Genomic DNA, 114,341 nt, shown 5'->3' with positions numbered 1-114,341 from the left:
ACACAGAGCTGGATGTGGAGCTGCGTGCCCTTCGGGATCTGATGAGTGAAGATGTCACCAGCGTGTGGGTGGATGATGTCGAGATTCACAAAAAAGTTGTGAAGTTCGTGTCCCAATTCATGCCAAAATACAAACAAAACATCGTCCTTTATGAAGAGAAAAAGCCGCTGTTTGATTTGTACGACATTGATATCGAGATTTCCCGTTCGATGGAAAGAAAGATCTGGCTGAAGTCCGGCGGTTATATCGTCATAGATGAGGCCGAAGCTTTGGTTGTGATTGATGTGAACACCGGAAAATTCGTCGGCAAAAAAGACCTGGAAGACACGATCTTAAAAACCAATCTGGAAGCGGTTCGCGAGACCGCACACCAGTTGCGCATCCGCAACTGCGGCGGGATCATCATCATCGACTTCATCGATATGGAAAAAGAATCCCATCGCGAAAAGGTTCTGGAGGCCCTGGCTGAAGAACTGCAAAAAGACCGCGCTCGCACAAATATCGTTTCCATGTCCCAGTTGGGACTGGTGGAGATGACCCGCAAGCGCATTCGCCCAAGTCTGATCAAAACCTTGTGTGAACCGTGCTCTTACTGTGATGGAAAAGGCTATATCAAACGCAAGTCCACGGTGGCCAACGAGATCTTCCGCGAGCTGGAGCGTGACGCTGACATGCTGATCAATAAAAAGACCAACGTGGTGATTCACTGCCATAGCGAAGTCGTGGATTGGATCTATGAAGTTGAAGGCGAAACACTGGAAGGTATTGAGAAGAAGCTCGGCCGCTCCGTTGCTTTCAAGATCGAACCGAATTATCACCTAGAACAATACGAAATCTTCTTCGTCTAAACGGCGGGTGAAAAGGGCCCCATCGACTGCGTTGTGCTGCGGGCTCCTGCCCTTGCCCTTCGGGCTGACGCCCAAGAATAGCTTCCTGCTATTCTTGTCGGGCCCCTTTTGACCCGCCTTTAACTTTGCTTCTTTCTTGGTGCTTTGTTGGATCGCTTGGATGACGGCTGAATTTTTGGAAGAAAATGGGACTGCTGGACTTTGGGTGGTTTAGTCGGGTCCTGGGTGTTCCGATAGATGCTTTATGAAACATCTGTTGGGTTTTCTATTTGGCATTCTATTTTCGTTGGTTGTGCAGGCAGAACCGCTTTTCTGCGGTGGGAATCCTTATCAGGTGAAAGCTTTGGCGGATGTTTCCCGCAACACTTGTATGCAGACGCTGCAGTCGAAGGAGTGTCAGGCTTTGTTTGCCAAGATGCGCGCCAATGGGGAAAAGCCTGAGGAAAAAGCTCTGAAGTGCGCCAAGCAAAGTTCCTTGTCGCGCGCCTTTGAGGCGTCCTGGGATTACACCTCGGGATGCGCAACGGGGGGATGGTCCTTTGTTAAAGACAGCTTTGTTGCGGTTGGCACAGCCATCGGCGAAGGTGCTGCGAAGATCGTCATGGATATGGAAGCGGAAAAGGCGGCTAATGCCGCTTGTGAGGCCGACCCTCAGGGGAAGGTGAATCTCTTTAAGCAATATAACGGCTCAGTCCCCAAGATCCTTCAGGTTCCCATGCCCAAAGCAGATGTTCTTCAGAAGGCCAATTGCGCGACCGTGAAGGGGATCTTGCATCTGCAGTCTGTGAGTAAGAAGAACGAGGCTCTGACAGCGATTACCCGCAAACGATCCTTGAAAGCCCCCAACTTCACTGCGGAAGAAAAAGAATACATGGACTGGGTTCAGGGAAATGCGCCGAAGTCACAAAAGATGGATCTGGTGGGCATGGCCAAGGCTCGCTTGAAAGAAATGGGCATTCAGCTTGATTGTTATAACTCTAAAGAAGCTGCTGCCATGGTTTGTGAAGCCATCGCAGAGGTCGCGTCCTTCGCCGGGGGGCCCGCGGGGGCTGCGCTGAAAGCTGCGAAGGCTCGGAACATTATGAAAATTGCCGGAGTCAGTGCCGATGCAGAAAAGGCCGCCGTGGCAACACGAACTGTGGCGTCGGCGGCGGATCTGGCAAAAGCCGCGAAGCTTTCTAATAGTGAGCGTGTGCTGGCGGCTGAAAAGTCACTAGGCCGAAAGCTCACGGAGCAGCAGGAAAAGGCCCTGATCAAGGCCCATGAGGTGGCGGCCGGGACCGGGCGCGGGTATGGAACCTATTCAAAGGCCGACATTGCGGAAAAGACCCGGATCCTGCAACAAGCTGGATTTAACGCCACCGAACGCGAGGCCCTGCTTCGCCAGGGATTGGCCGGAAGCCTGTCAGATACCAAAGCCGCCAGAGACTTTGCCAATAAAGCCCGCCTGGAGGCCGATAAGCTCCGCGTGTCTGGAAATATCTCAGAATCTACAGCAAGTTACCGCAAAGCGTCTGACTCTTATGAGGTGTTTATTGCAGACCCCAAGGCGGCCAAGTCTTCCCGGGATTATTGGGTGGGAGCCAAGCTTAATGCCGCGGCGGAGAGATATGATAAGGCAGCGGAATACTTCATTAAAACGGAACAGGCGACAGCTCGCAGTGACGTGAGGGCGCAGAACATCTTTGAGGCCCTCAACCGGGAAAAGAACGAGCTGCGGGTGATCGCTTCCAAGAATCCGGGCAGTAAATCAGCTCAAAAGAACTATCAGGACCATCGAAAGTTGATCGAAGCCGTCACTAATAATAAGAGTTTTCAACTGGGCGATGCCTGGAAGCGGGAACTTTTAAAGCCGTGATTTCGGCTAACCTGCTGAAAATATGGGCTTTTATCTGCCGACTAGACCTTGCCAACTTTTTCCAAAAATATTTGCTTTTGAGGGGGGTTAAAGCTAACCTCTCTTTCTCTCGTAAAAAGCTGAAAAAAATAGCATGTATTAGGTTGACAAAGCCTAGTGCGAAGTGGCATTTACCATTGGCTTAATTCGGGTAGCTGGAGGTTTACATGTACGCGATTATTCGTACTGGCGGGAAACAATATAAAGTTCAAGCTGGTGACGTAGTTCAGGTTGATAAACTTGAACAAGCACTTGGTGCAGAGTTTGAAATCAACGAAGTTTTGATGGTTGGTGGTGAGTCCACTGCTGTTGGTCAACCTCTTGTTAAAGGTGCGAAAGTAACTGTTGTTGTTACTAAACAAGCTAAGACAAGAAAAGAGATCGTCTTCAAAAAGAAGCGTCGTCAAGGTTACAGAAAGTTCGCAACTCACAAACAAGAGTTCACTGAACTATTTGTTAAGGCTATTTCCTTCGATGGAAAAACAGCTAAAACTGACGAAGCAGCTAAAGTAGTAGACGTGAAAGCAGTTCGTGCAGAAAAAGCACAAGCTCGCGTAGCAGCTCGTAAAGAGCGCGCAGCGAACAAAGGGACTGCAGAAGTTGTTAAAAAAGCGGCTAAAAAAGTAGCGAAGAAGAAAGTTGCTAAGAAAGCAGTTAAAAAGACTGTTAAAAAAGCGACTAAAGCTGGCGCGAAGAAAAAAGTCGCCAAAAAAACTTCTAAGAAAGCATAATTAATTTTATTTCGTAAGAGAGGTTCGTCATGGCAAGTAAGAAGGCCGGTGGTAGTACAAAGAACGGTCGTGATTCACAGAGTAAACGACTGGGCGTAAAAAGATTCGGTGGCGAGAAAGTTCTTCCAGGGACTATCATCGTTCGTCAGCGTGGAACTAAATTCCATCTTGGTAACAACGTAAAAATGGGTCGCGACTACACGATTTATTCTGTAATCGAAGGTCTTGTTAAGTTTGAGCGTTTCTCTAAAGAGCGTTTCAAAATTAGCGTATATCCTAAAGCTGTTTAATCAGTAGTAAGATAGTACCGATACATTTTTTCAAAATGCGAAGAGGAGCCATTCCATGGCTCCTTTTTTGTTGTATAAACGGTCACTTATGAAATTCATCGATGAAGTTAGAATTACCTTAGCTTCGGGCCGTGGCGGTCCGGGGTGTGTCAGTTTTCGCCGTGAATCCGGTTTGCCTCGTGGCGGTCCGGATGGTGGTGATGGTGGCAAAGGCGGCGATGTTATTATTCGCACATCTCGCCACATCAACTCTTTGGTCGATATTCGTTCCAACAAAAGATACGCAGCTCAAAACGGTCACATGGGAATGGGCCGTCAAAAAGCGGGTCACGACGGAGAAGATCTGGTTATGATTGTTCCCAAGGGGACGATCTTCCGCAATATGGACGGTGAAATCATCGTCGATATGACCGACATCGATGAGCATGTTCTGCTTAAAGGTGGTCGCGGTGGAAAAGGAAATGAGTTCTTCAAAACCAGCGTCAATCAGGCACCTGATTATGCACAGCCAGGCGAAGACGGCGAAGAGGTTGAGGTTAAACTTGAACTGAAGCTGATTGCTGACGTTGGAATTGTGGGCTTCCCGAATGCGGGTAAATCCACCTTGATCTCTCGCATCTCGGCGGCGAAACCAAAGATCGCAGACTATCCGTTTACAACACTGACGCCCAACTTGGGTGTGGTTAAAGCGGGGGATTATTCCACGTTTGTGGTTGCGGACATCCCGGGTCTGGTGAAGGGCGCTCACGCCGGCGTGGGTCTTGGCATTCAGTTTTTGAAACACATTGAACGCACGCGTTTGTTCATCCACCTGATTGATGCTTCAGGGATGTCGGGACGTGATCCTCTTGAGGATTATGCGGATATTAACAATGAACTTAAGATGTATGATGAAAACAACAAGGACAAAGAGGGTTTCTTCCCTCTTTCCACGCGTCCACAGTTTGTTGTTCTGAACAAAATCGACACCTTGAGTGAAAATGAACTGGCGAAGTTGAAGAAGAAGTTCAAAGAGGCCTCAGGTTCTGAGCCTTATGCGATTTCGGCTGTGACTGGAAAAAATATTAAAGAGTTCGTACAGGAACTGGCTCGTCAGATTTTGGAAGATAATAAAGAGGAACAGTAATGAAAATAGGTATTTTCGGGGGCAGTTTCAATCCTCCACACATGGGTCATATCAACGCCATTCAAACAGTGGCTAAAAAAGCGGGCTTGGGTAAAGTTCACATTGTTCCCGCCGCTCAGAATCCTCTGAAAACTCCGGTGGAAGGACCTACTCCAGAACAACGTGTGGAGCTGACGCGTCTGGCGTTCTCTCAATACGGTGACACTTATTTTGTAGACGATCAGGAAATCACTCGTGGTGGCATGAGCTACACGATCGACACAGTCTTGAATCTGCGCAAACAGTACGATGCCAATGATCTTTATTTGGTGGTGGGTGCGGATAAGTTCGAAGAGCTGGCGCAGTGGAAAGACTATCAAAAGATACTGACCGAAGCGAATCTGATTGTCACAACCCGTCCGGGTTACGACATTCCAGAATCTCTGGAAGAAATGCCAGGCTTCCTGAAACCTTTGGTGGCGGAATTTGATTTCAACTTTATCGAGTTGAACACAGGCAGGAACATCCAGTTCATCACCCTGCGTGATGTGGAAGTTTCCTCCAGCGAAGTTCGCAAATGGCTTCGTTCCGGAAAACCTGTGGAAAAGTATCTGCCATTGGCGGTTGAATCCTACATCAAGGAACACAAGCTATACAGAAACCTGGGCGACCGTATTGGTGACTACCAGAAGTTCACTGCGTTCTGCGCTGATGTTCTGTTTGCCAAAAAAGGTATCAACGTCCGTGGCTTTGATCTGACTCAGATGTCAGCTCCGAGTGAATACACGCTGATTGCTTCCGGTACCTCCACTCGTCACGCGGCTGCGATGGCAGAAAACATCGTGACAGCGGTGAAAGAGGAATACAACATTCATCCACAAAGCATCGAAGGTGTGGATGAAGGTCGTTGGGTGTTGGTGGACTACGGTTCATTGATCATTCACGTGTTCTATGATTTCGTTCGCCAGGAATACAATCTGGAAAACCTTTGGAGAGAAGGCAAAGACATGGGTCTGAAGGATCCATATGTCGGCAAGGGTGTGCAATAGATGAAGTTCATTCTGTACAATCTCGCCACGGCCAAGGAAGCCTGGGCGGACGAGGTCAGCGAGTTGTACAAGAAGAAGATTTCCTTCTTTGTTCCCTTTGATATTCAGTCCTTAAAAGCCAAGAAGTCCGCACGCGAAGATGCGGACTTCAAGCGCAACGAAGAATCCGATTTAATTCTTAAGAATATCAACAGCGATGACTATGTCGTGCTCTTTGACGAGCGCGGCTCGGTCCTTGATTCGATTCAATTTTCAAAAAAAGTGGAAAACATTCTGGGAAGCTCGAAGAAGCGCGCTATATTTATTATTGGCGGAGCTTTCGGGGTGAATGAAGAAGTTCGCAGAAGAGCGGACCTGAAGGTGGCGTTGTCGCCCATGGTGATGAATCACCTGATGGCCCAGGCAATGAGCTTAGAGCAAATCTACCGGGCCTTTACGATCATCAAAAAAATTCCGTATCACAATATTTAAGAGCTAGTTCTGCCAAGGTGGCTCGTTGCCAAGTTCCTTTTCAGGATTTCTATGCAGCTCCAGCAGGCGAGACCATTCCGGACTTAAGAAGCCCTTCTGTTCGCTGATAGCTTCCTCCACCGGCAAACCGCGAGAAGCCATGCAGTCCGAGCCCGGGTCATAAGCTTTATTCGAGCAGATCGCGTACTTCACGTAAGCGCTCTCGCCACCAACGGCTTTGTTCCATTCTTTCAGAGTCAAAGGTCTTGCCGGTTCAATGGATGGATCAAACACATACGCCTCGGCACCCACACGATAGGTCACAGCCACGTGGTACCACCACTGAACGGATCCATACGGGGAATTTTTCGTCAGTGCTTTCAGACTGCCAAACACGAAAATCTTCTTCGGAGCGGGGAAGTTGTGATCCACCAAAGCAATGGAGGCCATCTCCGCACGGGCGTAACAGCCATCATCCGGATACAGCCAGGTCAGTCGACGTGCAAAGGGAGTGACGTCGGTGATAAAGCGTGTGTCACGAACATACTTGAACTCGCGCTCCAAATCCGCGTAAGAGCCGACATCCGGAATGTCCTGAAGATTCAGTTCAGCCAATGGTTTTTTGGCTTTTTCGGGAGTCGTACGCCCCAGGAAGTCCTGAGAAGCGTCGTAAGCGTGATTCCGGCGACTGCGTTTACTGGCCGCCTCATAGGTTTCATCGGAATGCCGAACAGGTGAAAGACCTGCCAGAGATGTTGCGGACGCTGTCAGAGCCACCAACAAAATGAAAAGCGATTTCATATTCCCCTCACTTGCTATGTTTCTAGGCTTGAGGAAATGGGCTGTCAAAGAATTTGCAGTGACGCATAAGCATGAGAAATCTGATGGAATTAATGAGATCCCGGGTTGCTGTCTGTCTGCATTGCGGATCATTACAGGCACTGCCGGGGCTGCTTTGTGATCCTTGCCAACAAACTCTGCTGACCTATAGGGTTCTGGAGGGAATTCAGACCACCAGGCGTTGGAAATCTCTGTTTCGCTGGACGCCGGGAGAAAGTGATCTGTTGTCCGGCTTGATCTTAAGTCTGAAAGGGGCGGGATCTCAGCGGGCGTGGAACTTCTATGCTGCCGCCTTCGCGCAGAAATACATCCCAACACTTCCGACGGGCCGGCGTTTGCGTCTGGTACCCGCGCCGTCCAAGACGGGTGGGCGCGACCATGCCTTTCTCTTTGCCCAGGCTCTGGCTGAACAGTGCGGGGCGGATTTCTGCCCTTGTCTGAGAAAGGTTTCACAGAAGTCTCAAAGGGGAGGCACCCGGGGTGACCGGGCCTTGATTGAGATGGAGCTGATTGAAAAAAATACAGTCATGCCTGAGGACTGGTCAGAGGTCCTTTGGATTTTCGTCGATGATATCGTCACAACAGGCGCTACAGCGCGTGCGGCGGAGCTGGCGCTTGGAAGGCCTCCTCACTTTGAGGTTTGGGTCTTGGCAGAGAGGAGCCTCTCTTGCGGAGCGTCCACGGATCTGCTATAAAACCCGGATGCTTAGAAACTCTTTAGCTCTGCTATTCACTGTCCTTTTCTCTTGGGTGTCGATTGCCGCGACTGCAAGTAATGGAACCCTTCAAAAAGTCGGTAAAAAATATCGCGCCTCCAAACTTGTGGAAATGAGTGTGGAAAAGGTTGTGACGTCCGAACTGCTTGGCAAAGAAACCAAGTACGAAGGCAAAATCTATCTGGCTAGCGGCAAGTTCCGCTGGGAAAACACAACACCAGAACAGACACTGTTGGTGTTTGATGGCTCTACGATCTGGAGCGTGCAGACACCGCCGAAAGAATTCGGTGGCCCGGTTCAGGTGGCCAAGGGCAAGGTGGATAAGAAGACCCGCTCACATATCCTGATCTCTTCGCTGTTGGGGCAGGATCTGGCCAAAACCTTCAAGGTTGTCAGCGAGAAGAAAGACGGAAGTCAGATTCACCTTGATGTCGAACCCGTGCGGGGCGAGGACCTGACGGTGAAGTCGATGAAGCTGGTGGTAAACGCCAAAGACAACACACTGAAGTCGGTTTCTTATCTGGATGACATCGGCAACAAGACAACGATGAACTTCAGCAAAATCGAATTTCTAAAAAAAGAAAATAAAAAACTGTTCAAATATCAACCGCCAAAAGACGCACAGGTAACGGACCTATGAAACAAGAGACCACTCAAAACAAAAAAGTTCACTTCATCTCTCTGGGGTGCCCGAAAAATCTTGTGGACAGCGAAATCATGGCCGGCACTTTGATGAAAGATGGCTATGAGGTCGTGGGCGAGGCGGAAAGCGCCGACACCGTGATCGTAAACACCTGTGGTTTCATCGAGGATTCGAAAAAAGAATCCATCCAGCGCATTCTGGACATGAGCGACCTGAAGCAAGAAGGAAAGATCAAGAAAGTCGTTGTCGCGGGTTGCTTAACCCAGCGCTATAAAGACGAACTGGTGGAAGGTTTGCCAGAGGCCGATCTATTTGTCGGATCCGGTGAATTCCAGAACATCGCCAAGATTCTGAAAAACTCTGATGGCGGCGACAAACAAAAGACTTTCTTCAATCTGCCGACTTATCTGCAGCAGGAAGAAACTCCGCGCGTGAACTCTCAGCCGGGGCATCGTGCTTATTTGAAGATTTCTGAAGGTTGCATGAAGCGTTGTGCTTTCTGCGCGATCCCGTTGATTCGTGGAAACCTTCAATCCCGTTCTATCGATGCCATCGTTGCAGAAGCAAGACTGCTGGTTGCTGGTGGCGTGAAAGAACTGATCATCATCAGTCACGACTTCACTGATTATGGTTTTGATATCCGCCGCAAGGATCCAACTCGCAAAGAAAGTCCTGTGGAGCTTTTGAAGGCTCTGGATCAGGTTGAAGGTTTGCAGTGGATTCGTTTGATGTACCTGTATCCAGATGGAATCACTCAAGAGATGGTTCAGGTTATCAAAAACAGCAAAAAAATTGTTAAGTACTTTGATATGCCACTTCAGCACGTCAATGATGCCGTTCTAAAAAGCATGAACCGCAAAATGACCCGTGATGAAATCGAAACGGCCTTGATGAACATCCGCGAACACATTCCTGAGGCGGTGATCCGCACGCAATTCATCGTGGGCTTCCCGGGTGAAACTCAAGAGCAGTTCGAAGAGCTTTTGAGCTTTGTGGCTGAACAGCAGTTCGACCGTGTGGGTTGTTTCAAGTACTCGCCTGAAGAAAACACTCCGGGCGGTCGTATGGAAAACCAGATCGACGAAGAAACAAAACAATATCGTCACGATGCTTTGATGGAAGTTCAGCAGAACATTTCCCGCGAAAAGCACAGTGACTTTGTGGGTAAAACTTTGGATGTGATCGTGGAAGGTTTCTCTGAAGAAACAGACCTGCTGTTGCAGGGCCGTTTCTGGGGTCAAGCACCGGACATCGACGGTGTGGTTTTGATCAATGATGGGCAGGCTCAGGTGGGTGATATGGTGAAAGTGCATATCACCGACAACATGGAATACGACCTCATCGGTGAAATCGTCACTGAAAACTAGAAAGTACAGTTGTCAGAGGCGACCTCAAACTGGTCCGTCCATTTACTATTCTTGGCATTTCTTAAAACTGTCGTGGCTCTTCTAAAGGCCACGGCATTTTTTTTGTCATACTTGCAGGCGTTCTTATAAGCCAAAAGTGAAATGTCATATTTGCGAAGCTCGAAGGACGTGGTGGCCAGTCCCAGCCACGAGCGGGCCGCCTTGGCGTTGGCTTCGGTCCCGGCTTTATAGACCTTCATGGCTTCGATATAGTTCTTCTGATCCTCCAGCAGACGTCCATAGTTGAACTGTGCCAGCTCAGAGCGGGGGAAGTCGGCAGAGGCCTTCTTCAGCGTTTTTGCAGCGGTGTCGTCTTGTCCCAGCTCTTTATAGGCGATGCCCAGGTAGACATAGGCATCAGCGGTTTTAGGGTCCTTCTGGATGGCTTCTTTGCATGACTGAACGGCGGGTTCATAGGTGCCGTCCATGGTGTTGATCTCGCACAGTTTGCGCAGGTACTGGGGACGTGGCCCGATGCTTTGAACCATGTCCTGGAAAAGAATACGCAGCTCATACAGATTTGGCACATCACGATTTTCATACAAACCGACCAGTCCATCATAGGCGGGTTCGTACTTGGGGTTGAGCTCGATGGCGCGCTTGTAGCTTTCCATCGCGTCGCGGGTCTTTTTTTGCAGGACGTAGGCATTGCCCATCAGACTGTGCGCTTCGTAGTCCTTGTCGTCTTTTCCGATCAACACATTCAGGGCCCGGATCATTTCGCTGGGTTCTTTGCGCTTTTCATGTGCTTTGGCCAGCAGTAAAAGACCACGGCGATCCAGTTTATCAATATGTTTCCAGAGCAGCAGAGTGACTTTTTCGTACTCCTCTTTTTTGTAAAGCTCATCAGATAGATCCACAATCAGGCCGGCATTTTTGGGGCTTTTGCGGATCTCGGCTTTCAGTCTTTCAATTTTCTGATCCGCAGTTTCTCCTGTCGGTGCTGATGTTGCGGTGGTGGTTGGAACCGGCTCCGTTGGTTTTGTCGGGGTTGCCACCTTGGGGGATTCCATCGTGGATTTTTCAGGAGCGGCGGGGGCGGCTACTTGTGGTTTATCGACTTTCGGGGAGTTTACCGTCGGAGCCGTGGGTCTGGTCGGAGGTGACGCGGATTTTTCTTTTAGCTCTTCTTCAAAAAGAGAGAACTCGTCCTTGGTCGGTTCGGCTGCAAAACTCCGAGAGGGCGTGGTGACCCACAATGAGACAAAAGCCAAGAACACGGTAAATGTAAGTCGATTGAAATTCAGTCCATTGGGCATATGTTGTATTATGACCTAAATGCTCTTGCGAGTGAAGAAATCTCAATTTACATCTGGACTACCCAATAATCGGGGTCAGGCCGTGATCGAGTACACTCTGATACTCGTGATCACTGTGGCTATTGTTATTGGTCTTACATCTCAGATTCTTAAACCCATGCAGGCTTTTTTGGACAACTACATGGGAAAATACGTTCAATGTTTGTTGGAAATGGGAGAGCTTCCTGCGATCGGCAGCGAGGACACCACCGTTGCTGATGAAGGATGTAATGCCCGTTTTCAGCCGGGAACCTTGGCGGCAGGGCGGCCTCCGCGCGATGGGGCGGGAAGTGGCAGTTCCTCTGGCAAAGGCGACGGAAACTCCAAGAATTCCAGTGGCGGTGACAGCAGCTCGGGCAGTGGGGGAGGATCGTCTTCGGGGTCCACCTATGCCGGGTCGGCCTCCCGCGGTGGCAGTCGTTTCATGAACCGCAATCGACGCCCGTCCAGCGGTGTGGAAGCAGGCGGAGCGGCCCAGGGCCGGGTGGTCGAGATTGCGTTGGATGGCGGAGGCAGTGGCAGCTTCTTCCGAGGCAGCAATGGAGGTACTTATAGTGGTTCCGGAGTGAAAAAGCGTTCGGTGGCTATTTCCGGAATGACCGAAATGGAGCGCAAGCGGCTTGAAAAAGCGGCCAACGGCGAGGGCCGTGCGACGATAGTCACGGGTGAAAGCATCAAACCTCCGGTTAAAAAGCTGGCTGTGAAGCCACCGGTGGTTCAGACCTTCGAGAAAGAGGAAGAGCCCTTCACCATTGGAAATTTTATAAGGATCCTCTTCATCACGGCCATTATCATTGCTCTGGTTCTGCTCATTGGTGGTCAGGCACTTCAGATGTCGAAGAGCTTTGAAAAATAGTCTGCGTTGCGTTTAGAAATTCTTCATAGAAATTCTTAAGTTATCTGTCATGGCGTTAATTTCTTGAAACCCTCCAGTGTTTAAAGGATACACCGTTCATCAGTTCATTGATGGGGGATTCATTGGAAAATGTGATTGAGATCAATCGCAGTAAAACGTTCAGCTTGGAAGAGGCGCGCCGACTGCTCCCTATCATCTATCGTATGACGGAAGAATCCGCACGTGAGGTGAAACTTCACCTGAACCGTATTGAAGCTTTTTCTGACAAATCCCACCCTTCCGTGGCCGTTATTGAAAGCGATATCAACGCCATTATTGACCGCTGGCAGATCAAGATCGAAAAACTGGGAGCTGAGCCCAAGGGTCTTTGGATGGCTGATTTTGACAATGGGGAAGGCTACTATTGTTGGAAGTATCCAGAAGTTGAAATTAATCACTGGCATGGCTACCAAGATGGCTTTTCTGGGCGTATAACGATTGAATGAGAATCGCAGTCGCCCAAATCAATCCGGTCCTAGCTGACTTTCAGCTCAACAAAGTAAAAATCCTCGATTTCGTCAACCAGGCTGTTCAACGCAAGTGTGATCTTGTGGTGTTCCCTGAGTGCACCCTGTTTGGTTATCACCCGTTTGACCTTTTGGAGCGTTCGCAACTGGTGGCTAAGCAGGAGGCGGAATTCAAAGACCTTATCAAGAAACTGCCTAAGGATATTGGCGTGATCATGGGTTTGATCACCAAGAACCCGCAGAAAAAAGGCCGTCCCTATTTCAACAGTGCCGCTTTGATTGCCAAGGGTAAAAAGCCGCAGTTCTTTCATAAGCAGCTTTTGCCAACGGGCGATGTTTTTGATGAAGCGCGCTTTATCGAGCCCGGTGACTTTTCGAAAAATTATTTCAAATGGAAAGGGAAGAAGTTCTTCCTGACCATCTGTGAAGACATCTGGGCTTGGCCGGATGCCAAGGGCCATTCGCCTTACAGAGAAAATCCTCTGGCGAAGGTAAAGAAGCAGAAAATTGATATGGTGATCAATCTGAGTGCCTCGCCTTACTTCGTGGGCAAAATGAAGCAGCGGGAATACGTCACCCAGAAGACGGCGGCGTATTTCAATGCGCCGATCATGTATGTGAATCTGGTGGGGGCTCAGGATGAAATCATCTTTGATGGCGCAAGCTTTGTGCTGGATAAGAAAGGCAAAAAGCTACTGACCTGTCAGCAGTTCACAGAAGATATTAACGTGATTGATATCAACACGATGGAAGTGTGGCATAAAACCGCCAAGCTTCAGCCGGTGGAGGAACTTCGCCAGGCTCTGGTGTTGGGTATCCGTGATTTCTGCGAAAAGACGGGTCTGAAGAAAGTGCATTTGGGTCTTAGTGGCGGGATTGATTCGGCGGTTGTGGCGGCCTTGGCCGTGGATGCCCTGGGGCCGGCTCAGGTGACGGGCATGGGACTGCCGGGACCGTTCAATGCGCCGGAAAGCCTGACTTTGGCAAAAGATCTGGCCAAGAATCTGGGCATAGATTTTAGAACAGTTGATATCACGGCGATGTATGATTCGGCTGTGAAAGGATTGACTGAAGGTTTGAATCTTCAAGGGTTCAGCGTGGTGAATGAAAACTTGCAGGCACGTCTGCGTGGAATGACGTTGATGGCTTGGGCCAACAAAGAAAACAGCATGTTGCTGACGACCAGTAACAAAAGTGAATATGCCTCTGGCTATTCCACTTTGTACGGGGATATGTGCGGTGGGTTGGCGCCGATTGGGGATTTGACGAAGGCGCAGGTGTACCAACTGGCAAGATACTACAACCAACAGGGTGAGGTGATTCCGCAGGAAATTATCGATCGCGCGCCGTCGGCGGAGCTTCGTCCAAATCAAAAAGATCAGGATTCTTTGCCTGAGTACGACGAGCTGGATAAGTCTGTTGTCTATCTGGTGGAAAAATCAGGGGTGGCGAAATCAGCCACTGACAAGTGGCTTCTGCCGATCTTGATGCGAACGGAATTCAAGCGCTGGCAGGCGCCTCCGGTGTTGAAGGTGTCAGGACATTCCTTCGGCCGTGGTCGCCGTTATCCACTGGCACACAGAGCGCGTGAGATATAAAAAAAAGCCAAAGCCCCTTTGCAGGGGCTTTTTTCTTTTTACAGACCTCCGAAGAAGTCCATTTGTTTTGGTTGGCGTACGATCTGCGGGAAGCGCAGTTCGGGTTTTCCCGTTAGCGCAATCAGGTTTGCAATCTGCGGAGCCTGACCACCGATAGAAATTCTTTTCATCATCTGAGAGAACATGTGACCCAGATAAGTCGCATCCTCTTCCGCTCTGTGGAAGTTGGAGGTTGGGATCTTTAAGTGTTGAACCAAGGTACCCAGTTTGTAGTTGGGAAGACCTGGGAAGACTTTTCTTGCGATTGGCAAGCTGTCCAGGATGACCCCTTTGGGAGCTGCAGTTTCGTGCTTTTTGATGTCCGCAATCAGGAATTGAGAGTCAAACGGCGCATTGTGAGCCACCAAGATATCGTCGCCGCAGAATTCTGCGAAAGATGGCAAAATGGTGTCGATCAGTGGTTTGCCTTTAACCATGTCATCAGAAATACCGTTCACTGCAGAGGCGCCCGGCGGGATCGGGCGAAGAGGATCGATAAGTGTGGCGAAGATCGCTTCAGGCTGACCGTCGATAAAGCGAACGGCACCAATTTCTACGATTTGATCTACACCGGGAACGGTTCCTGTGGTCTCTAAGTCAAAAGCTATGAATCTCATGAAAACATTGATACAAAATGGGGAGGGGTGTTTCAACTAAAGAGTGGCCCGATGAAGGAGTTCCTACCTGTGTCATCTAAGTCTGGAAAATTTATAAGCTTTTTGCCCGGACACAGGGATGTCCCAGTGAGTCAAAAAGATCATTCTGTCTTGGACGTGGCCCTGCGTGCGAAGGTTGCCTTAAATCACACCTGTGGCGGCTATGGAACCTGCGGAACCTGTCGTGTTTTTGTCACTCAAGGTCTGGAAAAATTAGGCCCCAGAAACGATATCGAGGCGGAGATGGCCCAGGACAGGGCCTTTCAGGCATCAGAGCGGCTGGCTTGTCAGATCGAACCTGTCGACGGTCTGGTGATGGAAGTTCCTCTGGCAGACGATTAAGGCCTTACAAAAAACGGATTAGTGTAAATCCAAGTGATCCATTTTTTAGCATCCGGGATAGGCAACATCGGGCTGACACGAACTTGAACCCGATAAGTACCCGGGGATTTGATCTCGTAAACGGTTTCAGGCTCATTCACTCGCGCCTGAACCTCGCCATCTTTGATAATCATGATCTCAAAAAATTCCTGGGGTTTGGACGGCAGGGACACCTTCAAAGTCATGTTTTTGGAAAGGGTCACTTCAGAACCCATCATGTGGGACTTGTTTTCTTCCTCGATGGTGGCAGAAAACCCCTTTGGATCCCCCAGCGTGTCCAGTGCAATATAGAAGTTTCCATTTTTTAAAGCGTTGAAGATTTTCAAGCGGTCACTATTGAAGCTGCCCGTCAGCTCTGACTTCAGAACCACGTGGTTGCTCATAAATTCAAAAGATCTTTTGTAGCTTGGGAAGCGAATGAAGTAGTTCGCCAAAGGAATCACGCGTGCCGAGGCTTCTGTTCCGCCATATACGACAATCTTGCGCTGCTGACTGAGCTTATCCAGCAAGGCAATTTCATCCGTGGGCTCGGTGTAAAGGCGCACAAAGGCCAGGCGAGGGTTGAAGGGATAAATCATCAAACTCCAGATCGTGGAAATTTTGGATTCTTCCCAGGCACGATTGATCAAACTTTTCAGATTCACCAGCTCGAATCCATCCAGGCCCGAGGGAATTTCACCGGACCAGGAAAAACCGGCTTTGTAAGGATGGGCAAGGATAGTCAGGGTGTCTTTGCTGGCCCCTGTCTTTTGTGACAGCAGATCCGACAATTTGACCTGTGCATCGCCAAGATTGGTTCCGATGCTTTCCTGATTCAAAGAATAGTAAATCAACCGTGAATCCAGATAGCTGTACTTCCCGGCATTAAACACCAGCAGATTCCCGTGATAGGATTCGAATGTCGTGGGCACATTAAAAATGTTGTAGTCAGTGAAGAAAAGAAAATCCAGATTTGCCAGCTTGGCCGAAGTGATCACGAAACTGGCCGGAGCGGAACCACTGGACAAATCGGTGTGAGCATTCATCACACCCTTATAATCGTACAGGTTGCGGGAATGCTCGGAGCTGATTTGTTGAGGGACAACGGCAAACTCGTACTGATTCAAATAAAATCCGTACAGGCAAAAGGTCACTAGCAGAAAAGAGAGGGTCGCAATTACTTTCATGGCCTTGTGAATTCCAACACGACAAAGTCAGGAGAGATCGTTTTGATCTCTTTCATCTGCCATTGTTGTTCGGAAATCCACGCAGGTAAACCATTTGTCTTGCGCTTCACCAAATAAAAGACCTTTCCTTGTGGCTGTGCTTCCGGAAGTGTGTCAAAGAAGTCAAAACGGCTGATGTCTTTGAGCTTGAACACAGGAATCTTGCTGAAGTACCACAAAGAGGACGCCATCTGATAACTGCTGGCATAAAGGGGGCTGTAATCCCGGGCCAGAGAGCTGAGCTCTTGAAAGACGTAAGGTTCTTCAACTTTGTCACTTAACTTTCTTAAAGAGGGTGTGAACAGCGTTGAGACCACCAGGACGACAATAAGTCCCCAGAAGACCATATAGGCGCGAGTCCATTTTTGAATTTTTGGATGAAACAGGGCTGCCGCCAAAACCGCAGGATAGGCGATGATCGGCCAGTTGGCCTCAACCAGCGCGCGGAAGGAGGTCAGGAAAAAGAAGATCAAGGGCCCCCATCCGAAGTAATGAAGCCAGCGCAAGTCTTTGGGAACTTTGGCACGCAGAGCAGCCCAGAACACCAATGGGAACAAGATTAAGATCTGCCCCAGAATATAAGAAAGTGTCCACTCCGGGTTGTAAGAGGTTTTCTCCAGACCGTGTTTGATTTGAAATTCAAACGAAGCAAAACCGTTGAGCGCATTCCAAACAATGACGGGTGACGAGAACAGCAAGCCCGTCACAATGGTCAGAAGGACACCGGACGGGCGGACCTCTTTCCAGCGTTTTTCAAAGGTCAGATAAGCAAGCAGGCAGGGAACGAAAAGGACAATATGGTATTTCGCGCAAAAGCCCAGTCCCAGCGCAATCCCCAGTCCCAAATAACTGCCCAGGTTTTTCTTTTCAAGAGCGTGAACTGTCAAAAGCAAAGCCAGTGACCAGAAGGTCATCACCGGCAGATCCGGAGTCACAATCAAAGAACCGAATCCCAACAAAGGAGAGAATAAAACCAGGTAGACCCAGATTTTGATCTTATCCCAAGGCAGCTTGTCCTTTAAGAGCACAATCCAAATGCCAATCAGGAGATGACCAAAAAGGACCGCCGGCCAGCGCACAGCGTGCAGGAAGGGCTCTAGAAAGTGCCCCAAGTAGAACAGCCATGAGACCAGAGGCGGGTGATCGAAATAGCTGAGTTGTGGCCTTTGAGACCATACCCAGTAATAAGCTTCGTCAGCACTGAGTGGAATCAATGCTGACAAAACAAGTTTCACGGCAAGACTGATCCACCAGATGCGCAGAAGTTCTTTCAAGGCTTAGTAACTCAACTTAATGGGTTTACCCAGGTCTCCGGGGATGCCGATTTCTTTTCCATTCAGGATCAGATTCACGGCGCCACCGTTGGAGAAATTGATCTTCAGGCCGCTTTTGCTTTTGAACGTGTGAACCTGTTCAGCGGATAGGCGGATCTTCTGAGGTTTGCCGTTGGGTGCGGAGTATTCAATTTCAACTGAATCCAAAGCTTCCACAATCAACTCCACAGGTTTGCCAGCTTCCGGTTTCGGAGTCGGAGTTGGTGTCGGTGTGGGCGTGGGTGACGCTACCGGAGTTGGAGACGGTGTTACCGTCGGGGTCGGTGTTGGAGTGGGACTTGGTTTCGCTGGGGTCGTCACAGCCGGTGTCGCCGACGGTGTTGGGGTTGGTACGGACGCCGGAATAGTCGCCTGCGGTGCTGCCGTCAGATTGGACAGCGGACTTGGTGCGGCAGTCGGTTCGACCTGAGTCAAAGTGCCTTCAACGGGATTTTCGACCACCACGGGAGTGGCACCTTCCATTGTTTGTGCAACTTCAGAGCTTGGAACTTCAGCTTCTTTGGAATACTTGTCGATCATCTTTTTGGTAAAGATGATCAGACCCACCAGGACAATGCCCAGACCGATAATGATGTAGGTCTTGGTGTTTTTGTTTTCACGCAAAGACTGCATGCCGTGAGAAGAGCTGGTTTCCGGGGGAGGTGTCGCTCTGCGAATAGGAGTGACCGTGGCTTCGACAGCAGGGGCGGATTCTCGCGTTTCAGATTCAGCCGTGGCAGTTTCGGAAACAGCTGTTGGGGCTCCTTTGGCGTCTTCAGTCGGTCGGATGTAAGGTTTCGGCTTGGTGGAACCCATTTCCTCGTAGAAAACCTCCAGCACTTTATCAGTATCCAGGTGCAGGAAGTTTGCATAACTCTGAACAAAGCCGCGCAGGAAGGTCTTGGCTGGAAGTTGGCGGTCGTCACCCTCTTCGATGGCCTTTAAAACTTTACTGCTGATTTTCAAAGAAAGACCGATTTCGTGAAGAGAGAGGCCTTTTTCCTCGCGGGCTTTCTTTAGAAGTTCGCCGGTTTTTTTCATTAGTGTCCCTTTCGAATCAAGCTGAGCATTCCCTTGGCCTTATCGCGATATGTACCGGTGGGATAATATTTTATCAATTCCTCAAAGCGCGCGATGGACTTGGATTTGTCCCCCAGGCGATAGTACGCCAGAGCGCTGTAGTAATGAGGTTCGTCATACAAACTTTTCTGACAGAAGCCGATCGCGCGATCCAGCGCCTCAGCAGCACGACCATAGTCCTTTTCTTCAAACAAAGTGCGCCCGTAGTAAGTATTGGCAACACAATCATCGGTCTGTGTTTGCAGGACCTTGGAGAACGCATCGCGGGAGGCTTTGAACTCTTTTTGATTGAACTTCAACAACCCCAGATTGATGTACGCCTTCTCAGGGCTTCCATAGGTCAGATCGTTGATAACCGCACGAATCTCTTTTTCCGCGTCCGCATATTTTCCGGCTTCGATCAGAACGCGCCCCAGATTGTTTCGCGCATCGGAATAGCGCGGCTCCATTTTCAGGGCTTCGCGCAGATGCTTTTCTGCCAGATCATAGCGTTCGCGATAGAAGTAGACCTGTCCCAGGTTGTTCTGAATGGCCGGATTTTGGGGATCAAGTTCTTCGGCCTTCAGAAGCTCCTGCAGGGCGAAAGGATAGTTGCCACTTTCGATGTGGGCAGCCCCTAAACGGAGATGAAGTTCAGCCTTTTGTTTATCCTGTGATCTGCTGCTGGCGCAACCGAGCAGTGAAAGAGCACATAGAGCGAGAATCCATTTACGCATGTTAAAAAGGTATCACTCAAGGCTTAAGAGTCAACCCTGAGTTCCGCAATAGTTTCGACGTGATCCGTCTGCGGGAACATCTCAAAGGCCTGCACTCGGTCAAGCTTATAGAAAAGCCCCAGCTTCTGCGCATGCGCAAAGAACCAGTTAAGATCACGCGCCAGGGACACCGGATGACAACTGATGTAGATAATTTTTCGGGGCTGTGCTGCCGCCAGAGTCTGCATCGTATATTCACTGGCTCCGGCCCGGGGAGGATCGAGCAGGACCAGGTCCTCTTTGTCGATGGCAGCCCGGCGCATGTAGGTTTCCACGTCGGACATGAAATAGGTCATGCGCTTGTCTTGAATTCTGGAGCGGGCTCTTTCCACCAGCTTGGGATTAAGCTCCACACCGATAATCTCGGCGTCAGCGTATTTTTGTGCCAATGGGAAGGTGAAGTTCCCGGCACCCGCATAGAGGTCGAACACTTTTTTATAGGCATGATCCCCAGCCCAGTCCAAAGCCGTGCGTAGCAGATCCTCGTTCTGAAAACGATTCACCTGAGAAAAACCAATGCCGTCGTCCTCGTCCGTGATCAGGCCATAGCGAACCTCGCCATCTTCGGCAATGTACATCTCCAGACGCAGAAGATCCTTCGCGTTTTTGGCGGCGGCCCAGTTCTTGACCTCGGCAAAGCGACTGGTCAAGGTCTCTTCGGTGATCAGGCAATCCATGGTTTCCACGATCTGGTGCGAGTTGCGCGCAAAAAAGCCAAAGCGGTTATTTTTGAATTTTGGCTGAATGCGATTGCGATAGCGCAAAACACGCGGACTTGGCTGAAGGGGCAGATAATTGAATTCCAGATCGCGGTTGAACTTCTTCAAAGTCTCAAAAACGATGGCTTCCTTCTGCCGGCGCTGTTCATCCTCGTGGATGTGCTGCCAGTTGCAACCACCGCAGGTGTGTGCCACGGGACAAGGTGGTTCGCGACGAGAAGGACCCGGGGTCAGGACTTCCACAATACGGGCTTCCATAAAGTTCTTTTTGGCCAAAGTGATTTCAGCCAGAACCTCTTCATTGGGCGCTGCTTGAGGAACGAAGACGACCATGCCCTCGTGTCGAGCGACTCCAGCACCACCCATGGCAAGCTTTTCAATTTTCAATTTGATCTTGGAACCGAGAAGGGGAGCATTCGCTCCCCTTTGGTTTGATTTTGCAGACATTAGATAAACCGCAATTTCAAATATGGAATCTGTGAACGATTAAACGTTGCAGATTTCGTGTTTTTCGAAGAACAAAGCCAATTCGCGAGCCGCGGACTCAACAGAGTCAGAACCGTGAACTGCGTTTTCACCAACGTTGTCACCGAACTTAGCGCGAACTGTGCCTGGGTTGGCTTTCTTAGGATCAGTTGCACCCATGATTTCGCGGTTTTTCAAAACTGCGTTTTCACCTTGAAGGCACATCAACATAACCGGACCGGAAGTCATGAAAGAAACAAGCTCGCCGAAGAAAGGACGTGCGCTGTGTTCAGCGTAGAACTCTTCTGCTTTAGCTTTAGAAAGAACAGTGATTTTCGCAGCAGCGATTTTCAAACCGTTCGCTTCAAACATGCTCACGATATCGCCGATAGCGTTTTTCTTCATGGCATTTGGTTTAATGATAGAGAATGTTTGTTCGATAGACATGGTGTCTCCTTGTTTTAATGACAAACTGTTTTAGTAATTTCGAAGAACTTAGGAGTTTTAGCGAATTGAGTGACACATGTCCACTCTTGGTTTCCTTGATCGGCATCACTGACAATCAATTTTGTTTCCACGGCCAGATCGTGACCTTCGCTGGGCTTTGTGAAGTTTTGATAGGTGATCTCGTAAGTGCGGCCCGGTGTATTCCAAAGACTCAAAGTGAACTCGACATCTTCAGTAGTCATGATCTGGATCTCATCGACCCTTCCGGCAAAAGCCGTGCTGCTGGCCAGTAAGGCAAAGACCAATAATTTCTTCATGTTAGCACTCCTGGGAGGCCCTTAAATACGGCCCCGGATCGGCCACTGTCAATGGGAAATTGCCGCCAGGGGTCACATTCTACTCTATATTCGATCTGAGATATTCGATGGCCTGAAAATTACGCTCTTTAGAAGATAATTTTAAAACTAAAACCGATTCCGGAAGGCAACCACCAGACGCTGTCTCTTTCACAGCGCCCTGTGGACTTGCCGGCGGTGCATTCATCCTTTGGAATGAAAAGGTCCATTTCGAAGCGGTTCTGACTATCCGAAGAAGGCACCATGTTCAGGTTATCCAGAATATTCAGGGACGACAAAGCATCGGACTCGTCCTTTTGAGCGGAAGCCGAATGGGCTCGCGAGATCCGAACACGGCGAACCATACGTTCGGTCGCTTCACGGTCATTTTCATCAATGCTGGCATCTCTGCGCATCAGCAGGAAGGGAACAGACATGTTTGAAAAGCCCATATCTCTGAGCATGGACAAATCGGCCAAACGAACATGCGCAACACTCAATTGCCCGCGCTTCAGAGCCACACGAGTGTAATGATCACTTTCCCTTGCTGCCGGAAGAAGGAACAAAAGACCGGCCCGTCCACCGCGGACGAAGCCGACATTGGTGTCACGGACGGAGCGGGGTGCTTTGCGGGAAAGGTCAACCTCGGCCTGGAAGTCCCACTCCGTCGTGTCGAAAGTCATGACGACAACGCTGAGGTGATTCTCACCATCGGGCGCGCAAATATCTTCTTTTAGAAACGGCACCAGCAGACTGACGTATTCTTTGGTGGTTTGGCAGGCTTTGTGGTCACGGGTGTCCACCGCCACCATTACACCGCGGGCATAACCTTCTGAAGGGTTGCTGAACGAGTGTGTCTCGGCTCTTGCAGTCAGGGCCGAGAAGAGAACACATAATTTCAGAAGCGTTTTGGCGTATTCCATTTGGAGGTTTTATCACATCTCGTTGGCTAAATGGGTTCTCATTGAATTCAAAATAAAATTTTCCAGGGTGTTCAATCCGTGAACATCTTAAAGAGAGCGCATGAACTTCAGTGCAAACTGCACGTTGGCATTGATGGCTTCGATCTCTTTCATTTGAACCGAGTTGATCAGGCTTTCCACATTCTTTTCCACTTCACTGTAGATATCTGAACCCTGAGACTGCTTGCTGGAGGAAACGCTCTGGATCTGCTCCCAGTCCTGCTCGGTGGGAAGTCCATATCCAGAGGCCCCTTTCAGAAAGGCCGCTGGTTGCGAGAACATGTCACTGATTTCAGTCAGCGCGGTCACGATTTCTTTCTGTCTTGTGGTAATCCCTTTTTTGGCGGCCTTCTTTTCTTCCGCCATCACCTGTGCAGTCAGTTGCGCCTTGATATCCGCCTTTAAGAAGCGATGAGCACCGTTTTCAAGCAGAACGATCGCGGCAGCGGATTTTGTGCGGGTCTTGCCTTCCAATGAACTGATGCGAGCATAAATCTGCGCGCGCTGAGCCGCAGGTAGCTTCAGGAACTCCTGGAAGTCCTTGTGCCCCAGCCTCAAAGACTGACGTAGAACATTAAAGCTCATTTCATAGCGATCCTTGTAGGAATCAAACAGATAGCCATTGTTGATGGCCTGAACGCGGTTGGAGAGCATGCGGTTGTCGGCGATTTTCAGTCTCAGCAATTCTTTTTGCAGACCCATCGGGGTCTTGATGCTGACCTCCATCAGACCAGGACGGAAGATGGAACCTTTCATCAGGTTCAAGGATTCCACAGCGCAGTTATTCGACGTGAAGTAGTACTTTCCGTCATACGACCAGTGGGTTTCAATCGTGCGAATAATAAACTGACGAATTTCATCACGAGTCAGATTGAGCGGAACGCTGTTAAGATCCCGCAACTCTGTTTTTGTGTATTCCTCGATCACCTGATTCATGGGCACCAGGAATAACCGGGATGGATAGTCGCCCGTCAGTCCTTTGAGCGTGTTAATCTGGATGCTGTTTACGAACGCGCGATAAGAAAGAACGATATGATCGTTGAGATCTTTCAGGCACTCCGGGCCCACGACTTTTCTTTCCGGGGCACACATCACGATGCGGAACATGGAGTGACCCCAACCACTCATCATGGCTTCGCCCTCTCCGGCCAGCAGATAGTGAATTTGATAAATGCGGCTGGGATCAATGGTGCGCAGTGGACTGTTTTTCCCTTTGAAATCCGGGATGACGTAGTTCAAGGGCACCTGGCATCGGCTGTTCGGGAAAGGTGTGTGATTGAACTTTGTGCGGAACAGATGATACAGGGATGGGCGACGACAGGCATAGTCGGGGTCCATCAGGAAGTATTCCATATTCACGGGAAAAGATTCATAGGCACTGGTCAGCTCATAGATATCCGGACTGCGATGTTTCATCCAGGACTCATCGCTGTCGACGAATCCTGCGATCATGGTGAAGTAGGGGTTTTGCGAATAGCTGCGGTACATGTTTTCGTAAGCACGACATTCCGGACTGGTGCGCTGAGCGTGATCACGCTCCTTTTCCTCTTTGCACTGCTCGATCATGCGGGCTTCTTGGGTGTCGTGGACATTCAGGCGGTCATAGGCGTGAATGGTTTCGTGAATAACGGTGGCAAGAATCTCTCGATAGAAAGTCTGGTGGGTGCGATTCGTCGGGGTGGCGTTCTTTTCCCCGCGCAGGATTTCGGGCACGGCCTTCAGATCAATCCGGATCGATCCCCAGGCTAATTTACCCAAGGCATGATCGCCGTGTTCCTTAAGACTCTCAAAGCGGACTTCGACGGGCTTTTTGAAGGCTTGCTTGATTGAAGCAGGCAGCAGGGCTTCTGCCTGTTGCAGAAGAATCTGGGCGTTCTTGCGGAACGCTTTGTCCGAGGGACCTTTGCTCAGCACGTACTGAAATGCTTGAGCGTGACAAGACATGGTCAGTAAGGCGGCGATTATAAAACCTGTTTTCTTCATAAGCCTCTCGTTGGCAAAATGACTCTGGTTTTTCTAAAGATTCAACAGAGCTTTTCATTGCGACAATCAGACCAGGTTCTAGGCCCCCTAATTTCGTGTTGATGGCATAAAAGTGTCTAAATCTCGTAACATATGGCCTTGGTTGTCATCAGCAAAACTGGCTCATTCTGAGACACTGCAAAGTGAAAAAAAGGGCCACCCCAGACGGGCAGCCCTTTCTTGAGAAGAGAGGAGGTAACAAATCAAAATTAGAAATTACATTTTCAAGATGCCTTCAGCGATCTCAAGATCAGAAGCCTGTAGCTTTGGATTTTCAGCGCGAATGGCTTCAAGAGCTTTTTGCAAAGACACACCGCGGATAGCACCGTCAGAGGCGATCATTGTTGCTGCATCTTCTTTTGCTTCCAGGACAAGCTTCAAGGTCTCACCAGAGATCGAAGCGGACGTCGCCACCACACCACCTGTTGTCATCAACGGGATTGCAAGGATGGAGTCGACAGTGGAAGTGACTGAAGCAGAATAAACTTGAGAGATCTCTGTGGCCTGAGCAACTGTGGCAGACAACAACAACGCGATAATCAGGGACTTTTTCATGGAAACTCCTTTTAGGTTTTAGGCTTTATTTGCTGAGGACCCCTAATGCAGCAAAGGTGCCAAGGTGTTTCGACATGAGATTTCAGGGGGTTAAGTCAGAGAGGACCAAGAAAGCAAAGAAAAAGGTGTTAAGACAGTATTCAGGGACCGCCCAGAAGCGGCCCCGGATCGAAAATTACAGAGTCTGCAGGAACTGGATTAAATTGCGTTTATCCTCGGCCGTCAGGATTTCTTTTCCGTCTTTGATAAAGATATTGATGTCGTGACCGGCGTTGCTCATGCCGACACGGCGGGTGTCATAGAGATGCTCGCGGGTCTTCCAGGACTTCGGAGTTTTTGCTCCGACCGGATAACCTGCGCAGTCAAAGTCATAATCTGTTTCTGTGTTCAGTGCTTCACCGGAATAGTAAGTCACCGGTCTTTGCGTGGCCGGTGTTAAGAGGACACAAAGATTCGGGATCGAGTTGTTGTGCATATAAGGCCAACGGGCCCAGATACCCACAAGAGGAGGAGGCACATAACCGTCTTGCGCCTTGATCACGATGCCGTTCTTTTTGGATATTGCCAGATCGTTGAGCTGCTCCAGCGATTTCATGCCCAGGCGACGATGTGGATCGGTCCCGACATTCACCACAGGTGTTTTTTCCTTGTAGTGAACAGCCACTGTTTTCAGACGTTCTGCCGAGGAAAGGACCAGAGCATAAGGAAGGTTCCAGGCTTTTTCGTAACGGCCGTGGCACTTGGCGCAGTTGTTATTGAAGATCTGCTCGCCGGCTTTGGCGCGGCCCAGATCAATTTTCTCTGCCGGGTAGAAATCTGTGATATGCGGGGCTTCCGAGGAAAACACGGCGGTCGTCAGCTCTTTGATGACTTCTTCGTTTTCAGTCAGCCACTGCTCAAACTCGTGCAAGTCCGCACCACGTCCGATCTCGTTCCAGATCAAATTCGTAAAAATGGGATTTCCACTCAGGACACTTCCGTCTGACAGCCAGCGGTTTTTATATTTCAGATTCCACCATACAGCGGGCTTGGAGTCCGCTGGTTTATCGTCAAGAAAAGCGTCTTCGCGTGGGAAGCGTTCATGCCATCCGCTAAAGCTGGCATAGGGGTCTTTAGCGCGACGGTTCAGGGACAGGCTGACTTGAGCCAATGATGTGTCCAGACCCAGGGCAATAGGTTGCTTCAGGGCCACGGCTTTGAGGCGGTCTTTTGCTTGCTCTAAAAGCTGTCGTTCCGCGGTGGTGGCCCCAGAGTAGGCCTGGAATAGATGCGGGTCCATCAAGGGCACGACTTTCTTGGCTTTGATGAAGAACTCATTGGCCTTCGGGAATCGGTTTGTCATTCCCAGGACGGTTTTGCCGAATAGATTGGATGAATGGCAGGCAGCGCAGCTGAAGGTGAATCCCCGGGCTCCGTTTCTTTCAATCAACCCAAAACCCATTAACTCTTGGGGACGAACGCCGTTGGGATAAGGTACGGCGTAAACGCCACGCTCGGATTCTTTTGGGTATTCATGCAGGCCCAGATCTTTCAATACATCGTTGAAAGTTCTAAAGCCGCTGAGACCTTTCATCAGACTCTGAATCCAATTTCTGAACGGGTTGCGAGAGTCTTCTTCAAGCAATCGGCGGACCGGTGCGTAGGGTGGCAGCAGACCGGTCACTGTGACAGGATACACTTGTGCGTGAATCTTTCCTTGTGTTTGATAGTGGGCAAATTCTTCGGCTGACCAAGCATAAATATTTGCGCGTCCGGTGGAGGGAACGGGAGCTCCCGCGGACCAGTCCGGTTCCAGAGCCAGTGCAGAAAAGCCAAATACAACGGATGTGATAAAGAGGAAGAATTTAAGCATGCAAAGGACTTATCGTGCCGGGCAGGTCACTGACAATAATTATCTCTGCAATGAACGGTCAGCGCGCATAGGTCCCGACCCCAATCGTGGGTCTGAAAATATTTCCCGTGTCAGCCGCCGGAGCGAAGAATCAGGACCGGGATAGGGGAAAGCAAGCAGGCCTTTCTTGCCGTGCTTCCCAGAAAAGTGGCGAGCAAACGGTTGCGACTGTGTGTGCCCATCAGCAGAAGATCATAGCCGTAGCTGATTTCCTCCAGCATGTCTTTTTCGATTTCCACCTCGCGGGTTCTAAGCTTGGTCTTTACTGGAATTCCCTGTTTGAAGAAGGCATTGGCTCGCTTTTGCATCGAAAGCTGGGCAAACTTCTTAATTTCCCGAATCTGTGAATTCATCGAGCGCGGGGGAATTCGGCTTTGGTAATAGACACGTTTTAGGTGCAAGATGGTGTCCCCCACCGAGCTCATGAGGGTCACCTGGCCACCAGTTTTTTTAGCAAGGGTGATTGCAAAGTTTTCCGCTCGGGCACTGGCCTGAGTCAGATCTGAAAGCACCAGAATTTTTAAGCCCTTTTTGGGGTCCGCGGGGATGGGAGCCCTTTTGAATTTGGGTCCCAAAACCAGGACTGGTGAAGGGGAGTTTCGGACAACTTCTTCAGTCACGCTGCCCAGGAAGAATTTGGCGATACCTGTTTTTCCACGGGTGGCAATGACGGTGAACAGAGGATCAAGTTCCTTGATTCCCTTGAGAATTTGTCCAATGGAATCACCGGATTCCAAATGCAGCTGCCACGAAGGATGAAGCGCCTTGAGTGAGTTCTTAAGATCTTCGATCAGGGCGGGATTGCGAAGATCAAGGCGAAGCAGCGAACTTCTTTTCCGCAGATTTGCCGGCAGGTCCTCCACGAATAACAACTGAGGTGTCATTTTAAAAACCTTGGCAAGCTGAGAAGTGAGCAGCCGGATCTCCTGAGAGCGCTGTTGTCCCGCTTTGGTTTGGGCTAGGATGTTATCGGTGGCCAGAATGGAAGAGGGCATGGGAGCTCCTTATTTAAATTCTCCAGAGCGTCCTGGACATTCTCAACGACTCGTGACAGAAGTTGCGCAAAATCAGCCCTGTCAGGGCGCAGTCCCTTTGCGCGTTCGAACTTTGACTCCGTCGGCAACTTTGTCGCTGGGAAAGAGCACAACCTGTTCGCCGGGCTCAAGGCCTGAAGAAAGCAAGGCAGAAGTGGCACTTCGTTTCAAAACCGTCACGTGACGAAGTCTTGCTCGGCCGTCTTGGACTAGATAGACAGCCCAGCGCTGGCCGTCCTTGAACAGAGCTCCCAGCGGGATCTGCAGGGCCTCTTCGTTATTTGAAATCTCAATCTCAAGTTCGACGTGAAAGTTGTTGCCGATTTTGGGGGGAGGATTTTTTTGAAAAGCCATGACAATTTCAGTGCGCTCTTCCTCGATGCCTAAAGCGGACATTTTCACAAAACCGGCCTGACTGATGCGCACGACAGTGGCCTGAAGTGTTTCGCCGGTGCCCAGTCCTGACACTTGCACTTTTGCCCCCAGAGGAACTTTGGTGGCATCGGTCGTTAAAGCTTCGGCAAAGATTTCAAGATTTTGAGGATCTATGACGTCCAGAATCGGCTCACCACGTGCTATGGGACCAGCGGATTCGCGATAGATTTTGCTGATAACCCCTGTCAGTGGTGATGTTACGGGCTTGCGATAGTCCCAATTCAGGTGGGTGATGATTTGACCCTTCTTAAGAGCTTCACCGACCTTCCAGGGGACTTGCTCTAGATCTCCGGTCGCAAAGGCAGACACGGTCATGTTCGTTTTGGACCGGACGGTGCCGTCAATGCGTAGGCTTTCGATAAAGGGCCCTTTGGTAACGGTGATTATATCCACCTCGGCCCGTGGAGTTCTGACCAGCAGCCATACTGCAATCAGCGCCACCAATGCGATGATGGAGTAAACGACCTTCGACAAGGAAACTTTCGGCGACGTCATGGATTACTCCCTGGCCTTTAGCGCCGCTGTAAGATTCAACGCTCGAATCTTGGTGTATAAAAAGATACCTGCAACAATATAACACGAAATGATGACCACCGTAGCCAGAGCATATGTCTTATTGTTAACTACCAGTGGAAAAACAAAGGCATCAGTATGAATCCATTTTGTGCTGAGATACGACAGGCCATAGCCAAACACCAATCCTGGGGCCAAGGCCGTGATGACCTGCAGCCCGATCTCCAGAAAAAGGATCTGGAAAACCGGCGACACCGAAAAGCCGATGATTCGCAGACTGGCAAGTTCCCACGATCTTTCCGACAGATTGATGCGCATCATATTGAACAGGACCGATGCGGAAATCAAAGTGGCAAAAGCGATCAGAATTAATGTGAAGGTAAAGATCATGCCAGAAAGGGTGGCCGAAAAACTTTTTAGTACGCTGTCTTTGATCCCGACCGAAAGCACTTCGGGAAACTGCTTGAGACGGATGTAAATTCGGCTGTTTTGACTGGGGTCTGTTTTTAGATAGACCGTATTGATGCTGGGCACTTCCTGAAGCCAGCGAGTCAGATCCTCTTTTGTGGCATAGATGCCAGAGCCGACCACGTCTTCGACGAAGCCGCCGATCGGCGCGGTAAAGGGCGGCCTGGTTTTGTCCGAAACTTCAAAGATCAGCTCGTCCCCCACCTTGAGATCGTATTTTTTGCTATAGTACTGACTTAGCAGCACTTGGCCTTCTCTGGGTATAAGGGTTCTGCCATTCTTATCCAGAACTCTTCGCAGTGTCGAAATACTTTCCGAAGCTGTGATAGCGGTATTTCTTTCTATCTGACGAAAGCGCAAGCGAACCGGAACCGTACGGGCCCCCTCGATCAGATACACCCCCTCGATGCGTGATATTTCCGAAAGAACGTCGATGCGCCGTGGATGTACAAAGCGAACCTCAAGATCTTCGCGGCTGCTTTCAAAAAACTGTCGCTGGATAATGAAATCTATGATGTCAGTCCAGAATCCACCATTGACGACGATCGAAGTCGCAGCCGCCAATCCCAGAACCGACAAGACGGATCGCCAGGGGCGGGAGACAATGTTGCGGATGATGATCTTGGCGATAAAGCCTGATTGTCTGAAGAAGCCCCAGCTTTCAAAGGCTTTCTTTTTGTAGTTTGCGGGTGCCGGAGGACGCATGGCCTCTGCTGGTTGAAGATGAAAAATGCGATAGAGCACTTGCAGGGTGGCCAGCCACCCTGGCAAAAATATAGCGACCACCCCGATACCGAAAGCCTGAGCAGAAATAGCAAAACTGATCTGAGGAAAGCGGAAGTACTGTTCATAAAGAACGGCATACCAGCGGCCGATCCCGATGGCGAAGATCACGCCCGGTCCAAGACCAAAGAGCAGAATAAGCGAAATCAGCTTCCAGTAATAGAAGGCCAGCTCTTTTGATGAATATCCCAAAGACTTCAGTGCGGCAATCTGACTTCGTTGCAGATCAATCAGTCTGTTTATGACGGTGTGAAGAATAAAGATGGCCACCGCGATGAAAATTGTGGGTATTGTAAAGGACATGGAGCGTTGCTGTCGTATTTCGTCCTCCACGAAAAGATGACTGATCTGCTGACTGCGATCATAGGCTCCCAGACTGCCAAACTGCTCCAGCAGCGTATCCAGCTGTGACTTGACGCTTTGATCAGAGTGGGAATTGGTCAGTTGCAGGGTCAGGCTGTTAAAAGAACCCTGCATGTTACTGATTTGGGCCAGGTCTTCTTCTGCCATCCAAAATATTCCGTAGTGCTGATCATCAGGAAACATGGCAATGGGACTCAAAGCATAAACATAGTCCGGAGAAATTCCTATACCTGACACGTGGACCTTTCTTTTCTGTCCTTTTACGACGATGTCAAAGGAGTCTCCAGGAAGAAGATCATGTGCTTTGGCGAAGCTTTCATGCACCAGCACTTCCAGCGTGGCTGCTTTTTCAGGGAAGCGGCCCTGGCGCAGATAAATCTTATTCAGTCGCGAAGTGCCTAAGTACGACAGAACCCGTCCCAAAGCGGGTTCATCCTGATTGGGAAGGTCGATCAGTGCATCTTCAGCGATACGCCCTTCGGCGATGCGTACGCCGGGTATTTGCTGAGCCCGTACCACAAGGTGCTGTGGCGCACGGGAAAGATCCACGAAGATATCTGCAAAATTGTATTTCTGATAGTAGCTTTGCTGGGCTTTTCGTAAAGAATCATAAGAACTCCACGAAGCCAGAAGAACACCGACTCCGCAAGAGATCAGAAGAGACATAGCGATAATTTGCAATCGCAGGGTCTGAATATCCCGTAAAAGTTTTTTGCTCAAGGCCTTCACCAGCTCACCTCGTCGATGGAGATCTTTTGCGAATTCCAGTCTTCCTTGGAGATTCTTCCATCTGAGAAGTGCAGGACTCTGTCGGCAATTCCGGCAATCGAGGAGTTGTGGGTGATAATGACAATCAGGGTATTCAGTTCTTTGTGAACCTGATCGATCGCTTTTAACACGAGTTTTCCTGTTTGCAGATCCAAAGCCCCGGTGGGCTCATCACAAAAAAGTATGGAAGGACGTTTGGCAATAGCCCGGGCGATGGCGACACGCTGTTGTTCGCCGCCTGACATCTGCGAGGGGAAAAAGTCTTTGCGTTCGCTGAGACCCACCAGCCCTAAAGCCTCCGCAGCGGGCATCGGATCTTCCGAGATGTCAGTGACGAGATCGACATTTTCTATTGCGGATAGATTGGGAATCAGATTGTAAAACTGGAAAACAAAACCGACATGATTTCTGCGATAGAGTGTCAGTTGCTCCGGGCTCAGTCCCCTGAAGGATGTGTCCTGGTAATAGATGTCCCCGGAGGAGGCCGTGTCCAGGCCTCCCAGGATGTTGAGCAGAGTGGACTTGCCGCTGCCTGAAGGACCCAAAAGAACAACAAACTGCCCTGCGGAGAGTTCAAGGTTGACCCCGCGCAAGGCTTGAATGGTGACTTCACCCATTTGATATTCTTTTTTGAGATCTGTGCAGCGAAGTAAAGCTTGCGCAGAACTCATACACCTCCCGGCCAAGTCTCAGGAAGGTCCAGCTTGCTTTTGGTTGTGGGAATAGGCTGAAGCGCCGTGGTTTGATCTACAAAATAGAAACCGTCATATCTTTGTGCCGGAATTGTTTTTACATAGTTGGTGCCCCTTTTTTCGAACTGGGCTTGATAAACAACTCCCACCGCCCTGTGGCCGTAAGACCGGGTTCCCAGTGTTCCCTTGCGGGCCTCATCATCAAAAACAACATAGAAACGCCCGGCGTGAATCTCTTTGGCTGCCTTATGGCAGAAGTCTTCAAAGGAGGCCTCTTGAGCTGCAGGGAGAGCGATGGACGATTCGGGTCCTTCCCAAGCGGGGCTTGCCAGAACTTTTCCTTCGTAGGTGCCAAACCCCAGAAGGAATACTTGGTCCATGCCGTATTTTTCACGAGCCAGGCCTCCCAGATTGACATATCCCTCATGCAGCATATCGGTGGCGTGATAGTCCCCAATATGGCTGTTGTGGGCCCAGACAATGCACTTGCTGTCAGGCCCTTCACGCTGAAGCAGAAGATCCAGGGTGTCCATCATATGGTGATCCCGGACATTCCAGGATTGCGGTCCCCCGAATAACATCGAACGATAATAGTTTTCCGCGTGAGCGACAATGCGGGCATTTTGTTGGGCATTGAACAGGGATTTCCCATTCGCCGGCAGATCGCTTAAATGGATTCGCAGAAGATTGCGTAATCCGGCCAGGACCTCATGACGACAGCCCTCGGGAAATTTGACCAGAAAGCTTGCATAGGATTTTTCGTTTCTTTCGAAGGGCTCAAAGCAGGAATACTGCTTGCGGATTTCTTGCGCAAGTTTGGGATCCTGCTCGGAGGCAAATTTAATAACATGTTCGATGGATTCAAACAGGGAATAGACATCCAGGCCATAGAAGCCGGCTTTATAGTTTCTCATCCATTCGATCAATGAGGCCGTTTCGTCATTGGCCCAAAGCCAGGTAGGCCAGCGATGGAACTGCTTCATGACTTCACGAGCAGAGCCTCCGGCACCGGTTTGGATATAATCGTTGAGCTTTTGGCAATCCGGCCAATCGCCTTCAACAGCGATAAACTTGAAGCCGTGATTTTGAATCAAACGCTCTGAAATCTGCCGTCGAATATTGTAAAATTCATGCGTGCCGTGAGTGGCTTCTCCCAGCATCACCACCCGTCGTGTGGACATGATTTTAATAAGGTCATCCAGGCTTTCATAGGTTGTGATAGCATGTCCTTTGTCTTTAAGGTCATGTACAATCTGCTCCATCGGGTGTTCTTCCATGGGACTGGAGAGATGTTTGCTAAACCAGTTTGCAGCCAGTTCCACAACTTCTTCCATGGCACCGGGCTCTTCAAACAGGTGGGTTGCGCGGGGGATGATGGCCATTCGGGCATTTTTAATCTTTCTTTCCGCCAGCCCGTTGTATTCGAGCACCTTGGTGTCTTTTCCACCGACGATCAGAAGGGTGGGGCAAGGCACACGTGAAAGATATTCGTCGGCCAGATCAGGGCGTCCACCTCTGCTGACAACGGCAGTGATAGAATGTGCTGACTGAGCTGCGGCTGCCAAAGCGGCGGCAGCGCCGGTGCTGGCGCCAAAGTATCCAATAGGCATCATTTCTCCTGCGAAGGCCTGAACTGCGGCCTCTGTGGCGCGAAGCAAACGCCGGGACAGCAAGGGAATGTTAAATACATTGCTGCGATCTTCGGCTTCTTCAGGGGTTAAGAGGTCAAAAAGAAGAGTGCTGAACCCGAGCTTGTTCAGTTCTGCAGCCACTTTGCGGTTACGTGGGCTTTTGCGACTGCTTCCACTTCCATGGGCGAATATGATTAGACCTTGGCCATGCGCAATTCTTTGCAAGTCCCCTTGAAGTTCGACAGGGCCATCGGTGATGGTCAGGGCTTCTTCATAGTTTTTGCTTTCCAGGCGGGCCTCTCCGAGCAGTCGGACGACCTCTTCGTCGGGAACCTGATCGAATCTGTCGTACCAAAGGCCCACTGCTCTGAAGTCATCCGGCACAAGAGGGCAAACGACAACATCCGTCACACGACGAAGTTTCTCAATGGAATCGGCAGCCCCCACAGGAGCCGCGACGATCAGTTTTCGCGGCCTTCTTCCTTTGAGAAATTCAATAGCCGCAAACAGAGTGGATCCCGTGGCTATGCCATCATCAACCAGAATGACGGTGCGATCTTTGACATCCAGTGTGCGACGATGGACTTTGAACTTTTGCAGCTGTTCTTGAATTTCTTTGGTCTTCTGCTGGGCCGTCTGGCGCAGATAGGTGGAGCTAAGACCCAGTGTCTTCACCAGTCCATCGTTATAGATGGGTTTTCCATCTTCGCTAACAGCCCCGACCGCCAGTTCAGGTTGTCGGGGAGCACCGATCTTTTTAACCATCAGAAGATCAAACGGGCAGTGTAGAATTTTTGAAATTCCCGCCGCAATCGGAACGCCTCCGCGGGGAATGGCCAGAATCAGGGGGTCTTCATCCTGATAAGGCAATAACAGTCTGCCAAGTACCTGGGCTGCGTTCTCTCGGTCCTTAAATCTTTCCATCGCACCCTCCGAATCATTTGGGCGTAAAAAGTATCGGTTATTGAATAGTCCAACCGCCGTCAGCAACCATGGCGTGGCCTGTGACGAAAGACGCTTTTTCTGAACTCAACCACAATACGGCCTGTGCGATTTCCTCGGGTCGTCCAATGCGACCCAGCGGAGTAGATGAGGTAAGTTGTTCGGCCTGTTCAGGGTTGTGTTTAAAGACCCGATCCAACATCGGTGTTGCGATGGCACCAGGGCAGATCGCATTGACCCGAATATTCTTTTTCGCATATTCAAGAGCTGCCACTTTGGTAAGACCCAGAACGGCATGTTTGCTGGCAACATAAGGGGCCATCTTTTCAAATCCGACCAGACCGGCAATAGAGGCACAGTTCACGATGCTGCCACCTCCGGCCTTGGCCATATGAAAAAGCTGATACTTCATACATAGCCATACTCCACGCAAGTTGGTGTTTAAAACGCCTTCCCAGTTTTCGTCGGTGATGTCTTCAAAGGCGCTTTCTTCGCCTTCGACTCCGGCGTTATTAAAGGCGTACTGAATTGATCCAAATCTTTCTACGGCCGCGAAGAAGGCGGTATTCACTTCCAAATCAATACTGACGTCACAGGTGAAGTGAGCCGCAGGGACATCCAGCGTTCGTTTGATAATGTCCACGGTTTCAGCGGCGTGCTCTTCATTGTAGTCCACGACTGCCACCGGAATGCCGGCTTGAGCATAGGCGATAGCTGTGGCGCGACCGATTCCAGACCCAGCACCGGTGATAAAGGCGGCTCCGTTTTTCATTTTTTTGCTCCTGATCGAGGGGTGGTGTTGTTGGCCCTGATGACAATCACGGGGGCCGGAGACTTTAGGATGATTCTGCGAGCGATGCTCCCTAAAAAAGCCCTAAGCACCATGTTGCGGCCGTGAGTTCCCATGACGACCAGATCGGCCTCATCCAGCAGACCCCGCAAGGAGTCCTCCAGATGCGCTTCACGAGTCAGTAGTTTGAAGTTGATCTTCAGTCCGTTCTTTTCCCAGCGCTGCACTGTTCGTTGGAGATCACGATAGGCATCATCACTCATCTGGCTGAACATCTTTTCCAGATCAAAGGGGATGGCGCCGGTTTGGTAGAAACTTTCTTTTATCTTCAGGACCTGTTCGCCAATACTGTGCACCATTTGCACCGAGGTCGGAACTTCCTTGGAAAAATTCATCAGAAATTTTTCAGCGCTAATGCTAGAAGAGCTGAAATCTGTCAGAAACAGGACATTCAGTTCCTTCCTAAAGTTGATGATACGATTTTTTTCCTGGGCCACAGGACCCAGGACGAAAACCGGCAGCGAGGCGTTGCGAATCACCTCTTCGGCAACACTGCCCAGTAGAAGCTTTTTAAGGCCCTTTTTCCCCTGTGTCCCCATAATCAGCATTCGACAGTCGGCCGCACTCTTGGTGGCGGCCAGAATTTCCTCAGCGGGAATGCCATACTTTAGATCGAGCTTGGCAGTGACCTGGCTCTTTTTCATTCGCTTCAGGACTTGAGAGCGAATGCCGTCAAACTCGCTCATGATGAAATTTAGATTCTCATTTTTGAACCAGGAAGGTTTCAGATCGGCGACAAAGACGATCTCTAGGTTGAGCTTAAGTTTTTGCGCAAGTTGGATGGCATTATCCTGAAGAAGACGGGAGCGTTTTCTTCCAGTGGAGGTCTGTGCGGCAAGATCGTCAGCTAATATAAGATTGGGACCAGCCACAAGCTCCTCCTGAGCAGGGTGAATAACTGTTATCGTCCTCAGGTATTCTGGCCCTGGAGAAAGACTGCGGCAAAATGAATCAGGTAAGTTTGTAGTCTTTCAAATAGGGAACTGTTGCCAGGCACGGTTGATGGCTGGCACAGGTCCTAGGCTTGGGATCTTCAAGTGGAATGACAATAAAAAAACCCACGACATTTCTGCCGTGGGTTTGGAAGTAAGATCTATTGAATTTAGAACTACTTTTTCAGCATGGAAGCCATTGTGGTTCCCATGTCTGCCGGAGAGCGGGAGATTTTGCAGCCAGCCGCCTCAAGAGCCTTGAACTTCGCTTCAGCTGTACCTTTACCACCGCTGATGATCGCGCCGGCGTGACCCATACGCTTACCCGCTGGAGCCGCAGCACCCGCGATGAACGCCGTGACAGGCTTTTTGAAGTGAGCTTTGATGTATTCAGCAGCTTCTTCTTCAGCCGTACCACCGATTTCGCCGATCATGATAACGCCGTCAGTGTCTGGATCTTCATTGAACATTTTTAGAACGTCGATGAAGTTTGTGCCGTTTACTGGGTCACCACCGATGCCCACGCAAGTGGACTGGCCGATACCAAGTGCGGTCAACTGACCAACAGCTTCGTAAGTCAAAGTTCCAGAGCGGGAAAGAACGCCGATGCGACCTGGTTTGTGGATGTGACCAGGCATGATACCGATCTTGCACTCGCCCGGAGTGATAACGCCAGGGCAGTTTGGACCGATCAAGCGTGTGCGCTTGCCTTTCATGTATTCTTTTACCTTCACCATATCCAAAACAGGGATGCCTTCAGTGATACAGATTACAAGATCCAAATCAGCATCAACGGCTTCCATAATGGAATCAGCTGCAAATGGAGGTGGAACGAAAACCACAGAAGCGTTGCAACCCGTGGCTGCTTTGGCTTCTTTCACAGTGTTGAACACTGGAAGCCCGATGTGAGTTGTGCCACCTTTACCTGGAGTCACGCCGCCCACCATTTTAGTTCCGTAAGCCAATGCCTGCTCAGAGTGGAAAGTCCCTTGAGCACCAGTGAAACCCTGGCAGATTACTTTCGTGTTTTTATTAATAAGAATTGCCATGTTTGCTTATCCTTTAATCGCAGCAACGATCTTTTGAGCTGCATCAGTCAAGTTGTCGGCTGGAGTGATGTTCAAGCCAGACTCTTTCAACATTTTCTTACCAAGTTCAACGTTTGTACCTTCAAGACGTACAACCAATGGAACTTTCAGGCCCAACTCTTTGGAAGCTGCGATCACACCTTCAGCGATGATGTCACATTTCATGATACCACCGAAGATGTTCACCAGGATTCCTTTTACGTTTGGATCTTTCAGGATGATTTTGAACGCCTCAGTCACTTTCTCTTTGTTAGCGCCACCGCCAACATCCAGGAAGTTTGCTGGTTCCGCACCGTGCAATTTGATGATGTCCAAAGTCGCCATCGCAAGACCTGCACCGTTCACAAGGCAGCCGATGTTACCATCAAGCTTGATGAACGCCAGATCGAACTTGGAAGCTTCGATTTCAGAAGGCTCTTCTTCGTTCAGGTCACGCATTTCAACGATATCTGGATGACGGAACAAAGAGTTGGAGTCGAAGTTCATCTTCGCATCCAAAGCAAATACGTCACCCTCTTTTGTTACCACAAGAGGGTTGATCTCTGCGATAGAGCAGTCAGTTGCGATAAATGCGTTGTAAAGACCCTGGAAGAACTTCACAGCCTTGTTAACAAGGGAAGGATCCATGCCGATTTGGAAGGCCAATTCGCGAGCCTGGAATGGCATCAAACCTACTGTCGGGTTGATGTCGACTTTTTTGATCGCGTTTGGATTGTGTTCAGCCACTTCTTCGATGTCCATACCACCTTCGGAAGAAGCCATCATTGCGGCTCTGCCAGTGGCACGGTCAATCAGACACGCCACATAGTATTCTTTGGCGATATTGCAACCTTGTTCGATAAAGACTTTTTGAACAACTTTACCTTCAGGACCTGTTTGGTGAGTCACCAAAGTCATGCCGATCATTTTTTTGGTGAATTCAGCCACTTCGTCCAAAGACTTAGCAACTTTAACACCGCCGCCTTTACCGCGACCACCAGCGTGGATCTGAGCTTTAACAACCCAAACGCTTCCGCCGATTTCTTTTGCTGCAGCCACAGCTTCTTCCGGAGAATGCGCCAGTTTCCCTTTCAGGGTGGCTACTCCGTATTTTCTCAAGACTTCCTTCGCCTGATACTCATGAATATTCATTTAGATTTTCCCTTTTTATAGTTTTAAAAAGAAGTCCAGTGCTGCCACCTGTGATGACAGCACATCCTGCGCCGGAGCGCGATTACTGAACCGTTTTAAGAGCGGACACCAAAGTGCGAACTGCATCCACAGACTTTTTGAACTCTTCCTGTTCTGCAGGAGTCATTTCAAACTTGTGAACTTTTTCGATACCTTTGCCACCCACAGTTGCCAGAACGCCCACCATCAGGCCTTCGTTCACACCGAATTCACCAGTCAGCTCTACTGCAACTGGAAGAACACGTTTTTGGTCTTTCAGGATAGCTTCAGCCATTTCAACCGCACCGCGGGAAGGAGCATAGTAAGCAGAACCTGTTTTTAAGTGGCCGCCGATTTCAGCACCCGCTTGTTTTGTTCTTTGGACGATCGCCGCGATTTTGTCAGCAGGCAATAGCTCTGTCAGAGGAATGCCGGATACGGATGCATGACGAACAAGTGGCATCATCGCATCACCGTGGTTACCGATCACGATACCAGTAACGTCTTTAACGGATACACCCAGCTCTTCAGCGATGAAGGTGCGGAAACGAGCCGAATCCAAGCAGCCACCCATGCCGATAACACGCTCACGAGGGAAGCCCAGGATTTGTTTTGCGTAAACAGCCATAACGTCCATTGGGTTACAAACAACGATAACGAAAGAGTTCGGAGCGAACTTTTTAACGCCTTCGCAGACATCTTTAACGATTTTCGCGTTGATACCAACAAGCTCGTCACGGCTCATGCCCGGCTTGCGTGGCATACCTGCAGTGATGATCACAACATCAGAGTCAGCGATATCTTCGTATTTGTTTGTACCTTTGATGTTGGTGTCGAACATCTCGATAGCGGATGCTTGAGCCAAGTCCAAAGACTTCCCGATAGCCGCGCCTTCATTCACATCAAGAACTACAACATCTCCAAGTTCTTTTTGAGCTGCCCAGTGAGCAGTAGTTGAACCAACGAATCCCGCACCAATGACGGCGATCTTATTTCTTTTGTGTGCCATTGTAATCTCCTTCAGGCATCAGAGCTTGCAGGACAAGGACCCCGACGAAGTGGACTTCGCAAGTGCGGTCATTCCCCTACAAGCTCTTAAAATGAATAGAAAAAATAAAAACTTGCGTTCGATGACCCATTCAATATCAAATCGTATTTAGAGACAACAATTACCGCTCGGCGCAGAGGCGCTTGGAGAGAGAATCTGGACCGGAAATGAGCATCATCAGCCTGCAAGACGTCACAGTGAGCTTTGAAGACCACACGGTTCTGAAGTCGATCGACCTGGAAATTCCGGCGGGGGAGTCTTTCGTCATTGTGGGCCCCAGCGGGCAGGGTAAAACAACCCTGCTGAAGGTCATGGCAGGCCTTGTAACCCCTCAAAATGGCAGAGTTTTTGTTGAACAAAAGGAATGGATAACGCTGGGCAGAAAAGAGCGCCTTGCGGTGTTAAAAAAGGTGGGTATTTTGTTCCAAAAAAATGCCCTGTTCGATTCTTTGACCTGTGTTCAGAACATCAGTTTTCCGCTGCGTGAAACCACCCCGCTTTCGGACTGGGAAATAACAAAAAAAGCAGAGTACTTCTTGGATGCTGTTGGCATTCCTCATGCTCGTGATTTGTACCCCGATGAAATCAGCGGTGGGATGCAAAAGCGCCTGGGTATTGCCAGAGCACTTGCTCTAGATCCAGAGATTATTTTTTACGATGATCCGACTGCGGGCCTGGATCCGATCACTTCACGAAAGATCATTGAGCTGATTTTGAAGTTGAAGAAAGAAAAAGGCTCCACCATTGTTGCGATCACCAACGACATGAATCGCGCATTCCAAATGGCAGATCGAATCGGTGTGGTTGTCGATCAGGAATTAATCATCACCGGAACTCCAGAACAGACAAAAAATCACGCCGATCCTCGTGTGCATCAGTTTGTCAGGGGTCTTTTGCAAGGTCCTCTGACCACCACTGCCTGATTCTTTCTAAAAGCTCAGAAACTGGACGTTGACGAAAGGCTCACATTGCCGGTTGACCCACTGTCTTGAGCCCATCTAACATGAGAAGGTGATTGAGTTCAAAAACCTCGTGAAAAGATTCGGTACAAGGACAGTGCTCAACGGATTAAATCTGCAGATCCGCGAGGGTGAAATCATCTTTATCCTGGGGACATCCGGGACAGGGAAATCCGTACTTCTCAAAAACCTTGTGGGTCTTCTGACCCCTGATGAAGGCGAAATCTGGATCGACAACGAAGAGGTTTCCAAATTTTCAGAAGAGCAATATCTTCCCATTCGTAAAAAATGCGGGATGGTCTTTCAGCATCCGGCCCTTTTTGACTCTTTAAGTGTCTATGAAAATGTGGCCTTTGGACTTCGTCGCCACTATCAGCTTTCGGAAGAAGTCATTCGCGAGAAGGTGACCAAAGCCCTCCGTCTGGTGAACTTGCAGGGTGTTGAAAAAAAGCGTCCAGCGCAAATCTCTTACGGAATGCAAAAGCGAGTCAGCCTAGCCAGAACCGTGGCGCTAGAGCCGCGGATTCTTCTTTTTGATGAACCGACCACGGGTCTTGATCCTGTCACGACCACGGCCGTAAATCAGTTGATCTTAGATCTGTCGCGTGAGCTGAAGACCACCTCATTGGTGGTCAGCCATGACATGAACTGTGCCCTGGCAATTGCGGATCGAATCGTGGTCTTGGATAAGGGTTCGATTGTTGCTTTGGGAACACCTGAGGAACTTAAGAAATCAGAGCATCCCTTGGTAAAAGACTTTTTGGCCGAGGTGCTGGAAGCATGACAACAGTAATATCCCTTTTGGATCAGATGGGTGGAACACTGATGTTCCTTCAGAAGATTCTGCGCACGATTTTCTTTAAGAAACTAAAAACACACGAGATCTTTGAACAGATTTGGAAGGTCACTGTGGATAGCTTTCCAACCACAGCGATGGCGGGATTCTTTGTCGGTGCGATCATGACCGTTCAGTTTGGATTGCAACTTAAGGAATTCGGCGCTTTGGGATATCTGGGGGCTTTGGCCACCAGTGGAACCTTCCGCGAGATCGGTCCCTTGTTGATCGCCTTCATGTTAAGCGGAAAAGTGGGAGCTTTTACGTCGGCAGAGCTGGGAACTATGAAAGTGACCGAGCAGATCGACGCCGTTCGCTGCTTAGGGGCCGATCCTTTGCAGGAAATCATCGTCCCGCGTTTTATCGGGATTATTGTTGCCAGTTTCTTCCTTCTGGCCGCCGGCCTGGCGATGTCCGTTTTTGGCGGCATTATGATGGGCGAGCTCTTCGCCGGTGTGAATTATGAAGAATATCTGCGCCATGTTCCTTTGATTGTCAGCCCAGTATCCATTCTTACCGGGCTGATAAAATGCGGTACTTTCGCCCTGGTTTTGGCGACTGTTTGCACTTATCAGGGCTATTCCACCACTGGTGGCGCGAAAGGGGTGGGTCGCTCTGTTGTTACCACCGCTGTCACAACCATGATCTGTATTGTGGTCATGGATTGGATGACCAGCTTCATTGGTGACATCATTCTGACAATGATACGAGGGTACAGACCATGATTGCATTGATTGCAGAGACAATGACCGGTCTATTGACCCCGCCGTTTCGAAGAAAAGAGTTTTTCCAGCAGCTTTACTTTGTCGGCAACAAAAGCCTTGTGATTGTGGTTTTTTGTGTGTGTTTTGCCGCAGTCGTGACCATTCTGGAGTCTTCTTTCCATATGAAAATGGTCATTCAAAATGACTCGATGGTTCCGGGCTTCGCAGCTTTACTGATTCTGCGTGAACTGGGAGCCATCGTCAGCGCTCTACTCTTGAGCTCCCGTGTGGGGGCGGGATATGCCTCTGAAGTCGGATCAATGCAGATCACCGAACAAATTGATGCCCTGAAAATGTTGGGGATTGATCCAATCAACTATCTGGTGGTCCCACGTTTCCTGGCCTGTGTTCTGGGCGGAATGATGATCACGATTGTGGCCAATATGGCCTGTATTTTCTCTGCCATGGCAGTCAGTCAGCTTTATCTGGGCTACACACCCTCCATGTTTCTGACATCCATGCAAAGATTCGTGGATTTCAAGGATCTGATTTTTGCGATTATAAAAGGGGCTTGCTTCGGCGGAGTGATTCCACTGGTGGCCTGCTATTTCGGATTCCGATGTCAGCAAGGTGCCGAAGGTGTCGGAAGAGCGACGACAAACACGGTGGTCGTGTCTTCTGTTGCTATCATTGTGATTGATTTTATTTTGTCCTATACTTTTAGTTATCTTTATTAGGGGAACGTATGAAGGTTGAAACCAAGGTCGGTTTGTTGGCACTCGTCTCAGTTGTATTGATTGTGGTCTTTGCCTATTTCATGGGATTCATTTCGCCGTTCTCCAACACCAAAGAACTTAATGTCATGTACAACTATGCGGGGGGGATCGAAGAAGGATCTCCGGTGCGGGTCATGGGTATTAAAGTGGGCAAGGTGAAATCCATCACTTTCGATCCGGGATACAAATCCGCGGACGGTGAAGAGGTGAAATTGCGTCTGACCATCACCGTCGATAAAAAAGCCTGGACCAGCGTCCGGAAAGATTCCAAATTCTTCATCAATCTGGCCGGTGTCATTGGGGAAAAGTTTCTGGAAATCTCTCCAGGATCAGTGGATTCGGGTGAATTTTCCTCGGGCGACTATGTTCGCGGTGAAGATCCTCCACGAGTGGATCAGCTGATCTCTCAGGGGTATGGTTTGGCCGGAAAGATCATTGAACTTGTGGAAAAAAATGAAGGCTCAGTGACCAGTATGATCCAGCAACTGAATCAACTGACCACCAACTTCAACAAAACGCTGGTGCTCTTGGATAAAACGACCAAGAACAAAGAAATGGCAAGATTGCTTGATAACGCGATTAAAATCAGCGATGACGTGGCATATTTGACAGGAAAAATGAGATCGAAGAAGGCGGAAGAGACTTATGAACTGGTTCATAAGCTTCTTTTCAGGCTGGAACCTCTGGATGGTCCGACCATCCGTAAGTTCTTGCAGCAAGAAGGTGTAAAAGCCCGAGTTTTCTAAGATCTCCGCATCAAAGGGAGGTCCTATGTTAAAAATATCTATCCGTAAAGTGGCTATGGCTGCCGTCTTCTTCGCGGCAACGCAGGCTCAAGCCGAAGTTTTTCTGGGTGCGGACTCCACCTCAATTAACACAAAAGCCCGTTCAATCGAATCGGAATACGCTCAAGGCATGCGCGACGAGCGCCTTGGAAACACGTTTGCCTCCACTCTTAGTATGCGCGACAAACTAAAAGTTGGTGCCGGCCTGTCAGTCGGGGGCGCTTTGGGAACTCTGGGGTTCAACATGGAGTTTAACATCGAAGACGCCGATGGGGCGTTGGCCGGTTTTGGAACGGGTCACGGTTACAACTCTTTCCAACTGGCTTGGAAACATGCTTTTGAAGGTGACTATTTGGCCCCTTATATGACGGCCGGATATTCCCGCTGGTACAACTCCAACGGAAGTACGTCCGCCGCCAAAGAATCCGGAATTCTGGACCGTGTTTTGACCACGGAAGAGAAAAGAACCGGCCGTTTTGGCACAGATTTTGTGAATGCAGCGTTTGGACTGCAATATAATCAGCTTTCAGGCGACTTCCGCGGGGTTTCGATCTTCGGAGAACTGATGGCCATGTATGAAGTGAAGAGATCTGTGTTGTTGCCAACAGGCGCCATAGGAGCCCTCTATTACTTCTAAGTCGGTTGGTGAAAAGGGCCCAATCGACTGCGTTGTCGGGGCCTCTCCTTCACTTCGACGTGCTTGGAGCACGCCTCCGTTTCGGAGAAACCCCTCCGCCTTGCGCTTGAACCCTTTTGACCAACCTTGATTCTCGGGTTGGTCTTTTTGTTTCTGGCTCTCGCTTCGCGAGTCGCGGGCGCTGCTTGCTTTGCAAGTCGCTTCTTGGGGAGTCTTTAGTTTTCTTTTTTGAATTCAGAAAGACTTTTTATCTACTAGGAAAAAATGTTGTCGACTGGAGAATGGCTCTGGTGGCGGGTTTTAGGGCATAAAAAAACCCCAGAGTTGCCTCTGGGGTTTAGTTTTTAGAACTAAAAACTAGTTCCTAAGAAAAACTACTTTGCAGCTTTCTTAGTAGCTTTTTTAGTAGCTTTCTTAGCTACTTTTTTTGTAGCTTTTTTAGCTACTTTTTTAGTAGTAGTTTTTTTAACTGCTTTTTTTGTAGCTTTTTTAGCTGCTTTCTTTGCCATGTGCTCCTCCTAGGATGCAAACGTTGTTGTTGTTTCTTAACTTACAAAACTGTACTTGCTTTAAGTTTTCCCAATTCGACCACTGACGTCAACAAAAAATTTACCTTGCATATTTTTTGCGAGCATTCGGGTTCTTGGAGGTGCCCTTTGCTCATCGTTTTTTCGATTTCGCTGTTCGGACATGCGCTCGTTAACCGAATACTTTCATCAGTGGCGCGGGAATTTGCATTCTCTCAACACTGGGTTCGATCTTTTTCGATCATGAACTTGGTTGTGATCTGCTTTTTCATCGCGTGTGTTGCCTCAACACCCACCTTGCTCTGGCTTTTCATCGGCATTCTTTGGATAACTTTAAAGTTTTTTCCCAAGATTTTGCGTTTTTTCCTGATTCGACGACTGCAAAGTGCACTGATTCCGCTGCTTGATTGTGTGATTCTGGGTTTGCAAACGGGAAAATCTTTCCGCTCTTCGCTTCATGCGGGCATCGAATCGCAAACCGGTTGGGTGCGTTTGCAGCTGTTGGAAGTTTTTGAATCGCTACAGCAATCCGATGAAGCCATCGGCGTGAAATCCGCTCTGCTCAAAGGTTTCCAGTCCGAGCTTCGGGATATTGATCGCTCGCAAAGCCGCTGTTTGGATCAGGTCAAAGCACTTCGCCGGCACTACAAGATGCTTGAAGATTTTCGACGTAGGTCCGGACAAGTCAGTCAGCAGATCAAGATGCAGGCGATAATTGTCACCGCCCTTTACCTCGCGCTTTTTGTCTTTGTGATTGCGCAATTTGGATTTCAAAAACACAAAACTCTGCTGCTCGGCTCCACATTTGTGTTCGTAGCAGGCTTATTTTCCATTTTTTATATCGGTCGGAGGATGCAATGGAAGGTGTAGCGCCCCCTTTAAAGCTTTTGTTGGACGTAAAACGCGCGGTGGAACGCGGTCAATCCGTGCGTCAGGGTGTTTTGAGTTATCTAAAAAACGAAAAAGACGATTTAACCCCGGTCGTCGCGCAATGGTTGGCGCTTTTGCAACAAGGACAAGACACCAAAGAGTGCCTAATGCAGCTTTCATCGCTGTACCGACGCAGTTTATTGCAGATTTTGGAGCGTGGGCTGCGGGGCGAGGCCATTTATAGCGTGCTTTTGCAGCTCGAAACAGAGTTGGTGGAGGCCTGCCAGGAGGAAATATCAAATAAAGTTGCACGGTTGCCGTTTATTCTGCTGATTCCTTTATTGCTCTTTCAGTTTCCGGCCTTCCTGATGCTCCTTTTTGGTCCGCTTCTTCAAAATTTTTTTCACTCTTTGGGAGGGGGGTGATAGAGTGCCCTTTGTTGGAGGATTCCTATGGCTCAGGCTGACAAAAAGCAAGCTGCTCTTGAAAAACTGGTGGATGAGTTGATGAAAGATCAACCCAGTCGTCAGCTCGTCAAACAGCTCACAACCGAGCTTGGAATGCCTTATTCCTTGGACCCGATGACTCAAATCAATACGGTTCTGCAGTCCATGAACACAGTCTATCTTCGCTCCAACAGAAGAAGAGACTTAGAAAGATAGTTCTCATGTCACAAATTTATGGTTCGATTCTGGAAGCGATCGGTAACACCCCGATGGTACGTCTAAATAACGTTACTAAGGGCTCTAAGCACACCTTCTTTGCGAAAGTGGAATACTTCAATCCCGGCGGCAGCATCAAAGACCGCGTGGCTGTGGCGATGATCGAGGAAGCTGAAAAGCGCGGTCAATTAAAGCCCGGCGGCACCATTGTTGAAGCCACTTCCGGGAACACTGGGGTGGGCCTGGCTTTGGCCGCATCTGTAAAAGGTTATAAGTGCATTTTTGTGATGCCGGAAAAAATGAGCGAAGAAAAAAGAGCTATTTTGCGTGCCTATGGCGCCAAAGTTGTCATCACACCGATGGTGGAGCCGGAAGATCCTCTCAGTCATTATTCTGTATCAAAAAAGATCGCGGAAGAAACTCCAGGGGCCTTCTTGGTGAATCAGTACCACAATCCTGACAACCCTGAGCGTCACTATCGCACCACAGGTCCAGAAATCTGGAAGCAGATGGATGGAAAAGTGGACGTGATTGTCGGGGGAGCGGGGACTGGTGGAACTCTTTCTGGTATCACTCGCTACTTGAAAGAAATGAATCCACAGGTCAAAGCGATCTGTGCCGATCCGATCGGAAGCATCCTTTATGATCTGTACTACCATAAAAAGATCGTTGATCCACCGGGCTCTTATAAAGTGGAAGGTGTCGGTGAGGACATGCTCCCTGACAACGTTCACTTGGATATCTATGACGGCTTTGAACGCGTTTCTGATCCCGAGGCCTTTGCGATGACCCGCCGTTTGGTGGCTGAAGAAGGTCTGTTAGTGGGGCCTTCCAGTGCATTGGCATTGGTGGGTGCGATGAAAGCGGCTGAAAAGCTGGAAAAACCTTCCAACATCGTTGTGATCTTCCCAGATAGCGGTCGCGCTTACCTGAGCAAGGCCTTCAACGACAAATGGATGGTGGAAAATGAATTCCTGACTGCGGCTGAGACGAAAGATGTCTTTAACCGCGTAGTCACTGCACAAGAAGCTTTGGCAGATCTTAAAAAGTAATAAACAGGTGATGATATGAAAAAAGTAACGGAAAATTTGGGTTTCTCAACGCGTGCGATTCATGCTGGACAAGCTCCGGATCCATCCACGGGCGCAATTATGACGCCGGTTTATTTGACCTCGACTTACGTACAAGAATCTCCGGGTGTGCATAAGGGCTGGGAGTATTCCCGCACGCACAATCCTACTCGTCACGCTTATGAAAGCTGCATGGCAAGTCTTGAAGGTGGGAAACACGGTTTTGCGTTTTCTTCCGGATGTGCTGCAACAACCACGGTTTTGCACCTTCTTAAAGGTGGCGATCATGTGGTTGCGATGGATGATATGTACGGCGGCACCTTCCGTTTGTTCGATAAAATCCTAAAGCATGACGGCATTGAGTTTTCTTTCGTGGATTTGACGAAGGTTGAAAACTTTGAAAAAGCCGTAAAGCCAAACACGAAGCTTGTATGGCTGGAAACGCCGACCAATCCGACTTTGAAGCTGGTGGATATCAAAAAAATCGCAGCCATCGCCAAAGCCAAAGGCATTTTGGTTGCCGTGGACAACACGTTCATGAGCCCCTACTTCCAAAGACCTTTGGAGTTGGGTGCGGATATCGTGGTTCATTCTGCGACGAAATACATCGGCGGCCACAGTGACACTGTTGGCGGCATGGTCGTTGTATCCCGCGCGGATCTGGCAGAAAGAATGGCGTTCTTGAGCAACGGTATCGGAGCGACTCAAGGGGCGTTTGATTCCTTCATGTTCCTGAGAAGTTTGAAAACTTTGCCACTTCGTATGAAGGCCCATCAGGAAAATGCCATGGCGATTGCGAAATTTTTGGAATCTCATCCAAAAGTGGACAAAGTCATCTATCCAGGTCTGGAAAGCCATCCTCAGCATGCTTTGGCGAAAGAACAAATGCATGGTTTCGGTGGGATGATTACGTTCTACATCAAGGGCGGCCTGGATTCGGCTCGTAAGTTCCTGGAAAACGTGAATGTCTTTTCATTGGCCGAGAGTTTGGGAGGGGTTGAGTCCCTGATCGAGCATCCGGCGATTATGACGCACGCCTCCGTTCCGCCTGAAAACCGCAAGGCTTTGGGGATCGATGATTCCCTGATCCGCCTTTCTGTGGGCGTAGAGGACCTGAACGACCTGATTGCCGACCTTAAAACTGCTTTTGATAAGGCTTAACTGTTGACAGGCTGGGGGCCAATGGATAAACCTTTGGTCTCTTTGAACGCATAAGTTCCAGTGGCTTGGTAGCTCAGTTGGTAGAGCAGAGGACTGAAAATCCTTGTGTCGGCGGTTCAATTCCGTCTCAAGCCACCATTTTTCTTCAAAAGTTCAAAGCAACTAAACCCGCTTCATCAGCGGGTTTTTTCGTTTCTGGCCACCTTAAGAGCGGATGAACTATTTCTTCGAAATAAACGGATGATCTTTTAAGTAAAATCGCAGCGGCCACCGGGCGGCTTCGCCGGCATAATCCACACCAATGCGCGGACGGGATACGATGGATTTTGATGAAACCTTGAAAGCATCCTCGCTTACATAAAGGGGAGAACTTTTCTTCCACAGCTTCACACCGTCTTCTTTGCGATCTATTCCATAGAACTTACAGAGCTTTCCGGGACCGTTGGTTTTGATGTCCTTCTTCTTCACATCTGGCAACGCGGGCAAAGGTTGAACGGCGCGAATTAAAACCGCTTCGGGATGTTCGTGAGTCCGTGTGACGAAGTTCAGGCAATAGTACATCCCATAGATCATGTAGATATAGGCATGTCCTCCGTCCAGATACATCGAGCGGGTTCGCTCGGTGCGACGGTCCCCGAAAGTGTGGCAGGCCGGATCCTCAACACCCAGATAGGCTTCCGTTTCAATAATGCGCGCACTTTGAATTCCATTGTCGGTGCGAATGTTCAGCACTTTCCCCAGGAGCGATTGGGCCACCGATGTTGTGTCTTCAAAATAGAACTCTTGGGGCAGAATCATGATGTGCGGCAGATGAAGCTGACCTGGCGTCCGGATTTTTCTTTGTCGCGACGGTACGAATGGAATTCGTTGTTTGTGACGGTGTCGATATGCAGATCAAAAAGACGGTCCATGGATACGCCTTCTTGCTCTAGCTGCTGGCGCACGATCAGATTTAAATCCACTAGGGACTTGCCATTTTCCAAAGGCGAAAAATAGCTACTTCGTTCCTGGGGGCTGAGCGGTCCCAGGCTTGTCAGGATCTGATCGCGAACGTCGTTGCCGACTTCAAAGCTGTTTTTTTGAATGTGCGGACCGATGATCACGTCCAATTCGGAAGCTACAGCCCCTTTTTCAACCAGCATTCGCACGGTCTTGGGCACGATTCTGTTGGCAACTCCGCGCCATCCCGCATGGGCCCCGGCGATCAATCCAGTCGTGTGATGATAGAAAAGAACCGGAACACAGTCGGCCGTGATCACACACAAAGCCAGATCTTTGGTCGTGCTAAAGTGAGAATCTGCGATGACCTGATAGTCCTGAGAATTGTCGGGACTTTCCACCACCGCATCGCTGTGGATTTGCTTTAAACGAACGGTGCGAAATTGAGGATAGGCTTTCTGGATGTCGGCGTAGGAAGCCGAGGCATTCCCGAACAAAGCGGTGATGTACGGCGTGCGCAGTTCATAACCCAAAGGAGTTTGCTTTAGATTCATACCAACCCCCATTTCTTTAGCAGGATTTGAATTTCTTCCGGCCAGTCTTTTTGAAAGAACATTCTTTCACCCGTGCGAGGGTGGGTGAAGCCCAATTCGGCTGCATGAAGCAGGAAGCGGGAAAGCTGTCGGACATCTTCCTGGGATCCGCGGGCTTCGATGCTTTTGATTTTTCGGTCAGCACCATAAAGGATGTCTCCGGCAATGGGCAGTCCGCTTTCAGACATATGCACGCGAATTTGATGGGTGCGACCGGTTTCAAGCTTCAGCTGCATATAGCTGAAACCGCCTTTTCTTTGCAGAACATCATAATGGGTGACCGCCCATTTTCCGATGTCAGGAGCGTCTTCCTGACTGGTGATCGGTTTCCGATCTTCTCCCAGTACAGAAGCATATCTTTTGCGATCCACGGGGTGGCGAGCCAGGAAGCTTTTGACGGTCCCACTCAAAGTGCGGGCCGTTCCAAGGCAGACGGCATAATAAATTCTATGTGTGCTGCGCTCTTTGAACTGAGAGGTCAAAGATTCATGGGCCTTGTCGTTTTTAGCAATGACAATCACACCGCTGGTTTCTTTGTCCAGGCGGTGAACAATGCCGGGACGTTCTTCGCCAAACTTCATGGAAAGATCATCGGTGTGAGCAATCAACGCATTCACCAAAGTGTCGTGCGCATGCCCGGCTGCCGGGTGTACCACCAGCCCAGCGGGTTTGTTGATGACGATCAGATCTTCATCTTCAAAAAGGACATCCAGCTTCAGATCATAGGGCTGAAGCTCTGTCGGTTCTGGTTCGGGAAGTTGAATTTCAATCAGATCGTTTTCTTTAACCGCAACAGAAGCTTTGGCAGGTTTGCCATTGAGTAAAACCGCGGAGGACTCCAAAAGATGAGCCGCGCGAGAGCGAGTCCCCACCTCTTCAATAAGGGCCATGGCTTTATCAAGGCGCAGCCCATTCATCTCTGCGGTGGCAGTGACTTGAATGGTCGTCGTCGAAGTCTTATTTTCCAAGATTGTTTTTAAAGCTCTTCATGTAAGAGTCCGCGACTTTTTTATCGTCCAGACCCAGGGCTTTGGCAATTTGTACCACATAACCGCGCACAAATACGATGGCGGGCAGATTACCGGCATCCATATTCTCAATGGCAGTGACGTAGTAGGAATTGATCTTTGTGATCTCACTCATTTTGGCGACAGAGATTTGCTTGTATTCACGAACCTTCTTAAGGAACTCGCCATCCCACTCTGTGCGGGCCGCGACTTCTTTTTCGAAAGCTTCATTTTTCTGATAGGCCGGAGTGCTCTTTTCAGCTTTGGCTTCAGGGAAAACCTGTTTGCTGGCTTCCAGGATGGAGGCATAAGTCAGATCATTCAAAGAGGATCTGCCGCTCAAAAGACGCTGATCATAAATTGTTCGCAGGATCTTGTTGCCCAGAACCTGATAGGCTTCCTCGATCACCACAAGAAGCTCACGCGCCTCTTGTTCAGAGAAAATAGTGTAGATCGCAGGATTGTCGCCAGAATAAGTGGCACGAGCACGCTCATACGCCGTCGTCACCTCGTGTTGAGGAGCGTTGGCCGTTAGCTCTAGAACTTCGTAATAGTTGTATCGAGACGTCGCTTGCATCGTAGCTATTATACTACGGCGCGAAGCTCCTCGGGTGCAATAAGTTGTTTGCAGGTTGCCAAAAATTGTCCGGCAAGCGGAGTGAATGGTTGAGCCACAAGAACGTGTTCTCTTACACGCACTGACTGCCACACTGCATTGTCGTAATCGATGGCGCCTGCGTAGTCGATTCCCAAATCATAGTATTTGTTACAAACGCTTTTCATCGAAAAGCCAAGTTCTTCATTGGCCTGATTGCGGGAAGAGTTCACGATCAAGCGAACTGGCGTGGAGGAAAGCGCCTCAAAGAAATCATAGTGAATACCCGAGGCATCCTTCAGATAAGAGCGGAAGGAGAACGGTTTTGCCAGGGTTCTTTGACGGTGGTTACGCAAAGTGGAAATCATGTTGCCATAGGCATCCGGAGTCGCGTTGGCTTTCAAAGAGTGGCAAACGAAGGACTCGATAAAACGATAGGTTTTTTCAATACTGGTAGGTTCCGGAGTTGTGATCAGGAATTTTTCGTCAGCAGCCTTGAAGAGCTCCAGGTGAGCCTCCAAAGCGCCCGCGCCCATGTCGACAATGACATAATCCGCGCGCAGATTTTTCAGTTCTGGAATCAGATTCTGAATTTGATTGTAGGAAAAGTCTGTCGGAGTCCAGGAATCCCAGAAACCCTGAACATAAGAAAGATGCGGGAACGGAGTCGGGATCACCAGCTCTTGCAGGGTTTTGGCACCTTCAAAGTAATGACGAATATTCATGTGGGAGGGTTGCAGCCCCAACACGGTGTGAACATTGGAACCACTCAGATCCAGATCCACAATCGCTACGGAATGTCCAAGTTTGGACAGCGTGATGCCCAGGCTAGTTGAAACAAAAGTTTTTCCCACTCCGCCTTTACCAGAGGCGACAACCCATAGCTTTGTGTCTTGTTCTTTGTTTGTGCGAGAAGTTTTAAAGTCCAATACAGCCTGATCCATGGATGCATCCTCTTTTTGCTATTTCAGTGGGGTGATAAGAATCCCTTTTTTAGTCTCTTCGGCTTCAGACGCGCGAATATAAAGAGGAATAAAAGATTTCCAGTCCAAAGTTTGACCGCTTTGCGCTCTTTTTTCAGCCATCAAGCCCAGAGTGGAAGCCAGCGGATAGTCTGGAATATCAGAATTTCTGTGCATCAGGCTGCGCAGAGGTTCAGGAAAGTATTCGTTGTAAGCTTCCCAGCCATCACCGACCACCAGCACCTCTTGACGGATATGCTGAGACAGATCACGAACGGGGATCGCCGCCGGACCTTGCAGATAGCGGGGCTCTGGACCAGTCATGTCGAATAAACCCAGATACACCATGTTTTTGTAGGCATTGATAATCGAAAGAACCGGTTTTTCAGATCCGCGGGCCCTTTCCGCAAGCAGCACCAGGGAATCAATCGTCACCATGGGTTTACTGAAACTGTAGGCAAAGGTTTTTCCGGCGTTGGCAGCCACACGAATGCCAGTGAAGCTGCCCGGTCCCTGCCCCACGGCAAAGACGTCGATGTCTTCCAGGCGAAGTCCGGCTTTGTTCAGACAGTGTTCGGTGAAGGGGCTGATAATTTCGCTATGGGTTTTCTGGCGCAGAGTGGTTTCCTCTGCAATCACTTTTCCATCAACAATAACCGCAACACCGCCGACGGCGGTGCTGGTTTCCATAGCTAGTATTTTCATAGGCCCAGTAAACGTGTGAAGTCGTTAAACAGAGCAAATATCATAAGACTCATCAGGATGGCCAGACCCACTTGCTGTGCAATCTCCATTTTTCTAAGACTTAAAGGGGCTCCTTTGACCAGTTCGATCACATAGAACACCAAGTGACCGCCATCCAGCACCGGAACCGGAAGCAAGTTCAGAATGAACAGATTCACAGAGATAATGGCCATCATTTGCAGGAACTGTGTGATGCCGATCTTGAAGGTTTCGCTTGCTGCCTGACCGATAGAGATCACGCCGCCGATATTTTTCGGAGAGATCTTGGCCTGGAACAGACGCACGAAGCTCATCACCGTCATGACAGAGACTTCCCAGGTTTTCTCCGTGCCGCGAATCAAGGCATCAATTGGATTGGACGAGCGCAGGGTCATCAGTTCCGGCATGGCGATATTGGCAATCGGAGAGATCCCGATCGTATAACGCTTTTCTTCGGCACCTGCCGCGGTCATCTGTTTTGTCATCTTCGGAGTGATTTCCAGATCGATGGTTTTTCCATCACGAACCACAGAAAGTGCGACAGGCTTTTGTCCATCAAAGGACTTGATGTTGTTCAGGACATCTTCCCATTTTTGCAAAGTGACCTGATTGATTTTCACCAAGCGGTCGCCCGGGCGAAGACCCGCGGCCTGAGCCGGAGAGCCTTCAAGAACACGCGCCAGATACAGCTCTGAGCTTTCAAGACCCAGGTTCTGCAAAGAGAAGGACTTGAGGGAAGCCGACGGGGCCATGGTGATGGTGATGGTTTTTGCCGTCTTGTCGCCTTCGCGCTGACCCAGGACTTCCAGGGTCAAAGGCTCTTGCGTGTTCAGCTTAGCCAGTGTGGAGTCCAGCTGTCTCCAGTAAGACACCTTCACACCGTTGATGCTGGTGATGCTGTCACCCGTGCGCAGACCCAAAGCATGTAGGGGGGACGTGGCAAAGACGCCCACCGTTGTGCCTGCAGAGTAAGGGGAGATCCCTTCCACGTTGGCGATATAGTCGAAGCTGGAAAGCACATTGGGATTCGGTTCAGGTTTTGCGGTGACGGAAATCACTGCGGATTCGCCGGTAATTTCACGCTTCACATCGACATCCAGATGCAGGTCGTGACTTTCTTTCAGGCTCAGTGCGCGTTGAACGTCTTCCCAGGTGGTGATGGGTTTCTGATTGATGGTAACGATTTGATCCCCAGAGCGGAAGCCCGCCGTATAAGCTGGGGAGTTCACCGCCACATCACCCAGGACCGGAGTTTTTGCGTCTTCGCCAATCAAAGCCACGACGAAGAAGACCAAAATTGCAAAGAAGAAGTTCATCAGAGGGCCGGCCAGAACAATGGCAATCCGCTGCCACACATTTTTATGTGTGAAAGAAACCTTCTTGTCTTCTTCGGAGATGCCTTCACCGTTTTGTTCGCCGAACATCTTTACGTACCCACCCAGTGGAATCAGGGAAAGGGCGTAAGTAGTGTCACCGCGCTTGTAAGTCAGAAGTTTTTTACCAAAACCCAGACTGAAAACTTCAACGCGAACACCGCACCAGCGTGCGACCAGGAAGTGACCTAACTCGTGAACAAAAATAAGGATTCCGAGAAGGATGACAAAGGGAACGATTGCGGAAAGGCCTGATTGTAAGAATGAAAAAATATCCATTCACTCATTGTAAAGGGAGGCCGGGAATAAGGGGTAGAAAATTAAGGGTTTTCCTCCCTGCGGCTCGACGTTTCTCTTAGGACAAAAGATGAGAGAGAATCAGAACTCCGGCCAAAACAACAGGACTTGCGAACAGGACACCGTCGACTCGATCCAAGACACCGCCATGGCCTGGCATGATCTTGCCGGAATCCTTAACGTCGGCCACTCGTTTCAACAGGGATTCGAAGAAGTCTCCGAATTGACCGACGAAACCGGACAGACCGCCTAAAACCAGGAACATGGGAAGTTGGTGTTCCGGGAACAGGAACAACCAACAAATCAGACCCGCGAAGACCGAACCGAAAATGCCGCCAATAGAGCCCTGCCAGGATTTTTTAGGGGAAACAGACGGCATGATTTTGGTTTTGCCAAATAGCACACCAAAAACGTAAGCCATCGTATCGCCAGCAAAGACTACTGCGAGCAGGAAGATAAACCAGGAAAGACCATAGGCCTGATCCAACAAGCGAAAGGCAAATGAAGGCAAAAGCCCCATGTAGAACAAGCCCAAGGCGGATTTGGCTTGGAAAGACGCCATAAGCTCCAGATTGCCTTCTTTGTGTGACGTCAGAAGAACAGCAATGATCATTGCGATAGTGGAAATCGCATAGATGATGGACCCCGTGCTGAGGGATGTGATGGAGGCGGCAAAAACCAAGACGGTCATCGCCATAAAAAGAATTTTCAGTAAGACAGACTTTTCACGATGGAAAAGGATGTTTGTCAGCTCCCAAGTGCCCACCACGACGACAAAGCCAACGGCGATCTTCAGACCGTTGATTCCCATCGAAACATAAAGTCCGGTGATGATGGCCAGGGCGATAAGGGCTGAGACGGCTCTAGTTAGAAAGCTTTTCCACGTTGTCATTTGCTGAGACCTTGCCGAAACGGCGTTGTCTCATTGCGAAGGCCTGCAAGGCTTCGTCAAGGTGAGACTCGGTGAAGTTAGGCCACAGAGTTTCGGTAAAATAAAACTCTGAGTAGGCAGCTTGCCACAATAGGAAGTTCGAAAGTCGTTGTTCGCCACTGGTGCGAATAATGAGATCCGGATCCGGAGTGGGGAAAGTGCTCAGGGATGAATTGATCATGGATTCGTCGATGTCTGCGGGAGAAAGCTCTCCGGCAGCGACTTTTTCCGCCAAATCGCGAACAGCCTGAGTGATTTCCTGGCGAGAGCCATAGCTCAAGGCAAAGACCAGATTTAAACCTGTGCATTGAGCTGTGGCTTCGATGGATTTTTCGATGGCATTGGCAACATCCAGAGGAATGCGGGACAGATCCCCGATCACCGAGAAGCGGATGTTTTCTTTGACCAGATTTTCAGTTTCACGTTTCAGATAGCGGCGCAGGATCAGCATCAGCAGGCTGACTTCTTCCTGTGGACGGAACCAGTTTTCGGTGCTGAAAGCGTAAAGGGTCAGATTTTTGATCCCACGGCGCGAGCACGCCGTGATGATCTTCTTGGCAACGCGAGTGCCCTTGATGTGGCCGAACGTGCGCGGACGACGCTTGAGCTGAGCCCAGCGCCCGTTTCCGTCCATAATAATAGCAACATGTTTTGGCAAACTCACGTCGGGTCCTGAGGATTAGATCGTCAAGATCGCTTTTTCTTTTTCTTCAGCAACCTGATCGACTTTTTTGATGAAATCGTCAGTCACTTTTTGGATGTCTGCTTCGGCTTTTTTGCCTTCGTCTTCGCTGACAGCCTTATCTTTTTGAAGTTTTTTAACTTCATCGTTGGCATCACGACGAGCCATACGAACAGCCACGCGTGCTTCTTCAGCGATCTTTTTAACTTGTTTCGCCAGGTCTTTACGGCGCTCTTCAGTCAAATCAGGAACTTTCAAGCGGATCACTTTACCGTCGTTCATTGGGGCCATGCCCAACTCAGACTTGATGATAGCTTGTTCGATATCTTTAAGAATCGCCACTTCCCAAGGTGCAATCAGGAAGGATTTTGCATCTGGAGTGGAAATAGATGCCACCTGAGATAGTGGGGATGGAGTTCCGTAGTAATTTACACGGATACCGTCCAACATGGAAACCTGAGCACGGCCTGTGCGAACTTTTTTTAGTTCTTCAGACAAAGCATTCAGAGTCTTTTCCATTTTTGCTTGTGCGTTCTTTTTAACATCAGCGATTGCCATAGTTGTCTCCTTAATCCGTTTTCACGTCTTGTGGGCGCGATTAATGTACCAGTGTACCGATGGTTTCGCCCTGAACCGCCTTCAGAATATTTCCAGGCTGAGTCAGGTCAAAGGTGATAATAGGAAGTTTGTTGTCCATGCACATGCTGATTGCCGTGGAGTCCATCACCTGAAGTCCGCGGTTCAACACGTCGATGTAGCTGATCTTGTCGAATTTCTTCGCGTCAGCGTGTTTGGCAGGGTCTTTGTCATAGATGCCGTCCACTTTGGTCGCCTTCATGATCACTTGAGCGTTGATCTCCATAGCGCGAAGGGAAGCCGCCGTATCAGTAGTGAAGAATGGATTTCCGGTGCCGGCACCGAAGATCACCAGACGACCTTTTTCAAGGTGGCGGATGGCTTTACGACGAATATAAGGTTCCGCGATTTCAGCCATTTCGATGGCAGTTTGAACGCGGGTAGGAACGCCTTGTTTTTCCAAAGCGTCCTGAAGAGCCAGGGCATTGATACATGTCGCAAGCATACCCATATAGTCAGCACTTGCGCGATCCATGCCTTCAGCAGAAGCGGCAACACCGCGATAGATGTTACCGCCACCGATTACCAGACCGATTTGAACGCCTGCTCTGTAAGCCTCTGCCACGTCCTGCGCAATCTGTGTGATTGTCGCAGTATTGATACCAGTCCCTTGCTTTCCAGCCAGGGCTTCACCACTTAATTTTAGCAAAATACGCTTATAAACAGGCTCTTTCAAACTAGTGTCCTTTCATCTGAGCAGCAACTTCAGCTGCGAAGTCGTTGACCTTTTTCTCGATACCAGCGCCCAATTCGAAACGTACGAAACGCTTCACGGACACATCAGCACCAACTTCTTTGCCAACTTCTTTAGCCAAGTCAGAAACTTTCAAGTCTGGGTTTTTAACGAATGGTTGGTCAACCAAGCAGTTTTCAGCCAAGAACTTGCGGATTTGACCTTCAACGATCTTTTCGATCATTTCTGGTTTTTTGCCGGACTCAAGATTTTTTGCAGTCAGGATCTCTTTTTCTTTAGCTACAACATCAGCTGGGATTTCAGCAGAAGAAATAGCCATTGGGTTCATCGCAGCGATGTGCAAAGCAACGTCTTGAGCGAAAGTTTTCAACGCAGGATTGTTTGTCGCTTCTGGTTTGGAAGCGGCAACTTCGATCATAACGCCGATTTTGCCTTCACCGTGGATGTAAGTGTGAACCACTGTGTTTGCAGAAGCTACGTACTTCTCGAAACGACGGATAACGATGTTTTCACCGATAGTCGCGATAGCTTCTTTCAACATTTCGCCAACTTTTTTAGTTGGGTTTTTGTGGAAAGCCTGCTCCAGGATGTCGCCAGCAGCGTTAACTGCGTTCAACATGTGGTGAGCAACATCAAGAACCAAACCTTTGAAACCTTCGTTACGAGCAACGAAGTCAGTTTCAGAGTTGATTTCAAGAATAACTGCTGTGTTACCAACTGTTTGCGCGAAGACAGTACCTTCAGCAGCAACACGGTCAGCTTTTTTAGCAGCAGAAGAAAGACCTTTTACGCGCAACCATTCAACAGCGGCATCGAAATCGCCCGCAGTTGCCTCAAGCGCCTTTTTGCAATCCATCATACCTGCGCTGGTTTTTTCTCTAAGTTCTTTAACAAGAGTAGCGGAAATAGACATTAGGAAGACTCCTTAGTTTTTTTGTCTCCCGTTGGCCGGGAACAACAAGATAAATTAAGTTTTAATACGTAAAGGACAAAAGAAAGGGTGGCTGGGCCACCCTTCTTTGCGATGTCTGTAGATTACTCTGCAGACTCGTCAGTTGACTGACCTTGTTCAAGCTCAGCTTGGATCTCAACTTCTTCTGCTGTACCAGCAGCAACAAGTTTACGAGCCTTAGTGGCTTTAACAACCGCTGGACCAGCAGCTTTTTTAGGAGCTTCTTTAGCACCAGCTTTTGCAGCGCCACGGCGCTTAGGAGCTTCTTCTTTACCTTCTGCTTTTGCTTCTTTAGCTACGTCAGACTGTTTGTCAGTCATAGTGCGAAGTTTACCTTCCCACTCTTTAGCGCCTTCAAGGTAAGCATCAGCGATCAAGTTAGCGAACAACTTGATAGAGCGGATCGCATCGTCGTTTCCTGGGATTGCGTGCTCGATAGACTCTGGATCAGAGTTTGTATCAGCGATACCAACTACAGGGATACCAAGACGTTTTGCTTCAGCAACTGCGATGTGTTCTTTTGGAAGATCCACTACGAACATTGCAGAAGGCATTTCTTTCATGTCGCGGATACCAGCCAAGAACTCAGTCAGGCGAAGGTATTCTTTTTCAAGCTTCGCGCGCTCTTTCTTAGTAAGGTAGTTGAATTCACCTTTTTCTTTCATGGTGTCGATCTTGCGAAGACGATCGATAGAAGACTTGATCGTTTCGAAGTTCGTCATCATGCCACCCAACCAACGTTTAGTAACGTGGTACTGACCGCATTTTGCTGCAGCTTCTTGGATTGGTTCGATCGCTTGTTTTTTAGTTCCAACGAAGATCAAACGACCACCGTTAGCAGCGATTTCTTTTACGAACTCAGCAGCTTTGTTAGCGCGTACAACAGTCTTTTGCAGGTCGATAATATGGATACCGCCGCGAGCTGTGTAAACGTAAGGTTTCATTTTTGGGTTCCAACGCTGTGTTTGATGTCCGAAGTGGACGCCAGCGTCTAGCATTTCTTTCATGGTCACTTGTGCCATGGTAGTACTTCCTTTCTGGTTAAAACGTCCCCGCAGGTAGAGCCAGCTTCTTTTGTTCGCCGGAAGACCCCCTTTTTCAGTACTTGGGGGACCAGTTAATGCCTGTGGGTGCTTATTGTTGGACTCTCGGGATATCACAGGGCGCCATTGACCGCAAGCAGTCTTTCAAGAACCTTTTTGAGACATCTTCATTACAACTCCCTGGACTCATTAAATATTGTTTAGATACAACGAGTCATGGCCGATAAGTTACCTAATCAATCCCTAATGAAGAACGTGTGTGGTGGGAAATGAAACAGTCAGAAGGTGAGCGCAATCACCCTGAAGTGCAAAAGATCTTTGATCAGCAGTCTCGGGAAATCCATATTCGAGTGGACCGAGGTTTTAAAATACTTCTTTTAATTCAATGGCTTGTGGCAATCGTGGTGGGTATTTTGGTGACTCCCTCGACGTGGGTCGGGTCCTTTAGTGGGGCCGTCGAAAACGCTCTGGTGGGGCTGATTTTCGGGGGGCTGTTCAGTTTGCCGGCTATTTATTGTGTCCATGTCTTTCCCGGGGAAAGGTTCACCCGTTATTTGGTGGCCGCCTCACAGATGTGTTTCTCGATCCTCTTTATTTATCTGGCCGGGGGGAGGATCGAGTCCCACTTCCACGTGTTTGTTTCCCTGGCGGCTTTGGCCTTTTATAAAGATGTCGGGGTCCTGGGCTGGGCCTCCTTTATCGTGATTGCTGATCACATTCTGCGCGGCCACGTTTTGCCGATGTCTTTGTATGGACAGGAAGAGCATGCTCAGTGGCGCTGGATTGAGCACAGCTTGTGGATCCTGCTTGAAGATATCATCCTTATAATCGGTATTGAACGTCTTCGATTCGAGTTGCAGGAAATGGCCTATTCAAAGTTTCAGCTGATGAAGGCCCGCGAAGAGGCGCTGCAACTGTCCTCCATCAAATCCAGCTTTCTTAGTAACATGAGCCATGAAATTCGCACACCCTTGAACAGCATCATTGGTTTTGCCGACATTCTCAGGGATACGCCGCTGGACGAAGAACAGCAGGGGTATGTTGGCACCATTCATCGCTGCTCGGATTCGCTTTTGCATTTGCTCAACGATGTTCTGGATATTTCGAAAATTGAAAACGGGCTTTTGCAGATTGATCGCCATCGTTTTGATATCAAGGAACTCCACAAAGATATCCACAGAATATTTGCGGTGAAATGTCAGGAAAAAGGCCTGCAACTGCGGGTAGATCTGGGCGAGGATATTCCTCACTTCGCTCTGGGGGATTCGCATCGTCTGCGTCAGGTTTTGATGAATCTGGTGGGAAATGCCGTGAAGTTCACCGACAAGGGCTTTATTCACGTCAGCTTGCACCGCGATCCGCTTGTGGAGTCGCGCTATCATTGGGCAATTCGCGACACGGGCCGGGGAATTAAAAAGGAAAACTTAAACAAGCTCTTCCGAAGCTTTGTGCAGGAGGATGCCACGGTGTCGCGGACCCACGGGGGCACGGGACTGGGGCTGATGATTTGTAAAAATCTGGTCGAGCTGATGGGTGGGAACATCGTGGTGGACAGCAAGGTCGGCGAAGGCACGGTCTTTTCCTTCACACTTCCTTTGGATGAGGCATAAAAAAGCCCGAAGTTGTCTTCGGGCTTTTTCTTGGTGCGAAATCACCTTAGAGAACGGCTTCGGTCATCGGCTCTTCGATGGCAGCCGGAGAGTCCTCTGTAGCTTCTACTTTGAAGCCCAGGGAAGCCACGATCATTTCAGCCTGCAACAAAGAGCCGATCAGATTTTTCTGGTCATTGACTGTGGAAGAGGCGATCCACAGGTTTTCCAGTTCCGGCATTGTCATGTTTGCGCTCAGCTTGATGTCGCCATTGCCAGCGATGATCGGAGCGACAAAGATTCTTTCCAGCTTCAGGTTGTCCAGAGCCTCGGGATAAGCGCGTTTGATCTGGCGTTTGATCTTCTTAAGGGCCATGCCGACAACTTCACTGTCTTCGGTAACTTCTTGTTCGATGAAAGTCATCCATTGAGAAGCCTGAAGAGTTTCCCCTTCAATTTCCACCGGAGCGTGGAATTTGCCCACGCAAGGACCGATTTCATCCTGAGTTGTGCCGTTGAGAACGTGCATCGCTGTTGAGTCCGTCACCGGTTTGGCATGACAGATATCCAAACACAGTGCTGTCCAGTAAGTGTTCTTTGCCAGTTTTGTGCGGGCGCGGATCGAGATCGCATCCTCAGGCAGAAGCAGGGCCAAATCCTTCACTGTGCCAGCAAAGATGAAGTTCTGTGCGTGCAAAGTTTTAGAGCCGTTGATAGTCACATGTGTAACACGCTCGCCTTCCTGGTGGAACTTGGTCACATAAGAGCGAGGCAGGAAGTCGCCTTTGAACTTTTCAAACAGCATCTGCGTCCACTGGAATGGTTCTACCGCCAAATTCAGTCTTTTGGCGCCAGTGAAATAACTGAACTCTTCATAGAAAGCTGGTGGCGTGTCGCCGAAGCCCAGGAAGGTTTTGAAGTTTCCACCTTCATAAGTGATCGGGGATTCTTCAGAGGCGTCCTGAACGACTTCAACGTTAATCAGATTTGATAAAAAGCGCATCGCTTTTTCAGCGGAAACGGAATCAGGAACAAAACGAAGTCCGTTATTCATCGGACCGGTCGGGAAGTTCACCTTCCTGTTGACCCCAAAAGGAACGTCCGCGGCTTCAATAAGCGCGATGTTTTTGGTTTCACGGCTAAGTGCCGCTGCGATGCTAAGTCCTGTAAGTCCACTGCCAATAATTGCGTAATCGTAGATATGAGCCATGACTTAACCTTCCTCAAAAGGAAGACTCTTTGCAAGCGGCAAACAGACGAAATCTTAGCTAACGCATTTGATCAAAACGCGGAGAGCGGCTCTGACTGAGGGTTTGAGCCAGGCATGCTTATCGAGTAGGCACGCAATATGAGGAGAGTACCGATAGTAGGTGGCAATAAATTTTCTGCCCCAGATGTGACTACGCAATTTCATGTCACGGAAAGCCCGTAGAGCCATGACTTCGCTAGAGCGCGGGTCTTCAAAGGCCGCCGTTGCGATAAAGCAACGAGGACGTTCTTTGTCGGACATTTTCAGGAACTGTTTGACGATATGGGGGTTCTTGGCCGTTTTCTGGAACGACTCGGCTTTGCGGATAATGTCCGGGTAGATCGGCGTGAACTGAATGAACATGGAAAGCTGCTTCGCCGCTTTCATCATGCGATCCTGATACTTTTCATGTGTATCGTAAATTCGCATCAAATCCCAATACACCGAAGCCACCACGGTCAGTTCGGTGGTGCGTGCGCTTTCTTTGAAAGCCTCGGGTTTCAGAATTTCACCTTTTTTGATGTCAAAAACGATATCCAGGATTTTCAGATATTTCTCATAGGAAATCGCCGCCTCAGAGTACAGTTTCTGAGTCATGCACATGCGAGCTTTTTTGATCAGCATCACACGGCTTTTCCACAACTGAAGACGATGCTGTTCGCGGGCGCGTTCCTGCTGCATCAACACACCACCACTGCTGGTGGCGACCGTGCGCTTTAAATCCGAGATGCAGCCCGCACAAACCTGTGGAGGCAAATTGCTTTCGCCAGCGGCCTGAAGCTTGGAAATAAGCTCCGGATCCACCGGGTGCAATTCAGTAACTTGTATTCCGCAGCGAGGGCATTGAATCATTCTTCGGTCCTTAACCTATGATTTTAGGTTAAGCTGCGGTCTTAAAGCAAACTCATTGGATCAATATCGATTAATATTTTGACTCCGGATGGAACCCACTCCTGGTCCCCCAGTAACTGTCTTGAAAAGGGATTGGCGGCTGCGGGCTGAGTGCTTTTAATGAGCAGATGGTATCGGAACTGACCTCGCAATTTAGAAAGGGCGGCTTCGGCCGGACCCAGGACTTCAATAGCGCCATACTGTTGTGGGAACTGAGCTTTAAGAGCATGAGCTCTTCTGGCTAAAAGTCGGGCCGTTTCTTCTACAATTCCCAGTTTAGTTCCTTGAATTCGGAAGCTCACCAAGCGTCCCATGGGTGGATAGTTCAGAGCACTGCGAATTTCCAGTTCGTGGGCGGCAAAGCCCTCGAAGTCATGAGCTTTGGCAAAAGTGATGCTGTCATGTTCAGTGTTGAAGGTCTGAATGATCACAAGCCCCGGGCTTTCGCCTTCTTTCACGTGTCGTCCAGAGCGACCGCTCATCTGAGTGATCAGTTGAAAGCTTCTTTCGGTGGCACGGAAATCCGGAAGGTTGAAGCCCACATCGGCCAGCACCAGTCCCACCAGTTTCAATTTTGGAAAATCAAGACCCTTGGCGATCATCTGCGTTCCGACCAGAATATCGATTTCACCGGTTTCCATTTTGCCAATCAGATCTTCCAGATCCGCACGACTTTGAATTTCATCGCGATCGGCACGAGCAATGGTTTTCCCTGGGAACAACCGGGTCAGATCCGTTTCCAGAAGTTCAGTGCCCAGGCCAATGGCCTCCAGTTGTCCTTCGTGGCAATCCGGACATTTGGTTTTGAAGTTTTCGTGATAGTCACAATAGTGGCAAATCAGATGCGAATGCGCATGCAACGTCAAAGAGATGTCGCAGTTGGGGCATTCCCGCGTGTGCCCACAGGATGGACACACCACCATCTGCGCAATCCCGCGCCGATTCAGGAACAAAGCCGCCTGATCTCCGCGCGCCAGAACTTCCTGCATGCGCTCGTATAGCGTGGGGCTCAGCCAGAAAGGCAAATGCGAGTACTTTGTAATGAGCTTTTGCTTTTCTTCGTCATCGTCTTTAAGCCTGCGCAAATCAATTACTTCAATATCAGGAAGCGCGCGATTGGCCACCCGGCGGGTCAGGCGATGCAGATGATATTTTCCGTCGATGGCATTCTTCCAGGTTTCAAGGCTGGGTGTTGCCGATCCCAAAACAACGGGACAGTTCATTAGTTTACCCAACATCACAGCGGCGTCTCGACCGTTGTACTTCAGCTTTTCATCTTGTTTGAAGCTGGGTTCGTGCTCCTCATCAACAATGATCAGCCCCAGATTGTCGATCGGACAGAAAAGGGCAGAGCGGGCACCGATCAGAATGGATTTGCGTCCCTCGACAATATCCCACCATTGGTTGGTGCGTTCACGGTCGGTCAGCTGCGAGTGAAGTGCGGCAATCTTGTCACCAAAACGACGGGCAAAGCGCTGGATCAGTTGCGGCGTCAGGGAAATCTCAGGCACCAGTACGACCCCGCGTTTACCCTCGGCCAGAACTTTATCCAGCAGGCGCAGGTAAACTTCGGTCTTTCCAGATCCGGTCACCCCAAAAAGCAGGTGAGTGGAAAACTGCGAGTGCTGAGCGATGCTTTCAAAACAGGATTTTTGTTCCGGCGTCAGGTCCAGTGCTGAATCGGCTTCCAGTTGGGGAATGACCGGCGGGCGTTTGGACTGTCGCTGCTTTTCAGATTTTCTTAAGGGCGGGAACGCGGATTGAACGACTTGTCCCACGGGGTGAAGATAATACTGTGCCAGCCACTCCAGCCATTTCACATAGGGCTCTGGCAGCGGGGGGTATTCCTCAACGATGGAATCTACAGCTTTGACTTCAAATTCAGGAACTTCCGCTGTGGGTCCCAGCACAAGGCCATGGACTTTGCGCCCACCACGGCCCAGCGGGACCGTGACCAGTTGACCTCGTTGCAAGGGCAGGTCCGAACTGTAGGTCAGGGCCTCTGGAAGAGGAGCGTCGGCAGCCACTCTCCACAGTTGAGTCGAACTCATCTAAACCTCTTGTAGAACTCCGTGATCACGTCTTTGGCCGGCAGATCCGCGATGCCATCCCATTTCAGATTCGTATCCAAAGACGATGGCTGGAACAAGGCCACGGCCGTTTGGGGGCGCGCCGAAGCGCTGATCAGACGAATGGTCACAGTGTTGTTGCCCCAACGGATCGTGCGCGAGCGAGGATAAGAAAGTCCACGGGCAAAATTATTATAATTGTTCGCACTCATTTCCACCTGCGAAGGCAGGCGTAATTTTCGCACAACAAATTCATCCTGCTGAATCCAGATGCCTGGCGATCCTGCTTCCTGTTCCACAGGGGTCGGAGCACCTAGAGCATAGTTCACCACGCCACCAGTGCGAGAAAGGCGAACCCAGTGCTCAGGTTCATGTTTGATTTCATTGGCTGTCTTCGGCAGGGGCTTTTTGTGGAAAGCATTTGTCGGGACGATTTTAAAGTGCGCCAAAGCATTGGCGAAGATTTCGGGATTTCTCATGTTCAAGAATCGCTCCAGGAACTCTTCAGGAAGCTTTTCACCTTTTCTTTGGCCGTCCACCATGCTCCATTTTTGGCCGCCATTATAAAGGAACTGGAGCTTGAAGGAGCTTTGCAGGTCTTTGCCACCTGTGACTGTCAGACGCATGGTGCGATCGCTGTCCACCAACCAGGTTTCTTTGACCATGACCGTTTCTTCGCCGCTGGTGAACTGCACTTCTTGTTCAATCGCATAGATCCCCGATCCCGCATTTTCGCTTGTTTTCTGCAAGATCGTGCGAGTGGGCAGAATATAAGCCACAGCCAAGGCCGGACAAAGCACAGAGAGGGCTAAGGTGACAGCGATCTTTTTCATAAAAACCCCTTATTGCAGGCGACCTGCAAGTTTGACAAGGTAAGATGTCAGTTCTTGTTTCAGTTCCGGATTCTGCAATGCCAGTTCGATGTTGGCTTGCAAATATCCAAGCTTGTCACCGGCATCATAGCGCTGAGCCGAAAACGTCATGGCGTTCAGACCATGTTGAGCGCAAAGCACTTTCATGCTGTCGGTGAGTTGAATTTCACCGTTCAAAGTGGGCTTGGCATTTTTCAGAATATCCATAATGGCGTTGTCAAAGACATAGCGACCCGGCAAAGCCCAACGGCTGTTGGTTTCGTGCGGTTTTGGTTTTTCCACCAAGGACGTCACCTTGAAGAAGCCCGTGGACTTTTCCTCAACCTCGGCGATTCCGTACTTGGAAACATCTTTATCTTCTACCTTCATCACCGAAATCGTGGAAGTGGCAGTCTCTTCAAAAGAACTGACCAGTTGAGAAGTGACGTTGGCTTCACCGTGGAAGCCCATGGTGATTTCATCGCCCAGCAAAACGGCAAATGGATCTTTGCCGACGATCGGAAGTCCGCAAAGAACAGCATGCCCCAGGCCCATGGCCTGCTTTTGGCGGATGCTGATGATATTTGCGGAATCACGGATGCGAGTCACACGCTCCAGAAGTTTTTCTTTGCCATCTTTGGCCAGTTTGTCTTCCAGTTCATACGAGGTATCAAAAAAGTCTTCAATGGCATGTTTGCCTCGACCGGCAATCAGGATGATGTCTTCGATTCCGGCTTGAACCGCTTCTTCCACGACGTACAAAATGATCGGCGCGTCCACGATGGTCAGCATTTCTTTAGGCACGGTCTTGGTGGCTGGGAGGAAACGTGTTCCCAGGCCTGCCGCAGGGATGATGGCTTTTTTTACTTTTTGCATAGCTAATAAAATCTCAAACGTTTCATTTTAAGACAAGCCCTAACGAGGCCTGTCTCAATATGAAAAAAGCTGCGGTTTTGCGCAAATCTGCCGAAAAGATTGTTAGTCTAGTATTTAGGGGAGTTTCCATGAAAGTGCGTTTTAAAAAGACAACCTGGCGTGCGGCGGGAGGAATTCTTGCCTCCTTCGTACTGATAGTGTCCTTTCAAAACTGCGGCAAGGCAGGTTTCGACTCTGATCTAGGCAGTGAAGCGGATGTAGGGTTGTCTGACGCAGAGCTGGCGGCCAAGTATGGGGCCACAGACGGGGCGAAAGTTGCGGCTATTCCCTTCGCTTTTGAGGCTGGTTTTGACACGATCACCTATAACTCCTGTGCCGACACTCATCTCCGCAATAATCCGGCGTTCTTCACACTGAAGGCCGGGGCCCATTCCTCGGGTGGTATCAAACTTAAGAATGAGTTCTTTGATTATACGGATTCCAATTTCAAACCTGTTTATCCTGAAACCAGCCTGACTGAAAATCAGTACAAAGATTATCTGGCAGACTCGCCAGCCAACAACGGGGCCGTGGCCACCGTGGCTATTCGTGACAGAGGCAATCTTGCCAATGTTTATACGGCCACAGGGAAGTTGACCCTTTGGACAGATGTGATCCCGCTTGTGGCGCCGCTGACAGATTCTTTGGTCATGGATGCGTTTGCGCAAAAAGGGGTGACGGCGAATTATTTCCCGTTCTCGCCTGAATCACGCGTGATGGAAGCCACCATGAACATGAATTCCAGCGAAACTTTGGCGGAGGCCTATCGTCAGCAATTTATGACTTCGGCGGTGATGAGTCTGACCTACATGGTGAATAACGGTGAAATTCACGAGGTGCGAGCGCCAAGTTCTGCTCTGCCGGTGAAAACAGCTTATGGTAAGGGTTATTCATTTGTGTTCTCGCAGGCTCCGGCCGCAGGTGCCGCTTCAAACAACCCGGCAAATGTCCTGGCCTCTGTGAGTGAGTACGATTTGCAGTCGCCGACTCAGATTACAAAATCCTGGAACTGTTCTCGCAAATACCGTGTCGTGAGGAAGGAAGATGTGGCAGCTCAGTGTCCTGTCCAGAGCTATAGCGATATCGCGGGAAATGCCACTTACGTTCGCGAGATGGAAATTGCCCGTCGTCATTTGCGCTCAGACCAATGGGATGTGAATGTGCAGTATGGCTGCGTGGTTCCTCGCACAGGTGTGTCCTGTTATAAAGAGGAATCGGTGAATGGTGCACCGGTTGTGGAGTATGATCTTACGAAATCCTGTTTCCGTGAAAACGGAAACTATCCTGCGGGCGCAACGCCAAACAGTCGTTGCATGCATTTTGTGACAATCTGCACCCGCGATTAGTTTTTGGCGACACGTTCTTCCAGCATCGATTCCATGTGTGAAGGATAAGATTTAATGTATTTGATAGGGTCGACCATTCGGCCCTTTTTCTTTACTGCAAAATGCAGGTGAGGTCGCGTGCAATAACCCGTGCATCCCACTTCGCCAATGCGTTCGCCTGCAGAAACTCTCAGACCCTGACGAATTCTTTTGTCGATACGATGAAGGTGGTTGTAGGCGGTCTCCATGCCATTGCTATGCAAAAGCACGATGTAATTGCCGGCGGCATGATTGCGTCCGTAGCGGACCACGGTGCCTTTTCGAGGGGCATAGACGGGTTCGCCCACGGGCAGTTCAAAATCAATTCCCAGGTGTGGTTGCAGGCGCTTGGTGATCGGATGAACGCGGTTGGGTTTAAAGCGGCTGGCGATCTTGATGTAATCCACCGGGGCATAGAATGGCTTTTCCTCCAGTAAGTCAGAGGCGGCAAAGAAAACACCACCACCTTTGGAATTACGCACGAACTTTTTCTGAACAGGCGTTCCATTGATGGTCAGGGAAGTCTTTAAAACTTCTCCGTATTTAATAAACTGTCCGGCATCATGAAGCTTTTCTACCTCCAGCCAGAATGAGGCGCCACGGCTGACGGCGCGGGGGGCGATATCAAAGGCATAGGCATCCAAAAAACGTGTCGCCACCCAGTTGCTGTTGATCTTTGCCAGGATACTTCCCAAAACCGAGCCATAGATTTTTCCTTCGACCCGGGCGTAGCTGATTTTGTATGTCGGATTGTAGGGCAGGGCCTGCACCTTTCCGGATTGCTTGATAATGCGGAAAGCGTCAGATGTTTGAGAGTCGAACATACGAAGTTCGATGTTTCTTCCGGAACCGCGCACCAGATAGCGCGTGTCCAGAGTCAAAAACAGACTGCGCAGTTTTGAGTTGGAGGCGATGACAGACTCGCGTTCACTTTGAGTAAATCCGTGTTGGCGCATGATGGAGATAAGATTGTCGCCAAGACGCACAGGCTTTGCAGTAAAAGTGTTGGCTCCGGCGTTCGCCGATTGATAGGATGTGAATGCCAATACAAACGCACTCACGATGCTTGCGAGGTGAAAATTCATGATGCCCCATCCTTTGAGCTTTATTAAACTTCCTGTTTTCTTCTGCATTTATCTTATCGTGAACACGGCAGCAGCCCAAGTTTATAATTCCTCTATTTCCGCTGCGACCGGCGGAACTGGACGTGCGGCGGTGGAAGCGGGGGATGCAGCGTTTTTAAATCCGGGAACTTTGGTGCACTTAAAAGGTCGTCAGCTTTTCTCTTCGTTTGCAGAAAATCAGTTTGCCGTGGCATTGAGTGATAACACTCAAGACAGCATGCTGCCGGCGGCGTTGGGATTTGTGCAGAAAAAATCCGATGTATCGTTGGGGCGACTTGAAGAAAGTGATCTGACTTTGAGTCTGGCAGAATTTGCCACGGACCAGTGGGCGATGGGTATTACAGGTCATCATCGCGAACAGAAGCTTCCGAACCAGTCTTACCGTCAGACGAACGCGGATATCGGATTGGTCTATACACCGCAGTCTCATATTGGATGGGGTTTGGTGGCGTACAATGTTTTTGGTGAAGATACGGCGGCTCCGAAAGAGCTGCGCCGAAAAACCTCTGTAGGGGCGGGTTTTAATTATATCTATAAAGGGACCGTCAGGATGCGCGCGGATGCCACTTCCGAATCCGAATTCATGACCGGCCTGGAGACTTACGTGAATAGATTTGTTATCAGCCGCCTCGGTTATATGAATAATACCAAGGATTCCAGGGAGTTAATTACGGCTGGCTTGGGCTTTAAAGGCCCTAGATTCGCTTTGAACTATGCCTATGAAGGAAATCCTCGGGAGTCTGGGGATTACCGGCATTCAGTTGACTTGGGGATTCCATTTTGATAACTAACTCATTCCGTTAAAACCTAGGGGAATAAAATGGCATCTAAAACACAAAAGACTGAGTATATTCGCGAAAGAAAAAAAGCGACTAGCGGTAAAAAGCGTAAAGCTGCTGCTCGCACTAAAGGCACTACAAAATCTGCAAAAGTTCTTTTCAAAGACTAATTGCCTTAAGATTTTAAGTACTTAGACAAAAAGAAAGCCCATGGAGACGTCCCTGGGCTTTTTTATTTTATTCTCATGATTTGGATCCGTGATTAACGGCTCCCCACGTTTCGACGCAACAAGCCACCGTCTTCCATTGCTCCACCTTTTAAGTCCCAGCGGAAGGGAAGCTCGACCCAGCCTTCCTGACCAGGATAGAAGCGCCATTTTTTCAGGGCAGCCAGAGTTTTAGAATCCAGATTTCTGAATCCCGTAGACTGCATCATGCGGAACTTCTGGGGATATCCTTCTTTGGTGATATAGGCATAAAACACCACGGCACCCTGGTCGCCGCGCAGGCGTTCCTGGCGATCATAGCGGGGACGAGGGTTGCCCGGCATCTGACGAAGCTGATCCAGGCTGCGCACTCCAGAAGGTTCTCCGGCCAGAGCGGTGCCCTGACCTGGGGAGCCCGAGTTTCCGGCACCAGCGCCTTTACCCATGCCCCGTCCGTTACCTTCTCCACCCAAGCCTGCTCTTTTGGCAGCGGCGTCTCTGGCGGCTTTTTCTTTGGCGGCTGCAGCGGCCAAGGCGGCCGCACGTTCATTGGCCAATGCTGAAGAGATGACTTTGGCATTTCTTTGGCGCATTTCATTTTGCATGGCTGCAAGCTTTTCAGCTTCGGCCTGATTGTCGGCCTCCAGGGCGCTTAAGCTTTCATCCTGTTCAGCAGCCATCGCAGCAGCCAGGGCCTCCATAGAGCGTCTTTCATTTTCGACAGCGGCACCCTGAGCACTGTCGATGTTGTCGAAGTCTTCATTGAAGTCCGCATTCATATTAGATGCGACAGCGTGTTTGGCCAAAGCTCCCTCATCCAGTTCAGGGGCTTCGATGTCATCAATGGTCATTGGAACAGCTTTGAATTCTGTTTTAGGGGCAATGCTGCGACCACCTTTTGCGGCCACGGCCTGAGCTTTGGCAGAGGCTTTTGCTGCCTTGGCTGAAGCCGTCTTCACAGCTTTGTTGGCAGCGGTTTTAGCAGCCGCTTTGGGTTTGGCAATCACGACATCGCTGGGACTTCCGGCGTCTTCCAGTTTTTCTACCTGAGGAGTGTCAGCAGCGACAGGCAGACCACCTTGAGTAGGGGGAACGCGGGCTCCGCGAGGAGCAAGTCTGGGGGTGGGCACATCTTCGATTTCAATCGTGATGGTTTCGGTTTTGATCTCTTCCACCAATGGAACACTGATCATGGCAACAACCAGCACGATAGCCGCGTGCAGGGTGGCGGACAAAGTCATGAAGCGAGAGGTTTTGCTTTGTTCGGGTTCTCTGTGAGCCAGAAGAAACGCATCGTAGTCGATAGCCGATTGAGCGGCGGAACTCTTCTGGGAAGAATTCGCAAAATCAGCTTTGGGCATTTGAAAGTCAAAGAGACTCATTTGATCGTCATTCTTGGACTTGTCATTTTCGAGGTTGAAACCCATAGAAACTCCTAGTGCTATCCAAGGATGCACTATCAATTCCCGGGCCATGTAAAAAGGCCCCTGCGTGGATTTCACAAGCAGGGGCCGGGTATAAATTTCAGGGGTGTTAGGGCGATTGTCAGCCCTTATTCAGGCAGCAATCCGTCGGGGATCTGGCCGGCGGCAATGGCTGCGGCGATCTTTAAGTGGTCGGCATGGCCTACGATTTTGATCGCCTCATTCAATGGCATTGGATCCGGATGCGGGATCTTGGCTTTTTTGAAGTCCATAATGCGGCGATAGCTTTGTTCCAGGTCTTCTTTGCGCAGACTTCCTTGGGCCACAGCCTCCAGAATTGCGTCATAAGCCTGCGGTGGAACCTCGGGATCATTGCAGTACAAAAGCAAATCCACACCGGCTTTGAGCGCGCGGACGGGCACTTCCTCTATGCCATAATGTTTGGTCATCGCCTTCATACCAAGGTCATCGGTGATGATCAGGCCGCGATAACGCATTTCTTCGCGGATCATTTTTCTGACAAATGTTTCTGACAGTGTGACGGGCCATTCCGGATCAATTTTTGGGAACTTGATGTGAGAGGTCATCACCATGTCGACGCGCGATTTGAAGGTTTTTTTGAAAGGAATCAGTTCGCACGACTCCAAACGAGCCAGATCGGCATTTTCCACAGGAAGGTCCTCGTGGCTGTCCACCAAGGTGTTGCCGTGGCCCGGGAAGTGTTTAGCACACGTGATGACTTCAGCTTTGATGTATCCACGAACAAGGGCCGAGGCATGTTTTGCCACCATTTCCGGATCAGAGCTGATAGAGCGATCCCCGATCACGGTGTTGCCCGGATTGGTGAAGATGTCCACGCAAGGGGCGAAATCCAGGTTGATACCCACGGCTTTCATTTCCAAGCCCATGCGATTGGCGAAGTGGAAGGACACTGTGGGGGCATCCAGCTCACCCAAGCGGCGCAATGGGGGCCAGACCGTGAAAGGGGCTTTCAGACGATGAACGCGACCGCCTTCCATGTCGATACCAATAAACAGCGGCGCCTTGTCCACTTGTTTGTGGCGCAAAGACTGGATTTCTGAGCAAAGTTCGTGGACTTGCTTGGGGTCAGCGACATTGCGGCCGAACAGACAGACCCCCCCGATGTTGTGCTCTACAATGAATTTCTTTTCGTCGGCAGTCAGAGCGTGTCCGGATACGCCGATAAACATATGCTGACCAATGATGTGGCTGATACTCATGAACTAATTCCCTTTGTCTTCTGTCTTTTGCGGTTGGCCTTTCAGCAGAATGCCTTGGCCGGGAGGAATGCCAATTTGCTTCGTCGGTGCGGGCGCATTGGCTTCACTTGCTTTTAGTTTTCTTTGGCGGGAAACGACATTGCTGTCGCCCTCAGGAACTTTTCCGAAAAGTGTTTTTAAGATCGCGGCGCTATAGGGGACTGTGCCGATGGCTTCAGAGGGTGTTGCCACCAATTCGGTCACGATTCCCTGGCCCATGGCATTCGTCCCAAGAACTTCACCACGTTCGTTGACGTAGCTGAGGAACTTGATGTCTTTGAATGTGTTAAGGATCTTGAAGGCTTTAAATCCGTTGTAGGTTTCTTCTTTTCCCACCAAGGCCTGGCCTTTGTAGATGGCCGCGTCCTCTTCTGCAATGGCCTGGTATTCATAGTTGGTTTCAGACTTCAGTCCTTCTTTGGACTTCAGCATCAGGTAAACCAAAAATGTGGAAAGAAAGGTGCCTTTGGGAATTTTCTTTTCAATGCGGGAAACTTTGCCGTTGCTCTTTACAACGGCACTCAGATTGCCGTTTTTGAATTTTGCATCGATCAGTTTGGAATCTTTGCCTGCCAGGGACGTGTATTCGTAAGAAATCGGAGTCAGTTCGGCATCGGCATAGGCTTTGAGGCTTTCTGTGGTTTCGCTGGGACCCTTGCCGGTTTTTAAAAGATAAGTGGAAATGAACTGTTTTTTCTTCTGGTCAAATTCGTAGCGGCTGATGACGTAACCAATGTGTTCTTCGCCGGAAAGGACCTTGGCGTATCCTTCAAAAAGAACATCCCCGCGGGCCGTTCCCGCGTAGACCATGGCAAACAGAAGTGTAAGGCATATTCTTAGGACCATTGTCGAGTTTCCTTCTTAGAACTATGGATAAAAGTCTGTCATCTCACTATAGAACAAGTCAAAGTTTTCGAGGTCGAGTTATTGCCACAACCGGCAACCTACGCGACAATGTTGAGACACAGATGTTTAATGCACGAAGTACTTTTATTCAGAATCTTAACAACAGGCGCGGTCAGATCGCCCTGTTCGTTGCATTGATCTTCCAGATTCTTTTCCTGTTTTTTGCAATGGTGATCAATGTCGGACTTCTTGTGCATCACAAAGTCAACTTGCAGAACTCTGTCGATCTTGCGGCCTACTATGGAGCCATGAGACAGGCAGAGAATATGAACGCGATTGCGCACATAAACTATCAAATTCGGCAAAGCTGGAAATTGTTGGCGTGGCGCTATCGCATGCTCGGAAGTGCGGGGGAGTGGGAGCGGCATCCTTTCAAAAAGCCCCTGAAAGCAATTCAAGGCCCGACTGATGATATTGTCAGTACCTCGGATTCTGTTTCGCGCAATCTTCAGGAAGCTCCAGCTTTTTGTATTACCTATATTCCCTTTAAGCCGATGCCTCCTGGAGAGAACACCTGTCGTTACATGGCTTCGTACACAAAGGTCATGCTGTGGCAGGATGTCCCGGTGATTGCATTCCACCAGGCGTTTTCCAAAAGTATCAGCAATGCCAGTGACGTGATGAGAAGCAGCGCCACAGAACGTTGTCGGGTGTTTGGTTCTTATAACTACTTCATGCTGGGAAAATTCATAGTCAGCTTCAATCTGGATCAGCGCGATCGTATGAATATGATTGCCAGCTTGTCCCGCGCTTCAAGTATGGCCAAGGATGACTTTTATGATCTGGACGGGCAGAAAGCCAGCGTCGGTATTGAGAATACGTTCCTTAATAATCTGACCCCACCGAACAAGGCCGGGAATCCGAAAATGCAGGTCTTCAACTCTTTGGGAACGGATGCTTGCAATGCCTCGGGTCAGGCGCCAGATCAGCCGGCGAAATGGCTCAGTGCTGTTCGCATCTATCCGGGATTCAGATACACCGATACCCAGTGCGATGGTTACAATATCAAGACCGATCCTAAAGAGCTGACCGGCCATGCTTCCAGCTTTCCTTACCATCTTGACAGTGTGAATGCTCTTAAGGGTCCTATTACAGAGCTTGCGAATTTTATCGGCTATCGTAGCAATTTAAATGACAACTACAATTTCTCTATTGGAGTTGAGAAGAATCCGTGGTGCATGGCCTATGTGGGCGTGTCCGCCACAACTTCCCCGAAAATTCCTTTCTCTCCGTTTGGCACGATCACTTTGAAAGCCAGAGCTTTCTATAAACCCTTCGGTGGCAGAATCGGTCCTTGGTACAATCAAAACTGGAACCGCGGCTCTGGCTTCTCTGAAGGTGGTCCAAAAACAGACCCTCTTCTTCCACCGCGTGTTACGGACACATCTTTGCTTTCCTCTATCAGCACCGATACGGCGAACAATGCCATCCGGGCGGCAAACTTCAGTCGCTTCCCGGGCGATAAGTATGGTTTAAAGACTTTCAGAATGCTGGCTTACTATGGCGAGGCCATTTACAAGCTGGATCCGAAGTGGTCCTCGGATCCAAATCCATACGGTGGTAACAGCATCTATGAAGGCGACAGCGCTCCGAACTTTGCCCATTGGGATCATATTCCCAACAGAATTAATGAAATCGGTGATCTGCTGTCCTGGGATTCCGTGCGTGATGTTCCGTCCGCAATGAGAAATCTTGAAACTGCCGCGATTCTGCCGGACCTGTTTGATATGACTTACTATTCGATCGAGCCGGATTTCTATAATAACTATTATAAGAAAATCAAAAATGGTTATTTGAAGGGACCAGGGTCCACTTTTACTGGAAGCTTCCGTCCGGATCTTGGTTATCACAAGGACTACAAAAGAGGCACTTACAACTTCGAGGAATACAACATTATAAGTCAGTTCAACGTGCTGAAGGAACCAGGCTTTATTGTTCCCGTGAAGGATAAGTTTACCTTTATGTCCATGGATTGGATGAATGTCCTGACGGGCTGGGCTCCGAAGGGATTGTTGGACTATTCTTTGGATACGTCCAAGTTTGGCAAATGCGCGGCACCTGTTGCGGCGGATAGTTCTGGTGGCGTGGTCCCAACAACGGGAAATTGCGTCGTGGGTGGCAGTACGGGTTACGCGGTTAAAATGGTTTCTTCCAACTACTTGCGATCACAGGATCTGAAGCTTGGGGGAGAAAACACCGGCGGTGGTCCGTTGTTAAATCCTCCACCTGATGACAGCGAGTTCTAAGTTAAAGGCATCTGATTGTCTCAGTCTGAGACGTTCGCCAAAAACTTAAGATTCTACGACCTTTGTCCGAAAAGAATACGACAGGGGAATTTATGAGAAATTTGATCTTTGCTTTTGGAGCATCCTCATTTCTATTACTAGGGTTGTTTGGTGGCGGCACCTATGCTCAGGCCTCTGATAAAGATCTTACCAAGTCTGCAGAACTGAAGAAATCTGACAAAACCTCTAAGTCAGATATTCAAGATGCACGGAATGGCGCCGAAGATGATGGATATACTGCACAGGCCGATACATTAAAAGGGCATGTGGACCAACTTGCGACCGCGGCGAAAGAAGCCCTTAGCTTGAATGCAAATCTTATCAATACCGCTGCTTTGGAAAATCTTACCGGAGCTACCAACTTCTACCAGAGACTCCATGGCACCTGTGTTAAGACTCAATCCACGGCGTCTTGGATGTGCCGGGAGAAAACGAGTCCTCAACTGCAGGAGGGTTTAAATCAAATCAATACTGTCGTTGGTATGATTTCCGGCGCAGCTATCCAGGATGCGTGTAGTAACTTTGCTAAGATAGCTAAACTTGGCCAGATGGCTTTAACCGCTTATACGGCGGCCTGTTCCAGCGCGAGGGCGGCCTGCGAGGCCTCTTGTGCGACAGTTTATAATAATCTAAAACGCCTATCTAAATTTGAGTTTGGATCACTGCACTGTCATTCCGAAAGTTTGATGGCTGCGAAGGCCACGCTGCCAACGGACCCTAACTATCCAACGGCACAAAAAATCATAGTCGCTTGTGGTAAATTGGACGCTTCAATTAGCACTACCCAGGGGTACTTAGATGGCACTGTGTTGCCGCACGACTTTCAGGAAACAGATAAGAAGTCTGTTGCTCTAAAGAACAAAGCCTGCACTTACGAATATGCCAGCATGATCCTTTCAGCGGGTACTGGTATTGCCTCTATGATCAATGGACTTAAGCAAGGTCAGAAGTGTGATGAAGACACAAACGGGACCGGCGGGACTGTGGCTGCTGCAGCCAAAGACAAGTGCGAAGACCCAGCCAATGCTCAGCTTCCAGAGTGTATCTGTAAAGCGAATCCAAGAACTCCAGGTTGTGCGAACTCCTATCAGAAAGCCAACGAAAGTGGTGATTCCCGTCTGACGGCTTCGGGTGCGGATGTCAATCCTGCGGCTCTTGGTGGAAAAGACGGCCTTGGTGGACTGGGGCTTGGTGGTGACGGCAGTACTTTGGGTGAAAACGGTGCCGGCGGTGGTTCTGACTCTGGCGGAATTGGGGCACCCATGGGTGGTGGCGGCGGCTTGAGCGGCTTCGGTGGCTCGGGTGGCGGCGGAGGCGGCGGCAAAGAAGAGGCCGCCAAAAAAGGTCTGAACACAGACATTCTTTCTGGCTCCGGCGGTGGTGGCGGAGGCGGTGGCTTTGGTGGCTACCGAGGTGCTGCTTCTGATTCTAAATACCGTGCGTATCTGCCCGGTGGCGCCAAAGACCCAGCACAGGGCTTGGCGGGTCAGCAGGCTTGGACAAAAGAAGTCACCGGTCAAGGTGGCAAGTCCAACTGGGAAAAAGTCAGAGAACGCTATCGTGATAACAAGAACACACTCTTGAATAACTAAAGGAGACTGCTGTGAAAAAGGACTGCATTAAATATATTTGCGCAGCATCTTTGGTTTTTGCCCCTGTGGTTGGATATTCGGCTGAGGCCACAACAACCACGAAAAAAGAATCCGGGGATAAAGGTGTGGAGTCCGGCGCCAGCAAGAGCCCCTCGGGGCCATCGGTGAATGATTCCGCGGATAAGACGTCTGATTCCAACTCGATGGGACAGGCGATGTCGTATCTGACGGGCGGGATGTTCTTGACGATGGGCTACACTGACATCAAGACCGGGATGGCTCCTTGTCCGACGCCAGCGGGATGTAATTACCCCACAATTGCCAAAGGTGTTTTTGAGGTGATGTTAGGGATGTTGTCCATGGCGCAAGGTGGTGCTCACGGTAAAGCTGCCGGACAGGCCAGCGGTACTGGATTTAATACCGATGGTTTTGGGAACTTGCCTGGAAATTCCAGCAATGAGCCCTATGGCTTGGATGATCCAAACAATCCCTTGAATAAAGACCCTCAGTTTGCAGCGATCAAAGGAAATATCTCAAAGCTTGAACAAATGGGTGTTTTGGATTCCAAGACAGGGACCGCAAAGGTGGGTGACAAAACCTACAAGATGTCTGACTTCGCTTCCAAAGAGGCCATGGCTGCAGCAGGAATTCCCCCAGGTGCGATTGCGGGCTTGATGGAGCTTTCAAGTCAGGTGGAAAAAAAGGCCAAAGAAAAATATGACAAACTCAAGCTTGGCGCCATGACTGCTGCTAACGGCTACGATGAAGGTGGCGGCGGGGGCGGTGGCGGATTCAGCGCAGGCCTGGGCTCTTCTGATGACATGGGATCATCTTCCGGCTCGGGCGGCAGTGGATTAGGGGGCTCTGGTGCCTTCAATCGCGATCCAGCCAACCTGGCGGGTATGCAAAAAAATTATAACGGCGAACCCATCGGAGTTGCTGCCGACAGTATCTTCCTGATGATGACTCGAAGATACAAAGTCAAAGAAAGCCAGGAATCCTTCTTTACGGATGCAGAATTAGCCCTGCAGAAGTAGAAACAAAAAAGCCGAGTTAAGGAACTCGGCTTTTTCTTTTCTAATATAAAAGATATTTCTTTCTTTCCTTAACCCAAGACTTTTCATCTTTAGCCAGGGCCAAATCAAGATCCTTTGGAGTCGCCTTGGGATTTTCGATCCAGTCTTTCAAAGCGGGGCCACCGTTGATCACATCAAAGGCCAGACGGTCCTTGACATATTCATACGCGAAATCGCGATAGATCGGATATTTCGGATGCATTTCGCGGATCACTTTCAACATCAAGGCGGTCAGGCGGAAGGGCTTGAACTGATCATGCTTGTAGCTGATGCCATCGGTATGGAACTGGAAACCGTGACAAAGCTTGCCGACATGTTTGTGGAAGGTCGGTTCAAAGAAACATTCACGCAATGTCACACCTTTCATCCACTGCGGGGCCTTCTTTTTCATCCGTACCAGCACTTCGTGGAAGTCGATATCTGAGGCTCCGATAATTTCCAACGCACGGGTGGTGCCGCGAGCTTCGGACAAAGTGGTGCCTTCGATCAGCACAGTCCCCGAGTAGGCGCGAGCCATGTTGAGGGAAGCCGCATTTGGGGATGGATTCACCCATGGACGCTTTAGATCCCAGCCAAAGCCAGGGCCCTTGTCCGGAGAGTAGCCTTTCATTTTTACGATCTGCAGATCCAGATCCAGTTGATAGAAGTCAGCAAAGTACAACGCCAGCTCACCAACGGTCAGACCGTGGCGCATCGGAATCGGAGCGGCCCCGACAAAAGATTCCCAGCCAGGCAGCATCCGGAAGCCTTCCACAGGACGGCCTGCAGGATTGGGGCGATCCAGAACAATCACGGTTTTGCCAAGCTTTGCACATTCTTCCATCATATAAAGCAAAGTCGTGATGAAAGTGTAAATACGACAACCCAGATCCTGAAGATCAAACAAAACAACATCGAAGTGGGACATCATTTCGGCTGTGGGTCTGCGCACTTCACCATATAAACTGAAAACAGGAATCTTATGGACGGGATCAATAAAGTCCGGGCTTTCAATCATATTGTCCTGTTTGTCGCCACGAACACCGTGCTGAGGCCCGAAGGCACAGGAAAGTTTGATCTTTTTTGAAAGCAAATCCAGACTGTGCTGCAAACTTTCATCCACACTGGCAGGGTGACAAACCAAGCCGACGCGTTTTCCCTTCAGACTTTTAAGCATTTTTGCATTGCTAAGAAGAACTTCAAGACCAAGTTTCATTTGATATCCTTGTTAAAGAAAAATTGTATTAGAGGCTTTGGTCCCCGCAGGAACACGAACATATTTGCCAACCACAACGTTGGTCAGCTCGCAACCCTCTTCGACAATGGCGCCGGGGCCTGCACAGAAAACGCCTTGAATAGAGGAAATTTTCACCTGAGCAGTGCTGGCAACTAGAGTCAAAGATGAAACGGTCCGGGTCGCTGTGGTTCTTTCCGTGGAATATCTTTTCAGCGCCAGCTGAAGAGCTTTCTTCTGATAAGACTCTTCACCCGTGAGAAACTCCAGACACGCCTTGGTGGCCTCCATAAAGTCCTGGGGATTGCCGGTTTCAAACCAGGTCCCTTCAAAAGGCACAGCTTCAACCGAGTGACCTTGGGAAATTGCAACAGTCACCGCATCATAGAGAATGTTGGATTCAACATTTGCGGGGATATATTCCAGAATTTTTTCATCCAGAATCTGGACGCCAACAAAATGCCAGGCGCGCACGGATCCTGTAATAGGGGTTTTGCCAAATCCCAGAACCTTATTGTTCGCATCCACCCAAACGCCACCAAACTTGGTGCCGACACCGGGATGATCTTTGACGATCAAGGTCGCGATATTTTTTTGGGAGTTGTGACGAGCCAAGGCCCTCTGTAGTACATCTTCTTCTTTTGGAAGGATGACTTCGTCAGCATTCATTAACAGAAAGGCCCCGCCGCCTCTGAAATGGGAAGCCGCCTTGCCCAGTCCCCCGCCATTGCCCAGAATAAACCCTTCTTCGTCAGAAAAGATTACAGATTGCGCTTTGATCGGCAGAGTGTGGAAAAGATCGTGGATTCCCTGTGGCAGGTGGAATGTGTTTACCACCAGTTTGTTGATCTCTAAATCCCCCAGAAAATTCAAAACATGAGCGGCCAGGGGAATGGTCAGAAATGGAATGGCGGGTTTAGGCAGAATGGAAGTGTAGGGGCGAAGTCTTGTGCCTTCGCCCGCCGCCAGTAACATGACGTTCATAGTGTTTCGTACTTTCTTTCCAAGGCGCCGGAATCAATCAGCACATCGGCAAAGACTTTGTATTCCGGGAACTCGTTGATAGCCTTAAGAACACGTCGAAGGGTTCCGGAAAGATACTTCAGGTAGCGGCGATCCTGTCTGAGGTGATAGAAGCTTGCAAAACTTCCGCAGGCTTTGAAGCAGCGCTGAATGGATTGCAGTTCATAGATATGATCAAACTGGTCGCGTGAGAAATCTTTCGGAAGATATTCTTTGGAACGATCCAGATAGTAGTTGATCAGAGTCTTTGCCATCGAATCATTCATATCGACATACGAGTCGCGCATCAGACTGACCAGATCATACTGAATCGGTCCCAGACGGGCATCCTGGAAGTCGATAACACTCATTTGATCCAGTTTAATCATCAAATTGCGGGAGTGATAATCGCGGTGAGCGATGCGTTTGGGTTCTTTATCCAGGCGGCTGGAAATATCCACAAAGATATCGGTGATTTCTTTGTTCAGAGATTCACCAAATGGAAACTTTAAAACGCCGGAAAGCAGATTGTCTTTGCCGTAGTTCATCTCCCAAAGGAACTTTTCAGTGTTGAACTCTATTTTGAAGGCCGTGCATTCTGATTTGTCCAATGTGGCCGGATGATGGATCTTTACGATTTCATCAATGGCCATCTGATAAAACTCCAAAGAAGCTTCCTGACTTTGACTTTCCCAGAACTTTCTTTCCAGGGTCAGGTCCCCTAGATCTTCCAGAAGAACCAGGCCTTCTTGTGGGGACATGGCAACAACCGTGGGCACATGCACGCCATTCTTTGCAAAATGATTTAGGACGCTCAGGAAGGGATAGTTATTGGGATCAAACGGTTCCCAGCGCATCAGAACCCAGGATTGATGATCCTGAACGACGCGATAGTAGCGACGATTGGAGGCATCACCGGCAAGGGAAAACACCTTGTAGTTATCGGATTTCAGGGCTTGCGTCAGAAAAGGAACTAAAAATTCATCATGAGTGACCATGAGAAAAATTCTCACAGACACTCACGGTATTTTCAAGGAATAAACTCCGTCGCAATTAAGCGTTCGTAGGAGAGTCTTTCAGGAAGAAAAGCTCCAGCACCTCTTTCAGGCCTTGAGCGGTCAAGGGTGCGCGATCCACTTCGAAGCAGTTGACAGAAAGTTCGTCCACAAGCTTTGGTTCCAGAGTCGAAACAGAGCCAAGTTCGTCCAGATTCTTCAGAGAACTGGTCACAATCAAAGGTTCATCGGCCAGGTGCTCTTCGCTGATGTATTCCATCAGCAGCTCTTGTTCGGAAGGGTTCAGATTTTCAACATTTTCCACAAAGATCGTCATGCCCCCCAGGCGGGCAATGTCCATGGAAGAATGCAGCTGACCTTTGATGTCGTTAAAAGGGACGAAAGCCCAACGGCCAGTCAGTTCATGCAGTTGCAACGCGACTTTCTTGTTGTTGTTTTCAGAGCGACCTTCAAAATGAATCAGGTGAGAAACCAGTTCGTTGGCTGGACTTTCGGTCAGTGCCGGAGAGTCCTCGTTAAGAATGTCATCAATAGAGGGCATTGATTCACCAAAGAGTCGGACATTTTCCAGATTCGGCTGGATCTTGTTGAGCTCTTCAAGATTGGCTTCTTTTTGATCCAGATACCATTTGTACATTGCGGGCTCCAGGACCATTCTTACCAACTGAGCCACTCCAGAGCGCTTCTCACTATTGAGATCATCTGCGGATGGCACCACAGCTGTTCCTAAGAAGTTCCCATTCACCCGAATAGGAATATGAAGGTCACGCCCCCGCGTGAATACCTCGTCAGCGTCTGAAATGTCAGACAGATCCATCAATTGACGAATCTGTAAACCCTTCCCATAGCGGTTGGCCAGAATCTGCTTTAGTCTTTCTACAAAAGAGCTATCCAATGTTGTCTGCATAAAACCACGTACCCCTTACACAGAGCCCTTTAATACAAGACCAATGCCAACAGCAGGCTGTTAGGGAAAAATCTTATAGTTTCAGCAACTTGGAGGGTGAAACAAATAAAAAGTGGGCTTTATGAATTCCTCATAAAGCCCACTAAGTTTCGATCATTTAGGTAATTTATTTAGGGTCGGTGCCCTTTTTAGCGCGCCAGTTTACGCTTATCCAGGCCGTATTTTTCGACCTTCATGATAAGACCGGCACGGCTGATACCCAGTTCTTTTGCCAGCTTGGATTTGTTCCAGCCTGTGCGGCGCAGACCCTCACGGATCATTTCGCGTTCCAGATCTTCCAACGCATCCTTCAGCTTGCCCTGCAGGCGGGAACCTTGAACTTTGTTCTTTTCCCCAGCTTCCAGAACTTTTGGAGAAAGAAGTTCCGCCATCAGTTTTGTCTCGTCACCGGAAAGAACACAGAGTCTTTCGATTTCATTCTGCAGCTCACGAACGTTACCTGGCCATGGATAATCATAAAGCTTTTCCAAAGCACGTTTTGTGATCTGACGTTTTGGTCCGCCTTGTTGGTCGTGAATTTTGTTCAGGAAGAAGTCCACAAGGAATGGAATGTCTTCTTTTCTTTCACGCAGAGGTGGAACGCGGATGTTGATAACATTCAGGCGATAGTACAAGTCTTCACGGAAGGTGCCTTGTTCAACCATCTCTTTCAGGTTTCTGTTCGTCGCCGCCACGATGCGCACGTCCACTTTTCGGGACTCTGTCGCACCCACAGGCATAAAGGTGCCCTCTTGAAGAACACGCAGAAGTTTAACCTGCATTTGTGGGGAAGTGTCCCCGATCTCATCCAGGAAGAAAGTTCCTTTGTCGGCCATTTCGAAAAGACCTTTTTTGTCTTTCAGAGCACCCGTGAACGAGCCTTTAACGTGACCGAACAATTCAGATTCCAAAAGATTGTCATTGAAAGCAGAACAGTTCTGAATAACGAATGGTTTGTCTTTGCGGTGAGAGTTGTAGTGAATTGATTTTGCGATCAATTCCTTACCGGTACCGTTTTCACCTTGAACCAAAACCGTGGAATCCGCACCTTTGATTTTATCAAGCAAAGCATAAAGGGACTGCATTGGTTTGGATTTACCGATCATGTTGTCGTACTTGAAGCGGTTGCCCAGCTCTTTGTTCAACTCTTTGATGCGGTCTTCGCGGGAAGAAATTTCCAGATGAAGAGTCACGATTTCCTGAGCCACCAGCTCACACAGTTCGTTGAAGTGCGCGCGCTCCTGGTCATCCAGGAATTTCAGTTTGCCCAGACATTTTTCGATCACTTCGCCGGACAGGCCGAAGGCTGCAAGGCGCTCGCGGATTTCTGTCAGACGGGAAGTGTAGTTGGAATCACGGAAGAAGCCCATCGCCACAACCGTACCAACGCAGTCATTGTCGATCATGATTGGGAAGACACCCACATCAAAACCAACCATATCCCACTTGCGCAGGCTGAATCTGTTCTGGGAAGTACGAAGATCATCCAGGGATTTGGTCACAAGTTCTGCAATACTTGCCTGGCCAGCTTCTTTTCTTACAAGAGCTGTGATTGCAGGATTGTTAAAGGTGACTTTATCAGAGTCATAGCCTTTCAACATTCCACGCTCATCCGTGAAAACCACGTCAATGTTCCACCACGCGCTGAGAATCTGTTTGAGCTTGTTGATGACATGTATATGTTCAAACTCATCCCAATTAATCATAAGTATCGTCCTTTCAGTGACTGTCAAAAGTATCGATACTTTTATCGTCAAGAAATTAGACGAACTTTAGGGTGACTGTCTAAAGACCGAGCAAACCTGGACCTTGGGCTGGAAGAAGTGTCTCAGGTTAAGACTTATATTCCGGTGGAATGTGCATTTCATTGCCATCGCGAAGCGAATGATAGGTCGGGGACATGATCTCGACTTTGGCTTCGTTAAAGCAGTCTTGTAAATTTTTGCGAAGATCGGAATAGATATCGTCGAACTTGTTCGCAAGGCGGGTGTAGACGTTGAGTTCGTATTCCACATAAGAATTACCCAGATCGGTCTGGAAGATAAATGGTTTGGGGTCTTTCATCACACCTTCGGTTCGGGCCGCGGCGTCCAGCATCAGCTGATGAACTTGTCGCCAGTTGACGTCATATCCAATAGTGATGCGTGGATTCAGAATAAGTCCTTGCGAGTCCGCTACGGCACTGTAGTTCATGATATGGCTGCTGAGAATGTTGGAGTTCGGAATCGTGATATCCACATTTTTGATGGTGCGAATGCGTGTGACCAGCAGGTTCTTTTCTACAACATCACCGACTGTTGCACCGACTTTCACGCGGTCCCCGATCTGAAAAGGTCGCATGTAGGTGATAACCAATCCGGCCACCATGTTAGAAATAGCAGAACTTGATCCTAGGGAAATCAACAGCCCCAGAAAGACTGAAACCCCTTGGAAGGCTGGCGAACTCGAGCCTGGCAGGTGGGGGAAGATGATGATCAAGGTGAAGGCGAAGACCAGAAGTCGGACCAGTTTGTATGTCGGTTTGGCCCATTCAGCATGGAAGCCTTCGATTTTAAGATATCCGCTTTCGATTCGCTGGAAGAACATGCGGATGACTTTCAGAATATAGCGCATCACCAGGACGATAATGACGATATAGAAAGCCTTGGGAATATAATCCAGAATGGTCTTTAAAACCTCGCGCAAAGGCGTCAGGATATAATGAAGCATATTTTCGGACAGGTAGCGGGTTTCCGGGAAGAAAGCCAAAACCAAAGAGAAATAGAAATAAAGTACCAGTAACGTCGCCACCACGCGAAGGGCTTTCAGAAGGCCACAGATGCCCGACACCATTGCCTGTGCAGTGATGATTTCAAAATTGTGAAATTTTAGAGGGCGGATGCGACCATCACGAAGAGCCATGACTTTTAGTTGCAACCAGGGGAAGAGCCATCCCATCAGGGACAGGGCCACAATCATAATAACTGTGGCAATGCCGGCATTAAGAAAAGCGGTGCTAAGTTCTGATTCAAATAAAGTAGGCATACTTTATTTAGATCATAGAATTAAGTGTGTTGTAAACTGTGGAAGCGGAAGTATTCGCCCTCTTGGTTCAGCAGGCTTTGATGATTTCCAATCTCCACGATGTTTCCGTCTTTCAGAACAACGATCTTGTCCGCCTTTTGAATGGTGGACAGTCTGTGAGCAATGACAATCGCTGTGCGACCTTCCATCAGGTGATCAATGCCCTTTTGAACCTCGATCTCGCTGGCCGTGTCCAGCGCACTGGTGGCTTCGTCCAGAATCAGAATTGGTGCGTCTTTGAACATCGCCCGTGCGATACTGATGCGCTGTTTTTCGCCACCTGAAAGAAGATTTCCGCGATCACCCACACGTGTCTGATAGCCGTTCGGAGTTTTCATGATAAATTCATGGGCATTGGCCAGTTTGGCCATTCTTGGAATATCTTCCGGGGACCGATCAAAGTTGCCAGCCTGGATATTCTTTTCGATCGTATCGCTAAACAAGAAAACATCCTGAGTAACCAGTGCAACATTACGACGTAGGTCTTTCAGGTTGATATCCAGAATATTCGTGTTGTCGATCAGAATTTCTCCGCTAGAGGCATCAAAGAATCTTTCCAGTAGATTGACGATGGTGGATTTTCCACTGCCGCTGGCTCCAACCAACGCTATGACTTCACCGCGTTTGATCTCAAGGTTGATTCCTTTTAGGATCATTTCTTTGCCGTAGCCAAACTTCACATCTTTATAAACAAGCTTTTCCCACTGAGAAGGGAAAGGTTTGTTCGCCTGACTTTCCGGAACCTCCTGATCGGATTCAATGATACTGAATACGCGCTCAGAAGCGATGACCACCTGCTGAATACGCAGATAGGATTCCTGAAACTTCTTGATAGGCTGGTTGATCATCAATAACGAGGTGATAAAGCCCACAAAGGTTCCCGGTGTCGCGCGACCTTGGGAAACTTCATATGTGGAATATAAAAGAACGGACATGAAGATCGCAGAAGCCAAAAGCTCGGTGACAGGTCCCATGGCCTCTGTGCGTGCGTGCACCAGTTTGCGTGCAGCCAGATACTCTTTGGATTCATCCGTCAGGCGGTCGGCCATGACTTTTTCAAGGTTGAAGGACTGAATGATACGAACCCCATCCAGACTTTCTTTGATCGTAGAGGTCATTTTCTCCAGCACCTGTTGCCCCATCGGGACATACTTGCGCAAGCTGCGGGAAATGTTCTTCAAGAAGGCCCCAATGACCGGAACCAAGAGCAGAATGGCCAGGGTCAGCTTCCAATCAATTCGCAGTAAGTTGTAAATAAGTGCCACAAAAAGCAGAGGATGCAGGAAGATATCTGCCACCATGCGCAGACCATCTTGAATAACATTGATGTCATTCAGGATACGGCTGATCAAACCCCCAGAGCCGGTGGTGAAGTTGTTATGGAAAGAAAGATTCAGACGCATGAACTTCTGTTGCAGTTTCTGACGAATGCCCTGGACCACGCATTCAGCCACATAGTTCATCAGATAGATATGGAAATAACGTCCCACGGCGGCCGCCAGGGAAAGACCCAGAGCATAGGGAACCAGACGCATCACCTGGTTGAACTCGGCTCCGGCCAGATTGTCAAAAAGGGGTTTGATCATGTAGGCCAGCTGGCTATAGGCCGCGGCATGAATAACTCCGGCAACTGCGACGATGAAGATAAGTCTTTTGTGAGGTTTCAGTTCGCCAAGAATTTTCTTAATTTGTGCAACTAACATCTATGTTTTTCCAGTTTTATGAGCTCTTGTGGCTTTCAACGTATCGTTTGAGGTATTGGCCCGTCAGACTCTTTTTCACCTTCATGATGTCGTCTGGAGTGCCCGTTGCCACGATGTTTCCGCCCTTTTTACCCGCTTCAGGGCCGAGGTCAATAATATAATCTGACCCGCGGATCACGTCCAAATTATGCTCTACGACCACGACGCTGCCGCCGGTTTCAATCAGTTTGCTCAAAACCTTCATAAGCAGCTCGACTTCGCGGAAGTGTAGACCCGTAGTCGGTTCATCCAGAATGTACAAAGTGGACTTCTGTTGGACTTGAGACAGCTCTTTAGCGATCTTAAGACGCTGAGATTCCCCACCACTCAAAGAGCTGGCCGGTTGCCCCAGTTGCAGATAATCCAACCCGACCTCTTTTAGAACGCTTAACGGTTTGCGAATGTTCGGATGCGCCACAAAGAAATTCATGGCTTCGTTCACGGTCATGGAAAGAATTTCGTGGATATTCTTGTTTTTGTACTGAATTTCCAGAATCTCCGGACGGTACTTTTTACCATCACAGACGTCGCAGGGGATAACCACGTTATCCATGAACATCATGTCGATTTCTTCATAGCCAGTACCCTTACATGCCGGGCAACGACCGCCGTCCACGTTCAAACTGAATGTGCCTGCGGTATAACCACGACTTTGAGCCTCTTGCGTTGTTGCCATGATGGAACGGATGGCATCAAAGGCTTTCAGATATGTGATCGGTGAACTGCGTGCCGACTTACCAATCGGCGACTGGTCAATCAACAAAACATTTTTGATGTTCTCCACACCATCCAGTCCGGAATACTCCTGTGACGGCAGGTACTCAATGTCCAAAGCCCGCGCCAAGGCGGGATACAGAGTTTTAGAGATCAAAGTGGATTTACCAGAGCCGCTGACACCAGTGACCGTGACCAGTCGATTCAAGGGAATCACCACATCCAGATTTTTCAGGTTGTGACCCTTGGCGCCTTTCAGTTCGATCTTCACTTTGTAGTTATCGACATCCACGGGACGAACCGCCCTCAGTGGTTGAGCGCCTTTGGAGGGCTTCAAATAAGGAACCGTGTTGGATTTTGCAAAATTATAGAACTTCTCTGTCGGTCCGGAATAAACAACCTCACCACCCAGATAACCTGATCCCGGGCCCATTTCGATGATGTTTTCGCTGGCTTTGATAACGTCGTGATCATGTTCGACGATCACAAGTGTATTTCCCAGGTCTTTGAGGTCTTTTAAAATGGAAATCAGGCGATCGTTGTCACGCGGATGCAGGCCTACTGTGGGCTCGTCCAGCACATACAAGGCTTGTGACAGCCCCATGCCCAGCTGATTCGCCAAAATGAGGCGCTGATATTCCCCGCCGGAAAGTGTGCGGGTTTCACGTCCCAAGGAAAGATAGTGAACCCCTACGCGCATCAGGAACTCCAGGCGCGAGCGAATTTGTTTCAGAATTTCCCCAGCAACCTCCTGCTGATAAGCAGTCACCTCCAGTTTCTGGAAGAAGGCATTGAGGTCCTCGATGGTCATGTTGGAAAGTTCATTGATGTTCGCATTGGAAATCAAAACGTGATTGGCTTCCGGACGCAGTCTGGCACCTTTGCAGGTGGGGCATTGAAACGGACTGCGGAAGCGGGAAATAAAGACGCGAACGTGCATCTTGTATTTGATTTGATCCAGATATTCGAACAAGCCTCGAACACCGAAGAAATCCTTGTTTCCATTCCAGATCACATCGCGGTGATCTTTAGGAAGATCCTTCCACGGCGTGTGAGGATCAATCTTGGCCTTCTTGCAATATGCCAGAAGTTGTTTCTTCTCATGTGCTGCACTGGGCATCCAGAAGGGGCTCAGGGCCCCTTGCGCCAAGCTTAAGGAAGGATTCGGGACCACTTTTTCTTCGTCAATATCCAGAATGTTCCCGAAGCCCTTACAGGTTTGGCAGGCTCCGATTGGAGAATTAAAGCTAAAAAGTTTGGAGCTGAGTGGTGGCGGAGTATAACCACACACCGGGCAGGAAGCCTCTTCACTGACCTGCAGACGTTGCCCATCCGTGGCCAGGATTGTGGCTCTGCGGGTAATCAGATTCGTATTGTATTTGATACTGGCATCATAGGCTTGAGTCAAAGAATCGGCGATTCGACCTCGTTCGTCTTCATTGAAGCTCATACGGTCGATCACCAGATAGAATGTTTCCTTTGGCAGGCCTTTTTTGATGGCAGCGGCATCGCCGATTTCCACGACGGTACCCATTTCTTCAGTCGTTGTCCCGCTGGGTGAGCTTGGGACTGGAGCATCTTCAGCTTCAATCTTTTTAGATGCCTTCTTGGCAACTTTCTTTTTTCCGGCCGCTTTGGTCGTTGAGGCTTTCTTAGGCGACTCTGTGACCTTGGGAATATAAATACGGAGATAACCGTCCTGCAGAAGCAGCGAATGAAGTTTTTTGCCTTCTGCCACACGCCCTTCCGCATTAATCTCGACCATCAGATAACCGCGCTTTCCGGCAAATGTTTTCAAAACTTTGTCGGTAGCTTCAGTGACACTTTCTTTTTCAGTCGGGCAGTGGTGAGTGGGGCAATAGGACTTGCCGATCTTTTCGTACAGCAGACGAAGGTAATCAATGATCTCTGTCGTTGTGCCCACGGTGGAGCGGGAGCTTTTCACCGTGTTCTTCTGCTCGATGGAAATGGCCGGGGGGATGTTGTTGATCCCCTCGATATCCGGCTTGGGGGCTTTGTTCAAAAACTGTCGGGCATAGTTCGACATGCTTTCGATAAAGCGACGCTGTCCTTCGGCGAAAAGTGTTTCGAAGGCCAGGGAAGACTTCCCGGAACCACTGGGGCCACAGATGACTGTCATTGAACCGACAGGAATCTTGACCTCAATGTTCTTAAGATTGTTTTGTTTCACCCCCCAGAGGTGAATATCCTTCATTCAGAGAAATCCTGTTTGTAAAAGTCAGTGGCTTCTTCAGCCTTGTTGGAGGCAGCTGTTGGCTCAGTGCCCTCGACGAATGCCTGACGAATAATTTTTTTAGTAGCGGCCGAAGCCAACTTGCCAGTTTCGCTATCGATATTAGCAAACACAATACCGTCGGGCACGGGGAAAGTCATCTGAGGAAGTCCTTCGTGAGCCGCTTTCATGTAGTCAACCCAGATCGGTAAAGCAGAGCGTCCGCCAACCTCGCCCTTGCCAAGACTCTTTTCTTTGTCAAAGCCCACCCAGACACCTGTTGAAATCTGAGGACTGTATCCGATAAACCACGCGTCAAAGTAGTTGTTGGTGGAACCGGTTTTACCAGCGACCTCGCGACCGACAGCGCGAGCCCGACCGCCTGTACCGCCGGAATCTTCAACAACGCCTTTTAACAGAGTCGTCATCACATAAGCTGTGGAAGGTCGAATCAGTTGATCCGGGTCCTGGAAGAAAATGCTGTCATCCAACTTGGCTTTCTTTGGATCTTTTTGCGCGTCCTCTTCTTTGTTCCCGGCGTTCAGTGACTCGAGGTAGTTTTTGCGGCGCTCTTCGAAAGCGTCATCGATGGATTTGATTTCCTTTTCAAATCGGGCATCCAGCGAAACTGTTTTTAGCAAAGTTTTTCCGTTGGCATCATCCACTCTGTGAATCAGCATCGGAGACAGTCTTTTCCCCAAGCGACCAAATTCAGAAAACACCTTCGTCATCTCATACAAGGTCACGCTGCTGGAGCCCAAAGCCAACGTAAAGTCCGGATTCAGCGGGCTGTAGATGCCCAGTCTTCTTGCGTACTCCGTCGCCCAAGGAACTCCAACATCCTCGATGATCTTAACAGTCGGGATATTGAGGGACTTAACCAGCGCATTGCGGAACAAAATGTCGCCACCGAAGCTCTTGGAGTGATTGGATGGCTTCCAAACTTTCAAGTCGCCCTGACCTTCGGCATCGTCGGTTGCTGAACCACCTTCTTCATAGACAATGGGTGCATCCATAACCGGAGTCGCCGGATTGTAGCCTTTTTCCAAAGCCGCAGCATAGACGATGGCTTTAAACGCAGAGCCTGTTTGACGAGGGGCCTGGATGGCACGATTGAATTCACTTTTGGCAAAGTTAGAACCGCCAACCATCGCCAGGACATCCTGGCTTTGTTGGTCAAAGGAAATCAAAGCGCCCTCCACCAAGGGTTCCTGATCCAGCTCAAGTCCAACGAACTTGCTAAGATCCGGTGTGCCTGTGGTGACACCTTTCTTTTTGGAGTTCCCCTGCAAACGGGATGAAGAGAACTGATCGGCAACCACTTTTACAAGAATCACGTCCCCTTTTTTCAAGGCTTCGGACGGCTTTTTGATAGAGGCTAAATCCCAGCGCTGGTCTGAATCCGGCCTGCGCGCCCAGGTCATCGTGTCGATATCAATCAGACCCATGGTTTCAGGCAGACGAACATAGACCAAGCCTTGCGCATCGTCGATCTTCTCCACAACACCACTGACGGAGTCTTTCAGCTTGATGTACGGGGGCAGAAGAGGATGCTCTTTCATGTCCTGAGCCGTTTTCACTGGGACAATGTCAGCAAACTTTCCATCGGGCATGATAATGCGCTCGGGAGTGAAATCGGAGATCAGCTTTTTTTGGGTCTCTTTCAGGAACTCTTCGATGTCGCTGTTGTCAGAGATGTTTTTCACAGGACCACGATAGCCCTGACGCTTGTCCAATGATTTCAGACCTTCTTTAACAGCCTCTTGAGCCGCCTTTTGTTTGGTCAGATCAAGGCTTGTGTAGATGCGAAGGCCTTTATCCAGAACAAGGTCTTCCCCCAGTTGAGCCACAAGCAGCTGGCGCACAGTCTCTAGATAGAACGGAGCGAACTCTTCGTAATTTTCCCGCACATAAACTTTGACGGGTTCTTGGATGGCAGCTTCAGCTTCGTCTTTGCTGACAAATCCCACATCCGCCATACGACGCAAAACGTAGATCTGTCGTTCTTTGGCGCGAAGGGGATTGCTGACCGGACTGTAGCGCGAAGGCGCCTGGGGAAGTCCCGCCAAGATTGCCATTTCTGAAAGGGTCAGTTTGGAAACGGGCTTGCGATAGTATGTCTGGGCAGCTTGTTCGACACCGTAGGCCCCTTGACCGAAGTAGATCTGATTCAGGTACAGGAATAGAATGTCTTCCTTGCTCAGGTTGCGTTCCATCTCCATGGCAAGCAGGATATCGCGCAACTTACGAGTCAGAGTTTTTTCTGAGGATAACAGCAGTGTTTTTGCCACCTGTTGAGTGATCGTGGATCCACCCTGCACCGATCGGCCGGCGCGAAGATTGGCCAAAGCCGCACGGAAGATGGCTTGAGGGTTGATTCCTTTATGCGAGAAGAACTGATCATCTTCGGCTGCGAGGAAGGCATTGATTAGATTCTTGGGAATCTTGTCATAAGGGACGAGAGTTCTTCTTTCACGGAAGAACTCGCCGATTTTTTTATTATTGCGATCATAGACCTGACTGACCAGCAAGGGCTGATAGTCTTTGACTGTGATCAGTTGAGGCAGGCCGGACTTTACTGATTGGATAATAAGATACGCACTGAGGATGCCAATAAGACCGAGGGCGACGAAGAATAGCAGGATCTTTTTTAACACTGTGGGGGGCTCCTTTAATAAGCCCCCATTCTAACAGTGTGAAAGGGTAGGGTCTAGGGACACTGGCCCGAAGGCTAGTTGCGCGTCCCTCGGGTTTTTTTGCTCTCGCGTGCGGATCTTTTTGTTTTTGCCGAGGCTAAAGAGCTTTCCAGGTTGCAGTCGGGGTCCGCGCTGGCGATGACGCCATTGATTTTGGCTATTTCGCCAGAAATCTCAGCCGAAGCTTCATCGGCAGTGTATTCAGCACTTTTCTTTGGCGCTGGCGAACTTTTCAGAGTCATCAGCTCGTTGGAGGCAGTTGTGAGGGCTTTTTGCAAACTGGCCTGGCGAGTTGCCAAAGCCTGAAGTCGAGTTTGAAGCTCCTGTTGTGCTGCCGTCATTTTTTGCTGGGTCAATGTCATCAGGTCTGTAACCTTCTTTTCAGCAGCCGTTTTCTTCTTAGAGGTGGAATCCTTCATCTGTTGAAGCTGAGTGGCCGCCAGATTTAATGTGTCATTGAGTTCATCCATGCTGGATTCTGCAGAGCGGATTTTGTCGTCCAGAGCCTCAACTTCTGCCTGTGTGTCCTCGCTGACCTTGATTCGCGCCTGTTGGAAGCGGTTCATACATTTTTGGAAAGCATCAAGAGCGGCCGCCTTTTGAGCCTTGGCTTTGCTGATATGGTTTTTGCTGGAATTGCCACTCACATTGCCGTACTCTTTTGCGGCTTTCAGATACTCTCCATTGCAAGTGTATTTGCTGGTCTCAGCCGTCAGCTCCAGCATCTTTGTCGCTTTATTGCGCAAAGCTGCCGTGCGAGCACTTCGCAGTGAAATCAGTTCACTGCCTTTGGCGCGCAACTGTTCTTTGTTGGAAACTTGAGCTTGCTGGAAGCTTGCCAGTTGCTCACGCTCTTCGGCGTCCAGGTCTTCTTTGGTTTTTTCAAGCTCCTGTTGGGCGTCGGTCAGAGCCTGCTGAAGTTCCGCGATCTTTTCGTTGAACTCTTTCTCAATATCCGCCTTTTCCTGACCCAGATCCGCAATATCTTTTTCTGTATCTTTAACTTCCTGGTTCAGACGTTTGACTTCATCAAAGTAATCGCGACCATTCATCTGAGGGCAGGAGGAGCCCAAACTGGAATTTACCGGAAGCCCCAGAACTGTGCCGATGGCGTCGGTGGTGCTGAACTCTTCATTCCCAATGGTTTCAGCACAGGATTCTGCCTTGGCCACACAGTTTGATCCGCTACCCAATCCGGCTTTACGGCAGGCGGTACCGATAGCTCTTTCCGCTTCAGCAATTTTATCCCGAGCGTTGTTGCACTCCTGCTTCTTCATTGTGTTTTCGTAGGCTTCAGGCGAAATTTGAACAGAAACCCCTGGAGCCGTCGGTTGAGCGTAAGACACAACAGGAGTCACAAGGGAAGACATGCTCAGAAGATTGATAACTAATTTGACAGTTGATCTTTTTTTAGAGTTTGAAATCGTACTCATTTGATTTCCTCCCCGATGATGGTTACTGATGCAAGTGCAGTACCAATTATCGGCAGGGGCGATCAAAAGGTTTACGTCTCAAAATGAGAAAAGCCCGGTGGGAACCGGGCTTTGGTAAGTCTTAAGCAACAGCGCTTGTGCAGTTCGGGCACTTGCGGGCTTTGACAGGAATCTGAGAGCAGCATTCCGGGCATTCTTTGGTTGTTGCTGGGGCCGCCTCAGGAGCCTTTTGCATCTTATTGGCCGCTTTAACGATCAGGAAGATGGCAAAAGCCACGATCAAGAAGTCCAAAACGATATTTAAGAACAGTCCATAATTGATGGTCGCGACCCCTGCTTGCTTGGCGGCTTCAAGAGTTGCGTAGGTTTCGCCATTCAAAGCAACAAACAAGTTTGAAAAATCAACTTTTCCCAGTCCCAAACTCAAGACCGGAGTTAGGATGTCAGCAACGAAAGAAGACACGATCTTGCCGAAGGCGGCACCAATGATGATACCCACGGCCATGTCCAGGACATTGCCGCGCATGATAAACGTTTTGAACTCTTTAAACATGGTGGTTCCTTTCTTAGAACTTCGCAACAAGGTTCATTGTAGTCGTAGTTGTCGTGTACTTGCCACTTGCTGGCAATTCATTCTGATATTGTAATAGGTAAGCCAATTTCAGAGAGAAGACGGAGTTTAACATAATGTTCAAAGAAGCCTCTGTGTTGAACAAATATGCTTCAGGTTCAGTGAAGTTAGGCAGATATTCCGCCCAGTATTTGAAGGACAAAGTCTTATCCAGTGCTTTGTTGAACTCAGAGTACAAACGACCCATGTTGTCGTTAGCAACTGTTCCGGCTGTGGACAAGGTCTTTTGGTAACGATAACCGACCTCGAAGAACCAGTTCATGGCATCGCTCTTGATCAGGGAATACTTCAAACCAAGATCCGTCGAATCCCTTTGTACGTATCCGTTGAATACATCACTTTCAGCTTTTTGCCCCGCAAAGACTCCAAGATAATCTGTCAATTCACGTTCATAACGAGCCCCGGCTTCCCAGTTGCGCGCACTTTCAACACCATTAGAGTCCGTCTTCAAGTAACGGCCAAAAGTGGTGTACACATTTTTTTCGTGTGTATAGACAGCTTTCCCTTTGGCAGCGTAGCTCTGGGAGTCACTGTTGCCACTGACGACAACCGCACCTGCCTCTGCTTCACCGGTGAAAGGCTCTGCTGCCATAGCAGAGAAGGAACAAAGCAAAGCGAAAACACTTGCCGACAATGAGAACAATTTCATAGCAAAATCTCCTTTTATTTAGACAGGCTTTGACTCTAGATTTTTTTCGACCCTCATCCAAGAAAAATGTGGTGAGAAACACAGCAAAATCTGCTATTTTCTGTTCGAGGTTTGTGAAGGTGCAAAAGGGTTTTAATTCAGACATTACAGTGCGAGGGCAGAAGTACCACATTCAGACAGAGGATTGGGGAGTACAGAACCCCTATCTGGTCAGCAGAATTTTCTGCAACGGTGCGGTCCTGAAGACCATTAAGACACCTTACGACACCGTCTTGAAACTCGGGTCGACTCAGTCAGAAGAGGCCATCAAGTTGGCGTTACGACGCCAACACAGTACCGTCATCGATACATTGATGGCGGGAAGCATGCCGTAAAATCCCAAAAAACAGGATTTCTCTCTAAAACCTCGACTTGTGGCGAGTATTCATCAGCCCCCATCTTTCATAAGATGAAGGGATGATTGAATTCTCTCACGTCTATAAGACCTATCCTGGCCCTGTTCATGCCTTAAAAAATGTTGATCTGCGCATCGACAAGGGTGAGTTCGTATTTCTGACCGGGCCCAGCGGGGCGGGTAAAACCACATTGTTTAAAATGATCTCAGCTTACGATGTGGCGACCTCCGGTGACGTGAAAGTGGCCGGCCATGATCTGCTGACCATTCGGGATTCTCATATTCCGTTCTTCCGCCGAAAAATTGGTGTGATTTTCCAGGATTTCAAACTGCTGAAAGATCGTACCATCTTTGAAAATGTAGCCTTACCGCTGCAGGTTCGTGGCGACAAGGCTCCGGCGATCCAGCGTCGGGTGTATGAAGTGCTGGAACAAGTGGGTTTGGCTCACAAACACGATCAGTATCCCGATTTTGTGTCTGGTGGTGAGCAGCAGCGAACAGCCATTGCCCGCGCGATCATCCATCAACCGGGTGTTCTGATTGCCGATGAACCGACGGGAAACCTTGATCCCCGCTTAAGTGAAGAAATCATGGATCTTTTGGAGCGGGTTTGTTCGCAGGGAACGACCGTGTTTGTGGCAACCCATGACCACGAAATGGTCAAGCGCCGCAACAAGCGCACCTTGTTGCTTCAAGATGGAATGATCGTGGGGGACACCAAGTGAGACCTCCAAGAAAGAACTGGGCCTTGAAGCTTTCCACTCTGGTCGTTGTCACAGCTTGTTTTGTTGTGATGGGAGCGGCCCTGCTAATTTCACAAAATTTCCGCAGCATCCTGACTTTGTGGGGCGAAGACGTGCAGATGACTGTCTATCTGGCGCAGGATCTTTCCGATGCAGGGCGCGAGGATCTTCAGGCCCGACTGAAAGAGCATGAAGAAGTCGGGACGGTGACGTTCATTTCTCAGGAAAAAGCCCTGGGGGACTTTCGCTCTCAGATGGCCAGCTATGCTCCGGACATTTCCCAGGATGAAGAGCTGTTGCGTTTGATCCCGGCCAGTTTTCAGATTCAACTGAAGCCTTCCGTGGCCACCGCGGATCAGATGCCGGTGCTGCAAAAAATTTCCGAACAGGTCCGGGGTCTTCAGGGTGTGGAAGAAGTCAGCTATGGGCAGGACTGGGTCGAAAAGTATGCGGCTTTGGTCAGCGCTATTGAAATTACTCTGCAGGCCCTGTGTGTGGTGATCCTGCTGGCGTCGTTGTTTGTCATGTCCAACGCCATTCGAGCCTCGGTTCAGTCACGCAAGGACGAAATCGTCGTACTGGAAATGATTGGCGCAACACCTTCGATGATTCGCAAACCGTTTATGATGGAAGGCGCCTTCCTGGGAGTGTCCTCTTCCGTTATTGCGATGGGGCTGTGCTTTGTTGTCTATGTCGGCATCAAAAATTTACTGACCACCAAACTGAGCTTCCTTCAACTGGGGCAACACATCCAATTCCTGGGGCCGGTGGTTCTGGTGGCTTTTATTCTTATGGGAACCGCTTTGGGAGCTTTGGGATCCTATCTGTGCGTGCGCCGAATTAATGACGGGTTTGCCGGAAGTCAGGGGACATAGTTTGATGTGGTGGCGAGTTCTTTTGGCATTGAGTCTTATGTTGTCTGCGGGTGCGAAAGCATCGACGGACGTGGACAGTCTTGCCAAGGACTTTGAGGCCACCAAAAAAAAGCTTGAAGCCGAAGAAATCAAACAGCGTCAGGTTCTGTCGGCTTTGTATCAGTTAAATAAGAAAATCAAAAAAATCGTGACGGAAAAAGGGGAGCTTTCCCAACAGCGTGCTTTTCTGGAAGTCGGTGTGCGCAATCTGACCGCGAAGGTTGAAGAGCTGGATCAGAAATCCAAACAACAGCGCCTGTTGCTAGCCGAACGTCTGCGCGCGATGTACAAGTTAGGTGGACCTTCGATTGCGCGTTTTCTTTTCTCCTCCTCCAGCTCCGTTTCTTTGGAACGGAATTTAAAAATTCTGGGTGTGGTGGCTGCACGTGATCTGGAGCTGATTAAAAACTACACCAAAGACCTTAAGGATCTGGAATCAAAAAGGAAAAGTCTGGCGCAGAAGCTGGAAGGGTTGAAGTCGGTGGAACTGAAGATCGCCAATCAGGAAAAGGCTTTGCGCAAAGAGCAGGACCTGAAGAGCAAGCTTCTGGATGGAATTCGTAAGAATAAGATGTTTGCCATCAATAAGATCAACGGCCTTCGTGAAAAGTCCCTGCAGTTCAATATTGAGGATGCTGGACTTTTTGATCTGCTCTTCAAGCCGTCTTTTGCAGATCAAAAAGGGGCGTTGCCGGCTCCGCTTGAAGGGGTGGTAACTCACAAATTTGGACTTATGAAAGGCCAAGAACACCCCTATACTTTAACACACAAAGGTGTCTTCATCGCCGCAGCCAGGGGCAGCAATGTCAAAGCCGTGTTTGATGGAAAGATCTCATATGTGGGCGAAATTCCCGGTTTTGGAACAACGTTGATCGTGGATCATGGTGATCACTACTACAGCGTTTATTCCCATACTCAGGATGTGAAGGTGAATACCGGCGATGAAGTCACGGTTTCACAGATTCTGGCTCAGGTGGGCGAGGCTCCGATGGATGGCGCCTCTGGACTTTATTTTGAGATTAGACATTTTTCCGAACCCTACGACCCGCAACAGTGGATGAAAGGACTCTAACACTATGCAATCACTTAAACGCTACTGGAAAACCTACATACTGGGCGGCGCCCTTCTGCTGGTTTTGTTCATCATGGCAGAAACAGGTTTCCAGGTTAGAGCCTTTGCGCAGGAAAGGTATGCGGATCTTCAGAACTTCAGTAAGGTTCTGAACCTGATTCAGCAGTACTATGTGGAAGAGGTTAACACCAAGAAGCTGGTTTACGGCGCCATCAAAGGAATGTTGCGCGAGTTGGATCCCCACACCAACTTTATGCCACCAGACATGTTCAAAGACTTTGAAACTGAAACCAGCGGAGAGTTTGGTGGTCTCGGAATTGAGATCTCGATTCAAAACGGCATCTTGACGATTATTTCACCGATTGAGGACGCTCCGGCGTGGGAGGCGGGAATCAAGGCGGGGGATAAAGTTGTGGGTATCGACGGCACCAGCACCAAGGGCATGAGCCTGGTGGAGGCGTCCCAGATGATGCGTGGAAAAAAAGGCAGCAAAATCATTCTGCGCGTGGTTCGTGATGGCGAAGATAAACCACGGGATATCACGGTGGTTCGTGGCAGCGTGAAAATCAAGTCTGTGAAGTACACTGATTTGGGTGATGGGTTTGCTTATGTGAAAATCACAAGCTTCATTGAAAACACAGCCAAGGATCTGCAAAAGGTTGTTGAAAATCACATGAAGAACAATAAAAACCAAATGTCTGGTTTGCTTATTGATATGAGAAGAAACCCAGGTGGTTTGTTGGATCAGGCGATCAAAGTCAGTGACATGTTCCTGAAAGAAGGAACCATCGTTAGCACCATCGGTCGTAACAAGAATGACAAGGAAATTGCGACAGCCACTAAAAAAGGACAATTCACCAACTTCCCGATTGTGATCTTGGTCAATGAATACACGGCCAGTGCCAGCGAGATTGTGTCCGGTGCTTTGCAGGACAACAAACGTGCTTTGATTGTCGGTCAAAGAACATTCGGCAAAGGCTCTGTGCAGTCCGTGATCAAACTGGGCGATGGCAGTGGTTTGAAATTGACTGTGGCCCGCTACTACACACCAAGCGGAGTTTCGATCCAGGCGGAAGGTATTCATCCTGATATCGAAATCGAAGATGTGGATACAGAAGCGTTTTCAAAGGCGATCGTGAAATCCGTGACCACGCGTGAGGGCGACATCGCAGGACACCTGAAGGGTGATCGCGAGAAAGCCGCGGAAAAACTTGACGTAAAACAAGGCGCCGAAGAGGGTGCGTTAGCTTGGTGGAAAGACGTGGGATCAAAAAAAGAAGACAAGCTTTCGCCACGCGACAAACTGTTCAAGACAGACTATCAGGCATATCAAGCATTTAGCTATCTTAAGGCTTGGGACACGCTGAAAGCTTTGACGCGCTAGTTATTGATTAAGGAATTTAGAGGCCCTACTCTACCGCAACAAGCAAGGCAGAGGGGGCCTTTCATGTTTAAAAAGACTAAGTTTATCATAGCCTTAGGCATGTTCGTGGGCTCAGTTTCTCAGGCTCAGCATGTTGGATTTGAAAAAGGCAACTCTCTCACAGTGACTCCCATTCAAGGACAAGTTCGAGTGATGTGCGGTGGATTCAACGGCAGTGGATCTGCAGTTTACACTTGCCGAGATCTTGTGATGTCACCAAACGCTTATGACTATTTCGTGGGTCCTCGCGATGGCCGAGCCACGAAGGTTGAACTGACAGCCGTTCATCAAGATGGCTCCAGTCGCAGCAAGACCGAAAGCTATTCAGGCTCTCGCGGTCGCAGCGAAGATGCTTTTAATCTGTGGATTTCAACTTTGTTCCAAAAGCCTCTGCTTGAAAATGGAACGAACAAGATCAGCTATCGTTTATTGGGAAGCAATGCTGTATATGCTGAAGGCACCTTCACAGCGGTCGTCAATAAAAGCGTTCCCAAAGAATGTCCGGCGACGACTTATCAGTCCACGGATATCAACGACTGCAGCTCTCAGTATTCCGTCTGCCAACGCTACTTCCGCGAGTTTAACAACTGCCAATAAGGTCACTTGTCTGATTTTAAGAGGCAATGGACAGGCTGACGGCGTTTCGGCCGTTTTTCTTGACGTGATAGAGCGCCTCATCGGCCTGGTGAATCAGGCCGTCTATATTTCCGTTCCAGTCTGTTCCTGAAATGCAGGCCACTCCAGCACTGACTGTCACGCGCAAACCCGGCGCAAGATCCGACATATCACAATTTAAGATCTCCATGCGAATGCGTTCGGCAACATCCTGACCTGCGGCCGGATTGGTAAAGGGCAGAACTGCCAAAAACTCTTCGCCACCGACTCGTCCAATCATATCTCCGCGGCGCAGACTCTTGGAGCCCAGCTTCGCCACTCGTTTGATCACCTCATCACCGATGGCATGCCCATAAGTGTCGTTGATCTTCTTGAAGTGATCGATGTCGAAAATAATCACGGCCAAAGAATTCTTCTGGCGGCGGCAGTTGCTTAAAGACTGTTCTGCGAAATCCAGGATATGGCGTCGGTTGGGGATGCGAGTCAGCTCATCTGTCAAAGCCAGTTCACGCATACGACGAGCCGTGCGAATCTGACGAATCGTGAAAAGAGCCGTCAATCCCAGAAGCAAACTTGTCAGAACAAGAATCACCAGCTGAGCTTCGTTTTTGGCCTTCAGCATGCGGTTGTCTTCTTCCTTTTTGCTCAGATCGAACTTGAAGTTCAACTGGCGCAACTGTTCGTCGGCTTTGATCTTGTGAAGGCGGTCCGATTGCTTCTTAAAATCCAAAAGGGAAAGATAGGCTTCTTTCCACATGCCGATTCCTTCAAAGAGGCGGGCTTCTTCTTCGCGGATCTCCATGGCAAGCTGAACGGATGAAGGTTCTTGGTTAAAAGAAGCCGCTTTCTTCAGGTTCTCCAGGGCCAGTTTGTTGTTGCCAAGTTTCAGATGTGCTCGTCCCAGTTCCAGATAGGACTGGGCCAAGGACTTCGGAAGATTCATGTCTTGCAACGTGTGAATGGCGCTTTGCAAGTGGCCAAGGGCTTTGGCCGGCTGATTCATATTGTTGTAAAGCGAACCCAGTGCGCGTTCCACGACGGCCTGACTTTTTACGTTCCCCAGGGTTTTGTGAATGCTCAAGGACTCTTGTAGATGGCTCAGAGCTGACTTGTAGTCACCCAGATCTTCATAGCGGCGGCCCATATTGCTCAGGACCACTGCGATGTTGCGCTGTTTGTTCAGTGAGCGGTTCCTTTCCAGAACTTCTTCAAAGTATTCCAGCGCCTTTTTGTTTTCACCCATACGTCCATACAGGACCGCGATGGAATTTAAAGTGATGCGCTCCATGTTGGTGTTTTTTTGCGCGACAAACAGGTCTCGTGCTGTCAGAAGACTTTTCAGGCTTTGTGAAAATTGATTTTGATAGGACAGCAGTTGTCCCAGATTCAGCAGTGCTTTGGCTTCCACCTCGGGCAGCTTTTCACGCTGACTGACTTCCAGAACATTCATCAGTCCTTCCAAGGCAGTTTTGGATTCACCCATGGTTTCCAGAGCGGCATAGTGACAAAGTTCGATTTTCAGACGCAAGTCTGCGTTCAGGCTTTCGGCCCCTGCATATTTTCGGGTGATCTTGAGGGCTTCGGTCGGATCATTGTTGTCCACCAGCAGCTCGCACTTCAGCAGATCTTTTTCAAGATGAAGGCGGGTTTCTGTCACGGGGATGGTTGATTCGATCTTTTGGATCATTTCAAAAGCTTTGCGTGGATCAGCACCCGCCAGTTCCTGAGCTTCTGACAAAAGTTCCTGCCCGGGTGACGAAGCAAGGGCAGAAGAGCCAAAGATTCCCAAAATGAGACATAGAAGAATAGATCTGTGCATTGGGTGTTCTTTCGGTAAAAACATGCACAGACTAAAGTGAAACCTCTAAAGGGTGGCGCACCATTGTAAGGGTGGCAAGTCGGCATCACATTCTTCGTTCAGATATTGAATCAGGGCCTGAGTCATTTCGGGACTTTTGATGTCGTCCGGCTGGTGCACAAAGTAGTAGACTCTTTGCAGACCGGCCTGGCTCCAGCGATTCAGTCGGCGCGCCCATTCCTGAGACCGGGTGTAGTCACTGGGATCCAGGTCGTTGCCAATGATCCGCAACATAGTAAAAGGGGCGCTGATTGAGGTGTGAGCCAGGTCGCGACGGCCCGCGACGTCGGTAATCACCAGTCCCAGTCCGCGATTTTGCAGGTACTGAGTCAATGCTGGCAGAATCTGTCGGTCCTTAAACCAGCTTGCATGGCGGAACTCCAGCGCGAGTTCAAATTCCTGAGGCCACTGCTGCAGAAAATAAAACAGCGTCGCCTTGCGGGAATAGTCAAAGTGCGGAGGGAACTGAACAAAACAAGGCCCACGATGTTCTTGCAGGCTTTCCACAAAACGCAGCCATTCTTTTAGAAGTGACTTGTCCAGCAGGCCCTGCTCGGAATGCGAAAGGCCCTGAAACACCTTCGGACAAAACTGAAAATTGGGGGTGACTTGTTCGCGCCATTTTACAACTTGTTCGTGGGACGGAATACGATAGTGGGATGTGTTCAGTTCAATGGTGTTGTAGTTCTGTGCGTAATAAGACAGGAAGTCAGCAGCTTTGGTTTTTTCCGGATAGATTTTGCCGATCCATTCTTTATGTCCCCAGGCCGGGGTGCCCAGAAGAAAACGTGTGGGCCCTTCAGTGCGGGGAAGCTTGTTCAAATAGGCCAGAGATGCACCATCATCCGGCGGCAAGGACCAGTCAACATTCGCGATGGAGGAAAGCTTTCCGAACTCCATAAGTAAATTCCGGGCAAAAAAAAGCCCGTCAGACAAAGGCCTGACGGGCCATGATCAATCAGAAACTAGTGGTTTTCTTCTTTCAAAGAACCCGCTGGAACTTCTTTCACTTTCACGGACTTATTCAGGAAAGCGATCACTTTTTCTTCAGTCAGCATGTAAGTCAGGCGGGAAGCCTGCTCTGGACGACCGTAGAATTCTTTGATGCGAGACACTTCGATGCCTGTTTGTTGAGCGTACTCAGCAAACTTAGCTTCCAGGTCTTCTTTTTTGCAGAACAAATCGTGTTTCTTGGCGATAGCGTCCACAAGGAAGGAAGACTGGATCATTTCAGCAGCAGTCTTTTCGAAATCGCCATCCCATTTTTCAACGTAAGATGCGAAATCATCAGGACCCATGCCTTGTTCAGCCATGCGTTTTTTGAAGTCTTCAACCAAAGAAGCTTTTTGTTCTTTCATCAAAGACGGTGGAACCTCAACTGGGTTTTCTTTCACAAGAGTTTTCAAAAGACGGTTTTTGAAAGCGTCTTCAACGCGTTTGGTTTCAGTTTGTTCAAGATCTTCCTGGATGGATTTTTTCAAAGCATCAAGGTCAGAAGGGCCGCCCAAAGAAGCGATGAATTCGTTTGTCAGCTCAGGCAAAACTTTTGTTTTGATCTGGTTCAAAGTCACTTTGAACTCTACTGGTTTACCAGCAAGCTCTGCAGAGTGGTATGGATCCGGGAACTTCAAAGAAAGAGTTTTTGTTTCACCCTTCTTCATGCCCACGATGCCGTCTTCGAAGCCTTCGATGAACTGGTTGGCACCCAACTCAAGGTTGTGGTCAGTGCCGGAACCGTTTTCAAGTGGCGCGCCACCCATGAAACCTTCAAAGTTGATAACTGCAACATCGCCTTTTTTGGCAGCGCGGTCTTCAGCAACAACTTCGAAAGTTGCGCGGGACGCACGGATGTTTTCAAGAACTTGTTCGACTTTCTTAGGATCGAATTCGATTTTTTCTTTTTCAACTTCCAGACCTTCGTATTTTTTCAAAACGATTTCCGGGCGAACATCGAAAGCAGCAGAGAAAGAGAAGTCTTTGTTCTCTGTTGGATCTGCGAATTCAAATTCAGGATAGCTGATAGGCTCAAGCTTGTGTTCGTTCAAAGCTTCAGAGTAGTGCTTTTGGATCAAGTCTTGAACAACGTCTTGTTTCACGCGGTCAGCGTAAAGACTTTTGATTGTTGCCAATGGAGCTTTACCTTTGCGGAAGCCTTTGATTGTTACTTCTTTTTGGATGCCATTGAAGATCTTTTGGAAAGCAGATTGAACAGTCGCTGCAGGAACTTCGATGTTCAACTTTCTAGAAAGATTAGAGACCTTTTCTACGTTTGATTTCATGTCTATTTCTCCTAAGTTACGCCGACGCGTTATAAACTGGTGGATAGTAGAAGACAGGCCGACTTTAGGCAACCGTAATGCTGTGCGTAATGCCTATAAATCAGAGGTCAGAGACACTCTTAGAACCTATGAAGCAAGAGATTCACTTTGTGACAGGAAAAGGGGGCGTGGGGAAGTCCATTTTGGCGGCGGCCCTGGCCTTAAAACTCAGTCAGGAGGGGAAAAAGACCCTTCTTGTTGAGCTGGGCGACCAGAGTTTTTTCAAAGATTTTTTCGGCGTACCTCAGGTCGGTTTTCAGCCCACCTCGATCCGCCCGAATCTGTCTTTGGCTCTTTGGACGGGCGAGGCCTGTCTGCAAGAGTATGCAAGGCACTTCATCAAGGTTGAAAGTCTGGCAAAACTTTTCTTTGAAAACGCCGTCATGCGAGCCTTCATCAACGTGGCGCCGGCCCTTCCCGAGCTGGCGATCCTGGGCAAAGTGACCAGTGGTCCCCGCAAACACGGGCCGCCTTTGCCATTTGACTGTGTTGTGGTTGATGCTTTTGCCACCGGGCATTTCATTGCTTTGTTGGAAGCCCCCAAAGGGATGGCCGAGGCTGTGCAGTTTGGTCCGATGGGAGAGCAAAGCCGCAGTATCGACGCCCATCTGCGCAATCCTGAGATTTGCAAATACCATATTGTGACCTTACCGGAAGAACTTCCTTTGAAAGAAGCCGACGAGTTGATTTCGCGACTGAAAGCAGAATTTTCCATTGCTCCGGAATTGATACTGAACAAAATGATGGAGACCTCGGTTTCCGAAGGCGAGCTGCAGGCTGTGCAAAATGAGGGCGGAGATCTGGCGAAGTTTGCGGAATATCTTGAAAGCCATATTCAACGTCAAAAGCAGATGTGGTCAGCAGCTGAAAAAATGGGAGTTCGTCTGACCAGGGTGCCTTTGTACTTTGAAAATCAGCCGTGGGTTCTGGTGGAAAAAGTGGCGGGAAATCTTCGATGATATCACTTTTTGAAAACACAAAAGTTCTGGTGTGCGTGGGCAGTGGCGGGGTGGGAAAAACCACGGTGGCCGCGTCTTTGGCGGTGCTGGCGGCGCAAGAGGGCAAACGTGTCCTGGTTCTGACCATTGATCCGGCCAAGCGTTTGGCGCAGACCCTGGGTATTGAGGGCAGCAAAGATATCACCCGTGTGCCGGGACAAAGCTTCAAAGGGGAGCTGTTTGCCTCGGTCATAGATCACAAGAAGACCTTCGATGACTTCGTCGCCCGGGCGGCGCGAAAGACCGAAGCAGCTCAGAAGATCTTTAATAACAGCCTGTACAAGCAGCTTTCCACCAACCTGAGTGGCTCCCAGGAATTCACGGCTTTGGAGAAACTTTATTCCTGTTACGAATCCGGTGAATTCGATCTGATCATTCTGGATACACCACCGACCAAGCACGCTATTGATTTCTTGAACGCCCCTCAAAAACTGTCAGCCTTGTTTAATGAAGGAGTGGCCAAGTGGTTCCGTGATCCCGAGGGGAAAAAAGGTGGATTCTTCGGCCATCTGTTGCAGTCCGGGACGCGACAGGTTTTGAAGGTCCTGGAATCTTTGACGGGCTCGAATTTCATTCGCGAGTTAGGAGACTTCTTTGTCAACATCGAGCAATGGCAGGAAAAGCTTCTGGGCCGAACCGTGGATGTTCACCGTATGCTGGTAGCGCCCACGACACAGTTCTGTCTGGTGACGTCGTTTGATCAGGCCAAGTTAAAGGAAGCCGAGTATTTCTCCAAGGAAATCAAAAAAGGCGGATACCATCTGGGAACCGTTGTTTTAAACCGCATCTTCCCTTACTGGCTGGACCTCAGCACGGCTCAGGATCCCGGAAAAGAACACGAAGACCTTGTGAAGTTGTATTCCCAGATGCGCTCCTACTACAATCAAAGGGATCAGCTTTATCGCCAGTTTGAAGCAGGCATGAAAGGTGATGCACGGGTGTTTCGCATTCCAGACCTGGTTAAGGACATTTCCGATCTTTCGGGACTGGAAGAGCTGGGGGCCCTGATTGTCGAAGGAGAAAAGAAAGCATGAAGAATCTTTTGCCAGTGGCGGTGTTTCTGCTTTCCGGATGTTCCTTGTTTCAACGCCAACCAGATAATACAAGTCAGGTTCAGGCGCAGGAGCAGGCTCAGCTCGTCAATGCGGAAAAAGCTTTGGCGGCAGGCAGTTTTGATCAGTCGGTGATTTTGTTTAAGGAATTCCAGGGGCTTCATCCTCAATCACAATATTTGCAGGCGTCTCGTCTGGGGGAAGCCCAATCCCTGGCAGGGCAGGGGAAGTGGCACGAAGCCTTGGATTTGTATCGTGATATCGCTGTCAAAACACGCATCTATCAGCCAGAGATTGCAGCTCAGGCCATTTACCGAATGTCTTTTGCTTATGAAGCCCTGGGGGATGACGCTAAAACCGTGGCATCCTTGCTAGATGCAAAAAATCTGGGGCGTTATTTGCCTTTGGAAACGGCCCTTGCTGAAATTCCTGCGCGTCTGGCGATTGTCTATGGTCGACAAGATCGTGAAAATGAGGCCGTGGCCTACTTAAACGAAGCCGAGCATGGAATCGAGAAGGTTCAGGCGGAAAAAGGTGCTGAACTTCCGAAAGACTGGCTGGTTAAAACGTATGTGCAAATGGGTGGTGTTTCCACCAATCAACTTTCAGCGGACAACTTTGCGGCCTTTATCCGTGGGCAGAAGTTGGTGCAGGTGTACTTACTTCGAGCTCTTCGTCTGGGGGACAGTGTCTGGTCCGCCCGTGCGCTCAAGACCTTGATGGAAACCTATCGTGATCTTTACACGCAAGTGGAAGCGCAAACCGAATCCCGTCAGCTTCAGTCCCACTTCGGTGCCGAGCTGCTGGGTTTGATGGAGCGCGCAGAGCTTTACAGACCCCTCAGCGGTCAGAATATGAACTCTTATGAATCTGAGTTCTTTGCATATCTCTTAGAGGTCCGAAAGAAAACTGAATTGCTTATTTACAACGCCGGTGAAACGATGGGTCTGACAGAGGAGTCCCAGCGTCTGCACAGTCTGAAAAGGGCCGGGCGAGTCAAAGTCGACGTGCTCTTGCCTGAGGAGAAGAAGTCCACTATACCTCTTCCCCCTAAAGTGGTTCCCTCGGAAGATCCTAATTTATAATTTCTGTTATTGCTGTACGAAGGAGATACTATGGCGAAACTGATTCTACACCAACAAACACTCGCCAATATGAATGAGATTTGCGCTTGGTTTGCTTCCAAGACGGCGAACATGTCCTATCCCATCTATTCCAGCTACGATATCCGCGATTCGGGATACAAGATTTCCAACGTGGATGCCAATATTTTCCCGGCAGGATTTAACAATATCTGTCCGACCGACAAGGAATCTGCGGTGGCATTGGTTGAAAAGTACATCACCAAGCACTATGGCGCCGGAATCAAAAATATCATGCTGGTGACAGAGGAACACACCAACAATGCCTTTTACTGGGAAAACGTCCACACCATTCGGAATTTGATCGAATCCACGGGTCGTGCGGTCAAGGTGGCGATTCCACGTGAACTGCCAGAGCCGTTGAAGCTGACCAGCTCTGCTGGGAACGAAGTGATTGTTCATTCCGCCTTGAAAGACGGCGAGCTGCTGAAGTCCTTTACGCCGGATTTGATCATCAGCAATAATGACTTCTCTGAGGCCTATGAAGAGTGGGCACCCACCATGAGCGAATTCCCCATGAATCCGCCGCGAGAACTGGGTTGGTATCAAAGAAAAAAAAGCACCTACTTTAAGTACTACAATCAGCTGGCCAGCGAGTTCGCCGAAGTGGCCAAGATTGATCCGTTCCTGCTGCGGGTAGAAACCGAACTGTTTGAGCATTTCGATATCGGCGACGAGGGCAGTCGCAATGCCTTGGCGGAAAAAGTGGATCAGATGCTTCATCGTCTGCGCGAAGAATACAAAAAGCGCGGTATCACACAGGAGCCGTTCGTGTTTGTGAAAAACAATGCGGGCACCTATGGTTTGGCTGTGATTCGAGTGGGTTCCGGCGAGGAAGTGAAGTCCTGGTCCTACAAGTCCCGCAAAAAAATGAAAGCGGCCAAAGGCGGTCGCGAAGTCGAGGAAGTGATCATTCAGGAAGGCATTCCTTCAATTGTGCAAGCAGACGGAGCCAGTGCTGAGCCCGTCATCTACATGCTTGGTTGTGAACTTGCCGGGGGCTTCCTGCGCACACATGCGGAGAAAAGCTCGACCGAAAGCTTAAACAGTCCCGGTGCGGTTTATAAGCGCTTGTGTGTGTCAGATCTGGCCATCAATACGCCGGGCTGTCCCCAGGAAAACGTTTATGGCTGGACAGCGAAACTGGGTCTGTTGGCCATCGCAATGGAGGCCCAGGAAATGGGTGCCGTTTTCAAAGGTTATACACCTGTTGGCTGTGGCAAATAGCTGTTCATTCAGAAAAGAAAAAAGGCCCGTCTTTCAAAGAGCGGGCCTTTTTTATTAGTAGCAAGCTGGCAGATGGGATTGGATGTTTCCAGCCGCATCCAGCGAAAGTAGCAGTGACGGGGCATCGTTGACAGTTCGATAGAAGATCACATTCCGAGTCTTCTCATCCCGGCAGGGGTGGCCTCCCAGATCCAGTGCGATCAGATTTAACTCGCTGTCAAAGTAGTAACTGCTCCAGTACGGAGTTTCCTGAAGAATGCTGGAATGAACGATGTAAGTCGTCCCTTTGTACTTCAGGCTGTGGCCTGACTGAGGCAACTGGTCACTAATGTAATCCGGCCGTTCCTGTTCGTCGAAGGTCCACCGACTTCCTGAAATTCGATGGAGGCCTTCATCATCAGTGATTAAGGTGGAAGGCAGTCCACACAATTTGGTGTCAAAGTCCTTGTGTACATTCAGGCGGCGTAAGGTGCCATTGTCGTCCAGCTGGACATAACCTAAAGCTGGCAGATCTGTGGAGTGGCAGTTATAGCTGATGTGTTTGCGAATAAACATCTGCTGCGCTGCCAAGGTGCCTTCGATCACGTGGCCGGCCTCGTTCAGTGTGATGGGGATATTCAACCAACCTTTTTTCGAGGACTCATAGCCGATGGCAAACTTCAGGTTCTGGCTGGTGTAGCTGGTGAAATGAAGTTCTTGAAGCAAAGCGATGTATTCAGGCAGCGTCAGGCCTGCGAGTAAGTTCGTATGAAGAACCAGGTTGAAGACGCGGATTCTTTCAGACGCGGGTTCTTGGGTAACGCTATTCATGAACTCGCGGTAAATGATCTCGTGAACGATCAGCGCGGCCTGGTTGTCCGAATCCAGCTGATTCCACAGATTCTGGTTAATCATGTAGCGTTTGCTGTTCAGGATCGATGGATTTCTTTGGAATACCACCTGCTCCAGCTGGCAGTTGTTTGGAATGATGACCATGCCCAGATCGGGTGTCTGGTTCAGGGCGGCGTCGTGCACCCACAGCACTTCGTTGAAGAAAGCCAAGGCCCAGGATTTGTATTGGGAGGCACGTGCTTTATCATGTGATTCCAAGCGGGCAATGATATCCAAAGCTTTGGACTGTGTGTGGGACTGAGAGGAAAACTGAATTTCGCCCAACTGTCGAGTTTCGTTTTCGTGCAGATCAAGAACCACAGGTTTTTTGCCAACACAGGCCAGGACAAAGCCGGCATTGCCGCGATCATACCAATTGTTGGCCTGAGCGCACAGGGCGCCAAATACAGTCGCAACAACAAGAAGCAGATTTATACGTTTCATTTTCTAACCTTTGTTACAGGCACAAGTTGAACATTCAGATTGTAAACATCGGTCTTAGGTCCCTGGGTCAAAAGGGTCGCCATTTTCCTGCGGAAGTTTTTAATCAGACGTTTTGCTTCCGGAATCTTTTTACGATTCATGGGAAAGGTGATGGAAGTGATGTCCCGGTATTCCAAAGGAATGCGGTCCATGGAATCCAGAACCTGCACCAGCGTTTGTTTGTGAGAACGGCGCAAAGATTCGGAAGGAATGTTGTTGGTGGTTTCCAGTTGTTTGTGAGTGACAAGGAATTTACCACCTGACACTTCCAGCAAACCCACGCGGCAAAGACGTTCAATGGCAGCATGAGCCACTTCGACGGGGATATTCAGACGATCGGCAATCCATTCAGCATTTGGCTGGAATGTTTTCACCGGCACCAGAGCCAGGATGGCGAAGTGATACCAGTCACTGATGACAGCGAATTCATCTTCTCGCAGTTGTACTTCCGGCTGCAGTGTTTTGATTTTACGCTTGTCGAACTCGATAAGGCCCTTAAGGTGTTCAAACTCTGAATCGGGCAACCCGAGTCCTTTGATGATCTGCTTGCCGATGGACATAGTCATGATGCGACGGCCATTGATGTAGTCGCTCAGGCGGCTGGAGGGGATACCTAAAATTCGGGCAAATTGAGCATTGGTGAGTTCCGGCGCGGTGTTGCGTCGTCTCTGGTATTCGTTCAATAAGAACTCGGATGTCTTGTTCATTTGAGGGTATATCGCTTATGCCTTCCGGGGGTGTCAAAGGCCAAATGGGTGCCCTCAAACCAGAGAGGCATTCGCATTGGTAATTACCAACTTTTCACGCGAAAAAGCATTGCCGCCTTGAAAAGGACGAAAATATTTCACGCAGAATGGCGGCTTTTGGACTGGATTTAGGTAGGGAAAGTGGGCTCGGAAAAGTGTCAGAAAGGGTGTTTTTCGCGACCAAAATCCAGCAAAAAAACAAAATAGAATGTGCCCAAAAATCACCATGATATCCTAATCAAAAGGACACTTTTAATTATGAGAAAAATCTTAGGTGGGGCCGGGCTTTTTGCGTTTTGTTTTCTGGCAGGCTATGGCTTGTTAAAGTCCAATACAGATGAACTTCAAATCAATCGTGATCCCGCAGCCGTGAGGAATAGTTTTGATTTCTCTCACCTCAGTGGGGAAAAGCTTCAAGAGGCGGTGAAGCAAAGACTGTTAACCGGTTTGGAAATCAAGAAGAACGCACAAGGGGCAGGCATTGCCTTGGGTCACTTTGTGTATGTCGATGAGCGCGGCAGCAAAAAGCTGGCTTGTCAGGAATTTCAAAAGGTCTTCCTGAACTTCGAGGCTGAAGGTGTTTCTATTGGTGGCGACAAACCGCAAATGGAAGTGGAAGGTCGATGTGATTTCTCTGAAGATATGTCCCGGATCAATGCTTTGTATGTGCCGGTGGCCCGTATCCTTGGGGAGCGTCCCGGCGATGGAGAATTCCAATTCAACGAGGGTCCCAAAGTGACAGTTCGTTTTACCAATCTTCCCGATGACTGGCCTCGCACTTGGTTGTTGAAGTCCGTGAAGTTGGTCAATGAAAGCGCTTCCGAGGCGTTGGTCGTTGAAGGTCCCGAGGTTGCCCAAACTCTGGGGCATCCGGTCGTCTTTAGCTGGTAATATAAAATTAGAATCGTTTGGTTAAAAAAAATCCCCCATGCTGAAACAGCCTGGGGGATTTTTGTTTTTAGCTCAGGTAAGACTAAGTGTACTGCTTCGCAATTTCAACGAAAGTACGAATCATCGCACCGGAAGCCCCTTTTTTAGGGCAATAAGGCAAACGGTTGCCTACAGCCCAGCCAGTGCCCGCGATATCGAAGTGCGCCCAAGGAATGCCTTCGCCCACGAACTGCTCAAGGAAGGCGGCTGCTGTTGCAGAACCTGCGCCTTTACCGGAAGAGATATTGGAAAGGTCTGCATAGGTGCCCTTCATGTCTTTTACGTGGAAGTCCGTCAAAGGCATGTTCCAAACCCATTCACCGGATTGAGCAGCGGCTTTTTCAACTTTCGTTTTCAAAGCAGAGTTGCGAGTGAAGTAACCAGTGTGAGTGTTACCCAAGGCGATAACCATCGCACCTGTCAAAGTGGCAGCATCGACGATCACTTGTGG

The 114,341-nt window shown here is 49.4% G+C and carries 108 protein-coding genes and 1 tRNA gene (2 of these 109 running past the window's edge); 44 read left to right on the top strand and 65 right to left on the bottom strand.

The features are described from left to right. The 7 genes from ACZ50P_RS17025 to ACZ50P_RS16995 all read left to right on the top strand — a co-directional run. A protein-coding gene (locus ACZ50P_RS17025; protein ID WP_464119039.1) for an Rne/Rng family ribonuclease crosses the window boundary here: on the top strand, positions 1–848 show its 3' portion. 670 nt of this gene lie to the left of the window's left edge; only the last 848 of its 1,518 coding nucleotides appear in the window; its start codon lies beyond the left edge, outside the window; the stop codon is at positions 846–848. A 244-nt stretch (positions 849–1,092) separates the two neighbouring features. Then, entirely contained in the window at positions 1,093–2,706 is a 1,614-nt protein-coding gene (locus ACZ50P_RS17020) for a hypothetical protein (RefSeq protein ID WP_464132541.1), read from the top strand. 206 nt (positions 2,707–2,912) lie between these two features. Then, positions 2,913–3,476: a 50S ribosomal protein L21 gene (gene rplU, locus ACZ50P_RS17015; RefSeq protein WP_464132540.1), complete on the top strand. Its 564-nt coding sequence runs from the start codon at positions 2,913–2,915 to the stop codon at positions 3,474–3,476. Between the two features lie 29 nt (positions 3,477–3,505). Beyond that, the gene (gene rpmA, locus ACZ50P_RS17010; protein ID WP_063205653.1) at positions 3,506–3,766 is read left to right on the top strand and encodes a 50S ribosomal protein L27; all 261 of its coding nucleotides are present in this window, start codon (positions 3,506–3,508) and stop codon (positions 3,764–3,766) included. A gap of 88 nt (positions 3,767–3,854) precedes the next feature. After that, the gene (obgE, locus tag ACZ50P_RS17005; protein WP_464119035.1) at positions 3,855–4,892 is read left to right on the top strand and encodes a GTPase ObgE; all 1,038 of its coding nucleotides are present in this window, start codon (positions 3,855–3,857) and stop codon (positions 4,890–4,892) included. Next, the gene (gene nadD, locus ACZ50P_RS17000; protein ID WP_464132538.1) at positions 4,892–5,920 is read left to right on the top strand and encodes a nicotinate (nicotinamide) nucleotide adenylyltransferase; all 1,029 of its coding nucleotides are present in this window, start codon (positions 4,892–4,894) and stop codon (positions 5,918–5,920) included. The genes obgE and nadD overlap by 1 nt, the downstream gene beginning before the upstream one ends. Then, positions 5,921–6,391 (top strand): 23S rRNA (pseudouridine(1915)-N(3))-methyltransferase RlmH, encoded by a 471-nt coding sequence (locus tag ACZ50P_RS16995; RefSeq protein WP_464132537.1) that lies wholly within the window; start codon positions 5,921–5,923, stop codon positions 6,389–6,391. A 3-nt stretch (positions 6,392–6,394) separates the two neighbouring features. Here the strand turns inward: ACZ50P_RS16995 and ACZ50P_RS16990 are convergent, their stop codons facing one another. Continuing rightward, a complete protein-coding gene (locus ACZ50P_RS16990) occupies positions 6,395–7,171 on the bottom strand; it encodes a protein-glutamine glutaminase family protein (protein WP_464132535.1) in 777 nt (258 codons plus the stop codon). Positions 7,172–7,254: 83 nt separating this feature from the next. On the opposite strand from ACZ50P_RS16990, the gene ACZ50P_RS16985 reads away from it, so the two are divergent. From ACZ50P_RS16985 to rimO, 3 genes are read left to right on the top strand one after another with little or no spacing between them, the layout of a single operon-like run. Next, positions 7,255–7,905: a ComF family protein gene (locus ACZ50P_RS16985; RefSeq protein WP_464132534.1), complete on the top strand. Its 651-nt coding sequence runs from the start codon at positions 7,255–7,257 to the stop codon at positions 7,903–7,905. 7 nt (positions 7,906–7,912) lie between these two features. Then, positions 7,913–8,566, top strand: a complete 654-nt coding sequence (locus ACZ50P_RS16980; RefSeq protein WP_464119028.1) for a LolA family protein — start codon at positions 7,913–7,915, stop codon at positions 8,564–8,566. Continuing rightward, positions 8,563–9,936 (top strand): 30S ribosomal protein S12 methylthiotransferase RimO, encoded by a 1,374-nt coding sequence (gene rimO / locus ACZ50P_RS16975; protein ID WP_464119026.1) that lies wholly within the window; start codon positions 8,563–8,565, stop codon positions 9,934–9,936. The genes ACZ50P_RS16980 and rimO overlap by 4 nt, the downstream gene beginning before the upstream one ends. Here the strand turns inward: rimO and ACZ50P_RS16970 are convergent. Continuing rightward, positions 9,933–11,234 (bottom strand): tetratricopeptide repeat protein, encoded by a 1,302-nt coding sequence (locus ACZ50P_RS16970; RefSeq protein WP_464132532.1) that lies wholly within the window; start codon positions 11,232–11,234, stop codon positions 9,933–9,935. The two genes, rimO and ACZ50P_RS16970, sit on opposite strands and share 4 nt — an antisense overlap. An 82-nt stretch (positions 11,235–11,316) precedes the next feature. On the opposite strand from ACZ50P_RS16970, the gene ACZ50P_RS16965 reads away from it, so the two are divergent. The 3 genes from ACZ50P_RS16965 (at position 11,317) to ACZ50P_RS16955 (ending at position 14,233) form a co-directional block, all read left to right on the top strand. After that, positions 11,317–12,129, top strand: a complete 813-nt coding sequence (locus ACZ50P_RS16965) for a hypothetical protein (protein ID WP_464132531.1) — start codon at positions 11,317–11,319, stop codon at positions 12,127–12,129. 131 nt (positions 12,130–12,260) lie between these two features. Continuing rightward, positions 12,261–12,614, top strand: a complete 354-nt coding sequence (locus ACZ50P_RS16960) for a DUF2203 domain-containing protein (RefSeq protein ID WP_464121436.1) — start codon at positions 12,261–12,263, stop codon at positions 12,612–12,614. Continuing rightward, positions 12,611–14,233, top strand: a complete 1,623-nt coding sequence (locus ACZ50P_RS16955) for an NAD+ synthase (protein WP_464119021.1) — start codon at positions 12,611–12,613, stop codon at positions 14,231–14,233. The genes ACZ50P_RS16960 and ACZ50P_RS16955 overlap by 4 nt, the downstream gene beginning before the upstream one ends. Positions 14,234–14,271: 38 nt before the next feature. Here ACZ50P_RS16955 and ACZ50P_RS16950 read toward each other — a convergent pair whose 3' ends face one another. Further along, on the bottom strand, positions 14,272–14,889 hold the full coding sequence (locus ACZ50P_RS16950) for a 3'-5' exonuclease (RefSeq protein ID WP_464119020.1): 618 nt from the start codon (positions 14,887–14,889) through the stop codon (positions 14,272–14,274). A 126-nt stretch (positions 14,890–15,015) separates the two neighbouring features. Here ACZ50P_RS16950 and ACZ50P_RS16945 point away from each other — a divergent pair, with 126 nt between their 5' ends. Then, positions 15,016–15,270, top strand: a complete 255-nt coding sequence (locus ACZ50P_RS16945) for a 2Fe-2S iron-sulfur cluster-binding protein (RefSeq protein ID WP_464119018.1) — start codon at positions 15,016–15,018, stop codon at positions 15,268–15,270. Here the strand turns inward: ACZ50P_RS16945 and ACZ50P_RS16940 are convergent. From ACZ50P_RS16940 to mdh, 21 genes are all read right to left on the bottom strand, one after another. Continuing rightward, on the bottom strand, positions 15,267–16,475 hold the full coding sequence (locus tag ACZ50P_RS16940) for a hypothetical protein (protein ID WP_464132529.1): 1,209 nt from the start codon (positions 16,473–16,475) through the stop codon (positions 15,267–15,269). The genes ACZ50P_RS16945 and ACZ50P_RS16940 overlap by 4 nt on opposite strands. Further along, positions 16,472–17,788: an ArnT family glycosyltransferase gene (locus ACZ50P_RS16935; RefSeq protein ID WP_464132527.1), complete on the bottom strand. Its 1,317-nt coding sequence runs from the start codon at positions 17,786–17,788 to the stop codon at positions 16,472–16,474. The genes ACZ50P_RS16940 and ACZ50P_RS16935 overlap by 4 nt, the downstream gene beginning before the upstream one ends. 3 nt (positions 17,789–17,791) lie before the next feature. Continuing rightward, positions 17,792–18,868, bottom strand: coding sequence for a helix-turn-helix domain-containing protein (locus ACZ50P_RS16930; protein WP_464132526.1), 1,077 nt, complete (start codon positions 18,866–18,868; stop codon positions 17,792–17,794). After that, positions 18,868–19,623 carry a tetratricopeptide repeat protein gene (locus ACZ50P_RS16925; RefSeq protein WP_464132525.1) on the bottom strand — a complete coding sequence of 252 codons (756 nt, stop codon included), beginning with the start codon at positions 19,621–19,623 and terminating at the stop codon, positions 18,868–18,870. The genes ACZ50P_RS16930 and ACZ50P_RS16925 overlap by 1 nt, the downstream gene beginning before the upstream one ends. Before the next feature lie 23 nt (positions 19,624–19,646). Then, positions 19,647–20,828, bottom strand: coding sequence for a class I SAM-dependent RNA methyltransferase (locus tag ACZ50P_RS16920; RefSeq protein WP_464132523.1), 1,182 nt, complete (start codon positions 20,826–20,828; stop codon positions 19,647–19,649). A 39-nt stretch (positions 20,829–20,867) separates the two neighbouring features. Further along, positions 20,868–21,293, bottom strand: coding sequence for a nucleoside-diphosphate kinase (ndk, locus tag ACZ50P_RS16915; protein WP_464119007.1), 426 nt, complete (start codon positions 21,291–21,293; stop codon positions 20,868–20,870). 14 nt (positions 21,294–21,307) lie between these two features. Beyond that, positions 21,308–21,610 carry a hypothetical protein gene (locus ACZ50P_RS16910; RefSeq protein ID WP_464119005.1) on the bottom strand — a complete coding sequence of 101 codons (303 nt, stop codon included), beginning with the start codon at positions 21,608–21,610 and terminating at the stop codon, positions 21,308–21,310. A gap of 128 nt (positions 21,611–21,738) precedes the next feature. Continuing rightward, the gene (locus ACZ50P_RS16905; protein WP_464132521.1) at positions 21,739–22,551 is read right to left on the bottom strand and encodes a hypothetical protein; all 813 of its coding nucleotides are present in this window, start codon (positions 22,549–22,551) and stop codon (positions 21,739–21,741) included. An 87-nt stretch (positions 22,552–22,638) separates the two neighbouring features. After that, entirely contained in the window at positions 22,639–24,573 is a 1,935-nt protein-coding gene (locus tag ACZ50P_RS16900; protein ID WP_464132519.1) for a DUF7844 domain-containing protein, read from the bottom strand. Between the two features lie 255 nt (positions 24,574–24,828). Next, the gene (locus ACZ50P_RS16895) at positions 24,829–25,167 is read right to left on the bottom strand and encodes a DUF2388 domain-containing protein (RefSeq protein WP_464118999.1); all 339 of its coding nucleotides are present in this window, start codon (positions 25,165–25,167) and stop codon (positions 24,829–24,831) included. A gap of 175 nt (positions 25,168–25,342) precedes the next feature. Further along, the gene (locus ACZ50P_RS16890; RefSeq protein WP_464132517.1) at positions 25,343–27,019 is read right to left on the bottom strand and encodes a c-type cytochrome; all 1,677 of its coding nucleotides are present in this window, start codon (positions 27,017–27,019) and stop codon (positions 25,343–25,345) included. 110 nt (positions 27,020–27,129) lie between these two features. Continuing rightward, a complete protein-coding gene (locus ACZ50P_RS16885; protein WP_464132515.1) occupies positions 27,130–28,053 on the bottom strand; it encodes a universal stress protein in 924 nt (307 codons plus the stop codon). Positions 28,054–28,134: 81 nt separating this feature from the next. Continuing rightward, on the bottom strand, positions 28,135–29,022 hold the full coding sequence (locus ACZ50P_RS16880; RefSeq protein WP_464132514.1) for an efflux RND transporter periplasmic adaptor subunit: 888 nt from the start codon (positions 29,020–29,022) through the stop codon (positions 28,135–28,137). 3 nt (positions 29,023–29,025) lie between these two features. After that, positions 29,026–31,374 (bottom strand): ABC transporter permease, encoded by a 2,349-nt coding sequence (locus tag ACZ50P_RS16875; RefSeq protein WP_464132512.1) that lies wholly within the window; start codon positions 31,372–31,374, stop codon positions 29,026–29,028. A gap of 5 nt (positions 31,375–31,379) precedes the next feature. Then, entirely contained in the window at positions 31,380–32,093 is a 714-nt protein-coding gene (locus tag ACZ50P_RS16870; protein ID WP_464132511.1) for an ABC transporter ATP-binding protein, read from the bottom strand. Beyond that, positions 32,090–34,669: an alpha/beta family hydrolase gene (locus tag ACZ50P_RS16865; RefSeq protein WP_464132509.1), complete on the bottom strand. Its 2,580-nt coding sequence runs from the start codon at positions 34,667–34,669 to the stop codon at positions 32,090–32,092. Before ACZ50P_RS16865 ends, ACZ50P_RS16870 begins: the two co-directional genes overlap by 4 nt. Before the next feature lie 37 nt (positions 34,670–34,706). Next, positions 34,707–35,459: an SDR family oxidoreductase gene (locus ACZ50P_RS16860; protein WP_464132507.1), complete on the bottom strand. Its 753-nt coding sequence runs from the start codon at positions 35,457–35,459 to the stop codon at positions 34,707–34,709. Continuing rightward, a complete protein-coding gene (locus tag ACZ50P_RS16855; RefSeq protein ID WP_464132505.1) occupies positions 35,456–36,409 on the bottom strand; it encodes a universal stress protein in 954 nt (317 codons plus the stop codon). The genes ACZ50P_RS16860 and ACZ50P_RS16855 overlap by 4 nt, the downstream gene beginning before the upstream one ends. Before the next feature lie 236 nt (positions 36,410–36,645). Then, positions 36,646–37,518: a succinate--CoA ligase subunit alpha gene (gene sucD, locus ACZ50P_RS16850; protein WP_464118993.1), complete on the bottom strand. Its 873-nt coding sequence runs from the start codon at positions 37,516–37,518 to the stop codon at positions 36,646–36,648. A 6-nt stretch (positions 37,519–37,524) separates the two neighbouring features. Continuing rightward, positions 37,525–38,688 (bottom strand): ADP-forming succinate--CoA ligase subunit beta, encoded by a 1,164-nt coding sequence (sucC, locus tag ACZ50P_RS16845; protein ID WP_464118991.1) that lies wholly within the window; start codon positions 38,686–38,688, stop codon positions 37,525–37,527. An 82-nt stretch (positions 38,689–38,770) separates the two neighbouring features. Beyond that, complete coding sequence (gene mdh / locus ACZ50P_RS16840; protein ID WP_464118989.1) at positions 38,771–39,715, bottom strand: malate dehydrogenase; 945 nt, start codon at positions 39,713–39,715, stop codon at positions 38,771–38,773. Positions 39,716–39,921: 206 nt separating this feature from the next. On the opposite strand from mdh, the gene ACZ50P_RS16835 reads away from it, so the two are divergent. The 6 genes from ACZ50P_RS16835 to ACZ50P_RS16810 all read left to right on the top strand — a co-directional run bounded on the left by ACZ50P_RS16835 (position 39,922) and on the right by ACZ50P_RS16810 (position 44,450). Further along, positions 39,922–40,677 carry an ABC transporter ATP-binding protein gene (locus ACZ50P_RS16835; RefSeq protein WP_464132504.1) on the top strand — a complete coding sequence of 252 codons (756 nt, stop codon included), beginning with the start codon at positions 39,922–39,924 and terminating at the stop codon, positions 40,675–40,677. 133 nt (positions 40,678–40,810) lie between these two features. After that, entirely contained in the window at positions 40,811–41,497 is a 687-nt protein-coding gene (locus ACZ50P_RS16830) for an ABC transporter ATP-binding protein (protein ID WP_464132502.1), read from the top strand. Next, positions 41,494–42,273 (top strand): MlaE family ABC transporter permease, encoded by a 780-nt coding sequence (locus ACZ50P_RS16825; protein WP_464132501.1) that lies wholly within the window; start codon positions 41,494–41,496, stop codon positions 42,271–42,273. Before ACZ50P_RS16830 ends, ACZ50P_RS16825 begins: the two co-directional genes overlap by 4 nt. Continuing rightward, positions 42,270–42,989 (top strand): MlaE family ABC transporter permease, encoded by a 720-nt coding sequence (locus ACZ50P_RS16820; RefSeq protein ID WP_464118979.1) that lies wholly within the window; start codon positions 42,270–42,272, stop codon positions 42,987–42,989. Before ACZ50P_RS16825 ends, ACZ50P_RS16820 begins: the two co-directional genes overlap by 4 nt. 8 nt (positions 42,990–42,997) lie before the next feature. Further along, on the top strand, positions 42,998–43,774 hold the full coding sequence (locus ACZ50P_RS16815) for an MlaD family protein (protein ID WP_464118977.1): 777 nt from the start codon (positions 42,998–43,000) through the stop codon (positions 43,772–43,774). Between the two features lie 25 nt (positions 43,775–43,799). Beyond that, positions 43,800–44,450 carry a hypothetical protein gene (locus tag ACZ50P_RS16810; RefSeq protein ID WP_464118975.1) on the top strand — a complete coding sequence of 217 codons (651 nt, stop codon included), beginning with the start codon at positions 43,800–43,802 and terminating at the stop codon, positions 44,448–44,450. 374 nt (positions 44,451–44,824) lie between these two features. Here the strand turns inward: ACZ50P_RS16810 and ACZ50P_RS16805 are convergent, their stop codons facing one another. Next, positions 44,825–44,959 carry a hypothetical protein gene (locus tag ACZ50P_RS16805; RefSeq protein WP_347355828.1) on the bottom strand — a complete coding sequence of 45 codons (135 nt, stop codon included), beginning with the start codon at positions 44,957–44,959 and terminating at the stop codon, positions 44,825–44,827. Positions 44,960–45,106: 147 nt separating this feature from the next. Here ACZ50P_RS16805 and ACZ50P_RS16800 point away from each other — a divergent pair, with 147 nt between their 5' ends. The 6 genes from ACZ50P_RS16800 (at position 45,107) to ACZ50P_RS16775 (ending at position 48,878) form a co-directional block, all read left to right on the top strand. Continuing rightward, positions 45,107–45,847, top strand: a complete 741-nt coding sequence (locus tag ACZ50P_RS16800; RefSeq protein ID WP_464132498.1) for a hypothetical protein — start codon at positions 45,107–45,109, stop codon at positions 45,845–45,847. After that, the gene (locus ACZ50P_RS16795; protein WP_464118969.1) at positions 45,835–46,272 is read left to right on the top strand and encodes a hypothetical protein; all 438 of its coding nucleotides are present in this window, start codon (positions 45,835–45,837) and stop codon (positions 46,270–46,272) included. Before ACZ50P_RS16800 ends, ACZ50P_RS16795 begins: the two co-directional genes overlap by 13 nt. Positions 46,273–46,299: 27 nt before the next feature. Next, entirely contained in the window at positions 46,300–46,509 is a 210-nt protein-coding gene (locus tag ACZ50P_RS16790) for a hypothetical protein (protein ID WP_262555249.1), read from the top strand. A gap of 5 nt (positions 46,510–46,514) precedes the next feature. Continuing rightward, entirely contained in the window at positions 46,515–47,561 is a 1,047-nt protein-coding gene (locus ACZ50P_RS16785) for a PLP-dependent cysteine synthase family protein (protein ID WP_464118967.1), read from the top strand. Between the two features lie 15 nt (positions 47,562–47,576). Then, positions 47,577–48,740: a cystathionine gamma-synthase gene (locus ACZ50P_RS16780; protein ID WP_464118965.1), complete on the top strand. Its 1,164-nt coding sequence runs from the start codon at positions 47,577–47,579 to the stop codon at positions 48,738–48,740. Positions 48,741–48,802: 62 nt separating this feature from the next. Beyond that, positions 48,803–48,878 (top strand) — tRNA-Phe (locus tag ACZ50P_RS16775). Positions 48,879–48,959: 81 nt separating this feature from the next. On the opposite strand, the gene ACZ50P_RS16770 is transcribed toward ACZ50P_RS16775, so the two are convergent. From ACZ50P_RS16770 to rpsB, 13 genes are all read right to left on the bottom strand, one after another. Next, the gene (locus ACZ50P_RS16770) at positions 48,960–49,538 is read right to left on the bottom strand and encodes a DNA-3-methyladenine glycosylase (RefSeq protein ID WP_464118963.1); all 579 of its coding nucleotides are present in this window, start codon (positions 49,536–49,538) and stop codon (positions 48,960–48,962) included. Then, positions 49,535–50,233: a peptidoglycan editing factor PgeF gene (pgeF, locus tag ACZ50P_RS16765; protein ID WP_464132496.1), complete on the bottom strand. Its 699-nt coding sequence runs from the start codon at positions 50,231–50,233 to the stop codon at positions 49,535–49,537. Before pgeF ends, ACZ50P_RS16770 begins: the two co-directional genes overlap by 4 nt. After that, positions 50,230–51,240, bottom strand: coding sequence for an RluA family pseudouridine synthase (locus tag ACZ50P_RS16760; RefSeq protein ID WP_464132494.1), 1,011 nt, complete (start codon positions 51,238–51,240; stop codon positions 50,230–50,232). Before ACZ50P_RS16760 ends, pgeF begins: the two co-directional genes overlap by 4 nt. After that, positions 51,230–51,856 carry a helix-turn-helix domain-containing protein gene (locus ACZ50P_RS16755; protein WP_464118957.1) on the bottom strand — a complete coding sequence of 209 codons (627 nt, stop codon included), beginning with the start codon at positions 51,854–51,856 and terminating at the stop codon, positions 51,230–51,232. The genes ACZ50P_RS16760 and ACZ50P_RS16755 overlap by 11 nt, the downstream gene beginning before the upstream one ends. An 8-nt stretch (positions 51,857–51,864) precedes the next feature. Further along, complete coding sequence (locus tag ACZ50P_RS16750) at positions 51,865–52,818, bottom strand: P-loop NTPase (RefSeq protein WP_464118955.1); 954 nt, start codon at positions 52,816–52,818, stop codon at positions 51,865–51,867. An 18-nt stretch (positions 52,819–52,836) separates the two neighbouring features. Next, the gene (gene tsaB, locus ACZ50P_RS16745) at positions 52,837–53,541 is read right to left on the bottom strand and encodes a tRNA (adenosine(37)-N6)-threonylcarbamoyltransferase complex dimerization subunit type 1 TsaB (protein ID WP_464118953.1); all 705 of its coding nucleotides are present in this window, start codon (positions 53,539–53,541) and stop codon (positions 52,837–52,839) included. Continuing rightward, positions 53,538–55,211, bottom strand: a complete 1,674-nt coding sequence (gene rseP, locus ACZ50P_RS16740; RefSeq protein ID WP_464132492.1) for an RIP metalloprotease RseP — start codon at positions 55,209–55,211, stop codon at positions 53,538–53,540. Before rseP ends, tsaB begins: the two co-directional genes overlap by 4 nt. Before the next feature lie 76 nt (positions 55,212–55,287). Then, entirely contained in the window at positions 55,288–56,121 is an 834-nt protein-coding gene (locus ACZ50P_RS16735; protein ID WP_464132490.1) for a phosphatidate cytidylyltransferase, read from the bottom strand. Beyond that, positions 56,093–56,824: an isoprenyl transferase gene (locus tag ACZ50P_RS16730; RefSeq protein WP_464118947.1), complete on the bottom strand. Its 732-nt coding sequence runs from the start codon at positions 56,822–56,824 to the stop codon at positions 56,093–56,095. Before ACZ50P_RS16730 ends, ACZ50P_RS16735 begins: the two co-directional genes overlap by 29 nt. 15 nt (positions 56,825–56,839) lie before the next feature. Beyond that, the gene (gene frr / locus ACZ50P_RS16725) at positions 56,840–57,400 is read right to left on the bottom strand and encodes a ribosome recycling factor (protein ID WP_464118945.1); all 561 of its coding nucleotides are present in this window, start codon (positions 57,398–57,400) and stop codon (positions 56,840–56,842) included. 40 nt (positions 57,401–57,440) lie between these two features. Next, positions 57,441–58,154: a UMP kinase gene (gene pyrH / locus ACZ50P_RS16720; RefSeq protein ID WP_464132488.1), complete on the bottom strand. Its 714-nt coding sequence runs from the start codon at positions 58,152–58,154 to the stop codon at positions 57,441–57,443. Position 58,155: 1 nt separating this feature from the next. Then, entirely contained in the window at positions 58,156–59,085 is a 930-nt protein-coding gene (tsf, locus tag ACZ50P_RS16715; RefSeq protein WP_464132486.1) for a translation elongation factor Ts, read from the bottom strand. Between the two features lie 122 nt (positions 59,086–59,207). Further along, positions 59,208–60,146, bottom strand: a complete 939-nt coding sequence (gene rpsB / locus ACZ50P_RS16710) for a 30S ribosomal protein S2 (RefSeq protein ID WP_464118939.1) — start codon at positions 60,144–60,146, stop codon at positions 59,208–59,210. Positions 60,147–60,436: 290 nt separating this feature from the next. Between rpsB and ACZ50P_RS16705 the strand changes: the two genes are divergently transcribed. After that, a complete protein-coding gene (locus ACZ50P_RS16705) occupies positions 60,437–61,777 on the top strand; it encodes a sensor histidine kinase (RefSeq protein WP_464132484.1) in 1,341 nt (446 codons plus the stop codon). A gap of 46 nt (positions 61,778–61,823) precedes the next feature. Here the strand turns inward: ACZ50P_RS16705 and ACZ50P_RS16700 are convergent, their stop codons facing one another. The 5 genes from ACZ50P_RS16700 to galU are packed head-to-tail and all read right to left on the bottom strand — an operon-like array spanning position 61,824 to position 67,692. Further along, complete coding sequence (locus ACZ50P_RS16700) at positions 61,824–62,966, bottom strand: NAD(P)-binding protein (protein ID WP_464132482.1); 1,143 nt, start codon at positions 62,964–62,966, stop codon at positions 61,824–61,826. 54 nt (positions 62,967–63,020) lie between these two features. After that, a complete protein-coding gene (locus ACZ50P_RS16695; protein ID WP_464132480.1) occupies positions 63,021–63,857 on the bottom strand; it encodes a CFI-box-CTERM domain-containing protein in 837 nt (278 codons plus the stop codon). A 41-nt stretch (positions 63,858–63,898) separates the two neighbouring features. After that, entirely contained in the window at positions 63,899–65,947 is a 2,049-nt protein-coding gene (gene priA, locus ACZ50P_RS16690) for a replication restart helicase PriA (RefSeq protein WP_464132478.1), read from the bottom strand. Next, the gene (locus tag ACZ50P_RS16685) at positions 65,944–66,798 is read right to left on the bottom strand and encodes a hypothetical protein (RefSeq protein ID WP_464118930.1); all 855 of its coding nucleotides are present in this window, start codon (positions 66,796–66,798) and stop codon (positions 65,944–65,946) included. The genes priA and ACZ50P_RS16685 overlap by 4 nt, the downstream gene beginning before the upstream one ends. A 9-nt stretch (positions 66,799–66,807) precedes the next feature. Further along, entirely contained in the window at positions 66,808–67,692 is an 885-nt protein-coding gene (gene galU, locus ACZ50P_RS16680; protein ID WP_464132476.1) for a UTP--glucose-1-phosphate uridylyltransferase GalU, read from the bottom strand. Positions 67,693–67,820: 128 nt separating this feature from the next. Here galU and ACZ50P_RS16675 point away from each other — a divergent pair, with 128 nt between their 5' ends. Beyond that, complete coding sequence (locus tag ACZ50P_RS16675) at positions 67,821–69,077, top strand: hypothetical protein (protein WP_464132474.1); 1,257 nt, start codon at positions 67,821–67,823, stop codon at positions 69,075–69,077. On the opposite strand, the gene ACZ50P_RS16670 is transcribed toward ACZ50P_RS16675, so the two are convergent. After that, positions 69,074–70,180 (bottom strand): peptidoglycan DD-metalloendopeptidase family protein, encoded by a 1,107-nt coding sequence (locus tag ACZ50P_RS16670; protein WP_464118924.1) that lies wholly within the window; start codon positions 70,178–70,180, stop codon positions 69,074–69,076. The genes ACZ50P_RS16675 and ACZ50P_RS16670 overlap by 4 nt on opposite strands. On the opposite strand from ACZ50P_RS16670, the gene ACZ50P_RS16665 reads away from it, so the two are divergent. Both ACZ50P_RS16665 and ACZ50P_RS16660 read left to right on the top strand, forming a co-directional pair. Beyond that, a complete protein-coding gene (locus ACZ50P_RS16665) occupies positions 70,179–71,003 on the top strand; it encodes a PorV/PorQ family protein (RefSeq protein WP_464118922.1) in 825 nt (274 codons plus the stop codon). The two genes, ACZ50P_RS16670 and ACZ50P_RS16665, sit on opposite strands and share 2 nt — an antisense overlap. A 36-nt stretch (positions 71,004–71,039) precedes the next feature. Next, positions 71,040–71,168 carry a hypothetical protein gene (locus ACZ50P_RS16660; protein WP_464118920.1) on the top strand — a complete coding sequence of 43 codons (129 nt, stop codon included), beginning with the start codon at positions 71,040–71,042 and terminating at the stop codon, positions 71,166–71,168. A gap of 92 nt (positions 71,169–71,260) precedes the next feature. Here the strand turns inward: ACZ50P_RS16660 and ACZ50P_RS16655 are convergent, their stop codons facing one another. The 3 genes from ACZ50P_RS16655 to ACZ50P_RS16645 all read right to left on the bottom strand — a co-directional run bounded on the left by ACZ50P_RS16655 (position 71,261) and on the right by ACZ50P_RS16645 (position 74,754). Then, positions 71,261–72,631, bottom strand: coding sequence for an energy transducer TonB (locus ACZ50P_RS16655; protein ID WP_464132473.1), 1,371 nt, complete (start codon positions 72,629–72,631; stop codon positions 71,261–71,263). Between the two features lie 125 nt (positions 72,632–72,756). Continuing rightward, on the bottom strand, positions 72,757–73,869 hold the full coding sequence (gene nagZ / locus ACZ50P_RS16650) for a beta-N-acetylhexosaminidase (protein WP_464132472.1): 1,113 nt from the start codon (positions 73,867–73,869) through the stop codon (positions 72,757–72,759). A gap of 3 nt (positions 73,870–73,872) precedes the next feature. After that, a complete protein-coding gene (locus ACZ50P_RS16645; RefSeq protein WP_464132470.1) occupies positions 73,873–74,754 on the bottom strand; it encodes a hypothetical protein in 882 nt (293 codons plus the stop codon). 122 nt (positions 74,755–74,876) lie between these two features. Here ACZ50P_RS16645 and ACZ50P_RS16640 point away from each other — a divergent pair, with 122 nt between their 5' ends. The 3 genes from ACZ50P_RS16640 to ACZ50P_RS16630 all read left to right on the top strand — a co-directional run bounded on the left by ACZ50P_RS16640 (position 74,877) and on the right by ACZ50P_RS16630 (position 79,728). Continuing rightward, on the top strand, positions 74,877–77,060 hold the full coding sequence (locus ACZ50P_RS16640) for a Tad domain-containing protein (RefSeq protein ID WP_464132469.1): 2,184 nt from the start codon (positions 74,877–74,879) through the stop codon (positions 77,058–77,060). 92 nt (positions 77,061–77,152) lie between these two features. Continuing rightward, positions 77,153–78,691, top strand: a complete 1,539-nt coding sequence (locus tag ACZ50P_RS16635; protein ID WP_464132467.1) for a hypothetical protein — start codon at positions 77,153–77,155, stop codon at positions 78,689–78,691. Between the two features lie 11 nt (positions 78,692–78,702). Continuing rightward, the gene (locus tag ACZ50P_RS16630) at positions 78,703–79,728 is read left to right on the top strand and encodes a hypothetical protein (protein WP_464132465.1); all 1,026 of its coding nucleotides are present in this window, start codon (positions 78,703–78,705) and stop codon (positions 79,726–79,728) included. A 40-nt stretch (positions 79,729–79,768) separates the two neighbouring features. Here the strand turns inward: ACZ50P_RS16630 and ACZ50P_RS16625 are convergent, their stop codons facing one another. From ACZ50P_RS16625 to ACZ50P_RS16570, 12 genes are all read right to left on the bottom strand, one after another. Further along, entirely contained in the window at positions 79,769–80,962 is a 1,194-nt protein-coding gene (locus tag ACZ50P_RS16625) for an exo-beta-N-acetylmuramidase NamZ family protein (protein WP_464118906.1), read from the bottom strand. A gap of 12 nt (positions 80,963–80,974) precedes the next feature. After that, on the bottom strand, positions 80,975–81,964 hold the full coding sequence (locus ACZ50P_RS16620) for a sugar phosphate nucleotidyltransferase (RefSeq protein WP_464132463.1): 990 nt from the start codon (positions 81,962–81,964) through the stop codon (positions 80,975–80,977). Beyond that, positions 81,961–82,995, bottom strand: a complete 1,035-nt coding sequence (locus ACZ50P_RS16615; RefSeq protein WP_464132461.1) for an aminoglycoside phosphotransferase family protein — start codon at positions 82,993–82,995, stop codon at positions 81,961–81,963. The genes ACZ50P_RS16620 and ACZ50P_RS16615 overlap by 4 nt, the downstream gene beginning before the upstream one ends. Before the next feature lie 40 nt (positions 82,996–83,035). Further along, complete coding sequence (locus tag ACZ50P_RS16610) at positions 83,036–83,905, bottom strand: P-loop NTPase family protein (protein WP_464132459.1); 870 nt, start codon at positions 83,903–83,905, stop codon at positions 83,036–83,038. A gap of 188 nt (positions 83,906–84,093) precedes the next feature. Next, complete coding sequence (locus ACZ50P_RS16605; protein ID WP_464118898.1) at positions 84,094–85,650, bottom strand: sigma-54 interaction domain-containing protein; 1,557 nt, start codon at positions 85,648–85,650, stop codon at positions 84,094–84,096. Positions 85,651–85,777: 127 nt separating this feature from the next. Then, the gene (locus ACZ50P_RS16600; RefSeq protein WP_464132457.1) at positions 85,778–86,968 is read right to left on the bottom strand and encodes a mechanosensitive ion channel family protein; all 1,191 of its coding nucleotides are present in this window, start codon (positions 86,966–86,968) and stop codon (positions 85,778–85,780) included. Positions 86,969–86,988: 20 nt separating this feature from the next. Then, positions 86,989–88,710: an ABC transporter ATP-binding protein gene (locus ACZ50P_RS16595; RefSeq protein WP_464118894.1), complete on the bottom strand. Its 1,722-nt coding sequence runs from the start codon at positions 88,708–88,710 to the stop codon at positions 86,989–86,991. Between the two features lie 16 nt (positions 88,711–88,726). Then, positions 88,727–91,678 carry an excinuclease ABC subunit UvrA gene (uvrA, locus tag ACZ50P_RS16590; RefSeq protein ID WP_464132455.1) on the bottom strand — a complete coding sequence of 984 codons (2,952 nt, stop codon included), beginning with the start codon at positions 91,676–91,678 and terminating at the stop codon, positions 88,727–88,729. Beyond that, a complete protein-coding gene (locus tag ACZ50P_RS16585; RefSeq protein ID WP_464132453.1) occupies positions 91,675–94,353 on the bottom strand; it encodes a penicillin-binding protein 1A in 2,679 nt (892 codons plus the stop codon). Before ACZ50P_RS16585 ends, uvrA begins: the two co-directional genes overlap by 4 nt. A 74-nt stretch (positions 94,354–94,427) precedes the next feature. Continuing rightward, positions 94,428–95,825, bottom strand: a complete 1,398-nt coding sequence (locus ACZ50P_RS16580; RefSeq protein WP_464132451.1) for a hypothetical protein — start codon at positions 95,823–95,825, stop codon at positions 94,428–94,430. 121 nt (positions 95,826–95,946) lie between these two features. Beyond that, positions 95,947–96,378, bottom strand: coding sequence for a large conductance mechanosensitive channel protein MscL (mscL, locus tag ACZ50P_RS16575; protein ID WP_464132449.1), 432 nt, complete (start codon positions 96,376–96,378; stop codon positions 95,947–95,949). A gap of 13 nt (positions 96,379–96,391) precedes the next feature. After that, the gene (locus ACZ50P_RS16570; RefSeq protein WP_464132447.1) at positions 96,392–97,105 is read right to left on the bottom strand and encodes a DUF481 domain-containing protein; all 714 of its coding nucleotides are present in this window, start codon (positions 97,103–97,105) and stop codon (positions 96,392–96,394) included. A gap of 119 nt (positions 97,106–97,224) precedes the next feature. On the opposite strand from ACZ50P_RS16570, the gene ACZ50P_RS16565 reads away from it, so the two are divergent. The 6 genes from ACZ50P_RS16565 (at position 97,225) to ACZ50P_RS16540 (ending at position 102,248) form a co-directional block, all read left to right on the top strand. Beyond that, positions 97,225–97,479 carry a hypothetical protein gene (locus ACZ50P_RS16565; protein ID WP_464118887.1) on the top strand — a complete coding sequence of 85 codons (255 nt, stop codon included), beginning with the start codon at positions 97,225–97,227 and terminating at the stop codon, positions 97,477–97,479. 82 nt (positions 97,480–97,561) lie between these two features. Then, the gene (gene ftsE, locus ACZ50P_RS16560) at positions 97,562–98,224 is read left to right on the top strand and encodes a cell division ATP-binding protein FtsE (RefSeq protein ID WP_464118886.1); all 663 of its coding nucleotides are present in this window, start codon (positions 97,562–97,564) and stop codon (positions 98,222–98,224) included. Beyond that, positions 98,221–99,117 carry a cell division protein FtsX gene (locus ACZ50P_RS16555; RefSeq protein WP_464118885.1) on the top strand — a complete coding sequence of 299 codons (897 nt, stop codon included), beginning with the start codon at positions 98,221–98,223 and terminating at the stop codon, positions 99,115–99,117. Before ftsE ends, ACZ50P_RS16555 begins: the two co-directional genes overlap by 4 nt. Before the next feature lie 4 nt (positions 99,118–99,121). After that, the gene (locus ACZ50P_RS16550) at positions 99,122–100,228 is read left to right on the top strand and encodes a murein hydrolase activator EnvC family protein (protein WP_464135228.1); all 1,107 of its coding nucleotides are present in this window, start codon (positions 99,122–99,124) and stop codon (positions 100,226–100,228) included. A gap of 4 nt (positions 100,229–100,232) precedes the next feature. Next, the gene (locus ACZ50P_RS16545) at positions 100,233–101,612 is read left to right on the top strand and encodes a S41 family peptidase (protein WP_464118884.1); all 1,380 of its coding nucleotides are present in this window, start codon (positions 100,233–100,235) and stop codon (positions 101,610–101,612) included. Between the two features lie 63 nt (positions 101,613–101,675). After that, positions 101,676–102,248, top strand: coding sequence for a hypothetical protein (locus tag ACZ50P_RS16540; RefSeq protein WP_464118883.1), 573 nt, complete (start codon positions 101,676–101,678; stop codon positions 102,246–102,248). Positions 102,249–102,264: 16 nt separating this feature from the next. Here ACZ50P_RS16540 and ACZ50P_RS16535 read toward each other — a convergent pair whose 3' ends face one another. The 3 genes from ACZ50P_RS16535 to tig all read right to left on the bottom strand — a co-directional run bounded on the left by ACZ50P_RS16535 (position 102,265) and on the right by tig (position 106,403). Further along, complete coding sequence (locus ACZ50P_RS16535) at positions 102,265–104,085, bottom strand: tetratricopeptide repeat-containing diguanylate cyclase (RefSeq protein WP_464132445.1); 1,821 nt, start codon at positions 104,083–104,085, stop codon at positions 102,265–102,267. A gap of 45 nt (positions 104,086–104,130) precedes the next feature. Beyond that, entirely contained in the window at positions 104,131–105,024 is an 894-nt protein-coding gene (locus ACZ50P_RS16530; RefSeq protein ID WP_464132443.1) for a DUF72 domain-containing protein, read from the bottom strand. A 65-nt stretch (positions 105,025–105,089) separates the two neighbouring features. Then, positions 105,090–106,403 (bottom strand): trigger factor, encoded by a 1,314-nt coding sequence (tig, locus tag ACZ50P_RS16525; RefSeq protein ID WP_464118880.1) that lies wholly within the window; start codon positions 106,401–106,403, stop codon positions 105,090–105,092. A 128-nt stretch (positions 106,404–106,531) separates the two neighbouring features. On the opposite strand from tig, the gene ACZ50P_RS16520 reads away from it, so the two are divergent. Genes ACZ50P_RS16520 through gshA form a run of 4 tightly spaced genes read left to right on the top strand, consistent with a single transcriptional unit; the run spans position 106,532 to position 110,861 of the window. Further along, on the top strand, positions 106,532–107,401 hold the full coding sequence (locus ACZ50P_RS16520) for an ArsA-related P-loop ATPase (RefSeq protein WP_464132441.1): 870 nt from the start codon (positions 106,532–106,534) through the stop codon (positions 107,399–107,401). Further along, the gene (locus ACZ50P_RS16515; protein WP_464118878.1) at positions 107,398–108,474 is read left to right on the top strand and encodes an ArsA family ATPase; all 1,077 of its coding nucleotides are present in this window, start codon (positions 107,398–107,400) and stop codon (positions 108,472–108,474) included. The genes ACZ50P_RS16520 and ACZ50P_RS16515 overlap by 4 nt, the downstream gene beginning before the upstream one ends. Then, entirely contained in the window at positions 108,471–109,577 is a 1,107-nt protein-coding gene (locus ACZ50P_RS16510; RefSeq protein ID WP_464132439.1) for a tetratricopeptide repeat protein, read from the top strand. The genes ACZ50P_RS16515 and ACZ50P_RS16510 overlap by 4 nt, the downstream gene beginning before the upstream one ends. A 30-nt stretch (positions 109,578–109,607) precedes the next feature. Beyond that, a complete protein-coding gene (gene gshA / locus ACZ50P_RS16505) occupies positions 109,608–110,861 on the top strand; it encodes a glutamate--cysteine ligase (protein WP_464132437.1) in 1,254 nt (417 codons plus the stop codon). 54 nt (positions 110,862–110,915) lie between these two features. Here the strand turns inward: gshA and ACZ50P_RS16500 are convergent, their stop codons facing one another. Then, on the bottom strand, positions 110,916–112,175 hold the full coding sequence (locus ACZ50P_RS16500; protein WP_464132435.1) for a hypothetical protein: 1,260 nt from the start codon (positions 112,173–112,175) through the stop codon (positions 110,916–110,918). Continuing rightward, positions 112,172–112,921 (bottom strand): TIGR02147 family protein, encoded by a 750-nt coding sequence (locus ACZ50P_RS16495; protein ID WP_464118874.1) that lies wholly within the window; start codon positions 112,919–112,921, stop codon positions 112,172–112,174. Before ACZ50P_RS16495 ends, ACZ50P_RS16500 begins: the two co-directional genes overlap by 4 nt. Positions 112,922–113,218: 297 nt before the next feature. On the opposite strand from ACZ50P_RS16495, the gene ACZ50P_RS16490 reads away from it, so the two are divergent. Then, a complete protein-coding gene (locus ACZ50P_RS16490) occupies positions 113,219–113,851 on the top strand; it encodes a hypothetical protein (protein ID WP_464118873.1) in 633 nt (210 codons plus the stop codon). Between the two features lie 82 nt (positions 113,852–113,933). On the opposite strand, the gene ACZ50P_RS16485 is transcribed toward ACZ50P_RS16490, so the two are convergent. Further along, positions 113,934–114,341: the 3' portion of a leucyl aminopeptidase gene (locus ACZ50P_RS16485; protein WP_464132433.1), read on the bottom strand. It continues 1,095 nt past the right edge of the window; 408 of the gene's 1,503 nt are visible here — the last part of the coding sequence; the start codon falls outside the window, past its right edge; it ends in the stop codon at positions 113,934–113,936.

The organism is Bdellovibrio sp. CKG001 (assembly GCF_055397465.1).
Note: the sequence above shows the minus strand (reverse complement) of the source record. Positions and strands in the feature narration are given on the sequence as shown.

Bases quoted from the DNA above. Each gene is read 5' to 3' on its own strand.
- ACZ50P_RS16910 (WP_464119005.1), bottom strand. From the start codon at position 21,610: ATGAAGAAATTATTGGTCTTTGCCTTACTGGCCAGCAGCACGGCTTTT.
- ACZ50P_RS16900 (WP_464132519.1), bottom strand. From the start codon at position 24,573: ATGAAGAAAACAGGTTTTATAATCGCCGCCTTACTGACCATGTCTTGT.
- ACZ50P_RS16605 (WP_464118898.1), bottom strand. From the start codon at position 85,650: ATGATTAATTGGGATGAGTTTGAACATATACATGTCATCAACAAGCTC.
- ACZ50P_RS16755 (WP_464118957.1), bottom strand. From the start codon at position 51,856: ATGCAAGCGACGTCTCGATACAACTATTACGAAGTTCTAGAGCTAACG.
- ACZ50P_RS16490 (WP_464118873.1), top strand. From the start codon at position 113,219: ATGAGAAAAATCTTAGGTGGGGCCGGGCTTTTTGCGTTTTGTTTTCTG.
- ACZ50P_RS16880 (WP_464132514.1), bottom strand. From the start codon at position 29,022: ATGACGTCGCCGAAAGTTTCCTTGTCGAAGGTCGTTTACTCCATCATC.
- ACZ50P_RS16995 (WP_464132537.1), top strand. From the start codon at position 5,921: ATGAAGTTCATTCTGTACAATCTCGCCACGGCCAAGGAAGCCTGGGCG.
- ACZ50P_RS16595 (WP_464118894.1), bottom strand. From the start codon at position 88,710: ATGTTAGTTGCACAAATTAAGAAAATTCTTGGCGAACTGAAACCTCAC.
- rplU (WP_464132540.1), top strand. From the start codon at position 2,913: ATGTACGCGATTATTCGTACTGGCGGGAAACAATATAAAGTTCAAGCT.
- sucD (WP_464118993.1), bottom strand. From the start codon at position 37,518: ATGGCAATTCTTATTAATAAAAACACGAAAGTAATCTGCCAGGGTTTC.
- ACZ50P_RS16890 (WP_464132517.1), bottom strand. From the start codon at position 27,019: ATGCTTAAATTCTTCCTCTTTATCACATCCGTTGTATTTGGCTTTTCT.
- ACZ50P_RS16640 (WP_464132469.1), top strand. From the start codon at position 74,877: ATGTTTAATGCACGAAGTACTTTTATTCAGAATCTTAACAACAGGCGC.
- ACZ50P_RS16895 (WP_464118999.1), bottom strand. From the start codon at position 25,167: ATGAAAAAGTCCCTGATTATCGCGTTGTTGTTGTCTGCCACAGTTGCT.
- ACZ50P_RS16985 (WP_464132534.1), top strand. From the start codon at position 7,255: ATGGAATTAATGAGATCCCGGGTTGCTGTCTGTCTGCATTGCGGATCA.
- ACZ50P_RS16550 (WP_464135228.1), top strand. From the start codon at position 99,122: ATGTGGTGGCGAGTTCTTTTGGCATTGAGTCTTATGTTGTCTGCGGGT.
- sucC (WP_464118991.1), bottom strand. From the start codon at position 38,688: ATGAATATTCATGAGTATCAGGCGAAGGAAGTCTTGAGAAAATACGGA.
- nadD (WP_464132538.1), top strand. From the start codon at position 4,892: ATGAAAATAGGTATTTTCGGGGGCAGTTTCAATCCTCCACACATGGGT.
- ACZ50P_RS16625 (WP_464118906.1), bottom strand. From the start codon at position 80,962: ATGAAACTTGGTCTTGAAGTTCTTCTTAGCAATGCAAAAATGCTTAAA.
- ACZ50P_RS16735 (WP_464132490.1), bottom strand. From the start codon at position 56,121: ATGACAACGTGGAAAAGCTTTCTAACTAGAGCCGTCTCAGCCCTTATC.
- ACZ50P_RS16545 (WP_464118884.1), top strand. From the start codon at position 100,233: ATGCAATCACTTAAACGCTACTGGAAAACCTACATACTGGGCGGCGCC.
- pgeF (WP_464132496.1), bottom strand. From the start codon at position 50,233: ATGAATCTAAAGCAAACTCCTTTGGGTTATGAACTGCGCACGCCGTAC.
- ACZ50P_RS16990 (WP_464132535.1), bottom strand. From the start codon at position 7,171: ATGAAATCGCTTTTCATTTTGTTGGTGGCTCTGACAGCGTCCGCAACA.
- ACZ50P_RS16860 (WP_464132507.1), bottom strand. From the start codon at position 35,459: ATGAAAAACGGAGCCGCCTTTATCACCGGTGCTGGGTCTGGAATCGGT.
- rseP (WP_464132492.1), bottom strand. From the start codon at position 55,211: ATGGATATTTTTTCATTCTTACAATCAGGCCTTTCCGCAATCGTTCCC.
- ACZ50P_RS16930 (WP_464132526.1), bottom strand. From the start codon at position 18,868: ATGAAAAAAACCGGCGAACTTCTAAAGAAAGCCCGCGAGGAAAAAGGC.
- ACZ50P_RS16790 (WP_262555249.1), top strand. From the start codon at position 46,300: ATGGCTCAGGCTGACAAAAAGCAAGCTGCTCTTGAAAAACTGGTGGAT.
- ACZ50P_RS16815 (WP_464118977.1), top strand. From the start codon at position 42,998: ATGAAGGTTGAAACCAAGGTCGGTTTGTTGGCACTCGTCTCAGTTGTA.
- ACZ50P_RS16825 (WP_464132501.1), top strand. From the start codon at position 41,494: ATGACAACAGTAATATCCCTTTTGGATCAGATGGGTGGAACACTGATG.
- ACZ50P_RS16705 (WP_464132484.1), top strand. From the start codon at position 60,437: ATGAAACAGTCAGAAGGTGAGCGCAATCACCCTGAAGTGCAAAAGATC.
- ACZ50P_RS16885 (WP_464132515.1), bottom strand. From the start codon at position 28,053: ATGCCCTCTTCCATTCTGGCCACCGATAACATCCTAGCCCAAACCAAA.
- ACZ50P_RS16835 (WP_464132504.1), top strand. From the start codon at position 39,922: ATGAGCATCATCAGCCTGCAAGACGTCACAGTGAGCTTTGAAGACCAC.
- mdh (WP_464118989.1), bottom strand. From the start codon at position 39,715: ATGGCACACAAAAGAAATAAGATCGCCGTCATTGGTGCGGGATTCGTT.
- ACZ50P_RS16510 (WP_464132439.1), top strand. From the start codon at position 108,471: ATGAAGAATCTTTTGCCAGTGGCGGTGTTTCTGCTTTCCGGATGTTCC.
- ACZ50P_RS16695 (WP_464132480.1), bottom strand. From the start codon at position 63,857: ATGATTCAATGCCCTCGCTGCGGAATACAAGTTACTGAATTGCACCCG.
- ACZ50P_RS16685 (WP_464118930.1), bottom strand. From the start codon at position 66,798: ATGAAAAAGATCGCTGTCACCTTAGCCCTCTCTGTGCTTTGTCCGGCC.
- ACZ50P_RS16865 (WP_464132509.1), bottom strand. From the start codon at position 34,669: ATGGAAAGATTTAAGGACCGAGAGAACGCAGCCCAGGTACTTGGCAGA.
- ACZ50P_RS16610 (WP_464132459.1), bottom strand. From the start codon at position 83,905: ATGCAGACAACATTGGATAGCTCTTTTGTAGAAAGACTAAAGCAGATT.
- ACZ50P_RS16520 (WP_464132441.1), top strand. From the start codon at position 106,532: ATGAAGCAAGAGATTCACTTTGTGACAGGAAAAGGGGGCGTGGGGAAG.
- ACZ50P_RS16580 (WP_464132451.1), bottom strand. From the start codon at position 95,825: ATGAGTACGATTTCAAACTCTAAAAAAAGATCAACTGTCAAATTAGTT.
- ACZ50P_RS16620 (WP_464132463.1), bottom strand. From the start codon at position 81,964: ATGAACGTCATGTTACTGGCGGCGGGCGAAGGCACAAGACTTCGCCCC.
- ACZ50P_RS16750 (WP_464118955.1), bottom strand. From the start codon at position 52,818: ATGGATCAGGCTGTATTGGACTTTAAAACTTCTCGCACAAACAAAGAA.
- galU (WP_464132476.1), bottom strand. From the start codon at position 67,692: ATGCAAAAAGTAAAAAAAGCCATCATCCCTGCGGCAGGCCTGGGAACA.
- ACZ50P_RS16820 (WP_464118979.1), top strand. From the start codon at position 42,270: ATGATTGCATTGATTGCAGAGACAATGACCGGTCTATTGACCCCGCCG.
- obgE (WP_464119035.1), top strand. From the start codon at position 3,855: ATGAAATTCATCGATGAAGTTAGAATTACCTTAGCTTCGGGCCGTGGC.
- tig (WP_464118880.1), bottom strand. From the start codon at position 106,403: ATGAAATCAAACGTAGAAAAGGTCTCTAATCTTTCTAGAAAGTTGAAC.
- ndk (WP_464119007.1), bottom strand. From the start codon at position 21,293: ATGTCTATCGAACAAACATTCTCTATCATTAAACCAAATGCCATGAAG.
- frr (WP_464118945.1), bottom strand. From the start codon at position 57,400: ATGGCAATCGCTGATGTTAAAAAGAACGCACAAGCAAAAATGGAAAAG.
- ACZ50P_RS16500 (WP_464132435.1), bottom strand. From the start codon at position 112,175: ATGAAACGTATAAATCTGCTTCTTGTTGTTGCGACTGTATTTGGCGCC.
- ACZ50P_RS16980 (WP_464119028.1), top strand. From the start codon at position 7,913: ATGCTTAGAAACTCTTTAGCTCTGCTATTCACTGTCCTTTTCTCTTGG.
- rpmA (WP_063205653.1), top strand. From the start codon at position 3,506: ATGGCAAGTAAGAAGGCCGGTGGTAGTACAAAGAACGGTCGTGATTCA.
- ACZ50P_RS16905 (WP_464132521.1), bottom strand. From the start codon at position 22,551: ATGGAATACGCCAAAACGCTTCTGAAATTATGTGTTCTCTTCTCGGCC.
- priA (WP_464132478.1), bottom strand. From the start codon at position 65,947: ATGAGTTCGACTCAACTGTGGAGAGTGGCTGCCGACGCTCCTCTTCCA.
- ACZ50P_RS16955 (WP_464119021.1), top strand. From the start codon at position 12,611: ATGAGAATCGCAGTCGCCCAAATCAATCCGGTCCTAGCTGACTTTCAG.
- ACZ50P_RS16920 (WP_464132523.1), bottom strand. From the start codon at position 20,828: ATGTCTGCAAAATCAAACCAAAGGGGAGCGAATGCTCCCCTTCTCGGT.
- nagZ (WP_464132472.1), bottom strand. From the start codon at position 73,869: ATGAGTATCAGCCACATCATTGGTCAGCATATGTTTATCGGCGTATCC.
- ACZ50P_RS16780 (WP_464118965.1), top strand. From the start codon at position 47,577: ATGAAAAAAGTAACGGAAAATTTGGGTTTCTCAACGCGTGCGATTCAT.
- ACZ50P_RS16600 (WP_464132457.1), bottom strand. From the start codon at position 86,968: ATGCCTACTTTATTTGAATCAGAACTTAGCACCGCTTTTCTTAATGCC.
- ACZ50P_RS16925 (WP_464132525.1), bottom strand. From the start codon at position 19,623: ATGCGTAAATGGATTCTCGCTCTATGTGCTCTTTCACTGCTCGGTTGC.
- ACZ50P_RS16570 (WP_464132447.1), bottom strand. From the start codon at position 97,105: ATGAAATTGTTCTCATTGTCGGCAAGTGTTTTCGCTTTGCTTTGTTCC.
- tsf (WP_464132486.1), bottom strand. From the start codon at position 59,085: ATGTCTATTTCCGCTACTCTTGTTAAAGAACTTAGAGAAAAAACCAGC.
- ACZ50P_RS16970 (WP_464132532.1), bottom strand. From the start codon at position 11,234: ATGCCCAATGGACTGAATTTCAATCGACTTACATTTACCGTGTTCTTG.
- ACZ50P_RS16660 (WP_464118920.1), top strand. From the start codon at position 71,040: ATGGCATCTAAAACACAAAAGACTGAGTATATTCGCGAAAGAAAAAAA.
- ACZ50P_RS16635 (WP_464132467.1), top strand. From the start codon at position 77,153: ATGAGAAATTTGATCTTTGCTTTTGGAGCATCCTCATTTCTATTACTA.
- ACZ50P_RS16540 (WP_464118883.1), top strand. From the start codon at position 101,676: ATGTTTAAAAAGACTAAGTTTATCATAGCCTTAGGCATGTTCGTGGGC.
- tsaB (WP_464118953.1), bottom strand. From the start codon at position 53,541: ATGAAAATACTAGCTATGGAAACCAGCACCGCCGTCGGCGGTGTTGCG.
- ACZ50P_RS16535 (WP_464132445.1), bottom strand. From the start codon at position 104,085: ATGCACAGATCTATTCTTCTATGTCTCATTTTGGGAATCTTTGGCTCT.
- ACZ50P_RS16950 (WP_464119020.1), bottom strand. From the start codon at position 14,889: ATGAGATTCATAGCTTTTGACTTAGAGACCACAGGAACCGTTCCCGGT.
- ACZ50P_RS16870 (WP_464132511.1), bottom strand. From the start codon at position 32,093: ATGAGTTCTGCGCAAGCTTTACTTCGCTGCACAGATCTCAAAAAAGAA.
- ACZ50P_RS16700 (WP_464132482.1), bottom strand. From the start codon at position 62,966: ATGGCTCATATCTACGATTACGCAATTATTGGCAGTGGACTTACAGGA.
- uvrA (WP_464132455.1), bottom strand. From the start codon at position 91,678: ATGAAGGATATTCACCTCTGGGGGGTGAAACAAAACAATCTTAAGAAC.
- ACZ50P_RS16675 (WP_464132474.1), top strand. From the start codon at position 67,821: ATGAAAGTGCGTTTTAAAAAGACAACCTGGCGTGCGGCGGGAGGAATT.
- gshA (WP_464132437.1), top strand. From the start codon at position 109,608: ATGGCGAAACTGATTCTACACCAACAAACACTCGCCAATATGAATGAG.
- ACZ50P_RS16645 (WP_464132470.1), bottom strand. From the start codon at position 74,754: ATGGTCCTAAGAATATGCCTTACACTTCTGTTTGCCATGGTCTACGCG.
- ftsE (WP_464118886.1), top strand. From the start codon at position 97,562: ATGATTGAATTCTCTCACGTCTATAAGACCTATCCTGGCCCTGTTCAT.
- rimO (WP_464119026.1), top strand. From the start codon at position 8,563: ATGAAACAAGAGACCACTCAAAACAAAAAAGTTCACTTCATCTCTCTG.
- rpsB (WP_464118939.1), bottom strand. From the start codon at position 60,146: ATGGCACAAGTGACCATGAAAGAAATGCTAGACGCTGGCGTCCACTTC.
- ACZ50P_RS16940 (WP_464132529.1), bottom strand. From the start codon at position 16,475: ATGAAAGTAATTGCGACCCTCTCTTTTCTGCTAGTGACCTTTTGCCTG.
- ACZ50P_RS16770 (WP_464118963.1), bottom strand. From the start codon at position 49,538: ATGATTCTGCCCCAAGAGTTCTATTTTGAAGACACAACATCGGTGGCC.
- ACZ50P_RS16655 (WP_464132473.1), bottom strand. From the start codon at position 72,631: ATGGGTTTCAACCTCGAAAATGACAAGTCCAAGAATGACGATCAAATG.
- ACZ50P_RS16495 (WP_464118874.1), bottom strand. From the start codon at position 112,921: ATGAACAAGACATCCGAGTTCTTATTGAACGAATACCAGAGACGACGC.
- mscL (WP_464132449.1), bottom strand. From the start codon at position 96,378: ATGTTTAAAGAGTTCAAAACGTTTATCATGCGCGGCAATGTCCTGGAC.
- ACZ50P_RS16785 (WP_464118967.1), top strand. From the start codon at position 46,515: ATGTCACAAATTTATGGTTCGATTCTGGAAGCGATCGGTAACACCCCG.
- ACZ50P_RS16665 (WP_464118922.1), top strand. From the start codon at position 70,179: ATGATGCCCCATCCTTTGAGCTTTATTAAACTTCCTGTTTTCTTCTGC.
- ACZ50P_RS17020 (WP_464132541.1), top strand. From the start codon at position 1,093: ATGAAACATCTGTTGGGTTTTCTATTTGGCATTCTATTTTCGTTGGTT.
- ACZ50P_RS16530 (WP_464132443.1), bottom strand. From the start codon at position 105,024: ATGGAGTTCGGAAAGCTTTCCTCCATCGCGAATGTTGACTGGTCCTTG.
- ACZ50P_RS16810 (WP_464118975.1), top strand. From the start codon at position 43,800: ATGTTAAAAATATCTATCCGTAAAGTGGCTATGGCTGCCGTCTTCTTC.
- ACZ50P_RS16795 (WP_464118969.1), top strand. From the start codon at position 45,835: ATGGAAGGTGTAGCGCCCCCTTTAAAGCTTTTGTTGGACGTAAAACGC.
- ACZ50P_RS16670 (WP_464118924.1), bottom strand. From the start codon at position 70,180: ATGAATTTTCACCTCGCAAGCATCGTGAGTGCGTTTGTATTGGCATTC.
- ACZ50P_RS16515 (WP_464118878.1), top strand. From the start codon at position 107,398: ATGATATCACTTTTTGAAAACACAAAAGTTCTGGTGTGCGTGGGCAGT.
- ACZ50P_RS16805 (WP_347355828.1), bottom strand. From the start codon at position 44,959: ATGGCAAAGAAAGCAGCTAAAAAAGCTACAAAAAAAGCAGTTAAAAAA.